General features: G+C 43.5%; 63 protein-coding genes (2 of these 63 only partly in view). 16 read left to right on the top strand and 47 right to left on the bottom strand.

Features of this window, described 5'->3' with window-relative positions:
• The 3 genes from HMPREF9447_RS11075 to ahpF form a co-directional block, all read left to right on the top strand.
• Position 1, top strand: partial view of a hydrogen peroxide-inducible genes activator gene (locus HMPREF9447_RS11075; RefSeq protein WP_009129821.1) — a 1-nt sliver only. Its footprint begins 926 nt before the window's first position; just 1 of its 927 coding nucleotides falls inside the window; the start codon falls outside the window, past its left edge; its stop codon straddles the left edge of the window (only 1 of its three bases is visible, at position 1).
• Positions 2-120: 119 nt separating this feature from the next.
• Positions 121-687 (top strand): alkyl hydroperoxide reductase subunit C, encoded by a 567-nt coding sequence (ahpC, locus tag HMPREF9447_RS11080; RefSeq protein ID WP_007211096.1) that lies wholly within the window; start codon positions 121-123, stop codon positions 685-687.
• A 96-nt stretch (positions 688-783) separates the two neighbouring features.
• Positions 784-2,343 carry an alkyl hydroperoxide reductase subunit F gene (ahpF, locus tag HMPREF9447_RS11085; protein ID WP_009129822.1) on the top strand — a complete coding sequence of 520 codons (1,560 nt, stop codon included), beginning with the start codon at positions 784-786 and terminating at the stop codon, positions 2,341-2,343.
• A 48-nt stretch (positions 2,344-2,391) separates the two neighbouring features.
• Here ahpF and HMPREF9447_RS11090 read toward each other — a convergent pair whose 3' ends face one another.
• A complete protein-coding gene (locus HMPREF9447_RS11090; RefSeq protein WP_009129823.1) occupies positions 2,392-4,527 on the bottom strand; it encodes a S46 family peptidase in 2,136 nt (711 codons plus the stop codon).
• A 147-nt stretch (positions 4,528-4,674) separates the two neighbouring features.
• On the opposite strand from HMPREF9447_RS11090, the gene HMPREF9447_RS11095 reads away from it, so the two are divergent.
• Positions 4,675-6,153, top strand: coding sequence for an IS1182 family transposase (locus tag HMPREF9447_RS11095; protein WP_009129824.1), 1,479 nt, complete (start codon positions 4,675-4,677; stop codon positions 6,151-6,153).
• Positions 6,154-6,295: 142 nt separating this feature from the next.
• Here the strand turns inward: HMPREF9447_RS11095 and HMPREF9447_RS11100 are convergent, their stop codons facing one another.
• From HMPREF9447_RS11100 to HMPREF9447_RS11120, 5 genes are all read right to left on the bottom strand, one after another.
• A complete protein-coding gene (locus HMPREF9447_RS11100; RefSeq protein ID WP_009129825.1) occupies positions 6,296-7,666 on the bottom strand; it encodes a TIGR00341 family protein in 1,371 nt (456 codons plus the stop codon).
• Between the two features lie 8 nt (positions 7,667-7,674).
• Positions 7,675-9,120 carry a lipopolysaccharide biosynthesis protein gene (locus HMPREF9447_RS11105; protein ID WP_009129826.1) on the bottom strand — a complete coding sequence of 482 codons (1,446 nt, stop codon included), beginning with the start codon at positions 9,118-9,120 and terminating at the stop codon, positions 7,675-7,677.
• A 32-nt stretch (positions 9,121-9,152) separates the two neighbouring features.
• Entirely contained in the window at positions 9,153-9,512 is a 360-nt protein-coding gene (locus tag HMPREF9447_RS11110; protein ID WP_009129827.1) for a four helix bundle protein, read from the bottom strand.
• Positions 9,513-9,534: 22 nt separating this feature from the next.
• Positions 9,535-10,569, bottom strand: a complete 1,035-nt coding sequence (gene ruvB, locus HMPREF9447_RS11115) for a Holliday junction branch migration DNA helicase RuvB (protein WP_009129828.1) — start codon at positions 10,567-10,569, stop codon at positions 9,535-9,537.
• 236 nt (positions 10,570-10,805) lie between these two features.
• Entirely contained in the window at positions 10,806-14,738 is a 3,933-nt protein-coding gene (locus tag HMPREF9447_RS11120) for an AlbA family DNA-binding domain-containing protein (protein WP_009129829.1), read from the bottom strand.
• Between the two features lie 546 nt (positions 14,739-15,284).
• Here HMPREF9447_RS11120 and HMPREF9447_RS11125 point away from each other — a divergent pair.
• A complete protein-coding gene (locus HMPREF9447_RS11125; protein ID WP_009129830.1) occupies positions 15,285-15,920 on the top strand; it encodes a DUF6266 family protein in 636 nt (211 codons plus the stop codon).
• Here the strand turns inward: HMPREF9447_RS11125 and HMPREF9447_RS11130 are convergent.
• The 4 genes from HMPREF9447_RS11130 to HMPREF9447_RS28440 form a co-directional block, all read right to left on the bottom strand.
• Positions 15,907-16,617, bottom strand: coding sequence for a DNA alkylation repair protein (locus tag HMPREF9447_RS11130; protein WP_009129831.1), 711 nt, complete (start codon positions 16,615-16,617; stop codon positions 15,907-15,909). The genes HMPREF9447_RS11125 and HMPREF9447_RS11130 overlap by 14 nt on opposite strands.
• A gap of 110 nt (positions 16,618-16,727) precedes the next feature.
• The gene (locus tag HMPREF9447_RS11135; protein ID WP_009129832.1) at positions 16,728-17,708 is read right to left on the bottom strand and encodes a glycoside hydrolase family 43 protein; all 981 of its coding nucleotides are present in this window, start codon (positions 17,706-17,708) and stop codon (positions 16,728-16,730) included.
• A gap of 31 nt (positions 17,709-17,739) precedes the next feature.
• Positions 17,740-18,870 carry an aldose epimerase family protein gene (locus tag HMPREF9447_RS11140; RefSeq protein WP_009129833.1) on the bottom strand — a complete coding sequence of 377 codons (1,131 nt, stop codon included), beginning with the start codon at positions 18,868-18,870 and terminating at the stop codon, positions 17,740-17,742.
• Positions 18,867-19,067 carry a hypothetical protein gene (locus tag HMPREF9447_RS28440; protein ID WP_009129834.1) on the bottom strand — a complete coding sequence of 67 codons (201 nt, stop codon included), beginning with the start codon at positions 19,065-19,067 and terminating at the stop codon, positions 18,867-18,869. The genes HMPREF9447_RS11140 and HMPREF9447_RS28440 overlap by 4 nt, the downstream gene beginning before the upstream one ends.
• A gap of 413 nt (positions 19,068-19,480) precedes the next feature.
• On the opposite strand from HMPREF9447_RS28440, the gene HMPREF9447_RS29100 reads away from it, so the two are divergent.
• On the top strand, positions 19,481-19,714 hold the full coding sequence (locus HMPREF9447_RS29100) for a two-component regulator propeller domain-containing protein (protein ID WP_009129835.1): 234 nt from the start codon (positions 19,481-19,483) through the stop codon (positions 19,712-19,714).
• A gap of 9 nt (positions 19,715-19,723) precedes the next feature.
• Positions 19,724-23,509 carry a hybrid sensor histidine kinase/response regulator transcription factor gene (locus tag HMPREF9447_RS11145; protein ID WP_009129836.1) on the top strand — a complete coding sequence of 1,262 codons (3,786 nt, stop codon included), beginning with the start codon at positions 19,724-19,726 and terminating at the stop codon, positions 23,507-23,509.
• A 150-nt stretch (positions 23,510-23,659) separates the two neighbouring features.
• Here the strand turns inward: HMPREF9447_RS11145 and HMPREF9447_RS11150 are convergent, their stop codons facing one another.
• The 7 genes from HMPREF9447_RS11150 to HMPREF9447_RS11180 form a co-directional block, all read right to left on the bottom strand.
• The gene (locus tag HMPREF9447_RS11150) at positions 23,660-25,606 is read right to left on the bottom strand and encodes a family 43 glycosylhydrolase (RefSeq protein WP_148374808.1); all 1,947 of its coding nucleotides are present in this window, start codon (positions 25,604-25,606) and stop codon (positions 23,660-23,662) included.
• Positions 25,607-25,714: 108 nt separating this feature from the next.
• Positions 25,715-26,713: a DUF4973 domain-containing protein gene (locus HMPREF9447_RS11155; RefSeq protein WP_009129838.1), complete on the bottom strand. Its 999-nt coding sequence runs from the start codon at positions 26,711-26,713 to the stop codon at positions 25,715-25,717.
• A 21-nt stretch (positions 26,714-26,734) separates the two neighbouring features.
• A complete protein-coding gene (locus HMPREF9447_RS11160) occupies positions 26,735-28,777 on the bottom strand; it encodes a RagB/SusD family nutrient uptake outer membrane protein (protein ID WP_009129839.1) in 2,043 nt (680 codons plus the stop codon).
• A 15-nt stretch (positions 28,778-28,792) separates the two neighbouring features.
• Positions 28,793-31,879 carry a SusC/RagA family TonB-linked outer membrane protein gene (locus tag HMPREF9447_RS11165; RefSeq protein ID WP_148374809.1) on the bottom strand — a complete coding sequence of 1,029 codons (3,087 nt, stop codon included), beginning with the start codon at positions 31,877-31,879 and terminating at the stop codon, positions 28,793-28,795.
• 26 nt (positions 31,880-31,905) lie between these two features.
• Positions 31,906-33,366, bottom strand: a complete 1,461-nt coding sequence (locus tag HMPREF9447_RS11170; protein WP_009129841.1) for an IPT/TIG domain-containing protein — start codon at positions 33,364-33,366, stop codon at positions 31,906-31,908.
• Between the two features lie 741 nt (positions 33,367-34,107).
• Entirely contained in the window at positions 34,108-36,111 is a 2,004-nt protein-coding gene (locus HMPREF9447_RS11175) for a tetratricopeptide repeat-containing sensor histidine kinase (protein WP_044138022.1), read from the bottom strand.
• 276 nt (positions 36,112-36,387) lie between these two features.
• On the bottom strand, positions 36,388-38,346 hold the full coding sequence (locus HMPREF9447_RS11180) for a sialate O-acetylesterase (protein ID WP_009129843.1): 1,959 nt from the start codon (positions 38,344-38,346) through the stop codon (positions 36,388-36,390).
• Positions 38,347-38,504: 158 nt separating this feature from the next.
• Between HMPREF9447_RS11180 and HMPREF9447_RS11185 the strand changes: the two genes are divergently transcribed.
• Entirely contained in the window at positions 38,505-39,737 is a 1,233-nt protein-coding gene (locus HMPREF9447_RS11185) for a nucleoside recognition domain-containing protein (RefSeq protein WP_009129844.1), read from the top strand.
• Positions 39,738-39,763: 26 nt separating this feature from the next.
• Positions 39,764-40,174 carry an rRNA maturation RNase YbeY gene (ybeY, locus tag HMPREF9447_RS11190; protein WP_009129845.1) on the top strand — a complete coding sequence of 137 codons (411 nt, stop codon included), beginning with the start codon at positions 39,764-39,766 and terminating at the stop codon, positions 40,172-40,174.
• 113 nt (positions 40,175-40,287) lie between these two features.
• Here ybeY and HMPREF9447_RS11195 read toward each other — a convergent pair whose 3' ends face one another.
• From HMPREF9447_RS11195 to HMPREF9447_RS11225, 7 genes are all read right to left on the bottom strand, one after another.
• The gene (locus tag HMPREF9447_RS11195; RefSeq protein ID WP_044138025.1) at positions 40,288-42,315 is read right to left on the bottom strand and encodes a hypothetical protein; all 2,028 of its coding nucleotides are present in this window, start codon (positions 42,313-42,315) and stop codon (positions 40,288-40,290) included.
• Between the two features lie 30 nt (positions 42,316-42,345).
• On the bottom strand, positions 42,346-43,272 hold the full coding sequence (locus HMPREF9447_RS11200) for a family 43 glycosylhydrolase (RefSeq protein WP_244267604.1): 927 nt from the start codon (positions 43,270-43,272) through the stop codon (positions 42,346-42,348).
• Positions 43,273-43,336: 64 nt separating this feature from the next.
• Entirely contained in the window at positions 43,337-44,365 is a 1,029-nt protein-coding gene (locus HMPREF9447_RS11205) for a family 43 glycosylhydrolase (RefSeq protein ID WP_009129848.1), read from the bottom strand.
• A 2-nt stretch (positions 44,366-44,367) separates the two neighbouring features.
• Positions 44,368-46,191: a RagB/SusD family nutrient uptake outer membrane protein gene (locus HMPREF9447_RS11210; protein ID WP_009129849.1), complete on the bottom strand. Its 1,824-nt coding sequence runs from the start codon at positions 46,189-46,191 to the stop codon at positions 44,368-44,370.
• Positions 46,192-46,228: 37 nt separating this feature from the next.
• Positions 46,229-49,351: a SusC/RagA family TonB-linked outer membrane protein gene (locus HMPREF9447_RS11215; RefSeq protein ID WP_009129850.1), complete on the bottom strand. Its 3,123-nt coding sequence runs from the start codon at positions 49,349-49,351 to the stop codon at positions 46,229-46,231.
• 299 nt (positions 49,352-49,650) lie between these two features.
• On the bottom strand, positions 49,651-52,404 hold the full coding sequence (locus HMPREF9447_RS11220) for an MGH1-like glycoside hydrolase domain-containing protein (protein WP_009129851.1): 2,754 nt from the start codon (positions 52,402-52,404) through the stop codon (positions 49,651-49,653).
• Between the two features lie 38 nt (positions 52,405-52,442).
• Positions 52,443-54,986, bottom strand: a complete 2,544-nt coding sequence (locus tag HMPREF9447_RS11225; RefSeq protein WP_009129852.1) for a glycoside hydrolase family 31 protein — start codon at positions 54,984-54,986, stop codon at positions 52,443-52,445.
• Positions 54,987-55,225: 239 nt separating this feature from the next.
• On the opposite strand from HMPREF9447_RS11225, the gene HMPREF9447_RS11230 reads away from it, so the two are divergent.
• A complete protein-coding gene (locus tag HMPREF9447_RS11230) occupies positions 55,226-56,704 on the top strand; it encodes an IS1182 family transposase (RefSeq protein ID WP_009129853.1) in 1,479 nt (492 codons plus the stop codon).
• Between the two features lie 238 nt (positions 56,705-56,942).
• Here the strand turns inward: HMPREF9447_RS11230 and HMPREF9447_RS11235 are convergent, their stop codons facing one another.
• The 23 genes from HMPREF9447_RS11235 to HMPREF9447_RS11345 all read right to left on the bottom strand — a co-directional run bounded on the left by HMPREF9447_RS11235 (position 56,943) and on the right by HMPREF9447_RS11345 (position 100,777).
• Positions 56,943-59,900: a glycosyl hydrolase 115 family protein gene (locus tag HMPREF9447_RS11235; RefSeq protein WP_009129854.1), complete on the bottom strand. Its 2,958-nt coding sequence runs from the start codon at positions 59,898-59,900 to the stop codon at positions 56,943-56,945.
• A gap of 25 nt (positions 59,901-59,925) precedes the next feature.
• Complete coding sequence (locus HMPREF9447_RS11240) at positions 59,926-61,032, bottom strand: glycoside hydrolase family 88/105 protein (protein WP_009129855.1); 1,107 nt, start codon at positions 61,030-61,032, stop codon at positions 59,926-59,928.
• Positions 61,033-61,096: 64 nt separating this feature from the next.
• Positions 61,097-62,245 carry a glycoside hydrolase family 130 protein gene (locus tag HMPREF9447_RS11245; protein ID WP_009129856.1) on the bottom strand — a complete coding sequence of 383 codons (1,149 nt, stop codon included), beginning with the start codon at positions 62,243-62,245 and terminating at the stop codon, positions 61,097-61,099.
• A 40-nt stretch (positions 62,246-62,285) separates the two neighbouring features.
• Positions 62,286-64,148: an FAD-dependent oxidoreductase gene (locus HMPREF9447_RS11250; RefSeq protein WP_009129857.1), complete on the bottom strand. Its 1,863-nt coding sequence runs from the start codon at positions 64,146-64,148 to the stop codon at positions 62,286-62,288.
• A gap of 11 nt (positions 64,149-64,159) precedes the next feature.
• Entirely contained in the window at positions 64,160-66,880 is a 2,721-nt protein-coding gene (locus HMPREF9447_RS11255) for a glycoside hydrolase family 2 protein (protein WP_009129858.1), read from the bottom strand.
• A 52-nt stretch (positions 66,881-66,932) separates the two neighbouring features.
• Positions 66,933-68,036, bottom strand: a complete 1,104-nt coding sequence (locus HMPREF9447_RS11260; protein WP_009129859.1) for a glycoside hydrolase family 88/105 protein — start codon at positions 68,034-68,036, stop codon at positions 66,933-66,935.
• A 279-nt stretch (positions 68,037-68,315) separates the two neighbouring features.
• On the bottom strand, positions 68,316-72,341 hold the full coding sequence (locus HMPREF9447_RS11265; protein WP_009129860.1) for a hybrid sensor histidine kinase/response regulator transcription factor: 4,026 nt from the start codon (positions 72,339-72,341) through the stop codon (positions 68,316-68,318).
• 433 nt (positions 72,342-72,774) lie between these two features.
• Positions 72,775-73,740 (bottom strand): glycoside hydrolase family 43 protein, encoded by a 966-nt coding sequence (locus tag HMPREF9447_RS11270; protein WP_009129861.1) that lies wholly within the window; start codon positions 73,738-73,740, stop codon positions 72,775-72,777.
• 54 nt (positions 73,741-73,794) lie between these two features.
• On the bottom strand, positions 73,795-75,348 hold the full coding sequence (locus HMPREF9447_RS11275; RefSeq protein ID WP_009129862.1) for a sulfatase family protein: 1,554 nt from the start codon (positions 75,346-75,348) through the stop codon (positions 73,795-73,797).
• 99 nt (positions 75,349-75,447) lie between these two features.
• Positions 75,448-76,563, bottom strand: coding sequence for a glycoside hydrolase family 88/105 protein (locus HMPREF9447_RS11280; protein WP_009129863.1), 1,116 nt, complete (start codon positions 76,561-76,563; stop codon positions 75,448-75,450).
• Positions 76,564-76,610: 47 nt separating this feature from the next.
• A complete protein-coding gene (locus HMPREF9447_RS11285) occupies positions 76,611-77,747 on the bottom strand; it encodes an aldose epimerase family protein (RefSeq protein WP_009129864.1) in 1,137 nt (378 codons plus the stop codon).
• A 21-nt stretch (positions 77,748-77,768) separates the two neighbouring features.
• Complete coding sequence (locus HMPREF9447_RS11290) at positions 77,769-79,799, bottom strand: hypothetical protein (protein ID WP_009129865.1); 2,031 nt, start codon at positions 79,797-79,799, stop codon at positions 77,769-77,771.
• Between the two features lie 22 nt (positions 79,800-79,821).
• Positions 79,822-80,826, bottom strand: coding sequence for a family 43 glycosylhydrolase (locus HMPREF9447_RS11295; RefSeq protein WP_009129866.1), 1,005 nt, complete (start codon positions 80,824-80,826; stop codon positions 79,822-79,824).
• Positions 80,827-80,925: 99 nt separating this feature from the next.
• Positions 80,926-82,968, bottom strand: a complete 2,043-nt coding sequence (locus tag HMPREF9447_RS11300; protein WP_009129868.1) for a RagB/SusD family nutrient uptake outer membrane protein — start codon at positions 82,966-82,968, stop codon at positions 80,926-80,928.
• A 22-nt stretch (positions 82,969-82,990) separates the two neighbouring features.
• Positions 82,991-86,239, bottom strand: coding sequence for a SusC/RagA family TonB-linked outer membrane protein (locus HMPREF9447_RS11305; protein WP_009129869.1), 3,249 nt, complete (start codon positions 86,237-86,239; stop codon positions 82,991-82,993).
• Between the two features lie 193 nt (positions 86,240-86,432).
• The gene (locus HMPREF9447_RS11310; protein WP_009129870.1) at positions 86,433-88,910 is read right to left on the bottom strand and encodes a glutaminase domain-containing protein; all 2,478 of its coding nucleotides are present in this window, start codon (positions 88,908-88,910) and stop codon (positions 86,433-86,435) included.
• Positions 88,911-89,533: 623 nt separating this feature from the next.
• Complete coding sequence (locus tag HMPREF9447_RS11315) at positions 89,534-90,379, bottom strand: FAD:protein FMN transferase (RefSeq protein WP_009129871.1); 846 nt, start codon at positions 90,377-90,379, stop codon at positions 89,534-89,536.
• Positions 90,380-90,463: 84 nt separating this feature from the next.
• The gene (locus HMPREF9447_RS11320; protein ID WP_009129872.1) at positions 90,464-91,804 is read right to left on the bottom strand and encodes a 3-keto-disaccharide hydrolase; all 1,341 of its coding nucleotides are present in this window, start codon (positions 91,802-91,804) and stop codon (positions 90,464-90,466) included.
• A gap of 30 nt (positions 91,805-91,834) precedes the next feature.
• The gene (locus tag HMPREF9447_RS11325; RefSeq protein ID WP_009129873.1) at positions 91,835-93,253 is read right to left on the bottom strand and encodes a Gfo/Idh/MocA family oxidoreductase; all 1,419 of its coding nucleotides are present in this window, start codon (positions 93,251-93,253) and stop codon (positions 91,835-91,837) included.
• A 41-nt stretch (positions 93,254-93,294) separates the two neighbouring features.
• Positions 93,295-93,543 carry a hypothetical protein gene (locus tag HMPREF9447_RS11330; RefSeq protein WP_009129874.1) on the bottom strand — a complete coding sequence of 83 codons (249 nt, stop codon included), beginning with the start codon at positions 93,541-93,543 and terminating at the stop codon, positions 93,295-93,297.
• Positions 93,540-94,832: a Gfo/Idh/MocA family protein gene (locus tag HMPREF9447_RS11335; RefSeq protein ID WP_009129875.1), complete on the bottom strand. Its 1,293-nt coding sequence runs from the start codon at positions 94,830-94,832 to the stop codon at positions 93,540-93,542. The genes HMPREF9447_RS11330 and HMPREF9447_RS11335 overlap by 4 nt, the downstream gene beginning before the upstream one ends.
• 154 nt (positions 94,833-94,986) lie before the next feature.
• Complete coding sequence (locus tag HMPREF9447_RS11340) at positions 94,987-98,934, bottom strand: hybrid sensor histidine kinase/response regulator transcription factor (protein ID WP_009129876.1); 3,948 nt, start codon at positions 98,932-98,934, stop codon at positions 94,987-94,989.
• A 25-nt stretch (positions 98,935-98,959) separates the two neighbouring features.
• Positions 98,960-100,777 (bottom strand): glycoside hydrolase family 2 protein, encoded by a 1,818-nt coding sequence (locus HMPREF9447_RS11345; protein ID WP_009129877.1) that lies wholly within the window; start codon positions 100,775-100,777, stop codon positions 98,960-98,962.
• 530 nt (positions 100,778-101,307) lie between these two features.
• On the opposite strand from HMPREF9447_RS11345, the gene HMPREF9447_RS11350 reads away from it, so the two are divergent.
• The 6 genes from HMPREF9447_RS11350 to HMPREF9447_RS11375 form a co-directional block, all read left to right on the top strand.
• Positions 101,308-104,190 carry a ligand-binding sensor domain-containing protein gene (locus HMPREF9447_RS11350; RefSeq protein WP_009129878.1) on the top strand — a complete coding sequence of 961 codons (2,883 nt, stop codon included), beginning with the start codon at positions 101,308-101,310 and terminating at the stop codon, positions 104,188-104,190.
• Positions 104,191-104,344: 154 nt separating this feature from the next.
• Positions 104,345-107,668 carry a SusC/RagA family TonB-linked outer membrane protein gene (locus HMPREF9447_RS11355; protein ID WP_009129879.1) on the top strand — a complete coding sequence of 1,108 codons (3,324 nt, stop codon included), beginning with the start codon at positions 104,345-104,347 and terminating at the stop codon, positions 107,666-107,668.
• Positions 107,669-107,690: 22 nt separating this feature from the next.
• Positions 107,691-109,403: a RagB/SusD family nutrient uptake outer membrane protein gene (locus tag HMPREF9447_RS11360; RefSeq protein WP_009129880.1), complete on the top strand. Its 1,713-nt coding sequence runs from the start codon at positions 107,691-107,693 to the stop codon at positions 109,401-109,403.
• Between the two features lie 49 nt (positions 109,404-109,452).
• The gene (locus tag HMPREF9447_RS11365) at positions 109,453-112,524 is read left to right on the top strand and encodes a glycoside hydrolase family 2 (protein ID WP_009129881.1); all 3,072 of its coding nucleotides are present in this window, start codon (positions 109,453-109,455) and stop codon (positions 112,522-112,524) included.
• A gap of 4 nt (positions 112,525-112,528) precedes the next feature.
• Entirely contained in the window at positions 112,529-113,440 is a 912-nt protein-coding gene (locus tag HMPREF9447_RS11370) for an alpha/beta hydrolase (protein WP_009129882.1), read from the top strand.
• 74 nt (positions 113,441-113,514) lie between these two features.
• Positions 113,515-115,343: the 5' portion of a glycosyl hydrolase 115 family protein gene (locus tag HMPREF9447_RS11375; protein WP_167549120.1), read on the top strand. The gene runs 697 nt beyond the window's last position; only the first 1,829 of its 2,526 coding nucleotides appear in the window; it begins with the start codon at positions 113,515-113,517; its stop codon lies beyond the right edge, outside the window.

The raw sequence follows: 115,343 nt of genomic DNA on the forward strand, positions 1-115,343 counted from the left end.
GATTTCTTCTATCGGTCCATAAATCTTTTCAATCGTTTTTTTTGTTCTATCGGCAAAAGATGCTATATTTTTGCATCATCGAAAAAACAAAGTACTAAACCTTTTAAAACAAAAAAGATTATGGAACCAATTATCAATTCTCAGCTTCCTGAATTCAAAGTTCAGGCATTCCAAAACGGAAGTTTCAAAACAGTAACTAACGAAGACGTAAAAGGCAAGTGGGCTATTTTCTTCTTCTATCCGGCAGACTTTACTTTCGTATGCCCTACCGAATTGGTGGACATCGCCGAAAAATACGAGCAGTTCCAGGCAATGGGCGTAGAAGTATATTCAGTAAGTACGGACTCTCACTTCGTGCACAAAGCATGGCACGATGCATCCGAAAGCATTCGTAAGATTAAGTATCCTATGTTGGCAGACCCGACAGGAGTCCTGACCCGTGCATTCGGCGTGATGATTGAGGAGGAAGGTATGGCTTACCGCGGTACGTTCGTCGTAAATCCTGAAGGCAAAATCAAAATAGCTGAAATTCAAGACAACAACATCGGACGCAACGCCGACGAGCTCCTCCGCAAGGTGGAAGCTGCGCAATTCGTAGCTACGCACGACGGCGAAGTATGTCCCGCAAAATGGAAGAAAGGCGGCGAAACGCTGAAACCAAGTATTGATTTGGTTGGTAAAATTTAAGTTCATCTCCCTTTTTTATTGGCGAGCCCCCTCTATCCTGTATCTTGCACACACTTTGGAGGGGGCTCCTTTTATTCTCAAAAACAGTAATAGATTATGTTAGACTTAGCATTAAAAGAACAAATACGCGGTATCTTCCAGAATCTGGAAGCGACGTACACCTTTCATATTGTCTGCCACCCCCGGCACGATAGTGCACAGGAACTGATAGATTTACTAAAGGATATGGCAGAGTGTTCCGGTAAGCTATCCTGCGAAATAACGGAAACTGAACAGCCGAAACTGGAGTTCTCCCTGTTGAAAGATGGAAAAGCAACCGGTGTGAAGTTCCGTGGGATACCAAACGGACATGAATTCACTTCCTTGCTTTTGGCAGTACTCAACGCAGACGGTAAAGGCAAAAACATCCCTGATGAAGCTATACAACGACGCATACAGGCGTTGAAAGGCCCTGTTTCCCTACAAACGTACGTATCGCTGACGTGCACTAACTGTCCTGATGTGGTACAGGCACTGAATGTCATCACCCTGCTAAACAGGCAGATTACACATGAAATGATAGACGGAGCCCTCTTCCAGGAAGAAGTGGATGCACTGAAAATACAGGGTGTACCGTCTGTTTACGCCAATGGTAAGTTGCTCCACGTCGGGCGTGGCACGCTGGGGGAACTTTTGCAGAAATTAGAAGATATGTTCGGCTCCGAGCCATTAGCAGATGCAGAACCTGTATCAAGAGCGTATGATGTCCTTGTATTGGGCGGTGGACCGGCAGGAGCCTCAGCATCTATTTATTCAGCTCGCAAGGGGTTGAGAGTAGCTATTGTTGCCGAAAAGATTGGTGGTCAGGTGAAGGAAACCGTAGGTATCGAGAATCTGATTTCTGTGCCGCAGACAACGGGGACACAACTGGCGGATAATTTAAGAAGCCATATCAATCATTATCCTATCGATTTATTTGAAGACCGGAAGATAGAAAAAGCGGAGCTTCAAGGTAAAGAAAAAGCTGTTTCGGTAGTTGGCGGTGAGGTTTTCACCTCCTCCAGTGTGATTATTGCAACAGGTGCCAGTTGGCGGAAACTGAATGTAGAAGGTGAAACGGAGTATATCGGAAGAGGCGTTGCCTTCTGTCCGCATTGCGATGGACCGTTCTATCAGGGAAAGGATATAGCCGTAATCGGAGGCGGAAACTCCGGTATAGAAGCAGCCATCGACCTGGCAGGTATTTGCCGGAAGGTGACTGTATTTGAGTTTGCAGATAATCTGAAAGCAGATCAAGTGCTGCAAGAGAAAGCTCAGAGTCTGCCGAATGTTGAAATCTTTACGTCTTCACAGACTACGAAAGTCTTGGGAAATGGAGATAAGGTAATAGGCATCTGCGTTAAGGACCGAATGACTAATGAAGAACGGGATTTCACGTTGGATGGCATATTTGTGCAGATAGGACTAGCGGCGAACAGTATTCCTTTCCGGGAAGAACTGGATGTTACACCGCAGGGAGAAATCAAGATTGATGCACATTGCCGAACTAATATTCCAGGGGTATATGCCGCGGGAGATGTGTCGACTGTACCTTATAAACAGATTGTCATTGCAATGGGCGAAGGGGCGAAGGCTGCGCTTTCGGCTTTTGACGACAGGATAAGAGGGGTGATTTAGTGATTAGTGGTTAGTGATTAGTAACCGCTAATCACTAACCACTAACCACTAATCACTAATCTTCAGTTCCTGCACCAAATGACTTGCCTTACCATATTTCTCTATAATAAACAGAATATACCGTACATCCACCCCGATACAGCGCTGCATTTTCGGTTCATATAGAATATCACTGCTCATCGCCTCCCAGTTTCCATCAAACGCTAAGCCCAGCAACTCACCTTTCGCATTGAACATAGCACTACCAGAGTTTCCGCCCGTAATATCATTATTTGAGATAAAGCACACTTTCATTTCCCCCTTTTCATCGGCATATCTTCCGAAATCTCCCGAAGAAAGCAGTGAAAGGATTTCCGGCTGAACCGCAAAATCCACATCTCCCACATTTGCCTTCACTTTCTCCAAGACTCCTTTTGAAGTGGTGTAGTAAGCATATTCCGCACCATCAAAAGGCGTATATCCTGCCACAGTACCAAAGCTCAATCGCATGGTGGAATTAGCGTCCGGATAGAAATTACGCGAAGCATACATCCGTCGGATAGCCCCATTCAGCAAACGTTCTCCCCGGATAATCTCCGAAGTGGGTGCCTGCATCTGCATATTCATATCAAACAGCATTGTCAGCATATCTATACCCAGGGAAATAGCCGGATCATCAAATATCTGATAAGTAGTGTCCCGCTCGAGGAAACGCTTCAAGCCACGAGGAGTAGTCAGTTCGGAATGAGCATAAAGGCTGTCCACATAAGCTTTTTCATCCCCATTGTATTCCTGCGCAATGGTATGATAGATTGCGGGCAGGAAAGTGGTATCCACCTTTGAGCGATACTCCTTCAACGCTGCTGTAAACACTTCTTTATCAATGTCCAAATCCAGATTGGAGTATTGCTCTACAATATCCTTTAAACCGGCTACAACGGTCTTCTCTTCTCCCTCAAAGTCGAAATTCAGAATTTTCAGGGCAAGTTGCACCAGCTCCGGGGCATACAGGAAAGATTCTATGAAATAAGCCTGTGCACGGTTCACCTCACGGCGGTTCTTGTAATTCAGTTCCAGGTCTGTGAACAGTTGCAGTAGTTTCTCCCTCTCTTCCGGATTTTGCTGTATCCATCGACGAAGTTCCTGTTCCATTGCACGTTTCTTCTCCAATATCCCCAGTTTACGGATAGCTCGGTTTGTTCCGATACTGTTCTTCCAATAGTTGGAGCTTTCATCATACTTAGAGGCATACTTGATGCGTATACTGTCATTGCGGTCCATCTCACGCTTCCAGATGGCCTGCTTCACACCACGAACATCTATCTGTGCCTGATTGGAATTATTCATCATTTCTTCTATACCGAACGAAGAAAGATAACGCTCTGTACTGCCGGGATAACCCAGCGTCATGCAGAAGGAACCTTCCCGATAGCCATCCAGCGAAATCGGTGCTACATATTCAGGATGATAGGGAACATTCTCAGGAGAATACTCGGCAGGATGGTTATTACGATCTGCATAGATACGGAAGACACAGAAATCTCCTGTATGCCGTGGCCATACCCAGTTGTCCGTATCCCAACCGAACTTACCAATAGAAGAAGGCGGTGCAAACACCAACCGGACATCGTTGAAATCGCGATAAACAGAAAGCCAGAACTCATTGCCACCATAATAAGCATCCACAATACCGATTAAAGTAGAGTCTTTGTGAGATACCTCCCCACCTATCACCAGCATCATGGAATCTACTGCACTGGAGCGTTCCATCTCGTTCATTGAAGGCTTGACTGCACCCAGCACACGCTTCGTCACATCTTCTGTACGTAACAGAAAACGGACGTAAAGCTCCGGATTAGGAAGTTCTTCCTCACGACTACGTGCCACAAAACCATCTTTCAGGTAATCATGCTCCACCGATGAATGTTGCTGCACACTGCTGAAACCGCAATGGTGATTAGTAAACACCAGGCCATCCTCAGATACGACTACGCCTGAACAAAAGCCCCCAAAACTGACTACCGCATCTTTCAACGACGGGCGTTTAGGACTGTATAGTTTATCAGCGGACATCTGCAAGCCAAGCTCTTTCATGGTTTTACGGGTCTGCTTATTCAGGTTTCCCAGCATCCACATACCTTCATCAGCCTGTCCGGTCAAGGTGAAGAAGCAGCAAACGGTTATTAGGATATACTTTAGCTTCATTCTATAGTTAATATTAAGTTATTACTCAAAGTATCTTCATTCCCCTCCTCCAGGGAGGTTGTGTAAAAAGTAAGAATCAAGTGTTCTTTGACATATTGTATAAAAAGGATTTTATATCTTTGCTTTGATAACAATAGGATTAATTTTATGGGCTATATTCAACCTTTTGATCGCAATCAACTGACTCTTCCCGAGTCTTTAGATTCTTATATCTCTTGTGAGAACCCTGTTCGTCTGATTGATGTTTTTGTCGATCAGTTTATCAAATTGCACCCTGATTTTTCATCTTATAAAGGTAACAGTCCTACAGGCCGTTCGGCTTATAGCTTTGGTACTTTACTCAAGCTGTATGTCTACGGCTATTTAAACAGTATCAGTTCTTCCCGTAAACTGGAGCGCGAGACTCTGCGTAATATGGAGTTGATCTGGCTTCTGGGTAATCTCCATCCCGATCATAAGACTATTGCCGATTTCCGTTCCAAACAAACTTCGGGCATTCATGAATGTTGCCTTGATTTCCGCCGCTTTCTGGTCAGTTCCGGTTATATTTCAGGCAAATTGGTAGCTGTTGATGGCAGTAAAATCAAAGCCAATACCAATCGTGACGGTCTTACTTTAGATGGTATTAATCGACAGTTAGCCTTGTTGGATACCCGTTTAGAGAAGTATCTGCACCAGCTTAATGAAAATGATCTGGTGGAAACAGCCCAGGAACAATTATCCGAACTCTCGGACGAGCTCGGTGTGGAGAGCTCCCTACTGGAGAAGATAGCCCATTTGAGCCAACAGGTTGAAGAACTTCAGGCGGAAAAACAGCGTATGCTGGATGAAGGTTCCAAAAGAAGCTTTCCCTCTGACCGCGAAGCTCGCCTGATGAAGACCCGCAACGGTTTTCTTCCGGCTTACAATGTCCAATCAGTGGTAGATTCCCAACATCATCTGATAGGTGCCATGCAGGTTACCGACCACCCAAATGACTTTGAAGACCTTCAATCTTCGATTCATGCCATGCAGGAAGACCTTCAGGTAGAAGTAACCCAAGCCGTTGCCGACACCGGTTATGCCAATGAAGAACAGATCCTGGCCCTTGAAGAAGAAGGCAAAGTGATTGCCGTTCCTTTCAATGAAGGAGACCATTCTCCTAAAGAAGATCGGGAGCACGGAATCTTTTTTACCTATGATGCAGACAATGACTATTATATATGCTCCCAAGAAAAGATATTACCTATTAAAGACAGGCAAGTTCGTAAACATGGAAAGCTTTATAGAAAATATCAGGGAAGAGACTGCAAGGGTTGTCCCCTGATAAAGTTCTGCACCACATCGAAAAAAGGTCGGATTATCTACCGAAGGGCAGATGCCGAACCCATAAGACAGTATATGAAGAAGTGTAAGGGGATGAAATACAAAGCGCTTATACATTTACGAAAAACATTGGTAGAACATCCCTTCGGAACTCTTAAATACTGGATGGGGCAAATACCACTCCTACTCAGAGGAAAGGAAAAGGTACAGGCTGAAATAGATTTGTACGCAACATGCTATAACCTAAGAAGGGTGACTAACATTCAAAGCATACAGGTACTATTGCAACAAGTCCACTATTGGGGTATTAAGTATACCTAATAGCGGTCATTTGCCAAAGGACAACAATAGAAATTCCAAAATAAAGAGATAAAGAGCATTTCCTTTTTAATACAAAATGTCAAAGAACACTTGATTCTTACTTTTTACACAACCTCCCAGGAGGAGGAGAGTTAGAATAGTATTATTCTGCAATCAGCCTCAACTGTTTCGCCCCTGTCCGTGCCTTCAGCCATTCGGCAATCTTCTCTTTTTCCTGCGCATTGGGATGCTTACCGAATTTCAGTACGGCAAGCGTAATGGTATCCGTTCGTATCGAGTCAACCGTCATTTCTATTGCATGGGATATAGAAACCGTTTTTACCGATGGATACAGCACTTTCAGCTCCGGAATGATTGTCTTTCCCAGTTCATCAAAAGATTTATATTTCGCAAGGCTCTGCTCCAGCACGGAAATCTTCTTTGTCTGTTCCACCAGCCTTTCTTCGCTGTTCTTATAGAAATCTTCCATCACCATAGCCCGGATAGAAGAAATATCCACAGCCTCATTATTCATGCCTTGAAGAACGGTCAACTTCGTTTCACCCAACTTATAATCTTTCATCTTTCCCCGGGCAATAGCGATAGACGCCTCGGGAACTTCCTGACCAATCAAAACCACACGTATCTCATTGTCCTTAGTGCCATGATAATGGATTTTCTTATCCAGCACCTGCGTATTCTCAAAAGAAAGCTGCTCCGAAACAAACCGGTTGGCAGAACTCTCATAGAAAGTACTCTGGATGATGCCTACTGTAAGATAAACAGCCGGACACATCGTCAGTACAGCAATGAGTATGATGTATTGGCGCACTTTCTTCTCCCGTTTCTTATCCACAAACTCCTTGCGCTGGAAGTGCATCACACGCACGCCGATAAAGGTGGCAAGGCTGATGAACACCGAATTAATGAAATAAAGATAGAAAGCACCAAGGAAATAAACAAGATTTCCCGTTGCCAGCCCGTAACCTGCCGTACAGAGTGGCGGCATTAGTGCCGTGGCAATGGCAACGCCGGGAATCACATTCCCTTTTTCTTTGGTAGAAAGGGCCACCACACCGGCAAGACCACCCATAAGTGCGATGAATACGTCATAAATCGTAGGTGAGGTACGCGCCAGCAACTCCGACTGCCCCTCGGCAACCGGACTCACCAGGAAGAAAATGGTAGCCGTCGTCACACTGAACAGTGTCGTTATCAAGAAGCTCTTCAATGAGCGCTTCATCAACTCAAAATCGTTCAAACCAACGGAAAGCCCCACACCCATGATAGGACCCATCAGCGGAGAAATCAACATGGCACCAATGATCACGGCAGTAGAATTAACATTCAAGCCTAATGACGCCATGAAGATGGCAAATATCAGAATCCACAGATTCGCTCCCTTGAACTCCACTCCTTTGCGGATGGAGTCTACAGTTTCCAATTCATTGTCTTTGTCTTTTCGTAAATCAAGATATTCATTCAAGAATTTCTTGATGGCAAAAGCATTACGGTTTTGTTCAGGTGTTTCCATAAGCACTATTATTTTCGGATGAAACGGTTTAAGACAGGGATCTGCCCAAGTGGCAAATCACGCTTCACAACATAAGCAATGAACAGCAACAATAGTACGGTGCGGTACGCCATGCGCAGGTAGATGTTGTCTATCGGCACATACTCGGCTGCCACATAAAGCACAGCCGCCAGAAGGACGTACATCCCGATTGCTTTCAGATCGTACTGTATCGGATACTTTTTCTGACCGACAAAGTAGGAAAGCAACATAGCAACACCATAGCCAGTGAAACCTGCCCAGGCACAAGCTATATAACCGTACTTCGGTATCAGGAAGATATTCATCAGTATCAGGATGGTGCAGCCTGTCAATGAGAAGTAGGCTCCCCAACGGGTTTCATCAATCAGTTTGTACCAGAAGGAGAGATTAAAGTAAATGCCCATGAAGATTTCCGCCGCCATCACGATAGGCACTACCCTCAGCCCATCCCAGTAATCGCGCCCGATGACGTGGCGCAGAATATCCATATAAAACATCACTGCCAGGAAAGCCAGCAGCGTAAAGATAATGAAGAACTTCATCGCCTGAGCATACATCTCACGACTGTCTTTTTCCTTGCTCTTACCAAATACAAAAGGTTCGTAAGCAAAGCGGAATGCCTGGGTAAACATAGCCATAATCATGGCTATCTTACTGGCAGCCCCGTAAATGCCAAGTTGCACGGTGGCCTCTGCCTCGTCAGGGTAGACAAAAGGAAAGATAATCTTATCAGCCACCTGATTGAGGATACCGGCTACACCCAGTATGACCAAAGGCAGAGAATAACGAAGCATCCGTTTCAGCAGTTCCCGGTCCAGCACATAGGTAAAGCCTCTCAGTTCAGGTATCATGCACAACATTACAACCGAAGTACATATCAGATTGAACAGGAAGGCATATCCTACATCATTCCCTTTCAGAATGACATAGTAGAAGAGATTGAGTGCAATATTGAGGAAGATAAACAGCAGTTTCAGTGCTGCAAACTTAATAGGACGCTTCTTATAACGCAGATAGGCAAAAGGAATACTTTGAATAGCATCCATAGCCACCACAATCATCATCATGCCTATATACCAAGGATGTTCACCATATTCCAGCCATCCGGCAATAGGTTCCAGGAACAGTAATCCCAAAGCAACAAAAATTAGCGAACCAAAGCTAACGCTCAATAAGGTTGTGGAATACACCCTCATCGGATCATCTTCTCCCTTATTAGCAAAACGGAAGAATCCCGTCTCCATACCGCACGTAAGCAGTACCAACACCAATGCCACCCAGGCATATATATTCGTAACCACACCATAGCCGCCCGACGATGCAGGCAAAGCTATCGTGTAAACAGGCACCAGCAGATAATTGAGGAAACGTCCTACAATACTACTCACCCCATAAATAGCAGTTTCTTTTGCTAAAGATTTTAATCCCGCCACTTTATTAATGATTAACGGTTAGTGATAAGTGATTAGCAATGAGACTTAGCTGTCTTTATGCTAGTCGTTAATAATTTCATTAATTCTTCTGCATTTGCATAAATACTATTATATTCCTCTATATTTAAATACGAGGTTTCATACAATAATTCTAACCAGTAAATCGACTCACTACATTCTTTTTGTGCAATAGCATATTTATGAATAAAATCAAGTTTACTTTCAGCATATTCCCCCTCACGTTGCATAGCTCCTACAGCTGTTCCAGAGCGCAATAGCTGTTTAGATATCACATATTCTTTCTTAATCTCTGACAAATATTGATAAAGTTTTATAATACGAATAGCAAAAGCTTTACTTTTATCTTTCAATATTCCATTTCTGTACTCCATACTAATCACTTATCACTAAGCCCTAATCACTAAATAACGTACGCTGACTATTATAAAGACTACGTCCCAGGTGTTTATATGCCAGCTCAGTCACTTCACGTCCGCGCGGAGTACGTTTCAGGAAACCTTCTTTTATCAGGAACGGTTCGTATACTTCTTCTACGGTTCCGGCATCCTCGCCCAAAGCCGTAGCAATAGTAGTAAGTCCTACCGGACCGCCCTTGAACTTATCAATTATGGTACAAAGTATCTTATTGTCAACTTCGTCGAGCCCGTACTTATCTATATTCAGCGCTTCAAGAGCGTAATTCGCAATCTCCGTATCTATGCTGCCCGAACCTTTCACCTGTGCAAAATCGCGCACACGGCGCAGCAACGCATTCGCAATACGCGGCGTTCCGCGACTGCGGGAGGCAATCTCCGCCGCCGCCCTCGTAGAGCAAGGCACGTTCAATATCCCTGCCGAACGGCGGATAATACCACTCAGCACATCATCGTCATAATATTCCAAATGCAGATTGATGCCAAAACGGGCACGCAAAGGAGCCGTCAGCAAGCCGCTACGGGTAGTGGCTCCCACCATTGTAAACGGGTTCAAGTCTATCTGAATGCTCCGCGCAGACGGGCCTTTGTCTATCATGATGTCAATGCGATAATCTTCCATCGCCGAGTACAGATACTCTTCCACCACGGGAGAAAGACGGTGAATTTCATCAATAAACAGCACGTCATTGGGTTCCAGGCTAGTAAGCACCCCCGCCAAGTCGCCCGGTTTATCAAGCACCGGACCAGAAGTAACCTTGAAACCTACTCCCAGTTCATTAGCAATAATATTTGAAAGTGTTGTCTTTCCCAATCCCGGAGGTCCGTGCAGCAATACATGGTCCAGTGCCTCGCCACGCAGACGAGCTGCCTTGACAAAGATGCGCAGATTGTCTACCACCTTGTCCTGTCCACTGAAGTCCTCAAAGGACAACGGACGAAGTGCGTTCTCAAAATCGCGTTCCCTACTGGTCAACGGTTGCTGGTCGCGTATGTCAAAATCTTCTTGTTCCATTACTAATTATATAACTTATTTCAGCCAATCATCAACATCATTCAACGAACAGATGAGCCTCATATCCTTATTTATTCGTCTCCTGCAAAATAACTAATTTATTTTGAGATAATCCCTATAAGCTAACTCTTTTCACAAACACTTCTGCCCTTACACTCCCTCTCCAATATTATTTAATTCACCATAATAAAGTCTATTGTTAGCTCACCATACATCTTATTCAGTCGTCTGCCTGATCATTCAAACATCAGTCTGAAGCCCATCTTCCTGAATTCTTCCCGTTCCGGGATACCCCATTCCGTCATCAGATTCGGTCCGAGATAAGTGGATTTCTGGTCTGAAATACGCTTAAACTTCTCTCTGTCCGCAGCCGGAATAAGCCCGCATTGCAGCACACCTGCAAACTGAACATGAGTAGTGAACTCTCCTTTCGAAAGCATATTGCTCTCCTTTATGCAGCTCAAGTCTTCGAGACGGAAAACCGGTTTCCCTTGCATATCATTGAGCACCAGCAACACCCCTGTTCCCTTTGCCACCGGACAAGCAAAGGCCACTTTCTCTTGGGCAAACCGCTTATATTCGTGATTCTCAATACGGCCCAACAATTCATTTATAAGTACTTTCAGCACTCTGCCACTCTCGTACACAATCACCAGATAACCGTCCTTCTCATCATCGTGTATCGCCAATGACAACATGATGTCACTTCGCCAACTCTCATCGTGTGTTATCATATAATTGTTGCTTTCCAGCAAATGCAGATATACGATTGTGTTTTCGCCATACCCCTCTTCATAGCTATGCACAACGTTGGAACGCAACTGATCGGTAGCAATCTGAAATATGGGTTCAACCTCCTCAGCCAGAGTTTCCTCTACGGAAGTTCCAGCCGGAAGCTCTATCGGGGATGCTATGGGGAAACCGGCCGGAACAACCGCCTTCTCTTCTTCGGACCTGCTGCCGATAAACGCTTCGAGTGCATCGCCTTGCAGCACCCAGGTAGACGTTCCCTGCCGTTGATAGTATATGCCATTGCACTTCACCGGATGAGGGCACGGTTTGATGTTGAGGGCATAGGCCAGTCTGTCTCCTGCCTGAAGATAGGAAGCTGAGATTCCGGCATTGGCTTCTAATCCCATGGAAGCCACAATACTGTTTCGCACATGCAGGTCGAACTTATCCTTGCTATCCTGAAAGTAGGCAATATCATCGCTCAGTCCTTCGGCCGCCCCCTGGTTGTTCACACCCAGATAGAGGGTACCGCCTTCGGCATTCAGAAAACCGCAAATAACCTGCATCACCTCCTGCGTTTGCTTCGTCAGAAAGGGCCGCATGCCATTCTTAGGCGGATAAACGATACTCGTCTTGAACTCCACATGCTGGCTTTCCTGTCCGAAAGAGTAAACCACCGGCACATCAATATCCAAATGCAACTGTTCCATCATTTTCTTACGAATCTCCGACTGATGGGCACTCAGATTAAAATTCTCCAGCATATTATAAGCCAGCACCAGTTGCGCCAATCCGGATAATTGCTTGTACTCCTCCGCCCGACTGACATTCCACAAATATTCATTCTTTTCCGGTCTGTCCAGACAACCGACCACTCTGACCTCGGCAAGCAGGGTCTGCAACAACGGATAGTTACGCAGCAAATTCTCATCCACACTCTCTTGTTCCTGCAGTTGCTCCATATCCAGCCTGCCGTTAATTGCGAATTGCTGCAGCATCCGGATAAACTTCATATGTTCTGCATAATAATCCGCCATGTCATCCTGTCCCGAGAGTAAGGCCATGATGCGTGCCATTGCCAGATAATTGTAGGTATCCTTCCGGTCCTTTTCGAGCATGCCCACACTATCTATGATATATATCAGTTCCATCATGTAGCTATCTTCCAACATCGCCTCCGTACTCGAATCCTCTTTGTCAACCTCTTCTTCTTCATAAACACAGTCGCCGGCATAGCTGGCTATCAGGTCGGCAAACACATCACTCACGGTAAAATTGGCAATCACCTGCTTCACAAAATACGCCTGCACAGTCCCGTTTACCTTTATCTCCGAAACCTTCACTTCGATGTAATCTCCGGACTTCAAATCGGGCATATCTTTTGTGCGACCCACCAATAGAGAATAGCCGTAATCACTGATGCAATAATAGCTGCCGTTCATGAATTCGGTTACTTTACAGAGCACTCCATCGCCCACATTAACCGCCTGACGGACAAATTGCGCCAACGTGTCCAGCAAGCTGAAAACACATTCGCCTTTCTCATTCACTCCCTGCACCTCGGCCTTAAGCAAATAGGGCTTACCCTTGTCCGAGCAGAAAGCATCTACCCCGACACGAAGCCCATATCGAACCACATTTCGCAAACACAGCGTTCCCTTCCCCCTGTACGTATCATCTTCTATCCGGCAATGGAAATAATCGGCATTGATAATATCCTGCTCCAAGACGCGAATAACGACCTCATCGCCCGGCTCCGGCAGAACCTTGTGCCGCTTCTTCTGTGAGGGCATCACGTTCGGACTATGAAATAGCGAATATTCTATTTCCGTCCACATCTGATGATAAGCAATCACATCTTTCTTATCCAGACAAAAGTTTCCCAAAATACCCTTATCCAACATCACACGAAACTGGCGCCAAGGAAGAAGTTGATCGAGCAATACATTCTTAAGGTTCTTCGCACCCTGCAAAGGCATCAATTGCACTACATCGTTCATGATGCAGAGCCGCACATCCCTTCCTTCGTAGTTCTGACTCACAGCAACAACCCCTGCCGAATCCCTTCCGCCGGCACACGATAATTTAAGAACCAGCAGTGTGATGTCTCTCACATCGCTCCATCCATACTCCAGCTGTTCCTGCCGGACATCCGTCAGACAACGGAAAGCTTTCTCCAACAAAACTGCCGAATCCCCTCCTTTGACGAATGTCAGATAACGGTAGAGCATAGCACGATTCAACCGACGATCGAAAGCAGGCTTATCAGTCACCAGTAATTGCTCGAAGGCCAACGCCATAATCATATTGCTGACGTATTGCCTAGCTTCCGGTTGTTCGGTAAAGGCAACGCGCTGAGTTATGTCTTTGTATTTGCTGACGTACAGTTCCAATAAGTCGAGAAGCGGCCCGCAAAATGTCTCGGTCTGCCATACCTTCGGCTCACCTTCAATCAGAATATTGAGAATAGTCCGAATTTTAGTATGCATCAGTTCCCTGTCTAACGAAAAAAGACAGACCAGGATGCGGAAATGACTCTCTGCCTGATACAGGAAACCGGATTTCTTTATCTTTGTCAGTATCCTGTCAATATACATCACATGCTCTCTTTCGGCAATGAGATCAAGCGCTTTTTTATAGACATCAGCGTTTTCAACAGCTTGCACCAGTTGTTTCTGATAAGCCTCACGCCGCTGCAAACATCCGCTGATATAATCAGAATCCTCAAGCAGATAGAGACACGCCCTCCGATAATAATCCAGCAAAATCCGGGCATGTTTACCCTCCGGTTTCAGCCACTCCAAAATGGTAGCATCCAGCGCATTCACAGCCATCAACAACCATTCGCTATCTCCATGGGCAAAGGCCTCACGGGTTTCGGCAAATTCCGGAAGTTTCTGCAAAAGTCTTTTCACCCAGCGTACAAAGTAATCGGATGCATCTATGGCTTCCAGCAACTCTTCGGGTAACCAAAATTCCGGAATATCCTTTTCCACATCTTGCAGCAATTCCAAGGTAAGTTTGTGCCCTTTTAGGTTCCTTACGACACAAGTGACCCTTTGATGAATGGACAGACGGGCATTTCCATAATGCATCAATCTGAAATACAGTCCGTTCCAATCTGCCAATTCATAATAAGGCAAAGGCATATTGGTGTAATCATTTCTCACCCAAAACGAATAGACTTCTCCCACTTCATAGAGCCTATGTATCAGAGCTCCGGTATTTTGCTGAATCACCGGCACCCCGTCACGAATATCATTCACCACACAAGAGAGTGTTTTGGGGAGAGGCTCTTCCCTCTGAACTTCAAAGAGTCTGATAGCATATTCTCTTCCTTCGGCAACGATTATATAATAGGTCTTATAATTTTCCGTCTGTTTCCTCTTCACCGGAAATTCATAAATTTCGCCTTTCTGTAGCTTTGTCCTCACCATACCTTTTATCCTTTTTATCTTAACCAATAATCAAAAAAAACGTAACATGTAATATTAACATCATCTCTATTGACAAGATTAATTCATCTTTCAAGAGAGAATAAATTAAAATAAAGTGCAAATATACTATGGAAAATCTCACTACAAGCTATATCTATCACATTATTCTCCAAAATCATCAAGATTACCGTTTTTTTCCGTTAAAGCAACAAGGACTTATTTACTATCTTCTTCTTACCTTCTCCCTACCTACTCCTTACTTAGTCCCTACCTACTCCTTATTATACACAAGGAGAAGGTAAGGTGCAACCATGACTGAAGTCAGCAATATCTATGACGAAACACCACATCTAATGTCCCCTCTCCGTACACCCGCAAATTCATGAAAATTAATTTCTCAAATCAAAAGAAAAGAAAAAGTTTATTTATATCTTTGTGATGCAACACTTCTCAAAAAGCAATGCACGAAGAATAAGAAAGCTCGCAACAAAGCTTCTCTCCTCCTTCACAAACAACAATGTATTAACAATTAAAAATTGAACCATCATGGGAAAAATCAAACAAGGAGCTTTCGGCGAATTCACTGGAAAAGTAGGAAATTTGGTAGGTTGCACCTGGAAAGGTGTGCCTTACATGAGAACCCGTCCTGCACACATGACCAATCCACGTACTGAGAAACAACAAGGACAACGCAGTAAATTTCAGGTAGCGCTCAACTTCCTCAGAACAATTACTCCTTTTTTACGTATCGGATACCGGGAATTTGCGGAAAGACAGACAGCCTTCAACGCCGCCATGTCCTATGTAATGAAAAACGCCTTGACGGACAGCGTTCAGGGATTAGTGATAGACCCTAATAAAGTATTGGTATCGCACGGAAGCCTGACACAAGCTTTTAACGCAGCAGTGACAGCAGAAGAAGACAAAGCCCTTTTCACCTGGCTGGACAACAGCGGACAGGGAAACGCCATGGCTACGGATGCAGCCATGTTATTGGTGTACAACAGAGAGAAAAATTTGGCAGTTTATAATACAGCTGCTGCCATGCGCACAGATAGCAAAGCCGAACTGCAATTGCCTAAAGACTGGAAGAGCGATACATTGATTGCCTACCTGGGCTTTTGCAGCGCAACTGACGAAAGCGTAGCTAATAGTGTATGCCTGCCACTTACCGTTTCATGAACTCTTTCCGTTCATCCTCCGGAAACTTCTCTATCGCATAGCGCAACGTAGTGCGGGGCATCGTCTTACAGTACTTTTCAAGGAATTGTACCAGCAAGTCCTTGTCCCGCTTTCCCATCTCACGTAGCATCCAGCCCACGGCCTTTTGCATCAGGTCGTGCTTATGATAAAGCAACCGTTCGGACAGAGCCAATATATCGATGAAATCGTTGTTTTTGATTAATGTATAGGTAGATACGACCGCAATGCGCTGGTCCCAAAGCAAATCGCTATCAGCCAGACAATAGAGAACATCACGTGGGTTATCCTTGAGATATTCGCCCACAATGCCCGGAGCTGACAAGTCCACAAGATCCCAGTTATTGATACGGGCGGTTTGAGTCAGATAGAAATCGAATATTTCTTTTTTTCCGCTTTCATCGCACTTCTTGAAACGCTCCACCAACATCAGCAAGGCACAGAGGCGGCACTCGTGCCATTCACTTTGCAGCAATTCAGTCATCACTTCAAAAGGCGCATCTTTATGGCGCTTTGCCACGATACGAGTGTTGGGGACCACAATACCGAGGAATTTATCACCTTCACCGTATTGCCCCTTTCCGGTTTTAAAGAAATTGGGGAGATATGCCCGCTTCACAGGGTCAATGTATTGCTCCAGCTCTTGCTGGATTTCTTTTGCTTTTTGCTTATCTTTCATGAGTTACTGAATACAAATTACACGAATTACGCAAAGATACTCTTTACTTCATAAAACATGAAGAAGACTCGCATAATTCGTGCAATTCATATTTTGGAAAAACAAATATTCTACTTCCGGTGCTGGTTAGTACGGGATATTCTGGGCACGATATGCTCCTTACTTATTCTCATCCGGTCTACCCCTCTTACTCTTTTAAAGTAAACATCACCTATATACATGGCTCGGGGATGAATGTTTCTCTTATCCTTATGGGCATGATAAACAATACGCAATTTACCATCTTTATCCGTAAAAAGCGCATTATGCCCTATTCCTACCAGACCTTTTGCATTCTGCAACAAGGGGTTTTCATCATATTTGATCCATTTTCCCATAATGTCAGTAGCAGTAACACAACCGATTCCATAGTCCTGACATGCAAAGCTGTTAGCCGAGTAAGTCATGTAGTAGCATCCCTCGTGCTTGATAACGAAAGGTCCCTCGTTAACACCTCCGCACGTATTCTCCCAAGGTTGGGAAGTTTTAATGCAGTGATGCAGTGTTTTTTCTTTCAAGGTTACCAAGTCTTTTTCAAGCTCAGCTACCCACACATTCAACCCATCATTGAAACGGACAAAGAAAAGATAAGCTTTGCCATCGTCATCTATGAAAAGTGTATGGTCTATTGCTTTCTCATCCAGCATCGGCTTTTTCTCCACTTGCCTGAAAGGTCCCAACGGAGAATCGGACATAGCCACACAAATACGCTCGTCACCCGAATAGTACATGTAGAATTTATCATTCACCTTGTAGACTTCAGGGGCCCAGAACCAAGTCTCACCATAAACATCTTCTTTATGCAGAGCCAAGTGTCGTTTACCTCCTCCCGGAACTTCCCAATATTCCAGATCGGTAGAGACCAGGGCCTCAATACCATCAAAGGAAGAAGTTCCATAGGCATAATAGAGTCCATCGTAGTAGAAGATGAAAGGATCGGCAAAAAGTACCTGTTCTACTTCCGGAGCATTCCGGGTAGTCTGTGCCTTAGCAACATAGCCTCCTGCAAGCATGCTCAAAATAATATAACATATAAATCTTATATTCTTCATAATTCTTTTATTATCAAATGTACACAGTAATTTATTTACGTACGGAGAATTTATAAATACATTCTGTATTATACTTCTCACCCGGCCTCAACACAGCCGATGGCCACTCGGGTTTATTGGGAGTATCGGGATATTTATCCGTCTCCAGACAAACTGCGGCACGGAAATTATACACTATGCCTTTCTTTCCGGTCAGCGTCCCATTCAGAAAGTTTCCGCAATAAACCTGAATACCCGGTTCGTTGGTATAAACATCCAATATAATACCCGTTGCGGGAGATTCAAGTGTAGCGCAGGAGCGAGTGATATCTCCCTTTGTGTTCAGCACCCAGTTATGATCGATACCATTTCCTTTTTTCAATTGTTCGAAATTCTGGTTTATGCGGCTGCCAATCGTTGCAGGAGTCCTGAAATCCATAGGGGTTCCGTCCACCATTGCCAGTTCACCAATGGTCATAAACGTACTGTCCACCGGAGTATAATAATCAGCATTTACAGTTAACAAATAATCCGAATTATTCTTAGAGGGATTGCCGTCAAGATTGAAGTAAGAGTGGTTAGTCATATTAACAATAGTCGGTTTATCTGTCTCAGCTTCATATCTGATATTAATTGCATTGTTATCTGTCAGCTTCATGGTCACCTTGCAATTCAGATTACCAGGGAATCCCTCCTCACCATCTTTTGACAGGTAAGTCAATTCCAACTCCTTATCATTCTTTTGTATACCATTGAAAATACGATATTGAAAACCTCTCGGACCACCGTGCAGGCAATGCCCGTAATTATTCTGCAACAACTGGTATTCTATGCCATCCAAAACAAAACGCCCCTGATTAATACGATTAGCATAACGCCCTATGGTCGCACCAAAGTCAGAAGGAAATCTCAGATAGTCCTGTATAGAATCAAATCCCAATACGACATCACGCATCACACCCTCCTTGTCCGGTACCAGCACAGAAACGATACGCCCTCCGAAGTTAGTGACACATACCTCCATGCCATTCTTATTTTTCAGAATAAATAGATTTATTTTCTTTCCATTCACTTCTGTCTGAAAGTGGCTCCGTTTCAGGCCCGATGCCGTCAAATCTTCTTTTTGACCTGTAGTGCATGCAACCATTAAGGCTACACACCCCCAAAAAACTAATTTCTTCATGGCCTCTCACATTGTTTAGCATAGCAGAAGTAATCGCTGTTTATACGTATCACATCCACATCGGGCACATCAGCAAAAATAAAAGGGTTCGTAAATGTATCTGTCTCCTTGTTTACTTCTACTTTCCTTTTTGTATTTGCACAACCAGTCATAACAAACAACATCGTACAAATCAGCCATAAGCATAATTTTTTCATTGGTTTTTATTTTTTTATTATTGATTATTTCATTTCTTCAAATAAGCTTTTCATTTCTTCCAGTTATCAAAACACACGTTCCCAATCTATACCTTCTTTACTTCATCTAAAACCTACTACCCCCAAAAATAAACCCATAAAATCTTGCCTGGTTGATATCGCAAATGTATGCAGGTTTTTAGCTAAATCATTAACACTTTAACACCAAAAAATAGCTTTTTTCCATCCTTTTACTTTATTCTATCAAATTCATTTTCAATGTTATTCGCTTTCACAACAATTCTATTCTGCCTTTTTTAGCACTATTCTCTCATAATTCATTATATGTACAATTTCAATGCATTAATTCTATTCGATTCATAAAATATATGGCTCAATTTCTATAAATTTGCGTAACGAAAAAACTTATATCTATGAAGTACATCACATTTTTACTACTGTTCTCAATGCTTTGTCTTGAAAATGCCATTTCGACCACTTACTCCTTCAAGCATTATAACATTAATTCTAAGCTATCCCAGAATACTGTTATGAGCATCTTTCAGGATAGCAAAGGTTTTATCTGGTTGGGAACCAAAAACGGATTAAACCGGTTTGATGGTTATGACTTCAAAGTCTACCAGCGAGGCAGTTCATCCAAAGATTAAAAAAACAGTATGATCTACTCCATTGCCGAAGATTCGGATAAAACTCTTTGGATTGCCACCGACAAAGGAATCTTCCTCTATAATCCCTTCACTGAGAATTTCTCTAGTTTCAATGCGAAAACCGAAAACCAAAAAGGAATTGAAGGTAGCGTCAATAAAATCATTATTGATAAAGAGAATAACAGAATATGGATTTTGGCAGGACCGGATTTGTTCCTTTATCAGATAAAAGAAGATAAACTATATCGAATAAGTGACAAGTTCGGGGCACATAATGCACATAATCCCTCCGCGCTATACATTGACAATAATGGAGTGGCATATATTGGTTTCCCAAGAGCCGGCATTTTCAGTTATAATGCCGAAACAGAAAAGATAACCTTTATACATAAAAGCAATGATACACCGACTGCCATCAGCGATTACAAAAACGATTCTATCCTTTTAGGTACCATGAACAGAGGACTTTATGTAATCAATAAAACTGCCGGTACTTCAAGAAAGGTAAGCATCAACGAGAATATCGATCCAAAGATTATAGATTCGAATTTATTCGTAAGGGACATTAAACGGATATCCGAATCAGAATACTGGATTGGGACAGAAAGCGGTATATACATTCTGAATGGCGACATCAAACAACATATTACCCATGAAGTTTTTAACAACCAGTCACTTTCGGACAATGCCATATATTCTATTTTCAAAGATAGAGAGGGCGGAATATGGATAGGCAGTTATTTCGGTGGCGTAGACTATATTCCGCCGCATTATTCTTATTTTGAGAATTTCTATCCCATAGCATATAAAAATTCAGTCAGCGGCAATCGGGTCAGAGAATTTGTCAGCGATGAACGCGGCAATTTATGGATAGCAACGGAAGATAATGGGCTGAACTATTACGACATAAGCAACAGCACTTTCACTCACATATCCACCCATACCAAGCCACTGAATATTTCTTTTACGAATATTCAGTGCCTGAATCTATCACAGGATAAACTGTGGATCGGCACTTTCAGCAAAGGAATCGACGTATTGGACTTGAAAACCAAACAATACAAACATTACGAAAAAACCGACCAACCCAATTCTATTGATAATAATGATATATTTGCTATCTATACCGACAAGAGAAACACAATATGGATATGCTCAAGCAGCGGCATATACACCTATGTGCCTGAGCTTGATGGTTTCAAGGTCTTTGATAAAATCAGAGGGACATTTATCAGTGATATATTAGAGGATAAGAACGGATATATTTGGTTTACCACTTACAACAGAGGAGCTATCAGATATAACCCTAAAGACGAAAAGATCAAAGAATTCCGGTACGACGAGGAGAATCCTTATAGCCTCTGTTACGACCGCATCACCTGTATCTTCGAGGACAGCAAGCAATATCTGTGGTTTGGCTCTGAAGACGGCGGTTTCTGCCGGTATGATGATACTACCGAAAGCTTTACTCGCGTCACAACCCAACATGGTCTCCCCAGTAACGTTATTTATACAATTGTGGAAGATGACAACCACCATCTCTGGCTAAGTACCAATAACGGCCTAGTAGACTTTAATCCGAAAACAATGACAGTCGAAGCCCTGTATAACCTGACTAACGGGCTACAAAGCAAACAATTTAACTATAACTCGGGTATCAAGACTCAGGATGGCACACTTTATTTTGGAAGTATAAATGGATTCGTCGCATTCAATCCTAAAAACTTCCGCCCTAACAAGAATAAATATTCTGTTGTCCTGACCGGGTTTTATATTTTCAACAAGGAAGTCAAGGTGGATAGCATTAAACCTATTCTGGATAAGGCAATGCCTTATGCGGAAGCCATCCGGCTTAACTATGACCAAGCCACTTTCAGTTTCAGTTTCTCCTCATTAAACTATTCGACCGAAAGAAACGGGAAATATGCTTACCAGTTGGAAGGAATCGACCCTAAATGGAACTATGTAGACAATATCACCCGGATATCTTACAACAGTATACCACCAGGTAATTACACTTTCCGCATTAAATATTCCAAAGATGGACATGAATGGAACAAAGAAGAGACTCAAATCAAGATTAACATAATTCCTCCATTATGGCAAACTACCTGGGCTTATGCGTTGTATGCCGTCATTATTATCAGTATCCTCTTCATCATACTGCGGTTCTATGCAAATAAAAAGAAAAAGCAAGTAGAAGAAAAGATGGCACATCAAGAGCAAATGAGAAAAGAAGAAATTTATAAGGCAAAAATAGACTTCTTCACAAATATTGCACACGAGATACGAACACCGATTACTTTGATAAAGGCACCACTCGACTATATTCTGAGCTCTCAACCTAACGAACAGGAAATAAAAGAGAATCTAACAACGATGGAAAGAAATACAGACCGACTATTGGTTTTGGTTAACCAACTGCTCGATTTCCGGAAAATAGAGTCAAAAGCATTCACTTTATCGCTAAAAATGAAAAACATAAATGCCATAGTGATTAATACATATAATCGTTTTATGCCAATTGCCAGACAAAAGCATCTGGACATGACGCTAGAATGTCCAGAACAGACCATTATTGCATTTGTCGATGAAGAAGCCATCACTAAAGTATGCAGTAATCTTTTTAATAACGCCATCAAGTATTCTTCTACTTATATCAAAGTCATACTCTCGGTTAATGAAGAAACACATTGTTTTGGGATAACGGTGAAGAACGACGGAAAACCCATTCCGGCAGATATGAGAGAAAGTATCTTTGAAGCTTTCTTCCAGATAAGAGATACTAATCAACCTGTACAACCGGGATCAGGAATCGGACTCACACTAGCAACTTCATTGGTGCAACTGCACAATGGGAAGCTATATCTTGACGAAGAGGCTAAAGACACTTCATTCGTTGTACAGATACCTACCAACATCTCTGCTGATGCACAGACCACTGACACCACTCCACCGATAGCAGAGAGTATCAAGGAAGAAAAAGAGGAATCATTCCTGATGTCAGATACTTCATCCTCTACTAAAGGAACCGTGCTCATCGTGGAAGACAATGAAGAACTACAAACATTCCTTAGTAACCAATTAAGTAAATACTACCGGGTATTCAAAACAGGAAATGGAATAGAAGCATTAGATATATTGAAGACTGAAATCATCAGCCTCATTATTTCAGACGTTATGATGCCTCTGATGGATGGATTAGAACTATGCAAAACGATTAAAACAAACTTGGAAACATGCCATATACCCTTCATCATGCTAACAGCCAAAACAACTCTGGGTAATAAGATCGAAGGACTGAAAATCGGTGCTGACGCCTACATTGAGAAACCTTTTGCTATGCCACACCTATTGGTACAAATAGAAAACTTACTGGAAAGTAGAATGAAACTCAGACAAAATTTTGCCAATAGCCCCTACATCGCCACCAGTACTATGGCACAAAATAAGGCCGATGAAAAGTTTCTGAACAAGATGACGGATATCATCAAGCAAAATATAGAAAATGAAAATTTCAACGTAGATAACCTGGCTGAAGAAATGCATATGAGTCGCACCAACCTGCATAGAAAAATCAAAGGAATTACAGAAATGACTCCCGGTGACTTTATACGCATCATACGATTAAAAAGAGCAGCCGAACTTTTATCAGAAGGCAATTATCAAATCAGCGAAATATGTATGCTTATAGGAATCCGTTCTCTATCTTACTTTTCCAAAACTTTTCAGAGACAATTCGGAATATTGCCAAAAGACTTCATAAAGAGTCATGGAAAAGCCCCGCAACAATAAAAGTAAGCAAAAAATCAAGTAAAAGAACAAGAGGGTATCCTTTCGGATACCCTCCTGTTTGTTGTCAAAGCACGTATTTACTATTAATCTGGAAAACTATAGCAAGCGTGAACTTCGTCAGATTTCAAAACTTGACAAACTATTATTATTTCATTTTGAAGGTGAAATCAAACGAACGCGCATCTCCACTTGCTGGAGATTAGGATTCACTTCTTCGTAGGGTGCCATGTCGATGACAGGTGAACCATCGAAACGGAAGTGAACGGGACATACACTGGTATGACGTGGTCGATGCCCACTGTGATAGACATTGTACAAATCTCCATACTCATCCCTGACAAATGAATTATGTCCGGGACCAACTTGGGAAACCGGTGAACCGTTGTTCATCCAGGGACGTGGCGAGTTGCTCCAGGATGCTGGATCCAGCAGGTTGCTGCCTTTGCGGGCTGTGAGCATGCCTACCTCGTAATTGCCTCCGGTAACGCCTCCACCGGAATATACCATGTAGATATTGTCGTCTTTACTTTCCAGCACAAAAGGACCTTCAGCTAGTTGCAAGGGTCTGATGCAGAACGACCAGCTATAGGCTTCAGAACCGATGACAGACGGAGTGCTTGTCAACTTCCAGGGCTCTTTCGGGTCAACCGTGGCGATGCGTAGCACAGGGCCCGGGTCTACGTCCTTTCCGTTCACGAAGCACTTCTTCCGGTCCGACCAGCAGACATAAGACTTTCCGCCATCTTCAATGTAGGTCATGTCCAGTGATAATCCTTCTGTCTTTCCATCCGTATAGATAGGACTTCCGTCGGATTTCACCACACGGATGGGGGTACTCCAGTCCTCCGGTTTCATAGGGTCACCATTCTCCTTTAGCTGCATCATATAGGCCTGAACACCTTTGTCTCCCTTAATGATGGCAAGCAACATATAGAGACGCGAGCCGATGACGTGCAGTTCCGGTGCCCAATGAGGCCCTTCTCCTTGAATCAGAACAGCCTCTTTCCAACGATGGTTAGCATCAGTCAGACCATCCAGAGTGTCCGAGCAGCGGATGGGGATGCGGTTCCACTCTACCTCGTAAGTAGATACCATGTAGTATTTACCTTGATAGTACAAGATATTGGGGTCAGCGCAATTCGACATTGATACCGGATAGTTGAATGAATATTGGAATATCTTTCCACGGACAGCATAGGTGCCGGAAGTGGCCGAAGTAAGACTTTTCAGATCCTCTTCATTCCATATCACCCGTTTCTCCGCCCGGCTTCCGTCACTATAGAGCAAGGTTGCCCGCTTCTTCCGGATATCAGAAATGACGGACGGTGAGACCGGAACGGACATCTCCAACGGTAAGACACCCACATTGACAATCCGTCCCAGTTTGTTTTTCAGATACTTGCCTTCTTCTACGGTCAGTGCGAGCGAATTGCCGAAACAGGCATTGAGGAAATTGCGCTGATTCCCGGTAATCTTTTCCTGTACTCCGTCCAGCTTAGGAACTGCTTTTACCGGAGAGAACCGGAGAAAGTCTGCCGTATGGCTCTGAAAGACTTTCCCTTTTATCATCCACCGCACGCGATATTTTCCCACTGCCTCATCATATTCGCAAGAGACCGCCTCCAACATTTCGCTGACCGGCAAGCGGCACAACTGCTCCGGTTCATAATGCACCAAGTCGCGGCTCTTGATGAAAAGGAAAGAGCCGGTAGCTGAAACATCTGATATACCGTTTTGATCAGTACGAAGTGCCACCACACCGAATCCGCCCTCTTTCATCCGGAATAAATAGGGGGCTGTAAGGGTTTTCATCACTCCTGGTATCTTTTGTTCCTCCGTAAGTCCCGGCTCATTATCGACCTTGCGGAGGGCCATTACGCAGGCATCGTTATTCAACGCCACGTAATGCCGTCCATCTTCGCTATAGCCCAAATGAAGTGCATTGCCCAACTTTGTGGCTACCTTTGTGCGTGTATAGCAAACTACCCGGGGGGCTTCACCGGCGTTTGCCTGCGCACCATTTTCTTGCGCAACCATCCCTTTCGGAAGAATTATGGAAAGGAATAGAAAAAATGAAATGTAATACAGTCTTTTCATACATAAATAATTTGTGTGCTCTACCTATAGATAACTTGTCTAAACATAAATAATTTGATTTTAGACAAGTTCCAGCCTTTTATACACTATTTACGATACCATATCCTATTACCATTCAATAGCCTGATCTTCATCTGGAATCTGAGTATTGATTCTACGTTCAAGTGTCAAACTACCTTTTACCTTATACGGAATTTCTACTCCAGGCGCAGAAGTATAGTCCACAAAATCATATTCAAGATCAAATGTCACATAGCGATGTAGTAAGTAGGGTTTCTCATCGTCCATCTTTTCTGTGATAGAATAGAAAAACGCTTCCTTGCCCGGTTTAAACTTAATCTTCTCATTAGCCGCATGCAACTTCAGACTCTTATCATTTCCTGTTCCAAATTCAAAATACACTTTATAGGCCGCACGGTCAATCAGATCTTCTTCTACCAATCCAGCATAAAAAAATACCGTATTGTCATCTACTACATAAGCCATACGATTACTTTTTACCATAGCATCTTTAATATCATAGGTTCCGTCAGATTTCTTTATGAATACCTGCATCGTAGTAGTACTGTAATTGCCAGAATAATCATTAAAAGGCAATACACGCAACAACGCTTTTGCGAAATTCTTACGAGGATTTTTCTTATAATTGTACGACGGATCCTCCACAATCGTCAAAGGTAATACCCACTTATCCACTAAGTCAATCCCACCCAATGAGAAATCAATATCCGCAGTAACAGTATTCACTCCTTTAGGAATATTCACCACCTCCGGGAAACTATAACTACTTTTTTGTAATTCCTTGAAGTAAAGATCCTCACGTCCGAAACGTGCATCATTCAATATTTTCAACGTATCCGGATCTACTGCAATATGAACTTCGCGGTTAGCTACATTATCCGTATTACCACTGACAACCACCGGCAATTTATAAGTTACTTTACCATTCTCTTTATATCTGACATAAATATCGGTCACCCCGTTATCACCTACAGGTGATTTAAATGAAATATATTGTTGATACAGTTCGTCTGTCCACTCGTCATTACAAGAAGTTCCCAGCAAAACAGCGGCAAGCATCACAATACAAGTATATATTTTCTTCATAATGTATCTTTTATTAAAAATTTATTCATTATACGTCCAACCCGGATTCTGTACCAGCTTTTTATTACGCTTCAACTCCTGATGGCTGATAGGCCAAAAGTACATTTTGCGCGAAAAGTTAGTAGGCAGGGAAGCTACCTCTACCGGGATATGGAACAATTCTCTTTGATCAACAGTCAACAGCGTGTTACAGCCGTAAATGGGCAATGATTCTTCTACTTCCGCATCTTTCCAACGACGTAAGTCGTAATAACGTTGTCCCTCACCCATCAATTCAATCTGGCGCTCACGCTTGATATTGGCTCGCATCACATCTTTGTTTCCGTAGTCCTTGAAATCAGGAAGTCCTGCACGACAACGGACCGGGCGAGTGCCTCTCTTCATTTCATCAATATCACGCTTAATAGTGTAGGTTGTTACACCATCCCAAGAAGCTATATTATAAGTTCCATCCACCTCATTCAACGCTTCGGCATACATCAACAAGATGTCTGCATAGCGGATTGCCGGGTCCACTTTCTTCTGGATATATTGTGTAACCAACGGGTCATTGCCCCAGTGGCAGTCATTAGGATGTACAAACTTCTTCACTCCAATGCCTGTGCGCAACCAATAGGATGTATTAGTATAGCCATTACCGGAACCACGATAATAAAATACTTGCAGATTTTTTTCATGCTGCTGGGATCTGTTCAGGAAATACCAAGTAGAACCATTGAAAGCAACCGATGCATAAAAACGAGGCTCACGTTGCACATACTGTTTGGAAACCCCTTCCTCATGCACATCCAGTTCCGGATATTTCCTTTGTGCTTCTTCTTCCCAAGTTACAAAACCTTCAGCACGTTTACTGCCATCTCCACGCCCTATTTCCATATCCTTTCCCGGACAATCCGTACCATTATTCATATAGTAAGCATCACATTGTTTTTGTGTGATACCGTGTGTATTGAATCCATTGCCAAGAGGAGGTAGCTGATATAATACCATCTGCGACACACTTTCTTCCTTAAGGTTTTGTCCACGGGTAAAAATCAGTTCCGGATTATCGGAAGCAGCCAACGAACCATTGAAGATAGCACGATAGGACTCAAACGGGTCGATATCTTTCCAACCATTCGGCCATAAGTTATTAGAGAAGTCACCATCATCCGGTGGAGTAATCGTTGCAGGGAAACCCGACATTGCACTTTCTGGCCGGCGCAATCCTGCATGATACAAATCATAACGGCCCAATTCCATCACATCACGAGCGGCCGCAGCGGCAATAGCCCACTTTTTATCGTCATATTCTTGCGCAATCAGATGTTTGCCATCCCAATTCACCAAATCAGAAAATTTCTCCTGATCACCCGGACGAGGATTGTTGATGGGACTGGCGGCGTACAGCAACGCTTTGGCACGAGTAGCCAGTGCCGCACCACGCGTTGGACGTGCAATGTATAAGGCGCTTCGTGATAACGGAAGATCTTTAGCAGCCAACAGCATTTCATTACTAATATACTCGACACATTCATCATACGAATTACGGGGAAGTCCCAATTCATCATATTCCTTCGTATAATCAATTCCTTCATCCGGAATCAAAGGCACAGGACCGTATTTACGTAACAGTAACCAGTAGAAATAAGCTCGTACAAAGCGGGCTTGAGCCTTATAATCGGCACGTTCTTCGGGAGTCATCTGCTCATTCATGTCAATATTCAGAATAAAGATGGAAGCCTGCCGGATGCCTTTATAAGCATCAATCCAACTACCTTGCAGAAAATTTTCATCATAATCACCGTTCTTCAATCGTTTGTAACGGTCGTCGGTGTCGCCATAATACATATCATCTGCAAAACAGAACGGATTATATTTCTTACTGGACACATCAGTATTGTTGATAGTCAGATAATAGTATGCATTTGCCAGCCATTGTTCCGAGTAATCTCTGTCCGTAAAAACTTCTTCAATCGTCATTCGGTCTTTAAAATAATGGTCAGCATCTAAAGTATCCGCACAAGAAGTTAGAACAAAGGCCAAAACGCAAACAGCGGACATTAAAGTATATTTATTTTTCATATATACGATTTTAATTTATAAGTTAACAGATAATCCTAAGGAGAATGCTTTAGTCAATGGATATTGCGTACCGGTTGAACTGGCTAATTCCGGATCCCACCATTTGAACTTCGAGAAAGTCAGCAAATTGGTACCTCTGAAGTAGACACGAATGTTATTGAAATGAATCTTGTTGACAATCCCCTTGGGCAAAGTATAACCGAGTTCCACTGTCTTCAGACGCAGATAAGAACCATCACGCAACCAATATGTAGAATGGCGGTAGTTATTATCATTTCCTCCGAAACTCAAACGAGGATAAGGAGCATTCGGATTTTCCGTTGCCGGGTCACCGGAAATATCAGCAGAAATCCAACGATTGGAAGAAGCCACCTGAGAGAGAATATTACCCCACTCACCTTGACTGAAAGCATATACCGTAGCACCTTCCACGAAGAATGAAGACTTACCTGTACCCTGGAAATGTACATTCACATCCAAGCCTTTCCAATTAGCAGCAACACCGAAACCATACATCAGGTTAGGGCGGGTAGTCGCACCAATAGGTACTTCATCATTCACATCAATGATACCATCACCATTAACATCCTTATACTTAATGTCACCCGGTTGTACAGTACCGAATGTTTGTGTCGGACTATTACGAATATCATCATAATCCTTAAATAAGCCCAGAGATACCAAACCTCTTGCCTGATTCACGCGGTAGCCCTTCTCCATCTTATATGGATAAACATGATATTCTTCATCTTTCTCCTGAATTATATTCTTGCTATATGTAAAATTACCACGGACGGTTAGAAATACTTTATTCCATTTATGTTTAAAAGCAAAATGGCCATCAAAACCTTCGGAAAGAACGGCACCCACGTTGGCATGAGGCCATGCAGTGATTCCCGCCATGTAAGGTAAGAATTTACGTTCCAGCCATATTCCATCACGTTGTTCGTGGAAGTAGTCGATGCTAGCGGTGAACTTATCATTGAATAATGCTAAGTCTACTCCTAAATCATGTTTGGTAGCAATTTCCCAAGTAGCATAATTAGATGCCAGCACTGTATAGAGTTTACTGGTATAGGCTTTGTCATAGTTAAAATCTGCCCATTGATATCCCTCTTCAGAATCACCGATAGTATAGAGATATGGGAAACGGAATTCATTATTACCAATCTTCAAGACATCGTTACCTACCTTACCATAAGAATAACGCACCTTGAACATACTCAACCACGGTAGAATTTTCTTGATGATAGGTTCTTCAGCAATATTCCATGCTACAGAAGCAGCAGGGAAGAAACCGAAGCGGTGTCCGTCAGCAAAGTTTTCCGATCCATTATAACCAAAGTTAAAATCAACGAAGTAACGATAGTTCCAGTTATAATTAATGCGTCCAGATACTCCCAAATGCCGGCGGGCAATACCATTCTTTAAGTCATCTCCAATATTCACAGTAAATACCCTTGAATCCTGATTCAACTTCACGATTCCGCCCACATGGTGTCCCTTGAATGTACGGTCGTAGTGCAACTCAGCTTCAAAAACTTCCTTACGGTTACCTTCCGCACTACTTTTCTGAAACATAGGTGACTCAGCAGAAATACGGTCGAATACTAGATTACCATTGTCATCACGCCTGCGTTGTACTCTCCATTGCTCAGGCCACTTTATGCGTTCAATATTATTCTTATTCCAGGTATCAAAACCGAAACGGGCCACAAACCTTAAACCTTTCGTAAGGAAGTCCAGATTCTGCTCCAGCGTAATATTAGTTTGAATGGTATTCTCCCAAAATTCCTTATAGCCAGTCTGTGTAGCAAGTACCCATGGATTCGCCTGAATGCCGGTTCCATAAGCGGGGACATAACCATTGGAGTACATCACGGGAATGTTAATGGGACTTTGATACATCAATGACTGCCATGCATCGCTTGAGAAACCGGATTCATTATACTTCTTTAATGAACCAGACACACCCACTTTCAACAAAGTCTTACGGGTTATATCAATATCCGTATTCAAACGGTAGTTCCATGTATTAGCGTTACAGTTGGTATCATATTCTTTTTTCAAGGTATCATCTGTCTTGAACATACCACCTTCCTGTACATAACTCATAGAGATAAAGTAACGTGCGGTAGAACCACCACCATTCATATTCAGATTAGCACGATAAGTCATAGCACCATCTTTCATCAAGACATCCATCCAGTCCACATTAGGATACAAGTCTGGGTCCAGTCCTAACCGTAAGATTTCCAACTCTGTACTATCATAGATAGGTTCCAGGTTACGGGTGGTACGGGCTTCATTCATCATGTTCGCATACGTATATCCATCAGCGAAACTCGGAGTAAGCGTACGGGCATTATAAGAAGTCTCCACTTTAGCATCAATATTAATCTTACCACCCTTACCATGTTTAGTAGTAATCAATACAACACCATTTGCACCACGGCTACCATAGATAGCTGTTGCAGAAGCATCCTTCAACACAGAAAATGATTCAATATCCTCAATGTTTACATCATCCATATCACGTTCAAAACCATCCACCAATACCAAAGCGGAAGTACTGGCACCAAACGTAGAGATACCACGAATCCAGAACTCAGAGGTATTCTTACCCGGCTGTCCGGTAGTCTGCATCGCCATAACACCAGCTACATTACCTGCTAATGCATTGGTTAGGTTACCGGTAGACGTCTGCTGCAATGACTGCACATTCACCGTAGTGATGGCGCCGGTCACAGTCAGCTTCTTCTGTGCACCCGTACCTGTAATAACAACTTCATCCAGAACGTTGTCCGAGGCCTCCTTCATCACCACATTAGCCACATTCTGCTCTTTAATCAAGACTTCTTCCTTATCAAAACCAATATAAGAGAATACCAGTCGATGATAAGGTTCCACTTTGATTTTATATCTACCATTCACATCGGTAATTGTACCCAGCCCGGGCATATCTTTTACAGCCACATTCACACCGACCAGCGGTTCCTTGTTCGAGTCCGTCACTATACCTGTTACCTCCATAGTCTTCTGCGCATAGCTTTCTATTGAGAAAACAAATAGCAGGGCTATCGTCATTATAAAGTTTTTCATATTATCAACATTAATCAGAACTAAATTTATTTCTCTTCTTCCGGTTCTTCTTCCAACTCTTCCAAAGCGATCTTACGCAGAAGATTATTTCCGACCTCTCCAATATAGAAAGCGTCTTCTTTCTCATCATATGCCAATGAAACCGGTTTATTGAAACGCGCATCCGCACGAATAGCTCCATTGATATATCCTTCAGGCTTTCCGTCCACACTCGTACTACCGCGTCCGGCGAAAGTGGTTACAATACCTTCCGGGGTCAAAACACGGATTGCATGATTGTCTCTATCGCAGAAATAAAAGTCATACTGATCCTCCTTACCCTCAGCCACATAGTCAGGGTTTTTCACAAAGATTCCCTGGTACGGAGAAGACAGACGAGCACTTGCACCTACTCCGTCCAACCAGCCGGACTGCGATACTCCACCACAAATCAGATAAGGTGTACCAAAAGTTTTCGATACCCAATTGTAATTCATACGCATGATATAGTGCTGGTTCTTCACAATCAAATAAGCATAATTGCCACTTGGATGCATGGTAATATTAAACTCCCAGTTACTATCCTGAATAGTACAGATAAACTCACGGTTCAAGGTAGACGCTTCTACCCCCGCTCCATAGGTGAGAAAATCATAACGATACAAATTTCCCCGGCTGAAGTTATTGTAGTATAGTTCTTGATTAACGGGATGTAGTGCCGCCCCGTTACATTGTTTACCTATAGCTAATACCTGCACATCTTTTTTGAAATCATTTTCACGGGTAACCAAAACTGTACTTGCAAAATTCTCGTCCCTGTCATTCGGGCCACCACCATCATTGGCTATAACCATAGTATCACCTTTGGCAGTCCATGCAATAGTACGCATACGCGTAAGAGTAGTACCTGTGTTAGTCAAGCCCGTACTGATTCTCTTGTTCTCAAGGTCGATAATACGCATCGGCTGTCCATCTTGAGCCAGATACAATATCTTATTATCACTGTTGGGATCAAAAGAAAGCCAAGTAGGATTCAGAAGCCCATGATTTTTCTCAAAGGATTCTGCAAAAGTGCCGTCAGCTACATCATAATGTCCACGTTCGTCTTTATGCCCATAGACTGTGGTCACCACTTTTTGTCGTTCATAAATGAATTTCTCTTTAGCAGAAGCTTTTGACTCCCGTATTGACACCTCCACTGTGCCTTCATAACATTTATTAGGTGTCACACAATAAATACTCGTCCCTTTTGCACTGATAACAACCGCATCTTTCCCACCTACTTTTACCGAAATAAGTTTTGGGTCTGTACCGAAGTTACTGCCGTAAATAACCATCTGCATTTGTCCGCCACCTTTCTTAGGAGTAAAATCCCTGATTTCTATCGGCTTACTTGCATCATAAGGAGCAGTCATCTCATCATCCTCACTAGAACTACAAGAGCAGAAAATAAAGGACAGCAGCAAAAACAATTGCACAATGTTTTTCTTTTTTCTAACTTGTCTCATTTTTTTAAGATTTAAAGTTTTACATAAATTTGAATTATAGTTTATCAACCAGGCAATTCATATTTCAATTTACTTTTTTATATGGCTCAGTATAGTAAACCTGTCCCGTGCCATTCTTTTATTATGCTAAAAAATGAGGTTGTGCCGCCAATACTACACACTTCTGACACAACCTCATAATATCGAAGCTATCCCTGCAATCCCTTATTACCCAATTCCGTCACAATTTTGACCAATACCAAATCTTATTTCACCCTAAATTACACCTTTAAACAAGCAATATTATCAAGTAAAGACACACTCCGGAAAACGATCAACCACTATAAATCTACAATATTGTTTTTGTTGGTTCTGACACAAAAATAGGCCATACCCCATGACATCTGATAATATTATTCGACCAGATATTAGCACTTATTACCCAAAATAGAGATTTGCATATCAGGTAGAAGAATAATGTTATTTTCCGGTAAATTGCTGGCAAAGTGCATATCTGTCTATCATTAAATATCATTGCACTTGCAAATATCTGCCATGACAATGTAAAATGTAAAACATTGATATATTGCAAAATAATAGATATGAGAAACATAAAAAAAACGGGAACTTTACCAGAACCCGTTTTTTGATTTAAATAAAATATTTTTCAGAAAGGTTTCATACTAATTGTAAGAGTAGCATAAATCATCTGTATCAAATAGAATAATACGGTTGCTACTATGGAAAGCTAAAAACAAATTCTCAGATTCTTTGCATCGGTACACAGAAAATGAAACGAGTGCCCTGAGTATATTCTTTATCAATAATCAGGTAACCTCCCAACTTCTCTGCAACGGTGCGGCAAATGGACAGACCAAGACCTGTGCCCTGACTAAAATCATTCAGCTTGACAAAACGTTCGAAGACGTGCTCCTGCTCATCAGCAGGAATGCCTATTCCGGTATCCGTAACCGTGAATATTAATTGCTTCTCCTCCTCTTTCACCTCGTAGGCCAGTGTAACAGAACCTTCCCGGGTGAATTTTGATGCGTTACTCAGCAGGTTATCGAGCACCTGCACTATGTAGCTATAGTTACTATCTATAATCAGTTCATCGCAAGCCGGCTCAAAAATGAGCTTTATATCTTTAGAAAACAGTTCGCCCGCCGCGTCCATCGAAGCCTGGCAACAGGCATTGACATCGACAGCATAATGGTTGATTTCAATATTACTGTCGAGTGCTGAAATATCAAGAATATCACCAACCAGCTTCAACAGCAGTTTACTGTTGCTTTCAATCAGCGAAACATACTGCTTGATGTCCTCCTGATCCTCAAATAAGTCTACCAGCACTCCGGAAAAGCCTACAATAGAGTTCAGAGGGGTACGGATTTCATGGGACATGTTTTGGATGAATACCGTTTTCATCCAGTTACTTTGTTCAGCAACTTCCTTGGCCTTGCGCAATTCTTCCTTGGCTTCAATCAGTATGCGGTTCTTTTCGTCCAGTTTATCTCTGGATTTATGCAACTTTCCATTCAGCTTCCTCTGTTGCAACAGGAAGACAACAACAATGCACAAGATGCCCACTACAGAGAACAGGATGATACGGGTATTTTGGAGTTGTTTCTCCTGGGAAATCTTTTCCAACTGCTGCTTTTCTGCACTGAGCCGTTGCAGATTTAATATAGTGGCAAACTCTCCGGTAGTGACTTCCTCACTTTTTTCTTTCTCTTTCTTTTGTTCCAGCAGGAAGTCGCGATACAAATCGGCTGCTTCGCTTTTGCGGTTCATCTCCCAAAGAATGTCGGCCTTTGTCTTCCTCAATGCCGCCAAAGTCATTAAATCGTTTATTTTCTTTAGTTCAGCCTCCCGTACAGCCAATATTCCAAGAGCCTCATTATAGTTACCGACTCTCCAGTTGTAATCAAGTTCTACGTCATAGAAATAGTGGATATGACGTTTCAATGAAGGTTCCTCCGCGTACATTTGCCTGCATTCTTCCAATACTTGACGGGCAGCTTCCTTATCTCCCTGAGCAAGATAGAGTGAGACATAAACCAGCTTGGCCGTCACCTCATGATAGGGAGACTTGACCGTCTTAAGTGCTTTCTTTAATAATTCGGGAGCCTTTTCTTCTTCGCCCAGATCAATGTATATCTTCGCCGCATCGCTGTATTGGCAGGATATATTGTATCTTACGACATTAGTCTTCTCAAAAAGTTCTATCTCTTTAAGCATGAACTCTTGAGACTTTTTCACTAAACCTTTGGCTGCATAAACGTTGGCCAAGGCATAATAGCATTCTGCAATACTCGACTTAAGATTGTCCCTCTCAGCCTCACGCAGCATCTTTTCAGCTTCAACAAGAGCAATGTTATATTCTCCCTGCTTGATATAATAGTTCACCAGACGGGCAGCCCATGCCCAATAGTAAAGTTCAGGGTTTTGTACCTTCCGGGCAAATTGTTTCAGTCGGTTTACTCCGGCTATGATGCTATCCGTACGATTCTCACCTTGCCCATAATAGTAATAATCTAACTTAGCTCCTAAAGCTATTTTAGCCATTACGGTATCATTGCATCGGATTGCCATGTCAAGCAGTGTGTCCGAGGCTGTCAGTACAATGGGATTAGTCGGGTCATTGAAATGCTCATCATAATAAGCACGCATGTGATTAACATAGGCAGAATCCACCTTTTGGGCATGGACAACCCATATAGCCAAATGTAGAAAGATACAGGCAAGAATCGTTTTTTTCATCATAAGTTATTTGCTCGTTGTATAATAACTGGGTTCTAAAGATATGCTTTATATATGAAATAAGATATTGTTCCATCTTACAAACCAACACAATTGACGTTTTTTATCTTTTTATTGTATATAATAAACAGTCTTTTGAGTTCCCAAAGCAAATAAGCAAGTATCTGTTCGTATGCACTGCATCTATAACTTGTTCATCCTAAAAAGAAAATCCACTTACTATCAATAATTTACAATTGATAATAAGCGGATTCTATTCTCAGGACTATTTTTCTGAGATTATTTCTGCGTCACTCCTTTCCAGTCATCCGTACGGAAAGGTGATGCGGGCAGTCCGGCACCATTATACAGATTACAAACCGGATTATTGGCCCAGGCATAGCGCACGGCAACCGGATAAGGTACTTCCGAAGAACTGACTACAATCTTATCGCCTTGTATTTCAGCTTTCGCCCAGTGGAATTTATGATCGCGTCCGGCAATGGAGAAACCTTGCAATTCTTTACCATCACCGCTCTTCAAACCACCATTTGTATGGTCGAAAGAGAGAATTATCTTATTTCCACTCACCTGATAGGAACGGTACATCGGACCAGAATACGGTATTTGCTCCCCATACGTATTAGCACGAGCTATCAGAGCTAACCGGTGACCGACTGTCTGCTTATCTTTCGGATGAATATCATTAGCGTCGCCTTTATCAATAATCACCGCCATACCTGTATTGGCAACAAACAGTGTACGGGTCTGCGCTTCGCGCAGTTCCGCCCATTCAGAATCAACCGGTTGCGGAGATTGCTGCATAAAGTTGGCTAACTGCACAAAGTAGAATGGGAAGTCCTGTCCCCAGTTCTGACGCCAGTTTTCGATAACCAGAGGGAAAAGCTCACGGTATTGATAAGCACGGGAAGCATTATTCTCTCCCTGATACCAGATGGCGCCACGAATACTGTAAGGCACCAACGGATGAATCATAGCATTATATAAAGATGTCGGCAGGTTGGGGTTCTCGGACATATCCTTCGGAGGCATTCCTTCTTTCCGGGCATCTGCCGCCACCTGATATTTCCATTCGCCGGCAAGGCTGATTTGCTCGCCATTGGCAGAACGAAGATAAAGTTCATCTGGCATACCGCAGCCACCGCCTGTATCTGTGACACGGATAGCTAAGACCAGCGTTCCGGCTTTAACCATTTTACCGGGAACTGTATAATTACGTGCAATGGAATAACCATCAGTACGTCCTACCTCTTTCCCATTCCAATAAGTAACATCATTATCATCAATAGCTCCCAAAACCAACTGCACTTTCTTGCCAGCCCAGGAGGAAGGTATCTCAACAGTCCGGCGAAGCCATAACAAACCATCAAAGCCATCCAGACCTTGTTCTTCTACCATACCGGGAAAGTTCATTTTCCCCCAGTTGCTATCATCCCAAGCAACTTCTGCCCGCACCGGTTTACCAGTGGCAAAACCTTCGTCAACACGATTGTTCCAAGCTTCCAAACCCTTCAAATACTCCGCTTTCATCGCAGATTTGTCAGGCATTACCTGAATATCTTCCACTACTTTACTGAAATCTGGCATTTCTTTCAGTATCTTTCCACTAATCCAGGACTCAACATTCGTTCCGCCCCAAGAAGTATGGATTAACCCAATGGGCACATTTTGCTTTTCGGAGATTTCACGACCGAAAAAGTAGGCAGTAGCAGAGAAATCAGGAACTGTAAGCGGTGAGCATACCTGCCAGCCGTTATCGCGAATCCTGATGTCCGACTCCGGTTGCGTACTCGTCACATGCTCTACGTGCAACAAGCGGATATTAGGATGGTTAGCGGCAGCTATCTCTTTCTCATAGTCCATTATCTTTCCCCATCCTTTCAATGGCATCTCCATATTTGATTGCCCGGAACATATCCAGACTTCACCGATCATTACATTCTTCAACACCAGTTTTTGTCCGTCAGTCAGGGTCAGTTCATACGGTCCGCCAGCCTCGGGGGTACGGACAGAGAGTTTCCACTTGCCCTCTTTATCGGCTGTAGTTTCATACGTCATTCCATCCCAGGAAGTGGTAATTTTCACCGATTTCATCGGTTTGGCTTTGCCCCAGATGGGAGCATCCGCCTGTTGTTGCAACACCATATTGTCCGAGAACATAGGTGGCAGTACAACTTTTGCAGACATTGTTCCAGATAACATCAGCAACGCTGCAACTAACATACACTTGTTTTTCATATACGTGGTTATTAGTGGTTAGTGATTAGAAAGCAAAGGTAATTAGAAATTCGTATTCCAAATAGCGTTATTGCCCTAATAAATGCAATAATCTTTCCATTTAGCGTGCTAAATAGAAAGATATTCCTACTTTTGCCATAAAATAAACAGGTTACTTTATGGTTTTAAATTACATTTGGGTAGCATTCTTCGTAATTGCTTTCATTGTGGCACTCATCAAACTCCTGTTCATGGGCAACACTGAAATCTTTACGGAGCTTGTCAACTCCACATTTACCTCCTCGAAAACAGCATTTGAAATATCCTTGGGATTAACGGGAATCCTTTCCCTCTGGCTGGGTATCATGAAGATTGGCGAACAAAGCGGCATGATAAATGCATTGTCTCGTTGGTTGAGTCCGGTGTTCTGCCGCCTTTTCCCTGAGATTCCCAAAGGGCATCCCGCCATGGGTTCCATCTTTATGAACCTCTCTGCTAATATGCTGGGACTGGACAATGCTGCCACTCCCATGGGACTAAAAGCCATGAAGGAATTGCAAGAGCTAAATCCCAAAAAGGACACAGCAACCAATCCGATGGTCATGTTTCTGGTGCTCAATACTTCCGGGCTGATACTGATTCCAATCAGCATCATGATGTATCGTGCACAAATGGGTGCCACGCAGCCCACTGATATATTTATCCCGATACTTATTACGTCGGCCATCTCCACTCTTGTGGGAGTAATTGCCGTCAGCATTGCCCAGCGCATCAATCTCATTAATAAACCTATCCTTATCCTTATCGGCTGTATCAGCCTTTTCTTTGCAGGACTCATTTACATGTTTACATTGCTTGGCCGCGAAGAAATCGGAACGTATTCTACATTGGTTGCCAATATTATTCTATTCAGTATCATCCTGTTGTTCATAGTCTGGGGATTGTGGAAAAAGATAAATGTATATGATGCTTTTGTGGAAGGTGCCAAAGAGGGATTTACCACCGCAGTACGCATCATTCCGTATCTGGTGGCATTCCTGGTGGGTATTGCCGTATTCAGGACCTCGGGCGCAATGGATATGCTGGTGAGTGGTATCGGTTATGTAGTAGGACTGTTTGGTGTAGACACCAGTTTTGTAGGTGCCTTACCCACCGCATTGATGAAATCACTGAGCGGTAGTGGTGCTAACGGACTGATGATTGACACCATGAAAGAATATGGTGCAGACTCCTTTGTAGGACGAATGAGTTGCGTAGCCCGCGGTGCTTCGGACACTACATTCTATATTCTTGCAGTTTATTTCGGCAGTGTGGGCATTACCAAGACACGCAATGCTGTTACCTGTGGACTGATAGCGGATTTGGCAGGTATTATCGCCGCCATCATCATCAGCTATATATTTTTCTTTTAATTTTTAATTTCTAATTCTTAATTGATATGGTTTCCTATCAGACAGACGGCGTAGAAATGCCCGCCATCAAAAAAGGCACAACAACGGAATGGATTAAAGCCGTTGCCGCCACTTACGGAAAAAGAGTCGGTGAAATCGCCTATATTTTCTGTTCCGACGAGAAAATTCTTGAGGTAAACCGCCAGTATCTGCAACATGACTATTATACTGACATCATTACTTTTGATTACTGTGAGGGTAATCGCCTCAGTGGTGATCTCTTTATCAGCCTCGATACTGTACGCACCAATGCGGAACAATTCGGCAGTGATTATGAAACGGAATTGCACCGCGTGATTATCCACGGTATCCTGCATCTCTGCGGAATTAACGATAAGGGACCGGGAGAGCGGGAAATAATGGAAGAGGCGGAAAATAAAGCGCTGGCAATGAGATAAGCACACGGGAGCGTTACTGACATAAAACAGTGTACTAAGAAAAAATCTCCGTTTAATCAGTTTAGTAACCTGATTAAACGGAGATTTTGCTTGTATCCTTCGCAATCTTTATATTATTTCAGCAAGAACTGTTCCGCACGTCCCGGTGAGAAGAGCTCCCATAAGGAAGCTACCGTCCAGCCCGGGGCGAAGATATTATTATAATATCCTTTACCATTGCGTCCATAGTCCCAGTTGGTATGTTGTACCACTTCAGGATAATAACCCACCTTCGCGATGCCACACATATGACCTTCATAGGGCAACAACTGGCGCATAGAGGTAGAAATTACTTCGGCAAAGTCAGCGAAGCGCGGTTCATTATATTGCTTGGAAAGCCAATGCAGCACATCGGCAAATTCGAAGATAAATACATCAATGTGGTTGTTCTCAACTGATACATTGCCCCAACCACGGGTTTTCAGCCCAATGTCACCTAACATCTGTCCTTCTGCAAAAGGAACATCCCAAGTATAATACCAGGACAAGGCGAAATAAGCAGCTTTCTTTGCCAGGTTCGCATAATGGGTGCGTTCTGCTCCTTTAGTAACCAGAGCCAGATAATATGTAGCTGTAGCAGCATACAAAGAGGCTTCCTTATCTTCACAATTGGCATCCAATGTTGACGAGAAATAATCAGCTTTGGATATCAATTCTTTCTCCAGATAATCGACCGTACGTTTTGCACTTGCCAGATAACGTTTGTCTTTGAAGTATTTGTAAGCCATTACTAAAGGCAAAGTAGCCGAAGGAGTACTGCCCCCGCTGGCATCTACAAGAGAAAAGTCGTCCTTGAACTTACGCGGGAAGCTACCATCCTCATTCTGCAAACGAAGGAAAGTATCCAGCATATTCTTTATACGCTTCTCCCATTCAGGATGTTTACGCTTCTGCTGCTTCTCGTAGTTCAGGTAGTTCAACACAGCATATACGCCTTCCGACTGGCGGCGAATGCTATGAACAGGCTCTTTCAAAGCACGGTTGTAGTGAACAACCTCATTGAAGAAACCGGCTTGAGAGAAGCCATTCTGAAGATAAGTATCAAAAACACTATTGGCATTATCCACCAGGTCTGCACGGTTCTGCTGCACTCCATACTCCAGAGCATTAAAAGCATTGAGCAATGTACGTCCTACAAAACCAATTTCAGCAACATCTGTACTGGCACAAGTAGCTGTTTCCAACTCTACCCCTGAAAAATAGTGAGTAGCTGTATTATCCACATAACTTTCCACAAAGAAGTTACTCATAACTTCTTTCATTCTATCCACCGTATAGGGTGTATTAACAGGCTGCGGACGATTCGTATCATAGCTATATTCCCAGGTACGCTGTACACATTCCGAAAAGTCAGTCGCATCTACTTCTGCCAATTCCCAGGTCAGAGAAATGCTATCGCCTTTACGAAGCAATTGGAAAGCCTCAACAGAGGGAGCTAACGTCAACTTACGAATATAAGTTTTTGGAGCTTCTTTATACGGAAAGCCGAAAGAAAGTACACTAATACCTTCTATATTCTCAAAACCGGTATAACCGATAGATGTTTCACCGGATAGAATGACTTCCCCTTCTTTGTGAGTAGCCAATGCATCTTTATCGAACTTATCGATACGGATTACTGACATTGACTTCCCACTTACAGGATTGAAAACGGCTGTCAGCGGAGTACTCAAACGATCCTCACGCACCAACCAGCTATCGGAAGTATGGAATGAAGGTGCCTTTTCCGGTGAACGCAAATTACGGCGATACCAGAATCCCGGCATATAAAACTGGCATTCGGCATGCTTATAACCAGTATTTACTTGTTCCCCATAATTGAAATATACATTTTCTAAAGCATTAATCACAACATTGACACGCTGTTTTCCATCTCTTTCTGTAACTTTCCGGGTAATAATCAACGGCAGTTCACTATTTGTCCGGCAATTATATGTTCCATCTTGCGCTTCCTGAAGAATAAGCGAATATTGCTTTGCCTCATTTCCCGGCACTTTCAAAGAAATAAAAGCCGAGACATTCTTCGGAGCAGCACTCATAGCCGACATTTCGGCAATACCCATCAAAAGTATTATCCCAAAAAACAATCTTTTTACTCTCATAATTATATCTAATCTATTTCAATTCATTAGTTAGAACACCGGTCTAGCGGACTCTGTCGACGGAGAATTTCCAGCTACTGAAGGCCATCCGCCTTTCCACTCAACCTTATCCATCATTAACACGCGACCTTCGGGACGTTTAGTACTCACTGCATGATAAAACATCCAGTCATTACCCGCCTTATCCGTCACAATCTCAGAATTATGCCCGACACCTACGAAAGCTTCATTCTTCTGAATCAACACTTCATGATGATTGTCCAGCATTTTCTTGCCACTTTTATCTATATAGGGTCCAAAAAGTTTCTTGGAACGTCCTACAACCGTGGTATAAGTACTCTTCAACCCTTCGCAACAAGTACCTATCGAAGCAAAGAAATAATAATAGCCGTCTTTCTTGTGAATATATGTTCCTTCATAAGCTGTTCCTGCCACCTGGCGGAGCTTAGCACCTTTCTTAACTGAAAGTCCGTCGTCTGATAGCTCAATGCCATAAATCCCACGGAAACTACCCCAGAAGAGATATTTCTTTCCCCCATCTCCTATATAGAAAGGATCGATGGAATTTTGCACATTAATTTCATTGCTGCGGAACATTTTTCCATGATCCGTAAAAGGCCCTTCGGGTTTATCGGCAGTGGCACATCCGATGCCGCAAGTCCCCTCCCCTCCCCAAACGGACATGGAATAATAAAGTACGTATTTATCGCCTATTTTATTAATGTCCGGAGCCCACAGCCCTCCTTTAGGTTCAAAATTCGGACGAGTGTCCTTGGTAAATGCCGTACCCACAAATTCCCATTCCACCAAATCTTTGGAACGATGAATGGGCAAGTGCTTGATATCTTCGGTAGCATAGAGGTAATAGTAGCCATCCTCCCCTTTAATAATGGAAGGATCGGGCAGACTATAGTTTATAACCGGATTCTGATAAGTTTTGCCAGGCTTTTTCGCCATAAGCACACAGCTTATGGCGAGAAAAGCTACTATTAACAATATTCTTTGCATATGTTTCTTTTTACTATTTACAAACCGGGGCTTCTGCCTCAGTGGATGGAGCGTTGCCTACAATCATAGGCCAATCATTATCCCAAACGATACGGTCAATCATCAGATAACGTCCTTTGCTTGGGGTGTGGCGGTCGTAACTATGATATAACATCCACTCATTACCTTCGCTATCCGTCACAATCTCCGAGTTGTGACCCGGCCCTACAAAACGGTCATTGGCTCTGATAAGTACTTCATATTTGTTGTCCATCATCGACTCTCCGTTCTTATTCACATACGGACCTAAGAAAGAAGTGGAACGACCTACAACCGTAGTGTAAGTACTCAACATAGAGTTACAGCATGAACCAACCGATGCAAACATATAGTAATAATCACCACGCTTATGGATGTAAGGCGCCTCGAAAGCCGTACCTGCCACCTGAACTCTCTCCTTCTTGGCTGTTGCGATGTCGGGATACACTCTGGTACCGTCAGCATTCAACTTCACAGCATACAGACCGTTGAAACTACCCCAAACAATCCACTTCTGTCCGTTGTCCTCATAGAAGCAAGGGTCAATGGAATTTCTCACGTCAATTTCAGCAGAAGTGAACAGCTTGCCTTTTCCGTCTACCGATATATCCAATGTGAAAGGACCTTCGGGAGAATCAGCCGAAGCAATACCAATACCGGCAGTAGCAGGCTTGCCCATGGCAGACATGGCATAATACAAGATATATTTGTCGCCAACCTTCTCAATATCCGGAGCCCACACTGCTGCACCCGATTCGGTTACGAATGAAGGTTTCTTGTCGAACATCTTGCCTCCGTCTGTCCAATGAATCAGGTCTTCCGACTTACGGATGACAGATGTATTGGTAGCATATACGTAATATGAATGGTCATTTGCTTTCCAGATGGTAGGATCACCCACACTGTAGTCAGTCAGCGGATTTGAATAGGGATTACTATAAACCGGCTTTTTATTATCATCATCCGAACAGGATGCCAAGGCTCCTGTCAGAGCCAAGGCAAATAATATATATCTACTTCTCATAATCAATTATTATATCTTTTTTCAAGTTCTTCTACAGGAATATTGTCTTCATAGCCATCGTAACCATAGTTCTGGTTGATGCGACCTTGCGTGTTGGATTCTATAGCATTACGCGGAACAGGCCACAACACATGATAAGGCTTCATTATGAAGGCATTGGTTGAATAATAATATTCTGTTGCAAAGAAGTTGTTCTTTTCCATTACGCGGTCATAGTACCAGTTCTTCTCCGAGAAGTTGCTGAGAGAATATCCGTCTACACCCTTTTCTGCTTTCAGGAATGCAATACGTGTCAGCTCAGTCTTACGATGGTCTTCCAGAAATAACTCTCTGGCTCTTTCATCCAGAATGTCTTCCAACGTAACAGATGAGAATTCCGGAGCATTCACACGACGGCGGATTGTATTCACATCAGCAGTAGCCAAATCGTTCTGTCCTAACCACCAGTATGCCTCAGCTCTGTTCAGGTAAGTTTCGGCAAGACGGAAGATGTACTGGTCGGTGAAACCACCTACAGGAACTTTACCTCCTGCTTTTATATCATCCTTGTCTATCAGGACCTTCACAATCGGGAAGGAGAAGTAACAACGCATAGTGTCCGAACAAAAAGCAGGATCAACTGGTTGGCCGAAGTATGCGGCACTACCACCTTTTGAAGCCGGCAAGTTGTATTTGATTTGTGACTTATCATACCAATTGTTGGAGTTATGACGCATATCATCACCGCAGTTGCTCCACAAGCTATATTGCGCATAGTTGGTAGGACGTATCTTAGCAAGACCTCTACCCAGATATTCCAGTTGTTCGTATCCATCATAGATACCAGAAGCATCCGTTGTTCCGTTCTTTCCGTCCGGTGTTTTCATCTTGGAACCGGAGTGCCACTGAGGCACGAAGTTACGTTTACGGTTTGAGCCACCTGGAGAAGAACATCCATCCAGACCATAGATTTCCTGACCGATCATGATACCTTCTTTGTTCTCAACGATACTGATATTTTCTTCCTGAAACAAGTCATTGTAGACATCCTTGCTCTTATCGTCTGAGTTGATACCGAAACGTTCGGTCATCAGACGTAATCCGTAGTTGTTGATACAACGGGTGGTTGCATCCACTGCCTGTTGGAAGTCACCGGTAGCCAGACATATCTTAGCCAGTAAGTGCTCACCTGCGGCTCTGCTCACTGCACCACGAATCACTTCTTTAGGCAACCATTGTACGGCATATTCCATATCTTTCTTGATATTCGCAAGGATAGTCTTACGAGAAACGGTATTAAAGTCTAATTTAGCACCGGTAATCTCTTCCCCAATCCAAGGTACATCACCGAATTGGTTAGTCAGCAGATAATACCAGTAAGCACGGTGAAAATATCCTTCAGCCAAACAAGCGTTTCTGTCTTCTTCCGAAGCCATACCATCAGCTTCGGGAGCACGGGTGATGACCGTATTGGCATACTTGATACCATTCCAGCCGAAAACCCAGTAACGAAGGTGTAAATACATATTAGTGGTAGGAGTCAACTGAGTCACCATATTATGTATTTCCTTTGTTTCAGGACCACCCATCACAGCCAAGTCAGACCAGGCATATTCATACACAGAGTAAGTTTCACAATTACTGGAGTTGAATGCATCTCCGAACCATTCAAAATTCATTTGCTTGCGACAAAGGCGAAGCATGGTTTCCAAACCCGCTTTATCCACGAAAGTATTCTCCGGAGTCAGAAACGACATAGCCTTCGGTTCCAGATCAACACAAGCAGAAAGGCTGGCAGCTATCAGGCAAGTAGCCAGACCTTTTAGTATATATTTCTTTGTTTTCATTTGAATATCTTTATTTAAAATTATTCGTTCTATCAGATTATAAGGTAATATCTACACCAAATGTCCAGATACGCGGAGTGATGGCCTTCGTCAAAGGATCGGAAGTTCTCCACTTAGAAATAACGAATGCATTATCCACATTAATGCTAAATCTCAGGTTATCAATCATAAACTTGTTAATCAGCTTCTTCGGGAATGTATAAGACAATGCCATATTCTGCATTCTTACGTAATTTCTCTTTTCGTAGATGTTCACACCCGGACTGTCAACGTTTGCCCCCAGACGGGCATATTTGCTGTTCTGATTCCAAGGTGTCCAGTATTCAGTCCAAACAGAGTTTGAAGTATTGTAGAAACGGTTAGTTTCGTTTCTGGGCAGATTATCGATATCCATCCAGCCGAATTCTCCACGCAGCACAAAAGAGAAGTTGATGCATTTGAAGAGGTTCAGGTCACTACTCAGTGTCATACGGTGCTTCGGAGTTTTGTTACCTAACCAAAGTTTGTCCTCATCATTGATCTTACCATCGTTATTGACATCCATCAATCTTGGGTCACCCGGCTGTTTACCATATTTTGCAGCTTCCAATTCTTCACCCAGTTGCCATACGCCAATCCACTTATAATCATAAATTTCATCAATGGCATGTCCGATATACCAGCCGTTCTGTACGTCATCATCCTCACGCTGACCAATAACATTACCATCTGCATCCAGCACATCAATTATATCACCATACAGGTGCTTGATTTCATTCTTGTTAGTAGAATAAGTAAATGTAGTAGCCCAACGTACATTAGAGGTATTCACGTTTATACTTGACAAAGTTAACTCAGCACCCTGGTTGGCAATCTCTCCCAAGTTAGAAGCAATCTTACCATATCCTGAAATTTCGGGCATAGCACGGTCCATCAACAAGTCGTTCGTCTTGTTCTTATAGAGTTCTACCGAACCGCTCAATCTGTTGTTGAACAATCCGAAGTCAACACCAAGGTTGAAACCGGTAGTAGTTTCCCATTTCAGGTCTCTATTAGCCAAACTTGAAGGATATACACCTTTGTAGTTCACACCATTCTGGATAACGTTCGTAATGGTCAATCTTGAATAGGCGGCATAACGGCCGATATCACGGTTACCGGTCTGCCCCCAAGAGAGGCGCAGTTTCAAGTTATCTATCCATTTCACGTCCTTCAAGAAGTTTTCTTCTGACATACGCCATCCGGCAGCCACTGTAGAGAACGTACCAAAAGGATTATTCTGTCCGAAAGCAGAGAAACCGTCACGACGTACAGAGCCGGTCAGCAAATAACGATCCATCAATGAGTAGTTCAAACGCCACAACAAACCATTACCTGTCTGCATTTCGTCATTGGAGCTGACCGTAGGAGTGATACCTGCCTGAATACCGTGATAGCTCAATGCGCCGTTAGGCTGGAAACCTTCATTGTTTCCTGTACTTTGCCAGTTCTGGTACTTTTCGGCAGTATATACAAAGGTAAAGTCAAAGTTATGTATTTTAGCAAACGTACGGTTCCACTTCAACATATTATCGATACTCCATTCGTAGTCTGAATAGTCTACGCGTTTTGCTTTACCACCTGACGGTACACCCGGTTTGATGTCAGAGTCAAAATAGTAATCCTTTCTCCAACCATAGCGTATGTTGAAAGTCGTCTGCCAGGAGAATCCGAACGGGAGAGTCAACTTGCCGTAAACACTTGAATTGAAAGTCTGTGTTCTATAATATTTGTCGTCCACAGAACGGTTCAGCAACGGATTGGCAATACGGTTGTCATCCCAAGGTCTAACCTTGATGCTTCCGTCAGCTTCGTAAACATCACCAAAGGGACTGGCAGCCTTAGCTGCACCTGTATCTGCTTTGATATCATCCGAACCTTTATGAGTGAACTGTGCATTCAAACCGATATTCAACCATTTTGTGATTTCAGTATCTAAGTTCACACGTGATCTTGAAGCACGGAACTGGTCACCTACAACAATACCGTCATTATTGGTATAGCCCAACGACACATAATAGTTGGTTCTTGCAGTCTTTCCAGAAACTGATGCACTGTAATCTTGTCTCAAACCATTCTGATAAACAAGGTCCATCCAGTCAACGAACTTGCCATTTTTATAGTTAGTAACCTCAATCGGGTTAAACTCCATACGTTGCATCCAGGTTTCGGTGTAGTCACCGGAGAAAGAAGGATCATAGGCAGCCCATTGTTCACGAGAAACGCCTTCGGGCAGATTATCGGGGTTGTCATAGTAACCCAACCCTTTTTGCTGATCACCCGGTTTAAAGTAATCGATTGTTTTATAGTAATCGGAACGTCTCTGCATGTACTGTTCAGCAGTAGGCATCTCAGGCATAAATGTTGCTTGCGACACACCGATTTTTGTACTTACATTAATGATAGGTTTTTCAGAAGAACCTTTCTTCGTATTGATAAGGATAACACCGGCCGAACCTTTAGAACCGTAGATAGCGGTAGAACTGGCATCTTTCAGGATATCCATACTTTCGATGTCGTTCGGGTTGATGTCATCAATATTACCATAGAATACTACGCCGTCCAAAACAATCAAAGGAGAAGTACTGGCTTTCAATGATTGCTTACCGCGAATCAAAAGTCCGGAAGCACCACCACCTGCATCAGTAGAAGGAGTGATGTGTACACCGGGAACCGTACCAACCAAATAGTCGAGAGCATTTGTTGCAGCTCTGTTCTTGGTAACCTCATCGCCGATGTGTGCCACAGCACCCGTTACGTCTTTTCTCTTCATTGTACCATAACCAACCACAACAACTTCATCCAACAACTTAGAATCCTCAACCAACATAACGTTCAGGGTTCTGGTGTTGGCATCAATTGTTTTTTCCATTGTTTGATAGCCAATGAATGAAAATACTAAGGTAGTTTTTTGTGCGGGAATGTTCAGTGAATATTTACCATCCAAATCAGTAATAGTACCCACAGCAGCATTACCTTTTACAGTTACGTTCACACCGATAACTGTTTCGCCCGTGGCATCTTTAACAACACCCGTAACGATTCTGCCTGACTGGGCTTGAACAGACATTGTAGAGATAAGGAGTAGTAATAGCATCCTAATCCTTGCATCAGAAAAGAATTTTGAAATCTTCTGCTTCATAATATTAAATTTTAAAAAAATTGTAAAGTCTTTATTGGCTTTAAAGCAGGACAAATGTAGAGATTAGATTAAATTATTGATGCTAAAGTTATCTCTAAAAAAAGAAAAAACGTCTCAATTTACCCTTCAGAAGGGTTTAAAAAGGGAATAGGGACAATAATTTCAATTATGAGACGCAACTGCTATTTTACTAATATACTGTAAGTTGCAAAAGTTGCTGATTAAGAAAACTTCAGATATATGTTAGAGAAATAAGAGAGAGAGAAACTGAGATAGTAGTACATTATTAACAAGCAGCTTCAATCAAGAGCCTGAACTACCAGATCTCCTGTTTTATTCGTTGCAGGTAGAGTGATTTCCAACATTCCTGCATGTCCGGACCTGAACTTAACAGGTTTACCATTGAAACGCACTGTATATTGACACCCCGCATTCATACAAACAATCATGCAACGTTCATGCGGTCTCGTTGAATCATCAAAAGAGATTTCAGCCTTATATCCAGAACAGTTGCCAGTGAATTCGCTTTTCGTAATCCAGACTTCAAACCCTGTGGAGACCTTACCCGGTTTATAATAAGCCGCAAACCAGTTCAGGATAGGAGACGAAAGCCCGGAAAACTGATGCCACCCCGCCCCTCTTCCCGAGGAAATGATGAAGTGCTCGAACGTGAAATAACTCTCTGCACACTCCTTTTCCCAGTTATCAAGAGCCGTATGCGCCACCCGGTAAGCTTCTTCTCCTTTACCCAGGTCTAAAAGAGCTTTCCACATCATCCACTGATGGGGAAACCAGACAGCACCATTCCAATATCCGTCCACCTTATAATAAGAAGCGGATTGATCAACTGTAGATATACCTACCTTAGTCCACAACTCATCAGGAGAAAACAGATGTTTCACCAGCTTGTCCGCCTGAGCGGAAGAACAGATGCCCGCTGCCAGAGGGGTTACTCCATCCAGTCCCTTATTGAAATTAGAGTGGTCTTTATACCGGAAAATATCTTTTGCATTGCCCAAAGAGTCATGAACCACATATCCGTAATATCCGCTTTCTTCATCCCACGCATAGGTTTGCAATGCATATGACAGTTGCTTGATGACCTGTTCATACTCCTTCATGTCTTTTTTCAATCCCAGTTCCTTGGCTGCCAGGCGCAGAATCTTCGCAGCCCGAAGATAATAAGCAGAAGTCACCACAGGAGTAACGAACGGGGTTTGCGATTTAGTGCGGTGCAACTCATGCTGGGGCGGATAATCGTCCCATCCACCGGAATTATAGAAATAATCCCAGGTGCGAAGCAAACCGGAACCTTCCATCCGGGTGGTAGAATAGGGATCGGTTCCGACCATGAAATCAAAATATTGTTTCAGGCGGGGATACAGGAATTCCAATGATTCATGTGACAGACTGTTATTCCATAAATCAAAGTAGGCATACATCTGTATAGGCAATGGAGTGCCATGATGAATGAAAGCCGACTCACTACCTACCGGAGTGGTATAAGCCTTGATACATTCGAAAGCCTTGGCAGGGTCCACATCCACCAGTCCCAACGCTATGAAACCGGAGTCCCAGGTATAGAGGCTGTTCCAGTTCTTTCCCGGTGTGAAGTGCCGGATATACTCTTTCTGAGTATAAACCGGATATACAATATTCGACAAAAGCGAGGCTTGCAACAGACGGTTTCCCAGAAGATACTTTTCTCCGGCAGGCAGTACCCCGTCTTTGAATTTCGCATCTTTTGCAGGCTGTATCTGTGCGATGAGTTTGTCCGGAGCAGAGTGAAAACCGGATAGCTCCTGTTTCACCAGTTCCTTATCTCCGCTGCACACCAGCATATAGATGGTCTGTTCGGAATTCGGTTCCAGCACGACGGGGCGCAAAAAGGTGTTTGCATAATGCCACTTCCTGTCGCCAACCAGCCTTGACGACACATGATCGTGCACCCGTCTACGAAAAAAAGACTCCAATTCACCGTTCAGAATCTCGCGCACCTCCGAATGCTGGTAGTTCCAGGCCACACCATAAAAGTTCTCACAATCCTTGTATTTCAGGATGAAGTCCTTCCGGTCCTCTCCCACTTCCATCATGGGAGTGAAGGGAACCGGTGCAGGAGTGACGTTTACATGGCTTACCTCATCACTGTCTCCCACAAAGAAACCATCCAGGCTGATGCCCACGGTGGAAGCGGAAATAAATTCCAGTTTATACTCCCCCGCCTTTTTACAATGGTAAGGGACGGACAGGAAGGAAAATTCTCCCGTACCCCTTAATTCCACAGGCTGTTCCGTCAGTCCTTTCAAATGCAGAACAGCGGTTTCCCCTTCTTTTACCTTAAACCGAAGTCCTATGGCGCCTCTCTCGTGTCCCGGAAGGATATTCACCAGATAAGCCAGACGGTCGCCCTCGTTTCTGCCGAAGCCCCGGCCCAGAATGGAGCCATCGAGCGACGAGGCACTCCGCTCTTCATTCCGTTGCCAACCGTCATACACCAGCCGGTACTGAGGAGACTGGCGGACAGGCTCATTCTCCACATAGTCGATGGCATTGTACCATTGCAGGCGGGATGCGCCTGTAGCGACCACTTGCGGTTGCGTTTCGGGATAATCGATGTAAGCCATCTGATTCAAGACCAGATTCTGGGGCATACTTGTATTGTTGACACAATGTATCCCGACCAGTGTACGGTTATCATCCAGAATGTGGTAGGTGACATCCGTATAGACCCGATCTTTCCATTCCAGCTCATAGCGGTAGGTGATGCGGGTCATCTCCGGGTTTATCTCCCACGGATAGTAGGACGACTCGAACAGGACGTGTGGCACCAACTGGCGGTTCCGGTAGTATCCGGGCATCACCGAGAAGTCAAAACGTATCCCTTTGCGCATATCGGGTATGTGCGAGATGCCGGCATAACGTTTTGAGTAAGGACCCCATGCATGCAAGGAAGCTATGTCATGGCTATTGTCCGAAGAAGGTGAAGGAAAAACAGCTCCTACACAGTAAAGGGCCACAGTTGCGGCCAGAAATGTCATCAAGTATCGTTTCATCTATTATTTCAGTAACTTCCTTCCAGAAACATTCAAAATCACTTTTCGTCCCAGCAAACTGATTGCAAGAACCACGTTGCCTGCTCGCTCTTCAGGCCCTGGCGTTCCAATACCGAAGGTAATTCATGATAACTCTTCCAGAAACCGTCGATTAAAGCGGGCATTTCTAACGGAGCATACATCACAGCTTCATTCAGACTTCCCATCTTGCCCAACTCCTCTTTGAAGACAATATACGAATTACGATACTTCAGTTGTTCCATAGATTTGGCCATTCTTCGGGATGCTCCCAAAAGCCCGTTCATATCCACCTTTTCCGCCGGATAGACTATCTTAATCACTTTTTCCTGATTGGGCAATTCCGGCAAATCTACCAGCAGGGCAAAGTCTTCGGCCGAATATGTGTATTCTGCCGGATTCCCATTCACCGTAACGGACAGAGGAATGAGTGACGACAGCACTTTCACCTTGAATGCACGGGCAAGAGGCATCTCTTTATAACTACCTTCGCGCTTGCCTATCACAACGGTTTGCTCATTGCCGCTACGGGTAGTAGTCAGCTTGGTCACCGCATACTCGGATGCATAGTTCTTATCATTTCCGTTATCTTCGTACAGGCTGAATACCGATGTACCGTTTCCACCGGGAAACACCGTCACTGCTATTTCTTCATCGTTACCGTTCAGGTTCATCACGTTCTCCAGATACAGAGGCAGTATCGCACCCGCCTTTACATAGATGGGATATTCATCAATGGCAAAAGAGCGTTCCACAACGCGGTTGCCTTGCAGCAAAGCACCCGTATGCCACTCGTACCATTCTCCCTCCGGTAGCCATACACGCACTTGCGCATAACCATCCTTTGCCGGAGCCGTAACCGGCGCCACCATCACATCATCTCCAAACATATACTCATTGGCGAATTCATAAGCTTCCTTATTCTCCGGATAATCATAATACATGGGGCGGCAGAGTGAAATTCCGTCATCATATCCTTTGCGGGCCATGGTGTAGATATAAGGAGCCATCACATAGCGTTGGCGGATTGTCTCACGGATGATATCGCAATACTCCTTGCTGAACACCCAGGGTTCCTTATTCAGTTCAGCACCTTTCTGGGAGTGGGTACGCATTATCGGGCTCAATGCTCCGAATTGCAGCCAGCGGGTGTACATTTCGGGGTCTATCTGGCTACCGATGTGTCCGCCTAGGTCATGGCTCCAATAGCCGTACAACACATTAGAAGCAGTAGAGTTGAAGTAAGGTTGGAAGTCCAACGACTTCCATGAAATCACTGCATCACCCGAGAATCCCACCTGATAACGATGGTTCCCCAATCCTCCCCAGCGGTGGTAGAGCATCGGGCGAGTCTCCCGGCGTTGTTCCATATCACTAAAGAATGCGTAGTTGATCCACCAGGTATTGCTCAGGTTCTTCATCTTTGAGTCGAACATTCCCTGCTGCCAGTCCAGCCACCAGAAGTCCACTCCGTCTTTCTCCATCGGAGCCAGGATGTTCTTGAACATATTCTTCATGAACTTCTTATCTGAATTTACCCAGGGTATTGTTTGCTTTGTAGCAGGGTCCACACCCATGTCTTTAGCCATCTCCGGATATTTTTCTTCATAAGCGGCCACTCCGTCTGCCGGATGCAGGTTGAGCGTCACTTTCACATTGTTCTGTTTCAGGTATTTCAGGAAGCCCTGAGGATTGGGAAATAAGTCCCGGTTCCAGGTCCAGCCGGTCCAGCCTCCCTTGCCTTTTTCGGTATAATGCCAGTCCATATCCACTACTAACACGTCCAAAGGAATCTGATAAGTATGGAAATTATCAATCAGATTACGGAACTCTTTATCGGAGTACAGCCAATAACGTGACCACCAATAACCGAAGGCATAGCGGGGAGGTAATGGCATCTTACCCGCAAACAGGGTATAGTCTTTCAGGGCTTGTTTATAGTCATGTCCGTAGGCCATGAAGTACCAGTCCTGTCCTTCATTGGCGGGGCGTTCCTTCGCCCAGTCCCAGTCCGGGTCATTGTCAAACAGCAGCCCCCGGGAGTCGTCAATGAGCGACCAGCCATCGGTTGCCAGCAGACCGTCTTCCAGTTTCAGTTTATCCCCTTTCTTGGTGTCAGACACCCAGGTTTGGGTCTGTGTGTCGCCATCCATTCCGTCGAGGGTGCGGTAGGTGCCTTTCAGGTTACCTTTCTGTTGCATGCCGGGCTTCCAGGTGAACGGGAATGCTCCTTTCACAGATTCGATTACTAGGTTATTGTCTGTGAACTGTCCACTGTCTTTTTTATAACGCATTTTCATTTTGGAAGTGGTTATTTCAACCCATGTCCCCTTTGCTTTCACCTTGTAATTGACATGCGGATATAGGCGGTCCACTGCTATAAAGGACTTGTCATCTACAAACTTCCCATCCGGAGCATACTCCAGACGGAGCGTTCCATCCGATATGACCGTAAATCGTACATGGTCATCAGCATAAGCAATATTCTGCTGTTCACCCTGCGCTCGTAGCGACAACAGGAGGCCTTGCAAAATGCAAAGAATAAGTGTTAACTTCTTCATCATGGTAATATTGATTTTATAGGTTCCAAATTTACATTAATAAAAATTCATATCACTGATTTTCTTTATTGATAATCAGGTTGTCATCTTCTTCTTTTTCCCTTTCGTCATAAACGAAATGAACTATCTCAATTCCCCTCCTCCAGTCGGAGGTTGTGTAAAAAGTAAGAATCAAGTGTTCTTTGACATATTGTATAAAAAGGATTTTATATCTTTGCTTTGATAACAATAGGATTAATTTTATGGGCTATATTCAACCTTTTGATCGCAATCAACTGACTCTTCCCGAGTCTTTAGATTCTTATATCTCTTGTGAGAACCCTGTTCGTCTGATTGATGTTTTTGTCGATCAGTTTATCAAATTGCACCCTGATTTTTCATCTTATAAAGGTAACAGTCCTACAGGCCGTTCGGCTTATAGCTTTGGTACTTTACTCAAGCTGTATGTCTACGGCTATTTAAACAGTATCAGTTCTTCCCGTAAACTGGAGCGCGAGACTCTGCGTAATATGGAGTTGATCTGGCTTCTGGGTAATCTCCATCCCGATCATAAGACTATTGCCGATTTCCGTTCCAAACAAACTTCGGGCATTCATGAATGTTGCCTTGATTTCCGCCGCTTTCTGGTCAGTTCCGGTTATATTTCAGGCAAATTGGTAGCTGTTGACGGCAGTAAAATCAAAGCCAATACCAATCGTGACGGTCTTACTTTAGATGGTATTAATCGACAGTTAGCCTTGTTGGATACCCGTTTAGAGAAGTATCTGCACCAGCTTAATGAAAATGATCTGGTGGAAACAGCCCAGGAACAATTATCCGAACTCTCGGACGATCTCGGTGTGGAGAGCTCCCTACTGGAGAAGATAGCCCGTTTGAGCCAACAGGTTGAAGAACTTCAGGCGGAAAAACAGCGTATGCTGGATGAAGGTTCCAAAAGAAGCTTTCCCTCTGACCGCGAAGCTCGCCTGATGAAGACCCGCAACGGTTTTCTTCCGGCTTACAATGTCCAATCAGTGGTAGATTCCCAACATCATCTGATAGGTGCCATGCAGGTTACCGACCACCCGAATGACTTTGAAGACCTTCAATCTTCGATTCATGCCATGCAGGAAGACCTTCAGGTAGAAGTAACCCAAGCCGTTGCCGACACCGGTTATGCCAATGAAGAACAGATCCTGGCCCTTGAAGAAGAAGGCAAAGTGATTGCCGTTCCTTTCAATGAAGGAGACCATTCTCCTAAAGAAGATCGGGAGCACGGAATCTTTTTTACCTATGATGCAGACAATGACTATTATATATGCTCCCAAGAAAAGATATTACCTATTAAAGACAGGCAAGTTCGTAAACATGGAAAGCTTTATAGAAAATATCAGGGAAGAGACTGCAAGGGTTGTCCCCTGATAAAGTTCTGCACCACATCGAAAAAAGGTCGGATTATCTACCGAAGGGCAGATGCCGAACCCATAAGACAGTATATGAAGAAGTGTAAGGGGATGAAATACAAAGCGCTTATACATTTACGAAAAACATTGGTAGAACATCCCTTCGGAACTCTTAAATACTGGATGGGGCAAATACCACTCCTACTCAGAGGAAAGGAAAAGGTACAGGCTGAAATAGATTTGTACGCAACATGCTATAACCTAAGAAGGGTGACTAACATTCAAAGCATACAGGTACTATTGCAACAAGTCCACTATTGGGCTATTAAGTATACCTAATAGCGGTCATTTGCCAAAGGACAACAATAGAAATTCCAAAATAAAGAGATAAAGAGCATTTCCTTTTTAATACAAAATGTCAAAGAACACTTGATTCTTACTTTTTACACAACCTCCCGGGAGGAGGAGAATTGAGATAGTACTATTTATCATTTATCGGGTGGTAAGCTAGAAGCTCGCTAGATGATAAGCTAGAAGCTCACTAGACAGTAAACTAGAGGCTCGCTAGACAGTAAGCTTACTTGTTTCTAGTAGGCTGCGGCCCCATATACGAACGCTTCATGCCTCCGAAGTCCAACACTATTTTCTGCACCACAGTTCCGGCATCGCCACAGATGATTTTCACCGTATGCTTGCCCGGCTTGTCTATGTGGAGGGTGGTCTTGTTGATTCTGCAATTCTTCAATACGCTTTCATACCATATCTGGGCATACTCAAAAGAAGAAGTGGACGGAGTCATCACAGGACCCTCATCGATGCATACGCCGTATTTAGTTTCTACATTCGTTGCTTCGTGTCCGGCATATCCCCTGTCCTTGCTTATCGTGAAGGTAGGCAACACATAAGTATATACATCTACCGATCCCTGCTCAAAAGTATAGAAATCGTATTCCAAACGTGGTGTATTACGCCCTGCAGTACGTTGTGCGGGTGCCAGAGGGTCACCCAACTGAACGGCTGTATTCTCGCATCCCAGATTAGGAATCACTCTCACTTTAATAGCGTCATTCTCAACTTTACGATGGAAACCAGCGGCATCAATTGAAACATATCCGTTATTCTCAACATACAAAGTATCCATTTCGGCCAATGAAGGAGAAGTAGGATTGAAGACAGAAACATAAACACTTTCTTTCTCGCCACGGTCGGACGTGATGTCCAAAGTTCCGAGAATCCGCTCACCGACCGGAACTTTCGCCCAGTCGATGGATACCTCTATACGGTCTTCGGTAGCAGTCTCTCCTGACTTCTTGCTCACCAATATCCAGTCATTCGTAACAGCCGTTTTCCATTTCAACGGAGCGGCACCTTTATTGAATACATCCACATAGTAAGACTGACGCAGATAGGTATTGAAACAGGGCAATGAATGGAAACTTTTCAGTCCTTTCAGCACATCTTCACCTTCTGCCATCACACCCAGAGAAGCCACAGGAGCCAGTTCAACGTCTCTCAGTTTAGGGAGTTCAAAGTAAGCGGCGGCAAATCCCTGCTTCATGGTCATCACATGATCCCACTTACCGTCGAGCAATGAGTTATAGCCTTTGGTGATTACTTCGAGGCTGTCATAACAAAGTTTTGCCGATTTCTCCAGTTCTTTGGCACTGGCTCTTTGCTGGATAGAATACCAGCGGTTTCTCTGTCCGTCCAGTATCATTCTGTTCAGTAGTTCGCATCCTTTCACTGGATAGTACAACGACTGATAGAAACAGGCTTTTTGCTTTTCGTCGGACATGTTGTTCAGAATCTTCTCTACAACATTTCCAATCCGGCGGTATTCACTCAGGCGATTGTCCACCTCACGGTAGTTGGTAAGTGAGAAGTCAGTATCCGTATTCCGTTCTTTTCCGTGCTTATCAGTGGTCCACTGGTAACCCCATCCCATAAATTCGGGTTTGCGGGCAAAAGCCAGCTTATAGAAAGAGTTTACCACATCCTGGTACTCATTGCGATATTCGTCGCCCAACATGCCGCACAGCCATTCCGTACGATAGTTAGCCGCTCTCTCAAAGTTAAAAGAATCAATATCAAAAGCCATTGTCAGGAAGTAGTCAACAGCAAATTCACACGACTTGATATCACCTGCATTAAGTAACCAGATACGGTCGGCCGTTGCATCATACGCTTTGCGGAGTTCTTCGTACATCAATGTCGGAGAAACCGTATTCATCCAAAGGTGGTCATGAGGCTTTCCAAGATAAGAAGAGTGATAGTACACACCGGAACGTCCTGAACGTTTCTGTTCTTTTGGACTACTCAGACGTTTCATATAGCCATAGTTATCATCCGGCCAAATGATAGTTACATCATCCGGCAGTTCCAAACCTTCGTCATATACATCCAGCACTTCCTTATAGGGAGTAAATGCCTGGGGAATCTCTTCGCCCGGTTTACCGATGGCATCAATCAACATCTGTCTTTGTGCCATCAGTGCTTCCTGGAGCATATCTTTCCGGTCGCCCATATCATTGCTCGCATTCATGGCACGATCGTGCAGTCCGCGTAATGCCAGGGTATATACATTTTCAAAAGGAGCACATTCCTTCACGCGTGCATTCAATACGCTGTCTACGCCTTTTTTATTGTTGATGTAGTCCCATTCGCCCATTGTATCGCGCTTCCATTCACTTGCCGTATTAAACAATAAAGGTTCGCAATGAGAAGCCCCCATGAGGATGGCAAAGCGGTCTGCAACCAGTCTGTTTTCAGGAATACGGTGGAACGCCATAGAGGCATCATGCATGGCCGGACACAAATAGTTGGCTTGAAGACGAAGCAACAGTTCACAAACCTTAGCGTAAGTACGGGGACCGAAGTTGCCCACTTCCTTCTCGAAGTTTCTCTTCGACCAACGGTAAAGCCCCCAGTCTTCATCATTGATGAAAATACCTCTGTACTTCACAGTAGGTTCCTTGGAGATATATTTGTCTACCTTCAGATTCAATTGGTCTTTCTTCACAATGGGAGCATCTGCCCACCAGTACCAGGGAGACACACCAATGGTTCTTGACACGGACAATAATCCGTAAGCAGCACCTCTGCGGTCGCTGCCCACAATAACCAACGCCTTTTCTACTCCGGGGAGAGGATTACGAACGAGTTGCACCAGATAGCTTTCCCAACGGTTCTTCAAAGGTTCCACATCCAGTTTCTTCTTCGCAACCATTTGGTCGATCCACTCATTGTGACCGAGAGTTCCGACAATGATACAATTCTTCTGAGGAACTTCCTTGGTAGTAGCAACACCCAAGATTTGTCCGCTCACCTCTTTCACGTCATTTGCAAATAGTCCCGCCGTTGTTTTTACAACTTCAAAGTCTTTTGTGTCATAGTACACGCAGGCCTTATCCTTCTTGCCTACGAGACTGAATACGTTGGAACCGCTACTATTCTGCGATAGCGAAACCTGAGCCAGCACTGCCGAAGAACTCAGCAGCAACATACCTCCTAATAAAATAGATTTAAAAATACTCATGGTTTATTTATTGATAATTTATATGTTACTTTTCCATCAGCGCAGCCACACACCAGAGGTAAGGTCCTTGTGCATGAAAATCACCGGTACGGCGCGGACGGTCGTAATAGTATTGTTTGTCGTTCTTTTTGTTAGTACCTACGCAAATCTCTCTCACCTGATTCTTTTCGGTAAGGTAAGTCACCAAAGCCATCCATGCCTTGCGGGCTGCCGGAGCATACTCTTTAGCATTCAGCCATCCGTTCTTTACACCCGTAATAAAAGCGAAAGTAAACATGGCGGAGCCTGATGTTTCAGTCCAGCAATCGGGATCATCGAGTAACTGGTTCCACAGACCTTCCGGATTCTGATATTCTTTCAGACTCTTCATCATAGTCAGGTAACCTTCCATGATGCGGGGACGGTCTTTATGATTCTTAGGCAAATAGCGAAGCAACTCCGCCATACCTGCTGCCATCCATCCATTTCCACGTCCCCAGTAGAAAGGCACGTCCGGTGCATGATAGAAAAGACCGTTGGGACGTTGCAATTCATCCAGATACATCACCATCTCTTTGGCTGCACGGTCTATATATTTGCTGTCATTGGTCACCTTGTAGGCATGCGTCTGTACAATGGTAATCATGTACATATCGTCAATCCAGAGGCGTGTTTGCCATGAATAGCCTTTCTCTGCCCATTCCTTCTCTTCCGGCTTTGCATCTGCGGGAACTTCCCATTGAGTATCGGCATAAGGCAATCCCAGCTCTTTGTAGCGTTCATCTTTCGTCACCCAATAGAGTTCCAGAGGCAAGCTTCCGAACATATTCAGATCGACATGGTTCTTGATAGGCAACAGTGCCTTTTCTGTAGTAAACAGATGCTCGAATCTGGCTTGCAGAAGTTTGATGAGTGCTTTATCCTTGGCTGCTGCCGCATATTTAAGAGAACCGTTCCAGTAGAAGGTTTCAGGATAACCAATCCATTTTCCGGCATGCAATGCATGTTTCTCGGTTACAAAACGGTAGGCAATGCGTCTGCCGATTTCATCGGGAGTATACCCTTCGGGGAAATTCTTCAGAAGACTGGTCTGAGCAATTAACAACTGAAAGGATGATAATAAAAATAATAATGCGAATACTTTCTTGTACATAACAATTTGAATTCTATCTATTAAACATTCTAATAATTTACAGTTTCTGGAATATCCGGTGACATTACTTCACCTTCAATAGTTTCTTGGTGTCATCACATACGGCTACTGCCACTTTGGAGTCTGCACAACCGTAATAAAGATATAGCTTCTTCTTGTAATAGGCCAATCCCTCGATAAATACGGTGCCGTCCTTATACTGCCCACTCTTTTCGAAAGAGGCTTCAGGCATAAAGAAAGGTTTGTCCAGACGATTCAGCACTTTATAAGGGTCTTTAGAATCAAGCAAAAGCTGTCCGGCGCAGTAAGCGCCTGCCGGATAATTTACATCGCCTCTCCTTTTATCATTCTTACCATTATACATCAGTACAATGCCTTGTTTGGTACGAATGGCAGGAGGACCGCATTCAGTCATCTGGCTATCGAAATAGCCGTTGCGTGGCTTGGCAATCTTCAATAGTTCATTGTTTCCATCCAGCACAGGATACCAATCTGTCAGGTTGTCGGAAGTAGCTGCATGTACGGCATATTCTCCCCAATACATGAAGTATTTGCCATCTACCTTGTCTATAACCAGCTTTCCGCCTTTTACCTTAGTAAGGATGGAGGCTGATTTAGTAGCTATTCTGGTAAAACGCCCGTCATACGCTTTTTCAAAGGCAAGACCGTGCTTGGTCCAGTTCTTCAAATCTTTGGAAGTAGCTACTGCAAGGCGGGGGGTCTTCCGGTTCCATGCCGTATAAATCATTACGTATAATCCGTCTTCGGTCATAGCCACCCGCGGGTCTTCGCAACCACCCGGGCACTCTATGCTTTCAAAAGCATCTCCACCGGGGAAAAGTATCGGGCTGTCTGAGCGCTTCATGGTCACTCCGTCCGCACTTTCGGCATAGCCTATGCGTGAAGTCCTTTTTCCGATGCCTTGCGCCGAATTATCCTCAGCGCGGTAAAGCACAACAATCTTTCCGTCTTTCACGGTAGCGGCAGGATTAAAAGTGTCGCTTTCCTCCCACTTCACTTGTTCCTTTCGCATCGGGCAATGGAAAGAGGTAGGTTGTGGCACAATCACGGGATTGACACCTTCCGGACGGATAAACGGGCCAACCACCCAGTTCTCCTGTTGTTTCTTGTCTGCATCGTCTGAAGAGGGCAAAGTAGAAAAACTACTCAGTGACAACACTCCTATCAGACCAACTATGAGTTTTAGCTTCATCTTAGTTTCTATGTTTTTTTACATGGTTAAAGTTATTGTTTTATTGGCGAAGACGCTTATAGATGCTGGTCAATACCTCCAATCTGGATGTCTTTCCGGGAACAGCCCGGAGCTTAAACCCGCATAATGCACTCCATTCCTGCAATGTATCTTCATCGACCGCACCTTGCAGATTTGCATTCCATCCGGACAAGTATCCCCGTAATCCCATATATTGCGCTAAACGGAAGTCAGGAGCTTCCGGACTCAGGTCACGGAAGTATATCAGCGTTGCTTTTTGGTCGATCAGCAGTTCCTGCAACTTAGGCATATCCACATCCTGCACGGCTACTTTATCATCAATTGCCAACGAAGCAGCAATACCCGCCGCCTGTCCCAATGCCATCCAGCATGGTTCCATACGTAAAGTAGAGAATCCGATATGTGAACCGGATACCGGTACAGGCAACAACAGGTTATCTACATTGCGGGGCAGAATGACGCCTAAAGGCACTGTATAAACAGCCGTAGGATAACTGATAAACCCATCCAGATGTGCCCTGCCGGTTTCTCTTTTCCGAGCAGCATGCGAGTCGAGCGCATAATGACTGGCCGTCACACTGTTGGCATGCAACGGCGGACGCTTGTCCGATGCAACAGGCAGGGCATCCTTGGCAGTAAAGAAGTAGACTCCTTCAAACCGTCTTCCTTCGCGCACATATACTTGGCGGGGGAAATACTCATTATCCTGATACTCGTCTTTCGCCAATCCCCATTCCAGCATTGCTTTACGGAAATGCTCCGGCAGTTCGGGGTCATTCTGGGCGAACCAGAACAAACCTAACGTATAATCTTTCAGACGTTTGGCAAACTGATCCCTCCACTCCCACGAAGAAGTAGGCCAAGGCCAGTTCTCTTCAGGCAAATCGGTAGAGATAAACGCAGCATGTTGGTTATTGCCATCTGTTTTCTGGTTGGGCAGCTTTACAATGCTACTCAGCTTTCTGATTCCCCAACTGTCTCCGGGCAATTTAGTCTGATTGCCGGCAGCGATATGACGGCGGTTTTCTTCCATCATTTCATCCGTCACTTTCAACATGGCTCGCTGGGTATTCTTTCCGGTCCATACATCTTCAATCAGTGAAACGTATTCGTCTCTGTTATAAGATGCCGGTTTCGGGAAAAGTACCCGGTTATCAGGGTCATTAGTCAGACAGAGGCGATAGTTGTAGGCCTGGACTGCATTATCCGACTCTCCCGTGCTACCACTGGCAGGCAGGCTTTTCCAGTATTCATAGGTTCTTCCCGCTCCGGGTTCTCCAAATTCGGCCTTGCTTTCCCTGCCTACACGGAAGGGCACACCGGCTGCTGCTCCCAGATCTCCTTCATAAGTGGCATCTATAAAAATATCGCCCCGGTAAGTTTCTTTTTCTCCATTCTCACGATTCAGTATGCAGATACTTTCAATACGTCCATCCCTTAGAGATATATTCTGGTTTTCAGCATCGAATTGCCGCATAAGGAGTACGGTAATCTTATCCTTATGTTCGTTCAGCATATCCTGATATACGGATGCCGCAACATACGGTTCAAAATGAAACCCGTCACTGCAATCCTTCAGTTGCTGGGAGTTCTCTCCATAACGATCTGCATAGTATTGCTTGATTCTAGTAGTAAACTCCATGAACAGACCGGTAGTTGCTTCCCGGGTAGCAATATCCGTTGCCCCCAGCCCGTTGACCGGAAGTCCTCCGATGTGCCGGGTACGTTCCAGTATAACCGAGGTCTTTCCTTGCCGGGCCGCCGCAATAGCTGCCATTATGCCGCCGGGATTACCGCCTACCACCACCATATCAAAATGGCTTTGGGCAGATATACCCCAACTAAGCATCAACAGAACCGTAAGAATATGGAATCTCTTCACGCTATCTTTATTTATTTTAGTTTATATTTCTGAGTGGTTACATTCCATCCTTTCAATACCAAGACAGCTCCTTCGGCCAACTTCTCTTCTGCCGTTTCTATAGTGACCGTTTTCTTTTCACCCGGAACCAGGGAGAAGAAGTTATCCGAATAGAACGACGGGCGTATCGGGCTCATCTTTGCATTCAGGAACTGCAACTGATTAAAGAAAGCAATGCCATTGGAAGTATTCTTCAATGTGATATCTACGAAATAACGGTCGCCTGCCTGACGTGTCTTATAGGAGAGCTTCACATTGGCTGCTTTCAACTTGCTCAAATCCTCAAAACCTGAGGATGCAGGCCCGGTCAGCGTCTTGCTGCCTTCATACTTATCATTTGATCTCCAATAGAAGTTGGAAGAAACATCCTTGCCTTTCTCATCTTTCAGCAACAGTTTGATGAAATGAACCTGAGAAATATTTTCGGGGAAACGGATAGTCAGTACATCATTGGCTACTCCATCTTCCGGAAGATTGACAGAGGCAGATTCTTCAAAGACCTTCCGGCTGTTGATATCATACACCTGCGCTATCACCTTGTAATTATTGAAGGAGCGATAATAATCGTTCACCACAGATACGGTGTTCTTCAGATAATCGAACTGAGCATGTAGCGGCTCCAATGAATTGGCTGTATGATAGAGCGAAGCAGTAGGTTCCAAAGACCAGTCCCACATGCGGGAAGACACCTGACGCATGGAGCAATTATGATACCAGAACAGAAGTCCGGAACAGAAGCGGTCACCATAATCCAGCTTGTTATAGTTCCATACTTCCCAAATACTCTTGGAGTTTATAGCACCCAGTAATTGCCCTTTTTGGGCGAATTCATCGATGGAAGATGATTTTCCGTAGTGGTTTACCAGATCGGTATACATCGTAGTCATCAAGTGGAAACCATTTCCATCCAGATAATCCCATACCTCCTTATTGATAGGCCAAAGGTCTTTTTCATCCATCATCTCACGAAGAATTTCCACCGTAGGCAACGTAGGTGCACCATACTCCGGATTGAAACCATCTACGCGGCTTCCACGGGGAGATGCCGTATTTTCATAGTGTTGCATCGGATTCACCTGTTTGTAAGGACTTCCATCATGCACTCCGGCACATTCCGACTGCATCTGATAACCTCGTGTACCATCCAGTTTGTTGAGCAGTTCAGGCGTGCCTGTAACTTCTGTACTTTCATTGGAAGCCACGTAATAAGCCAAAGAGGGATGGTTGCGGATGCGTTTCACGGTAGACACCACATTGTCCATATAGTTACCCTTATCATGCGGATGGCGTGTATCGCCTGTCATCCAGAACTCCTGCCATACCAATAGCCCCATTTCATCGCACAATTGGAAGAAATAATCGGATTCGGCAATGCCACCTCCCCACATACGCAGGAGATTGACACCCGACTGACGGCTATACCGCAGTTCGGCATACGTACGTTCATCAGAAGTTCTCAGCATAGCTTCCGGTATCCAGTTCGTTCCCCGGATAAAGAGACGCTTGCCATTGACATAGAAAACACGTGATTTATCAGGCGTGTTCGTATCGGAAGTGATTTCCCGAATACCGAACTTCGTTTTTACCGAATCACAAACCACTCCGTCGATGGATACGGTCATTTTCAACTCATACAGGTTCTGAGGACCTTTGTTTACAGGCCACCACAAACGGGGGGAGTCAATCACTAACTGGGGGAACTCGTCCGGAGAGAAGGATAATAGTTTTTCTTCTCCACGCATCACTTTCAGTTTCTTCTCGAAAGTAATATTCTCACCCACAATCTCACCTTTCACCGTGCAATTGATCGGATTAAAGCCAGTAGTCGGATTCACAACTTCCACTGAAATGGATTCACGCGCCTGGTCGTAGCCGGGCTTACGCAACTCCGACTTCACGAAAGGATGACGCAACGCCACTTTGCCCGTAGCATAAAGAGAGATGTTCTTCCAGATACCGGTATTACGGTCACGGATACCGTCCATGAAGGTGAAGTCCCAACCCACGGTCATCAGCATGGTGGTGTTCAGTCCGATGTTTCCATTTCCTCCATTGTGGAACTCTCCCACTGCCCCCCAGGATTTCGGCTTGGTGCTGCCGGGAACATCCACCGGATATACTTTTATCGCCAAAGCATTATTCTTGCCTATCTCCACAAAGCTGGTCACGTCGATGTAATCCTGCAAAAACATACCTTTCATGGTACTGAGCAGATTTCCATTCACCCATACCTCGGCACGGTAGTTAATGCCGTCCACTTGCAGCCATACATGCTTTCCCTTGAATGATTCGGGAACAGTGAACTCAGTACGGAACCAATAGGTATAGAAGTCACGCCCGGTTTCTGAGATATCCGGTATTAACTTCGATTCTATCTTGTTGTTGATTCCATAGTAAGGTTCCGGATATCTCTGATTATGCACCAGTGAATTCAGAACTGTACCGGGCACAATGGCAGGCATCCAGTTTTCTGTAGAATAACTTAATAAAGACACTTTCTCCCCGGAGTCCGCCACATCTCCCGCCTTTATCATTTTCCACTGATAATCGCCATGATGGGCTATTTCTGAGTCAAGCCAGATACGCCCGGAGTTTCTGACATCATTTACGTTGCTTTGTCCGGTTACTGCCGTCGAATAGGAAAACAGTAGTATAACCAAGGTAAGGGCTTTGGCCCAACAGCTTATATTCATTTTATAAGTATTAAATAGAATTTCGATACAAGATTACTAAAGTGGCACAGTTTTATTCCTCCAGAAGTGCCACCGCACACCAAAGGTAAGGAGCTTGTCCATGATAATCGCCTACATTTTGCTTACGATCATAATAGTACTGTTTGTCATTCTTCTTATTGGTGCCTTCACAAACGGATTTCACATTGTTGTTCTCATCTATGTATTTCACCATGCCCATCCATGCCTTGCGGGCAGCGGGTGCATATTCTTTGGCATCCAGCCAACCGTTCTTCACTCCCTTGATGAAAGCAAAAGTAAACATGGCAGAACCGGAGGTTTCGAGCCAGCAGTCGGAATGATCCAGCAATTGATGCCACAGGCCGTTTGAAGATTGATACTTCTTCAAGCTTTTCATCATAGTGAGGTAGCCGTGCATGATTCGCGGACGGTATTCACTGTCTTCGGGCAGGCTGCTCAACAACTCTGCCATACCGGCAGCCATCCAACCATTACCTCTGCTCCAGTAGAAAGGAACATCCGGAGCATGATAGAAAAGGCCGTTCGGACGTTGCAACTCGTCCAGATACATCACCATCTCTCTTGCAGCCCGGTCTATGTATTTGCGGTCACCAGTAATCCGATAAGCTTGGGTCTGCACAATGGTAATCATATACATATCGTCAATCCATAAACGCGTCTGCCAGGAATAACCTTTCTGGTCCCATTCCTTTTCTTTCGGTTTCGCATTTGCGGGGAGTTGCCATTGAGTGTCGGCATAAGGAAGACCCAAGTCCAGATAGCGTTGGTCTTTCGTTATCTTATACAGTTCCAGAGGCAAGCTACCGAACATATTTACATCCACATGATTCATGATAGGCAATAAAGCCTTTTCCGTAGTGAAGAGAAGTTCAAATCTATTCTGCAACAACTTCACAAGCTCCTGATCGTTGGTAAGTGCTGCGAATTTCAGCCCTCCATTCCAGGTGAAAGTCTCAGGATAACTGATCCACTTCCCAATGTGAAGCATATGTTTTCCATCTACAAAATGATATGCCAGACGTTTGCCCACTTCTTCCGGTTTATATCCTTCCGGAAAATCTTTTAGCAGGTTTGTCTGACCAAACAATAATTGAATTGGAAGCAGAAACAGCAATAATAATGACTTTTTGCGCATAAGGTTAATTCTTTATTTATTAGACATTAAGAAACTTACAATTGTTATCATAGTACAATCACTATCAATGGTCACAAAGATAGTGCGCAGTATCTACTCAGAAGGGAATATGTATCCCAATAAATAGAAGAAATATCTCAAAATCGTATAAGAAGTCACAAATTCATTTCAAATAACGCTGATGTTGGGAATTAATTCTTTCTTGTAGCGATTATGAATAGAACAGGTGATTATTGCGCAACTTAAAGCCGAAAGCCTTTTATCTTACAGCAGCATACCTTATCCCACAAAGTCCTTCGGAAGCACCCCGAATTGCTTCTGAAAACACTTGGAGAAATAGGAGGAAGAATTGAAGCCCACCATGTAGCAAATCTCATTGATGCGACTCTCACCTTCCTTCAATAACTGGGCGGCACGCTTCAGACGCTCCAAACGTAAATACTCGTTTGGAGTAAGGTCCAGCACTCCCTTCATCTTACGATAGAAGCTGGAACGGCTCATATTCAGGCTATCCGCTATATCATCCATGCTGAACTCCTGATTAGAAAGATTAGAGAGAATAATCTCATTCAGTTTCTTTATAAATTCCTCATCGGCCTTGGTCAGTGCCATTGTGTTGACCGCCACAAAAGGAGATTTAGCAAAGTTCTGGCGAAGCTTCTCCCGGTTGTTTATCAGATTGGAAACCACAGCCAGAAGATACTCCGGTGAGAAAGGCTTCTCAATATATGAATCCGCCCCTAATTCCATTCCTTCAATCTTGGATTGAATATTAGTCTTGGCAGTCAACAAAATAATAGGAATATGACTGTAGCCTACCTCCGACTTTATGATCTTACATAGTTCAAAACCATCCATCAAAGGCATAACGACATCACTTACCACCAGATTTACAAAATTACTATCCAGAGCCTGCAAAGCCTCTTTCCCGTTGGTAGCAGTCAGCACAGTATATTCGGATGATAACTGGCGCTCGATAAAAGAGAGCATATCCGGATTATCTTCTACCACCAGAACCACATGTTTACTTACCCGCTGCTGCTTCCCTTCCTGCTTGTCATCGGAAAAATGCTCACCTGATGTTCCTGTCTGCAACTCTACCTCCTTGTTCATTACATCCGAATCCAGTGAAATGGCCATATCTTGAATAATGGGGAGTGTCAGACGGAAAGCATTTGCATCTTCTCCCGGAAGCATAACCAGACTACCACGATGGAGCTCCGCCAACGAACGGGAAAGCGCCAGTCCGATACCTGCTCCTGTGGTAACCTTCACCTCCTCCTTCTGGCTGAAACGGACAAAAGGCTGGAAAATCTCTTCCTTCATCTCATCGGGAATAATCACTCCGTCATTCTTAGTGGTGACATAGAATGCCTGATTCTCCACATCCACTTCCAGTTTAATATGCACATAGGTATCAGCATACTTCATTCCATTATTCAAAAGATTACTGATAATTTTCGTAAAAGCTTCGCGATTGACATGTGCACAGAAGTTCTCTTCCGGCATCTCTAACGTCAGGTCAAATCCTTTCTGACGGGAAAGGGAAGTAAACCGCATATAAGTCTCCCTCAGCACATTCGTAATGTCGCATTTGGCAAAGTTCAGCCGGTAGCCCTGGCTCTCCACTTTCCTGAAATCCAGAAGCTGGTTGGTGAGGTTCAGCAACCGTTCCGTATTATGCTGCATGATATTCAGGTCTTCGTGAGTTTCGGGGTCCAGGTCTTTCTTCAGGATGATGTTCTCCAAAGGCCCCTTTATCAACGTCAGCGGAGTCCTGATTTCATGCGCCACATTCGTGAAGAAATCTATCTTGGCATTGTAAATCTCGCGTTCCTTCTCCTGTTCAAACTTCTCCAGTTGGCGGCGGTGCTGCCTGCTGCTGCGTTGCTTAAAATACCAGAAAGCATATACGGAGCAACCCATAATGAGCAATGCATAAATGCAGTAAGCCCAGATGGAGAAATAGAAAGGAGGAAGGATATGAATATACAGCAGGTGTTCATCAGGATTCCATATTCCATCACTGTTAGAGGCTTTCACACGGAACAGGTAATCGCCATATCCCAGGTTGGAATAGGTGACGATAGGGCTCTCTCCCACCGTTATCCAGTCTTTATCAAAACCATCCAACCTGTACATCAATTTATTCATCTTCGGGAGCTGATAGCCGAGGGCGGCAATACGGAAGGAGAATGAATTTTGGTCGGACTGAAGCGTAATCCTGTCGGAGAAAGTGATACTCTTCTCAAGAGGAGCATTGTTCTCACCAGCGCGGACTTCTTTATTGAACAACATAAAGTCCGTAATCACCACCGGCGGCAGATTCTTATTTTCAGTAAATGTCTTGGGGTTAAAGACGACAAAACCATCGATACTGCCCAAATAAATAGCACCGGCCTCATCCCTATAGCCGGAACGGTAGTTGAACTGATCGCCAAGCAATCCATTGGCCGTGGTGTATACCTTCACCTGTTTTGTACCAGGGTTGAAACAAGCCAGTCCGCTGTTCGTCGTCAGCCAGAATAATCCTTCCGCATCCTCTATAATCTGATAGACAACATCATTAGGCAGCCCATTGGACGAATCGTAGCTGGTAAATGTCTCCGTATCAGGATGGAACAGACAGAAGCCTCCCCCCTGTGTAGTCAGCCAGATTTGCCGGTGAGAATCTTCAAAGATACTCAGCACCTTATCATAGGGAAGGCTCTCCTTATTATTTTCATTATGCACATAGTTCTTCCACCGTTTTTCATTGACGTTGTAGCAGTATGCACCGTTCGCATAAGTTGCCAGCCACAGGTTGCCTTCCGAGTCTTCTTTTATATCGTATACAAATTTACCGGCCAGTTCCGTAATTCTGTCAAAGTCGTCAGTTTGTTCATTATACTTCAACAATCCGAACATGGTTCCCAGATAAATATCACCTGTGACCGTCCTGTAAATAGCAAAAATACTATTGTCTATCAACGAACGTGGGGAATCTGTTTTCTGATAAGTTTTCAGGATGTTGCCTGTATTGGTATCTACTATTTTCAAGCCTTTGGAGAAAGTTCCCACCCATAGCTTGTCGCCCACCATGCATAGTCCATGGATGTTGGTAAATCCGGAACTGGGTGCGAAGAAAGAAAAGGTCTTTGTCTTCGGGTCAAAACGGTTCAAGCCGCCATCTTCGGTACCAATCCACAGTATGCCTTTGTTATCCTGACAGAACTCACGAACGCGTTTGCCTTGCAAAGTATTTTCTCCGTCCTTCGGATAATACTTCTCAAAATAAGTATAAGACTTCGGATAATAATCCACTCCACCGAAGTACGAACCCACCCAAATACCCCTTTCCCTGTCCTCACACAACGAATAGACTGCATTATCCGACAGAGAATAAGGGTCATCTTTAGAGCCGTGCAGATGCACATATTTATCCGTGCGAAGATTATAGATATAAACTCCCGACTCGGCCCCAATCCACAGCTCATTATCGGAGTTGACCAGCAAATCCCGGCAAAAAACCATTTCACCGGTTTCGTCCATCATCAGTAGGTTACGCAGGTTGCCGGAAGTAAGGTTCAACTCCTGAACTCCCTGCCGTATAGAACTAATATAAAGGCAATTGTAAGCTCCCGGAACAATATTCATCACCACATCGTCCTTGAAAACCTCATTGCCGCCCTTTGGCGAAAGATAAGGGTGAAGTGTCTTCAAATTGTCCTTTGAGTAGAACAGTCCATTACCATAAAAACCTATCCAGATAGTTCCGCTATTATCGAAAGAGAAGCTATTTACGTTAGCCGAGAATTCATTCAGTATATAATTATGGAGTTTTTCCTTTTGAGCGTCATAGCAGAATAGTCCCTGCGTTTCAACAGCTATCCACACCCGCCCTTGCTTATCACCTGAAATGGCGGAAACAGTGCGCTCTATTTTTGTGTTTTCCTCGCTCAACTGGTCGAAGGGAACAAAAGTCTCTTTATCCGAGCAGTAGATGTACAGTCCTGCATCCGTACCTACCCAGATATCTCCATCATTGTCTTCGTAGAGGCAAGTCACAAAGTTATTCCCCAGACTGTGATTGTCGGTCATGTTACGTTTGAAGTTCCGGAACGACAATCCGTCATACCGGCTCAGTCCGCCTTTAGTACCAAACCACATAAATCCTTTCTTATCCTGCATGATTGCATTGACCGTAGTCTGGGACAGTCCGTCCTTGATACTAAGATTTCTGAAATAGTAATGTTCATTTGCCGCTTGTGTCCAGCAAACCATATAGCAAAGAAAACTGATGAGGGCTATGATTCTCTTGTCCATCTTTGTGTTTTTATAGATTCGTTGCCAAATATAGCTCAATTTGACGATAAATGGTAAGAGAAATATTTCAATAAATAAAAATATCGTCTCTTTCACAGCTGTAAACACAGCGGAAGTATGCCCGGAGAGCCCTCGACCCATGCTCTTCACCCGGATTGCCTATACTTTGCCTATCTCATTGCATAACTGAGCACAGCACACCGCAGGACTGAGCATAGCACAGTCCCGGACTGAGCACCGAAAACACCCGGATGTTTTACCCTAAAACATGGGGATGTTTTCCCCAAAAACATGGGGGTGTTTTACCCCAAAACATCCGGATGTTTTAGGAGATAACATGGGGATGTTATAATAGATCAGTCCCGGACTCAGGGGGGCTAAGTCCGGGACGTAGAGGTGCTAAGTCCTACTTTGAAAGGTACAGCAACAGTCCTTACTTTACTAATTCAGGAATTATATACTCTTTACTAATCCTCATGCGGTCCACTCCATTGGCATTCTCGAAGGAGACTTCTCCGATATACATGGCACGCGGATGAATCTTTTCCTTGTCTTTATGGGCATGATAGACAATGCGGAGCTTGCCTGCCTTATCGGTAAACATGGCGCTATGCCCCACTCCCACCAGTTCGCCGGGCTTTTGCAACAATGGATTTTCATCATATTTGCTCCAGGTGCCCATCAAGTCGGTAGCCGTGGCACAACCTACTCCATAGAACGGGCTCTCATAACTATTGGCAGAATAGGACATATAATACAACCCGTTACGCTTAACAATAAAGGAACCTTCGTTCACACGGGGCCAGACTTCCTCCCACTCCTGAGAGACATGGAGACAGGGATGCATCGTCTCCTTCTTGATAGTGACAAGGTCTTTTTCCAACTCTGCAATCCAGATATTGTTGCCGTCATTGAACCGCACGAAAGTGAGGTAAGGCGTACCGTCATCATCTATAAACAGAGAGTTGTCAATGCACTTTTCATCCGTAATCATCGGCTCTTTCTTCTCTTGCACAAATGGCCCTGCGGGAGAATCGGCAATCGCCACACAGATGTGTTCGTCGGCCGAATAGTACATATAGAATTTCCCGTTCACGGCATAGACTTCGGGGGCCCAGAACCAACGGTCCGCCCAGGAGTCTTTCTTATTCAGGGCGATACCTTTATACTTCCAGGTCAGCAAGTCATCGGAAGTATATACTTCGATTCCTTCGCCGGAATGGGTGCCATAAGCATAGTATACCCCATCGTACAACATAATGAACGGGTCTCCCAAAGGAACAGGTGCTTTCACGTCATTGGTAGCAGTGTTGTCGGCATCCTTTTTGGAGGAAGCCGACTGACAGGAAACAAGTGTTCCCAAGATTAACAAACAGATAAAAACCAGATTCTTCTTCATACGATTCTATATTTAATAATATCTTAATTGCAAACTATTCGAATACCGCTTTCATCAATCATTAGAGAAATGATAATTATAAAGATTCCGTTTGAAGTGATAACGATGCCTGGGCACTGGCAACGGGTCTTGCAAACGTAGTTCCCAAGCTAACAACTTCGTCAGCAACTCACTCTGCTGATTGATGTACTTTGAGTTCCCAAACAGATTGTTCACTTCATAAGGGTCCTTCTTCAGATTATACAGTTCACCCTTTCCATAACTATTCATCACCAGTTTCCAGTCGCCCATACGCACCATCCTGGAGGTTCCACTCTGGGTCCAGGTATTCAGTTCGTCAAAGCCGGCCACTTTCTTGCGGTCCAGTGCACCTTCCTGCTCAAAAGTCAGTTTATCATCCAGAGGAACATCTTCTCCGCCAAAGCCCAACTGTACGACAACGCTCGAGAATTCTTCTTTTGGATACTCCTTGCCCGTCAGCATCGGCCACAAGCTTCGCCCCTGTACGCCTATGGGTATGGTGTCACCTATTGCCGTACAGAAAGTAGGAAACAGGTCAGCCAGTGAAACGTGCGCATCTATCGCTTTAGGTTGTTGTTTTATCTGGTATCCGGCCCACACCATCGGTATCCTGGTCAAAGCTTCGGATAAACCCGCTCCCTTGCGAATTAAGCCGTATTCACCGCAAAAATCACCATGATCGGAAAGAACTACGATAATAGTTTTCTCAAATAATCCCTTCTCTTTCAGATTCTCGACTAACCGTTGTATCTGGTCATCTATCAGGCGAATCATTCCCATATAATTCCCTCTCAATCGTGGCAGATCTTTTTCAAGGTCAGGGCAGGAAGCATCTTCCAGCTCTCCCAGAATCTGATACTTGCTTCCCTTCTTTATTGCGTCCTGACGTGAAGTCTTTACAGCCGGAAGTTTATCCGGTGAGAACATCGAATAATAGGGTTCACAAACCTGATATGGATTATGTGGTTCGGGGAACGAAACCCAGACAAAGAACGGATTGTCTTTCTGGCTGTCTATCCATTCTATGGCCTGGTCTACAATTCGTGTAGGCTGCTGGTCTTTCAGAGGTATGGGCGAAGGTTCCAGATACTGACCGACAGCTTCTTTAAAGAATTTGGACACGGCAAGTTCTCCTTCCGTCACCGGTTTGTTTTTCCCCCAGTGGGAATATTCGGACCAGAAGTCCATATCTTTGGCATTCAAGTAGGCATGGTTCTTGCCCACTAATGCGGTTTTGTAATGGTTCTCTTTCAGAACAGTTATCAGGTCTTTGGCATAATATATATCACGTACATTGTGGTTGGTGCGCACATGAGTAGCGCTTGGGAAGCGACCTGTAAACATGGAACAACGCGCAGGACTACTGGCAGGCATCACTGTATATGCCTTGTCAAACCAGGCATTCTGCCGGGCCAAAGCATCGACATAAGGGGTGATCTCCATAGGGAAACCTTCACGTCCGCACAAGTCAGCACGTTGCTGGTCGGTCATTATTACTACGATATTCGGTTTATCGGTCTGAGCCAACAGAGACAGACCAACTCCCTGGAGAAGTACTCCTGAGAAAAGACACCTTCGGAAATTCATAATTATCTGATTTTTAATTAATCCCTAAACAAAAAAACACATACCCCATAACCTCTTAATCGAGGTTATGAAGTATGCAGGTATCTAATATATTACATTTTATTCGCTCAGCAATGCATAAGCACACCAAATAATGGGAGCTTGTCCGTGATAATCACCTGTAATGCGGGGACGATCCAGATAATACTGGTGGCTGTTCTTCTTGCCTGTACCGATGCAAACTTCCATCAAGTCATTGTTATCATCAAGATAGTTGCAAAGCCCCAACCATGCACGGCGGGCAATCGGTCCATATTCATCCTTGTCCAGCCATCCGTTCTTCACGCCCTGAATCATGGCATACGTAAACATGGCCGACCCGGATGTTTCCGTCCAGCAGTCCTTTTCGTCAATCAACTGGTTCCAGAGTCCGTCTTCATTCACATATTTCTTCAGGTTCTCCATCATCAAGCGATATCCTTTGAGGATGCGCTGGCGGTTAGGATCGTTTTCCGGAAGGTTGAAAAGCAATTCCGTCATGCCCACAGCCATCCAGCCATCGCCACGCCCCCAATAGAAGGGCACATCGGGCGCATGATAAAAGAGACCGTTCTCACGCTGAATCTCATCCAGATAAAGCACCATTTCCTTAGCAGCGCGGTTGATGTATTTTTTATCTCCTGTCACGTGATAGGCTTCGGCCTGTACGATGGTAATCATATACATATCATCAATCCAGAGGCGGGTCTGCCAGGAGTATCCCTTCTTGTGCCATTTGCGCTCTTCATCATTCGCTTTTTCAGGAAGAATCCATTGCGTATCGGCATACGGCAATCCGAGTTCTTTATAACGCTCGTCCTTCGTCATGCGATACAGTTTCAAAGGTAGGCAACCGAACATATTCTGGTCTACATGAATCGGAGGAGGAAGCAAGTCTTTCTCCAGATGGAATAGCAACTCGAAACGTTCTCTCAACTTCTTGATAAGTTCCTGGTCGTTCGTCATTTCGGCGAATCGGAGCGCTCCATACCAGGTGCAGACTTCAGCATAATGTATGCCTCTGTCTCCATAAAGTTGGTGTTTGGTCTCCATCAGACGACTACTTACCTTTTTCCCCACTGTTTTGGGATTTGCCCTTACAGGGAAATTACTGAAATAATCTTGTGCAGTGATAGTACTTGTCATTACAAACACGCCCACAACAAATAGATAAATAAAACGATAATCTCTCTTCATAATTCTTATAGTCTTTAAATGAATAATTGATTGGTTCAGTTGTTTTGTCATTTTCTCACGGAGAATTTATAAATGCAATGGCTATCATATTTCTCGCCCGGTTTCAATAGTGCCGACGGCCACTCCGGTTTGTTAGGAGTATCGGGATACTTCTGAGTTTCCAGGCAAACGGAAGCACGATGACCATATACGATACCTTTCTTTCCCTTCACCGTACCATCCAGGAAGTTACCGGCATAAATCTGAATACCCGGTTCGTTGGTATAGACATCAAGTACGATGCCTGTTTCGGGAGATTCAAGAGTGGCACACTTCCGTGAAATATCCCCTTTCGTGTTGAGTACCCAGTTATGGTCGTAACCTTTGCCATACTTCAACTGTATGAAATCATTATTGATACGCGCTCCGATGGCTGTGGGTTTGCGGAAATCCATATCCGTATTTTCCACAGGGGCAATCTCACCGGTTGTCATAAAGGTGCTGTCCACAGGAGTATATGCATCGGCATCGATAGTCAACAAATAATCCGAATTATCCTTGGAAGGATCGCCATCCAGGTTAAAGTAAGAGTGATTAGTCAGGTTAACAACCGTAGTACGGTCTGTTTCGGCACTATAACGGATATCAAGAGCATCGTCATCCGTCAATGAGAAAGTAACCTTGCACGTCAGATTGCCCGGGAATCCTTCTTCTCCATCTTTCGACAGATAAGTCAATTCCAGAACTTGCTCGCTCAACTGCTGTGCATCGAACATCCGGAAATCAAATCCCTTGGAACCGCCATGCAGGCAGTGACCGTAATTATTCTGTGGCAACTGATATTCCACACCGTCTACGGTAATCTTACCCTGGTTAATACGATTGCCATAACGTCCGATGGTAGCGCCAAAATTTGTAGGAAGGTTAACGTAATCCTGAATAGAATCGAATCCTAATACAACGTCACGCATAACGCCCTCTTTATCCGGTACCATCACCGATACAATACGTCCACCGAAGTTTGTAATGCAAACTTCCATACCATTTTTATTCTTTAGTACAAACAGGCTTGTCTGTTTGCCGTCTACTTCCATACGGAAATCAGCCGGATTCAAACCTGAAGCAGTCTTTTCACTCACCTGCTTGCTTGTGCAGGCTGATGCCAATAGCATCACTCCTGCTAACAAAATCATAACTTTATTCATATCGCTTATACTATTTATGCTTTATTTCTGCAATAAAAATTGTTCCGCACGTCCCGGTGAGAAGAGTTCCCACAGGGAAGCAACCGTCCAGCCGGGAGCAAAGATATCATTATAATATCCTTTTCCGTTGCGACCGTAGTCCCAATTGGTATGCTGCACCACTTCCGGGTAATAACCCACTTTAGCAACACCGCACATATGACCTTCATAGGGAAGCAACTGACGCATTGAAGTAGAAATAACCTCAGCAAAGTCCGAGAAACGGGGTTCATTGTATTCCTTCGAAAGCCAATGCAATACGTCGGCAAACTCGAAGATAAACACATCAATATGGTTATTCTCTACCGAGACATTCCCCCAACCACGGGTCTGCAAACCAATGTCTCCCAACATCTGGCCTGCTGCAAAAGGAACGTCCCACGTATAGTACCAGGATAAGGCAAAGTAGGCTGCCTTCTTTGATAATTCGGCATAATGGGCACGCTCGGCACCTTTGGTGACCAAGGCAAGATAGTAAGTGGCAGTAGCGGCATAAAGGGAGGCTTCCTTGTCCTCGCAATTAGCATCCAAGGTGGAAGAAAAGTAATCGGACTTGGAAATCAGTTCCTTTTCCAGATAGTTCACCGTGTGTTTGGCACTTTCCAGGTAACGCTTGTCCTTGAAGTATTTATAAGCCATTACCAAAGGCAGGGTAGCCGAAGGAGTACTGCCTCCGGTGCCGTCTACAATAGAGAAGTCATCCTTGAATTTGCGCGGGAAGCTGCCATCCTCGTTCTGCAGACGAAGGAAACTGTCCAGAATAACCTTCAGGCGCTTCTCCCATTCGGGATGTTTACGCTTATGCTGTTTCTCGTAATTCAGATAGTTCAAAATGGCATATACGCCCTCCGACTGACGGCGAATACTGAGTTTAGGCTCTTTAAAACCACGATTATAATGTACCACCTCATTGAAAAAGCCAGCGGGAGAGAAACCATTTTGAAGATAAGTATCAAAGACGCTGTTGGCGCTATTCACCAGTTCAGGGCGGTTCTGCTGCGCACCGTATTCCAAAGCATTGAAGGCGTTGAGCAGGGTACGGCCTACAAAACCGATTTCAGCAACATCCGTATTATCGCAAGTGGCGGTTTTCAACTCAACCCCCGAATAGTAGTGGGTGGGCGTAGTATTCACATAACTTTCTACAAAGAAATTGCTTATCACCTCTTTCATACGGTCTACCGTATAAGGAGTATTTACAGGGCGGGGAAGATTTGTATCATAGCAATACTCCCAAGTACGCTGCACGCACTCCGAGAAGTCGGCAGCATCGATTTCTGATAATTCCCACCTAAGGGTTATGCTGTCTCCTTTGCGAAGAAGCTGGAAAGCCTCAACTGCAGGAGCCAGAGTCAATTTGCGGATATAGGTTTTAGGAGCTTCCTTATATGGAAATCCGTAAGAGAGAACAGTGGTACCGTCTACATTCTCGAAACCGGTATAGCCGATGGAAGTCTCACCGGACACAATCACTTCGCCTTCTTTATGGGTGGTCAAGGCTTCTTTATCGAACTTGTCAATACGGATAACAGACATTGATTTGCCCGTTGCAGGGTTGAAAGCCGCCGTCAACGGGGTACTCAGGCGGTCTTCGCGCACCAGCCAGCTATCGGAAGTATGGAAGGAAGGAGCCTTCTCGGGTGAACGCAGATTCCGGCGATACCAGAAGCCGGGCATATAGAACTGGCAATCGGAATGGTTGTAGCCTGTCTTGATTTGCTCACCATAGTTGAAATAAACATCATCAAGGGCTTTGATGACAACATTGATACGCTGCTTACCATTCTTATCCGTAACCTGCCGCGTAATGACCAATGGTAGCTGCTCCGAAGGCTGGCAATTATACACGCCATCCTGTACTTTACGAAGGCTTAATGAATAGTGTTTGGCATCATTCCCCGGAACTTTCAGGGAAATGGAAGCTGAAACATCTCCCAGAGAATGCTCCATCGCTCCCGCATTTGCAATGCCTGCTAAAAGCATTACCCCTAAAAACAATCTCTTTAGTCTCATAGTTACATTTGTTTTATAGTTGTTAGAATACTGGTTTATCTGACTCTATCGACGGAGAAGCACCCTTTACAGACGGCCAACCATCCTTCCATTCAATCTTGTCCATCATCAAGACCCGTCCTTCGGGATTCTTGACGCTCACCGAATGATAGAAGAACCAATCGTTGCCGGCATTATCCGTCACAATCTCAGAATTATGGCCGGTGCCTACAAAAGCACTATTCTTATGAATCAGGATTTCATGTTTATTGTCGAGCATACTCCCGCCCTTCTTATCAACATAAGGCCCGAAAAGGTTTTTCGAACGTCCTACTACCGTTGTATATGTGCTGTTCAGTCCTTCACAGCAAGTACCTATTGAAGCAAAAAAGTAGTAATAACCATCCTTTTTGTGAATATAAGTGCCTTCGTAGGCTGTCCCTGCCACTTTTTGGGGTTTAGAGCCTTCTTTGATGGAAAGTCCGTCATCTGACAGCCCGATAGCATAGATACCCCGGAAACTGCCCCAAAAGAGATATTTTCGTCCCCCTTCCTCTATGTAGAAAGGATCAATAGAATTCTGCACATTGATTTCATTGCTACGGAACATTTTTCCATGGTCCGTGAAAGGGCCTTCGGGCTTATCGGCAGTAGCGCATCCGATGCCACAGGTCCACTCTCCTCCCCAAACGGACATGGAATAATAAAGCACGTATTTATCGCCTATTTTATTAATGTCCGGAGCCCACAGACCTCCCTTTGCTTCAAAGTCGGGACGGGTCTGGTCAGTAAAAGCCGTACCTACATATTCCCAATCCACCAGATTCCGAGAACGGTGAATCGGCAGGTTACGGATATTCTCAGTAGCATATAAGTAGAAGTAGCCATCCCCTCCCTTGATTACGGAAGGGTCGGGTAAACTATAGTTTATAACCGGATTATGATATACATTCTTCGATTGATCTTCCGGATTATCTTCCGTCTTTGACGATGACGAAGAACATGCTGCCAAACAGCATAATACTGATATTATAAATAACTCTTTCATATGATAGAAAAAAATGGAGGTATATTTCTCACAACGTTGGCTCTGTCGCTCCAATATACCTCCAATATTCTTCCCGCTAACTATAGCGGAAGTGATTGATTAAATCTGATCTTCATCAGCTACAGCTTCTTCCCAGGTATTCCATATAGGAGTAGCAGGATCATATTCCGTATAACCTACATTCTGCCACAGCTTGGCATTTTTATTTGCCTCGATAGCATTATAAGGAATCGGCCAATAAATATTATGCTTACCCATAATGAAATTAATGTCCGTCTTAGTGGCATCAATACGAATCGTTTCTCCCTTGTTATACATACCTTTACGTACACAACGTTGATACCAATAGCTACCGCCATCCAAGTCTGTACCCGTTTGTTTGTCGAAGGTTTCCACATTATAGGTATTGCCCCATTCATCTGGTCTTCCGCTGCGGGCCAGACAGAGAGATACACGGGTCAACTCTACATTACGCCACTCTTCATAGAAAAGCTCACGGCCACGTTCATCCATAATATCACCGATAGTTACATTGCCGGTATAGAGCTCAGAGCAATGTGCACGTTGTCTGATGATATTCAGGTCGTCCTTAATAGTCGGATCACTCGGGTTGATGTAGAACTTAGCTTCAGCACGAAGCAAGTAAGCTTCTGCCAGACGATAGAGATACCAGTCGGCAATACTGCCATCGGTAGCACCTTCAAGACCATTGTTTTTAATCAAACCTTGATTGATTACATCATCCAGACAGAAAATGTAATGAGGCACATCAAACCAGCGACGGATTGTATCGGAACACAATAATTGTCCCTTTGCGGTAATTAACTTGCCGTCTTTATCGTAGAAGTCTCTGTCGGAATGAAGCATGATGTTCTGTCCATAAAACTCAGAGTCCACATTGTTGCAACGCAAATTTTCCATGTGCATCCAGTTTCCAGCTTCTGAACTATGGCGCAAATCCGTTTCATCCATCTTGCCGTTTACAGCCCACAATCCATCCTGATAGAAAGTACTGGTACGGAAAGTAGCAATACCACGTCCTAATCCACGCATATAGTCATATTCCACACGGTATTTGCTGTTAGTGCGGTCAAGGTTGTACAACGCCTGTTTGCCGTCGGGCATCTTGATTCTACCATCAAAGAAGAAAGGATACATGATACGCATACTCAACATCGGGATAAACGATTCAGCAGACGCTCCACGATTAGGCATACCCATAATAACTTCCTTGTTTGCACCAATCAATTTGTTCTCCGGACGGTGCAAATCCCAAATCACGTTGCGTGTAATAGGCCAGGAAGTAGGCTCACCACCTTCAAAGAAGGTACCGAAGTTACTTGTCATCAATGAATAGCCGGACTGATCGATCAGAATATCCAACTGCTTCTTGGCATCTTCATATCTGCCGAGAGCCAGATACAATTTAGAAAGCAACATACGGCAAGCTCCCTTATTCACCATACCGATATATTCCATATTCTTTTGCTCAGGTACCCACTCAACGGCAAATTCCATATCAAGCGCCATCTTCTCCAGGATTGCATCCCTGTGAGTAGAATGGTAGCTCAATTTAGGCGAGGATGGCAATTTGGTAAGCAAAGGCACATTCCCAAACTGGAATACCAATGCATAATACCGATAGGCACGATGGAAATAGGCACGCCCAATGTATTCTTTCTTCAAAGTCTCATCCATAGGGACATCATCTATAAACGAAAGCAATGTATTGGCATTTCGGATTCCTTCATATCCTTGTCTCCAAAAGAAATATATACTGTTTGTACGCCCTAAGTTTTTTTCTGTACTTTGGTCGCTATTCGAACGCAACATATTATCTACATTATCAAGGAATCCTGATTTATCAGTTGCAGCAGGCACCATCAAATCAGAAAAAGTGTATTCTGTAGGCAACGCCATCATCTCACGAGAATCTTCGCTCACATAGTTTCTCTTCAATTGACGGTCACAGATAGCCAACACAGACCTAAGACCCGCTTCTGTAGTAAATACTTCACTAGGCTTGAACATAGCCTGTGGATCAGGTTCCAAAAAACTTTCTTTACAACCGGTCAGCACCATTGAAGCTCCGGCCATCAGGATAAATCCCTTGCAAATATATTTTTGAATATAGTTTTTCATATTTATTCCTTAGTTAAAAGATTTAGAATGTTAAGTTAAGTCCCAGTGTCCAGATGCGAGAAGCATAGTTACCTGTTTCCGGGTCACCATAGTATTCCCAGTCCTTTGAACCCCATACAGCGGCATTCCGAACCGTGGCATACACCTTAGCACGTTCAACATCCACCTTTTTTGTCCATTGTCTGGGCAGAGTATAACCGATTGAGATATTTTCCAAACGTACAAAAGAACGGTTATAAAGTCTGCGGGCTCCCTTAGCACCTTCAGGACCTTGTGCCTCGATACGTGCATATTTATTGCTTGGATTATCCACTGTCCAATATTCCTTAGCTTCTTTATTCACTAAACGGTAAGTCATACCACCACCATCGTCATCATTGTTCAGATACATACTTTCCAAACTCTTATGCCCCATACGAGAGTAAATATTGATAGACAACGTCAAGTCTTTCCACAAAGTAAAGTCATTACGCAAAGCCCAGGTTACGGGAGCTGCCGTTTGTCCTTGGAACACCTTGTCGTCATTATTATAAATAATCTTCGTCACATTTCCGTTGGCATCATACTCATCGTTGGCCGGATTGTTCCATACCTTCGGATCACCCGGAACTTGACCATATTTCTTTGCTTCATCCACTTCATCTTTCTGCCAAATACCAGTCACTTTATAATCCCAAATGGCACTGATAGGTCTGTCAATAAACCAGCCATTGCCCACATAATCGGCTTCTTTTTTTCCAATTACATTGCCTGAAGCATCCAATACATCTTCGTAGTCACCATACAGATGTTTAATACGATTCTTATTGTATGAAAGGCTGAATGTTGTGCTCCACTGGAAATTCTTGTTATCAATGTTCAACGTGTTCAAAGCGATTTCAAAACCGTTGTTATCAACTTGTCCCAAGTTGGTTGTGATACTCTCGAAACCTGTAAAGTTAGGCAAGCGCTGCCCCATAATCATATCCTTGGTACTCATGCGGTAATATTCCAACGTACCGGTTATACGTTCATTCAGGAAGCCAAAGTCCAAAGCAAAGTTCCAAGACTGTGTCTTTTCCCATTGCAGATTCGGATTTTCCATACGTTGAGCCATCAGGTAGCGCATCAGATACAAATCACCGGAAGATGTGATATAACCCTGCATCTTTCCACCACCCGGATAGAGATTAGCAAGAGCTTCATAAGGATTATCCAACGAACGGTTACCATTCTTACCGAAAGATACACGCAACTTACCACTACTCATGATGTGAGTGTACGGCTGGAAGAACTTTTCATTGGAGAAAGTCCATGCCAAACCACCGGAGGGGAAGTAAGCGTAAGGATTAGAAGAACCAAAAGCTGAATAACCATCGCGACGCATAGTGAACGTAGCCATATAACGGTCATCGTAAGAGTAGAATGCACGGGCCATTAAACCGTCGGCAGTCTGATGTGTGTCGTTACTTTCAAACTTACTAACCGACTTGTCACCATTTTGTGTATTATGGAATCCAAGTACGTCGGACGGCAAGATGTTACGAGCTTCAATGCGGTCTTTCCAATATTGAAGTTCTTCGGCTTCCTGAGCCAAAGTCACAATAACGTGATGCTTTTTAGCAAAAGTTTTATCCCAAGTGATGGTATTGTTCAGAGACCAATCGAAACGTTTAGCTTGCTCACGGTTCGCTCCACGGTCATTCGGATTAGAATTCGGCCGTTCGGCAGACATGAAGTAACGATCGTGGAAATACTGCATGCGCGGAGCCGCATTGAATGTATAAGTAATGCCAAACGGCAATTTCAATTTCGCATTGAAAATCGTATTGAATGTAGTATATCCTTTCTGCAATTCCAGGAACTGTTTTTCGTAATACCAGTTTGTCAGGTTATTACGGTCATACTGAAACATCAAGGGGTCTTGTACATAATTACCCTCGTCATCCTTAAACACTGCATAAGGGCTATTTTCCATGAAACCGCCTTTATTCATGCCGATTTCACCATCCGTACGGTCTTGGAAATTGATATTGGCACCAATTTCAAACCAATCCGTCACCTTTGCATTTAATTTAAAGTTTGCACGAACAGAACGGTAAGTATCGTCTACAAAAGCACCTTCATTACGCAAGAAGCCCAATGACATATAGTAGTCAATCTTCTCACCGGCACCACTGATACTGGCATTATAATCCTGATTGAAGCCCAAACGGAATGCTTTGTCCTGCCAATCCACTGTTTTACCTGCCAAAAGATTGTCCATCAAAGCTGTATTAGGTCTAAAGCCCAAACGTCTTGCCCAAATGCTCAAGTCCGATTCTCCTTCACTATTGGTAGTATAAGCTCTCCACTCTTCCAGAGACACTCCGTCAAGATCATTAGGACTACGGAAGTAACCCGGCTTTGAAGTATATTCATTACCCGGTCTTGAATAAGCAGCATACTCACCCGTTTCTGCATTTACACCATACGTATTCTTTTCTTTCCAGTCTACAAAATGTTGCATATACTCGCCCGGAGTCTGCCATCTGTCACGATAAGCAGCCTTTTGAGTCAATCCGATACTGGCTGTAAAGTTGACTGTCGGTTTGCCTTGCTTACCTTTTTTCGTTGATATGATGACAACACCATTAGCAGCACGTGCACCATAAACAGCAGCAGCAGAAGCATCCTTCAACACGTCAATCTGTGCGATGTCATCCGGATTGATTTCAGAAAGTTCACCATAAAAGAACATTCCATCAAGAATGAGCAACGGGTCATTGTGTCCGCCATCGGTGTAAACTGAGCGCTGACCGCGAATGTTCATTGAACCACCACCTTTAGCACCGGCATCACCTTCACCGTAGCCTACAGTCAAACCCGGCGTACCACGCAAGATGTCTTGTACTGTTTTGGGGTTATCATTAGCGATTTTGTCGGGACGTACTTGTACAACAGAACCCGTAAGGTCTTTCTTACGCATCGAACCGTAACCTACTACCACCACTTCTTCCAAAGCTTGAGCATCATCTTTCAACACAACCTTCAGCGGTTCTCCTTTGTACGTCACTTCCTGAGTCACCATACCTATATAGGAAATTACCAAAGTAGCTCCCTTCGGTCCACTTATCGAGAAATTACCGTCAATATCGGTAATCGTTCCCGTAGAGGTTCCCTTTACCATAACATTCACACCTAACAAAGGTTCCTGGTTCACATCTGTTACGGAGCCCTTTATCGCGACATTCTGGGAATGCGCAGTAAGTGCGAACACACACAAAATTAAAAATAAGATTTTCCTAGACATGTTTTTATAGTTATATTAGATTAGAAATTTACGGAAACGCTGTTCCGCATTTATTTTTCACATTATGCTTTGCAGGAATACCCCTGCAAGCGGATAGGATTAAATTAAAGTTGACTTTTGTTTATACCATAGGCTTATTTATAGATTTAAAATTAACGAATTGTCTTTTTCCATAAGAGGTGAGCATGCATGCCTATTTGGCATGCAGCTTTTCTTCGAGCATCTTGATGAAATATCCACCCACCACCGAACGGGCCTGGAATCCCCGTTGCTTCGGACTGTCGGTAAATACCCAATCGGACATAGGAATACGATCGGTTGTCTCATTCATAAAGCTATAGACCGGGTCGATAAAGCTCTCGAAAGTAGTCCTATCATTAGCCATGGTGGCTGTCCACATAATCCAATCGGTTTTAGTATATGTTTCACGGTTGTCGAGCGGCAGGCCATAACGGTTTTGTTTTGTCTGATAATATGCTAATTCTGTTTCAGCCACCTTTTCCGGGAAGATTTGCCAGTTCATCAGCTTATCCCACACCAGATTGTACTTCTGGCTCCAAGTGCCGGCCTTGTCAAATGTCAGGCGGTAGTGGTCACCATCATCTGCCATCTCCATCCACTTTGCGGCCATCTCTTTGGCCTTATTGGTATAGGCTTCAGCAACCTCAGTCTTTCCCAACATATCAGCCAGATAACCATAAGAAGCAATAGCCAGTATAGCCTTGATGGAGAGGTTGGCATTATGAGCGAAATGTCCGGCAAAGTCATCGGTGCAGAGCTGGTTTTCCGGGTCCAGTCCATATTCTACCAGATAATCTGTCCAGGTAGTCAATGTATTCCAATGACGGTTGGCATAATCCGCATTACCTTCTACGGCAGCAATGGCAGCAGTTACTATCAGCATATTACCGCTTTCTTCCACAGGCATATCGCCACCATAAGTTTGTCCGTTACCCTGCGGATAAGTACCGATGTCATGGGCAGCAAAAGGTTTGGTCCATTTCCCACTTTCACTATAATAGAAGATATGGTTGAGCAAACCTTTGGCAAGTTCCGGATTATAAAGCAAGTATAAAGGAGACGAAGGATACGTGATATCTACCGTTCCGATAGAACCGTTACTGAAATTCTCCTTGGAAAGGAACAACAATTCACCGTTGGGAGCTTCCACGAGTTTATGGGCAGCTATAGACTGGCGATAAGCCAATGCACAAAGTTCGGCATACTTGCGTCCGCCTACTGCGGTAGCATCTTCCATTAGTTTCTTATCAAAAGCAGCGCAGTCTTTCATCAGTTTCTGATATTCGTCCTTAGCTTTCAGGAACTGGGATGCAATCGTCTCTTTACCGGAACGATTCCAATAAGGACGCAGGTTTTCACCGAAATATTGGATGGAATAAATATCATCATACCCCAGCATCAGGTAACCATCAGCTTTCTTTGTTTCACCCAACGAGCATACCAAGACCAGTTTATCATAACCATCGGTGGCCGGAGCTTCCAGATTGTCCTTCAGGAATCCATTGCGCAATGCCTTACCGTCACCAATGCCGTATGTCGTATTATCTTTCTTACCTGCCAGATAAAAATATCCCCAGTCAATCCGGACATCATCTCCCCTCTTTTTCAGAATCTCCTGACTTTGGCTTCCGGTACGCAAGAAGAGCAAATCACCTTCTTCAAAGCTGTCAGCCATAGATTTTTGATGAGCCACATCAATTGCCCATTGCGGAGAGGCTTCAAAATACAAGTCCACCTGGTGCTTCTTGCCATCTCTGGAAGAGACTTCATAAGAGAGATAATTGACCGGACGTGTCATCAAATCCAGATTATCCATAAAGAGAGGAGCCGTAAAGGTCAGATTCAGATTGACCGATCCGCACGCAAAAGTGTAATAGGTCTGCATAGCTTGCACATCTACCGAAATCTGTTCAGCAGTCTGCTCAAAGAATTGATAATTCTCCTGTTCAACCATCAACCCAAAATCCAGCAAAGCATTTCCCACGCGATTGTAACAATAGGCAGCTATCAGGTTCTTCCCCTTTTTTAATGAAGCAGCCACTTCATCGGAAAGTTTCAACTGTGCATGCTTCTTGCAGGCGTTACCCGTATCCACAACCTTGATACCATTAATATATATAATCACATCATCATCGTGTGAGTAATCCAGATATATGTTTCTGCCGGCCATATCTTCCTGAAGGTCTATAGTACGACGTACCCATATGTACTTCTCGCCCCACTGCGTCTTGGCAGTATGCTCATTTTCCATCGTTCCGAAAGCTGCTTTGCCTTCTTTCCAACGACTATCATCAAAAGCCATCGTTTGCCAGCCTTCAGCCGGTTGTGCCACTGTATACTTTCCCACCCAGTCTTCCTGTTCGGAGTTAGGGACTATGGTGCTCAACTCAAGTTCTTCCGCTCCCATGAAACGGTAAGTTTGTCCGTCCACCTTGGCAACACCAATCAGAGGGAAATTCTTACCGGTCCAGTGTCTCACTGAGCCATCATATAAGTTATCTTGGAAAGCCCACGCGCTCGTATAAGGGTCAATGGTGACCAGCGGATAAGCAGGCGCACGTAGTTCATTTTTGGCATGCTGTTCAGGCTGAGGAGAAGTACACGCCGTCAAAGCAGCAATTCCTAACAATAGCGTCATTAATCGTTTCATGATTTAAATGTTTTTCTTAGTTATTCATTATACTTCGGTATCTACATCTTGTCGGTACAGGAGCAATAAGGTTTCACATATCTTTTACATAAAAACTAATAAGAAAAGTATGAAATGTGTTTTCATATAAATTACGTGTTTTTATGTTGAGGCAAAAGTAGAAAATTGGTAATATAACAAGTAAAAGAATACATCCAATGCATGGAATAATCGCGTCAAAAGCGGTTTAAAGACCTGTTATTATACAATAATGTCTTTTTCCGAGACAATACTAAATTTTCGTAGAAACATATTCCTTTAACTATACCTATTTCTTCATTCACAACAAGAAGCCAACAAGTCCAGTCTTAACTAAAATGACAATTTAACATATGCAGGGAGAAAGATTTTCTACTCATATTAGAAGTAAATTCCGGAAGCTTTCGGAACGTATTGATAAAGCTTTAGTAACGTATTCATAAAGCTTACCGGACGTATTCCGAAAGCTTCAAGAACAAACTGTTCATATATAAGCAATTACAGAAACACAGTTCACCCCTCACCCGCTATCTCCTATGGACAGGGAGATGGGAAAGATTAATGAAGTGGTGAACCGGGAAATGAAGATATTTTTGAGAAGAATGCTAAAGAGCAAGAATCAGACGCGGATGGAACTCCGCTTCCAAAAGACTTCGCTGACGGGCGTCAGCTATAAATAAACTGGTAGACAGCACCTCGCCTACGGCTCCATCCGCCGTGACGACTGCCACTTCTCTTTTCCCTTCTACCAGCTTTCCATTCTGAGGGTTGATGATGTGTTTACGTTCGTGTGAATCGTTGCCCGAAGTCGTGAGACATTCATCGTGAAGAAGCAATTCCGGACGTTCTTTCTGCTGCGAGGCGGCGGCTTGTCCGAAGTCGACCTTCCACCCATCAGCCATAGGATGATGTCCTAAAGCCAATACAGAGCTATTTCCCATATTAATCAATGCATCTCCCACTTCATAGCGTTGCAGCAAATGCCGCGTCTTTTCTAAAGCATAGCCTTTCAGGAAACCGGAAAGGTTGATGGTTATCCCGGATTGCAGGAAAAAGAGGGTACGTTCCTGAGGTAACAGTTGAATACTGCGAATGGTATCGGATGTGTGATGAGCCGAATGGATGGTAACATCGAAGCATCCATCGGTCCGGGTATAACAGTCTACACAGAAAGTAAGCATATCATAAAGTTCCCGGCTGACCGGTTGCGGGCATGTAGCGGCAGTACGGTTCAGTCTGGCCAGTTCACTGTCCACATCGTAGTAGTTGGCCATCTTTTCCAGACGGCACAACATTTCATGAACAGCATTGACCACAAGCATCAACGCCTCTTCGCCTTGCCTGCCGCACAGCACAATATCAACGCGCGTATGCATCGATGGAAACCATGCGTAAAGCAGTCCACCGTGGGCAGATGAAAACTTGTAAAGATGTTGAATTACATTCTGCATTTCTTAAGTTAGCGTTTCTTTGAGAAAAGCGAAAAGGCAAGCTACAAATACCTGCAACTTGCCTTTTCTAAGACATAATAATAATTACAATTCTTTGATCTTTATATTCTTAAACCAAACTTCATCTCCATGATCTTGCAGAAGGATGTTGCCCGATTCCCAATTACCGAAGTTGGGCCAATCTCTGTACTTACTATAAGCAACCAGTGCATCCCACATTTCGTTCTGGCGTGTGTACTCAATGAGCTTCACACCGTTCAGCCAATGCTCTACATGATTGCCTTTCACAACAATCATAGCTGTATTGAAATCTTTCTTATTGAAAGGTTTGTCTGCCGGAGCAGGGATCAGATCGTAAAGCGAACCCAGTTTACGGTTGCCCTTCACACCCAATTTAGCATCGGGATGCTTGTCATCATCAAGAATCTGGAACTCACAACCGATAGCAGAACCGGCTCCCTTATTCATATCCGGGCTAACGAAGTATTTTACACCACTATTGGCACCTTCAGTGATTTTGAAGTCTACCTTCAGGATGAAGTTCTTGTATTTCTTAGTTGTTACAATGTCACCACCGTTGGCAGCCTCTGCACCGCCGCTCTTCATCACTTTCAGAATACCGTCTTCCATCTTCCAGCCTTTTTCAGGGAAAGAATTCAGTCTTGCTCCTCTCCAGCCTTCAGAGGTCTTGCCATCCCAAAGGAGTGCCCAGCCTTCTTTTGCTTCGTTCGGAGAGATTGTGTTAGCTATTACATTAATTTCCGGTGCTTTCTGGGCAGTCTGATAACGTTCTACGTCCGTAGTACAGATACGGATGTTTTTCCAACTAACAGTTTTGCCTTCATCGGCAGCATTACCAATGGCATGCACTTGCAGGGCGATAAAGCCAACAGGAGTCATATCATCCCAGATGTTAGCACAGGGCACTCCGTTAATCCAAGTAGCGATAGAATTACCTACAGCTTCGATGCGTGCCTTGTTCCACTGATTGTTTTTGAAAGCTGTTTTAGCAGCCGGATTCTGTGTCAAAGGATAAAGCCAATTGCGACGGGCCTCGTCATAGATGCCACCCGACCATGCACGCTTTGAAGGGTCTATTTCAAACTGATAGCCATGTACACGGCCTTTCTGATAGTCCTTCTTGCTTTCACTACGCAATTGTACGCCTGAGTTCAGTCCATCATCTATCTTAAAATCGAACTCCAGGATAAAGTCACCATACACTTTCTTTGTAGCCAGGAAAGTGTTAGGAGTATTCATCTTAGAAACGCCTACAATGGCGCCGTCCACTACTTTATATTCGGCCTTACCGTTCAGCTTCTTCCAGCCGTTCAGGTTCTTGCCATTGAAAAGAGGCTCCCAGTTCTGTGCCGAAACCACAGATGCACAAAACAGAAGCAAAAGCAATAAATAATTCTTCTTCATATTGATATTTCTTTTATTGATTGTGTAATATTATAGTTTATAGAACTCATCCCATCCCTTACGTGGAGGCACCGAAGTCAACATCGCATTGGCAAATGCATTATTGGTAATCTGCTTCGTGCGGGGATCAAAGAATAATTGTGTATTGAGGCGTTGTGCCATTACTCCCAATGAGAAGACCTGTCCCAACACACCGTTTATTTCAAACGGAGAACGGGTCTTTTCCTGTCCCATACAAGCCAGCAGGAAGTTTTCGAAGTGGTTGGACGGGCTCTTGGGTACTTCCGGCAACTTATCGGCCATTTCTTTCGCTCTTTCCTCCGGTATGATGGAAAGTGTGCTGCCATGAGTTCCACCCTTGAAAGTCAGGTCCTTTGTATAAATAATCTTTCCGGGATTCAACTTAGCAGCCGGTGCGTCTCCCTGATTCGTTGCAGGAATATTAGGATCCAGTCCGGATACGCCATAACCAGCAGGAATAGGAGGAAGATTGTCCAAACCGTCATACCAGGTAATGTCAACCGGCGGCATGCCCTTACGTTGCGGGAAGCGGAACAGAATGGTGGAAGAGTAAGGGAAGAAATAATCATTGTGTCCGTTGGCATATTGCATCGTTATTTCATACGGCAATCCCAGCTCAAGGAATTCGTGAACTGTATCCAGAATATGTGCACCCCAGTCGCCCAGACAGCCCATTCCGAAGTCGTACCAACAACGCCACTGACCCAGATGATAATCCTTGTTATATTCATGGTAAGGAGTGACTCCTAACCAAGTATCCCAATCCATATCCTTTGGCAGTTGTTGTCCCGAAGGGAATTTATAGATATTCGTATCCCACTTATGCCAGCGGCGAGGATTGTTCATATGTGCCGTCACGGCCGTCACATCCTTGATGATGCCGGCGTCCATCCATGCCTTGAACTGGAAGTAGTTAGCCTCCGAGTGTCCCTGGTTGCCCACCTGTGTAGCCAAGTTGGGACGTTTCAGCGCAGCCTGCATCAACAGTTCGCCTTCATAGAAGGTACGTGCCAAGGGTTTTTCCACATACACATGCTTGCCTGAGGCCAGCGCCAGCATGCTGATGGGGAAATGAGAATGGTCGGGCGTTGCTATGGCTACCGCATCGAAATCATTGCCTGCCTTGTCAAACATCTGGCGGAAATCGCGAAAACGCTTTGCCTTAGGATACAGGTTCATTACTTTCTGAGTATGGGGAGCTCCCATATCAACATCGCACAGAGCCACTACTTCGACCATACCGGTACGTGCAAAATCACCAATGATTTGTTCGCCACGGTTTCCAATGCCTATATAGGCAATCTTTACTTTATCTGTCACTTTTCTTTGCGAGGCAAAAGCTGGAGCGCCCAGTATGTCACCGGCACCGAATGCCAGTCCGGCGGAAGCCATGGTCATGGTCTTCAAAAAATCTCTTCGTGTTGTCATATTCCAAGGGTATTAATTAAGTTACTGAATTTCATTTATTATTATATTTCGTTCTTCTTCTTTAGAAACAGATTCCTTATTCCATAGAACAGAATGCGCAGAACAGTCCAAAAAACATAAAGCACACACGAAAATGCGAGGACATAGAAAATAGAGGTCAGCATTTCCGAGAAAGGAGTCTTATAGGAGATTATCGCATACAGGTTTGCCAAATTGCCTATAATAAAGCATGCCAGTAAGGTAAGCAATTCTATTTTCTTCCGGCGGGCGGTAATGATTGTGTTTTTCATACGGCTTCAGGTGTTTTAGCTTGATGGTTCAGATAGTTTATTTTATATTCATCAGGGAAATAAAGTACCCGCTCTTCCTGCAAAGCCTGATCACCCAACAAGCAAAGCATACTTGCATAATAACCCTCTTCGGCTATGCGCTTCGGCTGCTTACGAGTTATGACAGCCTCAACAAAAGCTTCCAACAATAAAGAAGTACCGTCCGACTTGGGCCGTTCTCCCAAAATAAATTCCCCCTTGTTTTCATTGGCAGTTTCCGGCGCCCAGCTTGTTCCGGCAAAGGGCAGGGAATCAAATACCTTATTCTCCCAATCGTTAATCATCTGCAGGAATCCGGGTGCAGGAGGCACACTCTCAAAATAATATTTACCTTTTTCCGGTTCTACTGTTCCCAGACTACCCATGATTTGTTCTTCCAAACCATAGAACTTATTAGATATGACAGAATCGAATGTCATTTTCACTCCGTCATCAAATACATAAATACAACTTACATTGTCATATACTTCGCGACCGTCTTTCCAGTAAGTGATGGCTCCATGTCCCATCACCTTCTCAGGAAGCTTTTGCAACGCCCAACTTCCTATCTGCAATTGATGGCAAGCTAATTCGGTCATCAATCCTTTGGAATATTCGCGATACAGACGCCAGTTAATCTGACGTTCCAAGTCAGGCGAAGGTACTTCCCGCCTCCAGTCCCCGTTCCGGTTCCAGAAAGTACGGATGGCACCTATTTCACCAAATGTACCTGCATGAATCATCTCCATAGTCTTGATATATCGCGGATCGAAAAGGCGTTGTTGTCCGGTGAAAAATATCTTGCCCGTGCTGATGTGCTTACTATAAATGCGGTAACACTCTTCCATTGTAAAGCCTATTGTTTTCTCACAGAACACATGTTTGCCGGCATCAAAAGCATCCAGCACAATCTGACAATGGGAATTAAGGGGAGTAGCTACCAATACTGCATCAATTGTTTTATCTTCCAGTATCTTCCGGTAGTCTTTATAGACCTTTGCTTTGGGAGCCAGTTTCAACCCTTCGTCAATGGAAGGTTGGTAGATATCGCACAATGCCACAATATCCACTTTAGGATTCTGAATCAGAAAACTCATCAGGAAACGCCCTCTCGACCCGGGACCGATAATTGCCAAACGACATTTCTCGTTAGACGTTTCCACTACTTCCGAAAAAGCAGAAAGCCAAGGGCTGGCTGACAATAGCACCCCGGCCCCAAGCACTCCCATATTTTTCAGAAACTCTCTTCTGCTGATTAATGTATTTTTCATAATATGAACTTTAAAATAAAAACCGACTATACCCCTGCTTTTCTTTCAAGACGGAATAGCCACATAAAATAACCCCCAAAATTAGCGAAATTTTGAAACATAGAGTATAAATATCCACTCAAACAATATAAAAATCGTTCCAAACTCCCCTATTTTACTTTATAAAGTCCTTAGGAAGAACGCCAAACTGCTTCTGGAAGCATTTGGAAAAGTAAGAAGGGGTATTGAAACCGGTCATATAACAAACTTCATTTATCCGGCATTCTCCCTCTTTGAGTAATTGCACCGCTTTCTTTAAACGTTCCAGACGAATGTAATCGTTCGGAGTCATGTCTAATATACCTTTTATTTTCCGGTTAAGGCTCGAACGGCTCATATTCAATTGTCCTGCCATATCATCCAGGTTAAAATCAGGATTCTGCATATTTGCATCCACCACTTCCTTCAACGTCCTGAGGAAAGTCTCATCTGCCTTAGTCATTGCCATACTGTTAGCCTGCACAAAAGGAGAATGGGCAAAAGCAACCCGCAATTTCTCCCGGTTGCTTAGCAAATTAGAGATACACACCTTCAGGTACTCCACGGAGAATGGTTTCTCTATATAAACATCCGCTCCAAGCTTCATCCCTTCTATCTTTGCTTGAAGAGTGGTCTTGGCAGTCAGCAATATAATGGGTATATGGCTATGGTCCAATTCCGATTTCAAATGTTCACATAACTCCAATCCATCCATTTCGGGCATCATAATGTCCGAAATAACCAGATTGACAGTATGTTCTTCCAATACTTTCAAGGCTTCCACTCCATTCAAGGCCGTCAATACCTGATATTTAGTGGATAGCTGTTTCACAATGAACGACTGCATCTCCAAGCTATCTTCCACCACAAGGAGAGTATATTGGTTTTGCGGATTAGAATCTACTTCGACTTCATTCTTTTCTACAGGTTTTTCGCACTCAACCTGCTCCTTCTGCCCCCTGGCATGGGTATGCCTTATCGGAAGCGATAACAGGAATTGATTGCTTTCCATAGAATCATTCATGGACAAAGTGCCTCCATGAAGTTCGGCAAGCGAACGTGCCAGAGGCAAGCCGATACCTGTGCCGGAAACAGAATGCAGCACACCGTCTTTACACTGAACAAATGGCTTGAATATCTCTTCGCGCATCTCTGCCGGCACAATATACCCATCATTGCATACCAAAAGATACATCTGCTCACCTTCAACATATAACTTAATACGAATATATGTTTCCGAATATTTCATGCCATTCGTCATCAAATTACTGATAATTTTAGTGAGTCCCTCCTTATCGACCGAGGTATACAGTTCTTCGGGAGAATCTATTGTAAACTCCAACCCACTTTGGCGTGCCAATGGCTTAAAGCGCTTATATGTTTTACGCAGAATATCCGCTACATTGCATTCTACAAAGTCCAGTTGGAATCCTTGTGTTTCTGTTTTCCGAAAATCGAGCAACTGGTTCACCAAGTCGAGCAGGCGGTTCGTATTCAAATCCATAATCTCCAAGTCATCTCTGATTTCATCAGAAACCGCACCGGATGCCAAAACATTCTCTAACGGGCTCTTTATCAACGTTAACGGTGTACGTATCTCATGAGCTACATTCGTAAAGAAATCTATTTTTGCCGTATAGAGTTCACGCTCTTTTTTCCGTTCAAACTTCTCCATCGCCAACCGGTGCTTCTGTTGGGTTCTTCTTCTGAAGTACAACGCAGCAATGCCCAATGAGCATAAGATCAGCATTACATAAATAACATATGCCCATACCGATAAGTAAAAAGGAGGTCGGATACGTACATTGAGTATACGCTCCGTATCGTTCCATTTACCGTCTCCATTGGAGCCTTTTATGTGCAGCGTATAGCTTCCATAAGGCAGATTAGAATAAGTTATCATAGAATTCCGCCCCAGCACATACCACTCATTATCAAAACCTTCCAATTTATACATCAGAAGATTCATTTCCGGCGCCTGATAGCTCAATGCAGCTACTTGGAAAGCAAAGGAATTCTGGTCTGCAGCAAGTTCTATCTTGTCGGAGTAGGTGATGCTTTGTTGCAAAGGAGAACCCGGAGTATCGACAGATAACCGCTTATTAAACAAATAAAAATCGGTAATCACCACCGGAGGAAGGAAGGTATTCTCGACAAAAGTCTCCGGATCAAATATGATAAACCCATTAATACTCCCCAGATAAATACGCCCTTTCTTATCACAGTATCCGGACTGGAAATTAAACTGATTGCTCAGCAACCCATTGGCCCGGGTATAGACATGCATGGCTTCGGTCTGCGGATTGAAGCAGACCAGACCATAATTACTCGTAATCCACAGGTTTCCCCGCTTGTCTTCTACCATCTTATAGACGGTATTGTTCGGAAGGCCATTCGAAGTATCGTAACGGGTGAAATCATCCGTTTCAGGATTATAACGGCAAAAGCCCTTTCCCATCGTCATAAACCACAGGCGCTTTTTGCTGTCTTCATAAATAGAAATCACCTTATTATAGGAGAGAGAAGTTGGATCTTTCTCATCCGAAAGGTAACTCTTCCATTGTTTGGTGTGCGTATTGTAACAAAACACACCGTTTGAGAAAGTGGCAAACCACAGATTCCCATTAAAATCTTCCAGAATATTATAAATAAACAGAATGCCCAGTTGCGGGATATGGGTAAAATCATCGGAAGAACGGTTATATTTCAGCAAACCGGATGTTGTCCCTATCCATATGTCCCCCGTAGTTGTTTTGCAAACCGTAAAAACATCATTGGCAACCATGGAATTCTCCTCTTTGCCTTTGGAGTAATGCTTCACTTGCCCAGTGCGTAAATTCACCTTGTTCAGTCCCCCGGAAAAAGTACCTACCCACAAATCATCTCCATCCATGCAGAGGGCATGAATATTCTTATAGATGGAAGGATGCTCAAACGGTACTATCTTTTCAGTCTCGGGATCAAAATTAAATAATCCCTTATCTTCGGTGCCTATCCATAAAGTACCGTCATTACTCTCACAGATTTCACGCACCCGGCGACCGAAATACTTGATATCATCTCTCGGATAGAATTTCTCAAAATAAGTCCACTGGTATGGATAGTAGTTCACACCACCAAAATAGGAGCCTACCCACATGCCATTCTCTCTATCCCGATAAATCGAATAAATGGCATTGTCCGACAGGGCATAGGAATCATCCTGGTCGGGCACTGTCAGATGGGTGACATGGTCATTGGTAAGATTGTATATGTATAATCCCGTTTCCGTACCTGCCCACAGCTCATCATCAGATTTAAACTGCAATGTACGTACATAAGCATTCAGAAGCTTACGGGATTTGCCATTCGTAAAGTTTATTTCGGTCAATCCGTTGAATGATGCTACATAGATGCAGTTATGCGGACCATTGACCTGGCAATTAATAATATCGTCTTTGAATATTTCATTTCCATCTGCATCCTTAAAAGGTTGCAAGGTTTCAAAACCAGCCTTTGCGGAATAAAGATTATCGCCATGCAATGCCAGCCAAAAAGTATCTCCATTCAGCCAAAAGCGAGTAACATTAGGTATTCCCGACTCATGAAGGTAGTTCTGCAATTGTTGTTTACTGCTATTGTAACAGAATAATCCCTGATATTCGACTGATATCCAGATATTATTCTGTTCGTCACTCCTTATCATAGTCACGAAATCCCGAATCACCGTTCCCTTATCGCTTGTTCGATTGAATGAAGTAAAAGAATCCAATACCGGATTATAAATAAAGACACCTCCATCAGTACCGACCCAGATATTCCCGTCAGTATCTTCATAGAGTGTCGTGATGAAGTTCCTTCCTAAATTAGAGTTTTCATTGTTATAGACACGGAAAGACAAACCATCATAACGGTTCAAACCGTCTTTAGTACCAAACCACATAAAGCCTTTCTTGTCCTGGAATATCTGATTCACAGAATTCTGCGAGAGACCATTTTTAATGTCTACCGTCCTGAAATAATAGTGAACAGCATTATAAGCATAGGACGGCAATGCCGCCACTATGCACAGACAAAAGAAAAGCTTTATGAATGTTCGGTTCATAACTTCCTCCTTCTTTTCGAGAGTTTTATTTCTTTAATGAATTACAGATACGTGTGTTTATCTCTTTAACGCGCTTTTCATCCAGTTTTATCACCTTGCGGTCATAAGTAATCAGACCGTTCACTTCCACCTCCACGTCAGTGGTCTGCGTATAAACTGCGCCGGAGAATCCTCTATCTATCAATTTATACAGCATATCGGCATACTTCACGTATTCGTCCGTAGCCTCTTTGGAAGAATTAAACTGAACATACCCCCAGTTGCGATTCGGTTCCCAGAGATGATCTTTCAAAACAAGGCCGATACCACCATATTCACCCAGAACCGTTGCACGTTGAGCGTCATATAAGAACATCTCCGGTGCGGGATAATGATGAAGGTCGAGCATATCTCCACAAGTATAATGGTTGCCACCACTTGCCGGATTCACCAGGCGGGTCGGGTCATATTGTTTTGTCCATTCGGCTATTTCAACCGTTTTGAATTGTCCCCACGCCTCATTGAATGGCACCCAAGTACCGATGCAAGGATAAGAATAAAGACAATCCATTATCTCTTTCCATTCTTTACGGTAGTAAGCCTCAGACTCTGCGGTACGTTTCATCTCAGTACCATTAAAATACTGGCGCATCTGCCATTGCGGACTGCGGTCTCCACTTGGCATATCCTGCCATACAATAATTCCAAGTTGGTCGCAATAGGTATACCAGCGGGCAGGTTCCACCTTGATGTGCTTACGAATCATATTATAACCGAAGTCTTTCGTCTTCTGGATGTCATACAATAAAGCCTCGTCCGTAGGAGCTGTATATAATCCATCAGGCCACCATCCCTGATCGAGCGGACCAAACTGGAATACGGCTTCATTGTTCAGTTCCAAACGCATCACGCCATTAGCATCCCGGCCGGTAGAGTACTTACGCATAGCTGCATAGCTATCCACTTTATCTACAACCTTTCCATCACTCTTTAAAGTTACCTTCAACGTATAAAGAAAAGGAGAATCAGGGCTCCATAACTTAGTAGCCTTAGGCATGGTCACTTCTACAGCTTCTCCGTTAATACTTTTACCTGTAGCTACCAACTGGTTACCGTCATACACGTTTACCTCTACAAAATCGGATGCAGAATTAGCATTCAATTCAGCCTTTACCGTCAGCAAGTTGCGATCGATATCGGGAGTGATACGAAGATTCTCAATATGTTTTCCGGCAACAGGTTCCAACCATACAGTTTGCCAGATACCGGTTACAGGGGTATACCAAATACCTTCCGGTCTGTTCACCTGCTTGCCACGAGGTTGAGGTCCTCTATCCGTAGGGTCCCACACTTTCACCACCAGGGTATTATTACCTTTGGCAGCCAAAGCAGGAGTTATGTCGAAAGAGAACGGGGTAAATCCTCCGGTATGACTTCCAACTTTAACACCATTCACCCATACATCTGTTTTCCAATCGACAGCACCGAAATGCAACAGAACTTGTTTGCCTTTCCAAGCCGATGGTACATCGAAACTCCGTTGATAAATCACTTCCTGTTTCTCGTTCACCCTTTTTCCTACTCCGGACAGGGAGGATTCTATCGCAAAGGGAACAAGAATCTGACCTTCAAAATCAGTTGGTATAGCTCCACCTTTATCAATAATTGCATAATCCCACAAGCCATTCAGGTTCTTCCAATCATTACGTTGCATGATTGGGCGTGGATACTCCGGTAAAACTTGAGACGGATTGATTTGTTCCGCCCAATTAGTCTTTATCTTGTCACCGACAGGTTTCCATTGAGCCAGACTCTCTAAAATAAAAAACGTTACTAAGAATAATGAGATGAATAATCTTTTCATGGTATATAACTATTTTAATTGTTCGAAAGCAAAGTTAGCCACAAATTCATTTTTAAAATAACGCGATTGGCTCAATAAATGCAATAATCTTTCCATTTTTAGCGTGTTAATCAGAAAGATACCCGAAAAGTACAGAATAATGGAGCAATCAGGAATATTACAGGGGCAACCGCATCAAAAGTCTCCTTCATTTCTTTCTAATGAACAAAATGCGCTAAGGTGGCAGGGCGATAAAGTAAGCGTTTGAATTAAGTTCTCAGATCGCTACTTTTATGTTTTTTCCCTGCGATGGCTAAGAAAAATCGCAGTAGACACTTATTCTTTCCACCGTGGGGAAAGTTTCTTTCCATCACTGAGAAAGTTTCTTTCCACCATGGTGGAAAGAAAAAACCTCCATGGTGGAAAGAATAAGCATTCGTAGGCAGAGGAGTAAACCTTGGCAGGGAAAAAGAATAAAAGTGCCTAAGAAAGAAGTTATGTGTTCCAAGATTTTCGTAATTTCGCCCAATAAAATCTAATAGCATGCAGTAATGAAAACACTTAAAGCAGCATTGATACCTCTGATAATAGCCTTATCACTTCCTTCCGGACAAGCACAAACCCGCTTCGATGATCTGGAATTCAAGCAATTCTCCACACCGGAAGGACTGCCTAACAGCATGGTTCACCAGATTTATCAGGACAGGGATGGATATATCTGGATTTCTACATTCTATGGATTATTCCGTTACGACGGTTACGAAGTTCGTACGTATAAATCCAACCTTTACACTCCCGGACTTTTAGCTAATAATAATGTAATTTGTGCAGAAGAAGATTATTCCCACCGCCTTTGGATTGGGACGCATGAAGGACTTTGCGTACTCGATAAGCAAACAGGCGAAATAAGGAAAATGAAGCTGGAAGGAATAAGCAAGCATCGCTTGAACGAAATTCATGTGACCAAAGATAATAAAGTTTATCTGGGATATATCCGTGGAATGGCTTATTATAATGCAGAGCTAGATACATTAGAGTTGATGACAAGCAAGAATTGCAAAGGTGAAGTACCCGAGCAAATCAACATTCAAACCTTGCTTGAAGATGAAAACGGCGATTTATTGATTGGCACATGGCAAGATGGTCTTTTCCACTATAATATAAAAGAGAATAAGTTTATACACTATCCTCCGTTGGATGAAAGCAACTCCGTATTGGCTTTATTCCAAGACTCAAAAGGTGCATTATGGATAGGTACAAGCGGTTCCGGGCTGTATAAGGTAAACTTCTCTCCTGATAAGAAGACATTATCTGTCGAAAAAGCCTATAAGCACGATGCTCTTAACACTCTGTCCCTCTCTTCCGATTATATTTATTCCATTCACGAAGACCTGCAAACTCATTCGTTATGGCTGGGTACACGGAATGGGGTCAGCATCATGGACTTGACCGATGAAGGGAAATTTATAAACTACCGAGAGTCGGGTTCAGAACACTATCTGCCTGTCCGTGAAGTGAACACCGTCTTTCGCGATAAAAATGGCTTGATGTGGATTGGTACCAAAGGTGCCGGAGTCTTTCATGTGAATACCCGTACGCGTCCTTTCGAAGTTTTTTATCCGCGTGGCAACGGGAAATCTTTTACGGATATTATCTCTACCTTGTATGTGGAAGAAAGCGGAGCTTCTTGGGTAGGCTTCGGATATGGAATTGATTATCAGTCGGAAGACGAGAAAGTAACCTTAATTCCCTCTAAACGCCCCTATCATATTTCTTACAGCCCATCTACCCGGGAAGTGCTGCTTGCTATCCATGATGGAGGGGTGATAGTTTGTCGGAATGGAAAGATTGTCCACCAGTACAAAGCCTCGAATTGCGGTTTTATACCTCACGATTTAGTCTATTGGGTACATGAAGACCGGAAAGGGAATTGGTGGTTAGGTACATATAAAGGACTTAGCGTGCGTTATCAGAATGGTCGCGAATACAGTTTCAATCAATTGCCCGATGCCGATAAATTACTTTCTAAAGAGATAACCAGCATAATGGAAGATAATGACGGCTCTTTGTGGCTGGCGACCAATAATAATGGCATCGTCCACGTCACCGGCAATATGGAACAGCCCGAGTCTTTGCAATGCAAGAATTACTGCATTGAAAATGGCTTGTTACCGATCAACACCCCACTTTGTTTTCTTCTGGATAAGAGTGGAAAGGTTTGGGTGGGAACGGAAGGAAGCGGACTTTGCCTGTATGACGCACAGAATGATTGCTTCCGGTCTGTTCATCAGGAATACAATTTGCCGGGAGATATGGTTGGTAGCATGGAGGAAGACAATAACGGAAACCTTTGGCTGGGCACTAACCAGGGATTGGTGAAACTGACAATTACCGGAGAAGAGAAAGGGCGGGTGCGGATATTTACGGTAGCCGACGGATTGGCCGATAACTTCTTCAATCAGAATGCATCCTTCTATCGTAACGGGACTTTCTATTTCGGTTGCAGCCGCGGCATCGTTACGTTCAACTCTAAAATTGCCGAAGAAAATCACTCTGATGTTTCTTTATGCATTACGGATATATGGATAGACGGGAAATCATTGGAGCAGATGCCGGAAAATAAAAGAAGAGAAATCAGCCCTTTCACCGCCGATTTTACGGAACAACTCATTGTCCCCGCCGCATATTCCAATTTTACCATATGCTTTGCTTCCCTCACTTACAATCATCCCCAACAGAATAATTACGCCTACAGATTGCAAGGGCTCGACACCGACTGGCACTATGTGAATGCTTCCAACCGCAATGCCTATTACTCCAAACTACCTCCGGGAGAATATGTCTTTGAGCTACGCGCCACGAACGAGAATGGAGATTGGGGAGAAATACGGAAAATGGGAATAACCATCAAACCTCCTTTCTGGGCCACTTGGTGGGCATATCTTATCTATGCATTCATATCCGTATCAGTCTTGGCATTGATATGGTGGGAAATACGCAGAAGGCTGATGTTGCGCAACCGGAAATATCTGCAAAAAGGGGAAACAGACAAGGTGCATCACATCAAATTCCAGTTCTTTACGAACATCGCTTCGGACGATGAGAAGTTCTTGCAAGATGCCATTGCTTGTGTGAACAGGCATCTGAGTGATACTGACTTTGACGTTCCCCAATTTATCGATGAAATGGCGACAAGCCGCACCACCCTGCACAAGAAACTTAAATCACTGACGGGGCTGAATACAACAGGCTTTGTACGCAGCATTCGCCTGAAGGCCGCCTGCAACATTATGGATGGGAATAAGAACATACGTATCTCCGACCTCGCCTATCAGGTAGGTTTCAATGACCCCAAGTACTTTTCCATCTGTTTCAAGAAAGAATTTGGTATGCAACCAACAGAATATGCGATGAAAGCGGCTAAAAACGCATAATCTCCCCAGCATAAGTGAGGTTGAAACATGTTCTTAAAAGGTAGAAGGAACATGTTTCAACCTTACCGGAGGATGCTTCACCCTCTTAAAACATATGGCTGATTACTTTTGTGACGTTAATTTTTTAATGTCTAATTATAAAAGAAGTTGGCCTATGAGACTTATTTTCTATGGAAACAAAAGATCGCTGATGGCGATTATTATTTGTGTGGCTTTGCTTACCGGCAGCCGGATGACTTATGCAGTTAATGAACACGCATCTGTGTATTCTACTCAGCAGACTGGTAAGATTAAGGGAACTGTAATCGATGTTAATGGGGAACCCGTCATTGGGGCAAGTGTTGTATTGAAAGGTACTTCCAATGGTACGATAACCGATATTGACGGTAATTTTACTCTTTCTGATATTCCTTCTAACGGAATGATCCAGGTAAGTTTTATTGGGTATAAAACACTCGAAGTGCAAGTTAAGGGGCAGAACTCCTTTAGCCTGACTTTATTGGAAGATACCGAAACCTTGGATGAAGTTGTTGTGGTAGGTTATGGCACGATGAAGAAATCGGATTTGACGGGCGCTGTAGGGTCCATATCTTCCGAAAAACTTGCAGCCAGAGGTACTACCCGTTTGGAGGATGCATTACAGGGGGCGGTGCCAGGAGTAGATATTACCCAATCCAATAGCCGTGCAGGAGGAGGATTCAATATCCAAATCCGTGGACAAGCTTCTATTAACAAACAGGCTTCTCCGCTGTATGTTATTGATGGTGTAGTATCTGAATCTATGGATTTCCTCAACCCTGAAGACATTGAGCGTGTAGACGTCCTGAAAGATGCTTCTTCTACAGCCATATATGGTTCCCGAGCTTCTGCCGGTGTGGTTATGATTACTACCAAAGGTTCTAAGGGAGCTAGTAAAGTCCAAAAAATGTCAGTCAGTTACGATGGATATTACGGTATACGTAAAATAGCCCGTATGCCTGATCTGATGGATGCTGAAGAGTTTATAGATTATCGCTTTGCTCGTTTTACTACATTAGAAACAACAAAGTACGATGGGTCCGGTCGCGCAGGGATCGATGCAAATGGTGTGCCTCATTACACAATTACAAAGGCTAATCAGGAAACGGCTTTCATGAAACGTATTGGTGGAGCTGATTACCGTGACTCTAAAGTTTACGAGATGATGATGGCAGGCGAATCATACGACTGGACGGATTTAGTAACACGTACAGCAGCCCAGCAAAACCACTTTATCAGTATGGATGGTTCAACCGAGAAAGCAACCTATCGTTTAGGCTTTGGCTATCAAAATGAAGAAAATGTTTTCTTGTACAACGATTACTCGCGTTTCAATATAAAAGGTTCATATGATGCAAAGCTTTCTAAAGTGCTTGAGGCTGGCTTGTCCGTTAATATGGCTTACAGTATAAAGGAGGACTTTCAAACGAATAGTAGTTACTCACCTTATGAAACAGCTTTTCTATTTAATCCGTTCATTTCTCCTTATGATGAAAATGGAAAAATTCTTCTTCAACCAGCTTCTAATGCACCTTTTGAAACAACTGCCGGATTTACATCTACCATCAGTCCGCTTATTGATCTTGCAGATAAAAATTATACAGATGAAACAAAGAAATACAATGTACTAACCAGTTTCTATCTGCGTGCTAATATTATGGAAAATATGAAATTTACTACAACTTTTTCGCCAAACTTCCAATATTCGCGTCAGGGAATTTTTAATGCTACAGGGTTGAATGACAATAATAAAGAGGGTTCTAGTTACTATTTTAGCACGGGTATGAACTCTGCACAAGTAGAAACCAAACAGCGTTTGAATTGGACATGGGATAGCCAATTGGACTATAATAAAACAATTGGAGATCATTCATTTAGCGGTATGGGACTTTTTTCTATGTATCGCTCGCAACTGGAGGCTTATAAGATGAAAGGCTTTAATATTCCTAACGATAAGCTTTCGTTCCATGCGTTGGAAAAAGCAGCGTCAAGCGACAAAACAATCGAATCTTCTTATACAGAATCAACAATGGTGTCGGGCGCTTTTCGTGTAAATTATTCATATAAAGGTCGATATATGGCAACGGCTACTGTTCGCGCCGATGGTTCTTCTCGCTTTGCTGAAGGTAATCGTTGGGGCTGGTTCCCATCGGCAGCATTGGCATGGCGTATGTCTGAAGAAGCTTTCCTGAAAGATACAAAGTGGTTGGATAACTTGAAGCTACGTCTGTCTTATGGGGTTACAGGTAATAATAACGTAAGCGATTATGTGACGCATTATTCAGCATCTGGTCCCAATTATGTGGTGCTGGATGGTACGGAAGTACAAGCATATTATCCGAACGGATTGGTGAATACAGCCCTTATCTGGGAAAAGGTGAAAGAGTTTGATTTTGGTGTTGATTTGAGTATCTTGAATAGCCGCATAAACTTAACGGCCGATATTTATAACAGATTGTCTGACGGGCAGATTATGGATCGGATTGTTCCGCTTGAGACGGGTGAGTCTAAAGCAACATTCAATGTAGGTTCTGTAAGAAATAGAGGTATTGAACTGGGTTTGCAATTTGGTGTAATCAGGAACAGTGAGTTCTCGTGGGACGTTAATGTTAACTACTCTCGCAACTGGAACAAAATTATAGAACTGAGTAATGGAAAGGTAGATGAGGTCGCTTCGAATCGTTTCATTGGTAAACCACTGAATTCATTACGTGACTATACTCATACGGACATAATTACCGACAAAGGTGTGACTATGAAAACAAAAGATGGCAACATACACTATACCTTGGAAGAATTATATGCTAAATATGGTTCGAAATATAAATGGTACGAAGGTCAGATGGCTGTAAACGACTGGAATAACGATGGACAGATAACCGACGAGGATAAACAAATCTATGGATGTACAGATCCTAAATGGATAGGAAGTCTTAGTACAACTCTGAATTATAAGAATTTCGACTTCTCAGTGATGATTTATACTAAACAAGGACAATGGACACGTAGTTATTTTCATGATAAATATATGGATGTAGGCCGCGGTCAGCAGAAGATGGCTATGGACTTCTACATTCCGGCAGGTACTCCTGTCATTGACCATGCCACTGGCGACATTGTTTTAAGTACCGAAACGAAATATGGAAAGTATCCTTATCCTAATAATTCCGATACTTCGGCAGGAGGGTATTACTCCAGTGCCGGTAGTGCAAAGGGGGAAGGGTTTCAATACCAGAAAGCCTCATTTGTGAAAGTAAAAAATATTTGTTTGGGATATACGTTTCCAAAACAGTGGATTGCAAAAGCTGGAATGCAGCATTTACGCCTTTATGTGAATATTCTTAATCCCTTTTGTTTTACCGATTACGAAGGTTTTGACCCAGAGTGGGCAAGCGCGAAATTGACTGATGGTGGTCCTGCTTCCGTAACGTATCAGATGGGTGTAAATATCAAGTTCTAATTTAAATGAAAGAATAAACAAGATGAAGAAATATATATATACAATCATGATTTTGATTTGTTCTATTTCAATAGTAAGTTGTGACGATTTCCTTACTACAGAGAATAAATCAAGTGTAACAGACAAGGATCATTTTTCGACTGAAGCCGGATTTGAAACTTTGGTGAACAATGCTTATGAGAAACTCCGTGGTATCTATGCAACTTCCAGTTATACAACTTTTTTCCAGGCAGGTACAGATATGTATGGTGACGCACGGCTTAAAATTAACGATGAATTGCACGAATATGAAACCTTGAACCCTGAAAACAGTTCGATGAAAACTCTTTATACAAACTGTTATAAAGGTATTCGTGCGGCTTATGCGGTATCCTATTATGCGGCAGATGCAAATGTTAGTGAAGCATTATGCAAAAAGCGTATTGACGAAGCACGCGTCATTGCAGTACAATTCTATTACATTTTAGTTAATACATTTGGAGGAGTGCCTCTGATAAAAGAATATGTGTCTAATATTGAAACCGGATATCCGAGAGCTACAGCAACAGACGTTTACACGTATATGATTGACGAACTTGAAGATGTAATTGCAGCAGGAGCACTTGATGCATCAACCGCGAAAAAAGGAGGTGGTAGAGTTAGTATTGAAGCAGCACAAGCGCTGTTGGCCCAAACTTATTTGGCTGCAGCTTGGGATCTGGATAAAAGCGAATATTTTACAAAAGCTGCACAAGCAGCTGATGCCGTTATTGCAGGTCGTAGCCTGACTACTCCTTTTGCTGAACTTTGGAAATCTGATTATAATGGAGATTACAGCGGGGATGACAATGAAGAATTCCTTTGGGATGTTGAATATGATCATGCTACTGCCAGTACTCCACAAGGTGGCGGTCACTGTTGGAGTGTCTTCTACACAAACTATATAGGTTCTGGGAGTGATGGAGGTAAAGGTTCAAAATCGGCTTTTATTGTAACTCTGCATGCTTTAAAGTGTTTTGAAAAAGGAGATGTCCGCTATGATGCGACATTCATGAAGGAACTACCCGATCTTCTCAATGGTGTATATTCGTATTGGACTTTCTACAAAAACGGAGGAAATTTTATCGGTACGCCAATCAAACGTTATTATCCCGCTTGGTATGAGACAGCAGATGATATAGAGGCATGGAGAAGTATTGATCCAGAAAATCGCAAGGATACCTGGATCATTCCAATGAGCGAGAATACACGTGAGCCTCAGGATTATACAGAAGGAGTTATTACCTATGAGCAGATGATAGGTTATAATTACGGTGGTTCTCCTTGTCGGAAATTTGATGATAGCTATACGCTCAAAAATATATATTCTGAGAAAGATGATTATCGCGATATTCATATTATTACCTTGTCAGAAATCTATTTGGTAGCGGCCGAAGCTTATTTGAAAGCGGGTAATGAACAATTGGCGTTGGCGCGTCTGAATGAAGTTCGGCGTCGTGCTGGATTGGCTGCTGCTGCTTCTATTGATATTGATGCAATACTTAAAGAGCGCGTTTGTGAACTTTTTGGACAAGGCTCAAGATGGTTTGACCTTCGGCGCACAAAAAAGTTAGTGGAATACAATAACTTGTATAACAAGCGTCTGGAAGGTCGGGCTCAACAGGCTATCGGTCAAAAGTTACTTCGCCCTATTCCACAAGCCGCTATTGATGCAAACGACCAAATGAGTAGTGCAGATCAGAATCCAGGCTATTAATCTAATATAGAAAAATAATACCCCACCAGCTAATTAAATTTATTATAGTATGAAAATAAAGATGATTCTTCTAGTGTCCTTTTTGTTATGCTTGAATGGTCTCCTAGCATCGACAATTACATCCTTTGGAAGTGGACAAAGACATTTTTATCCCGTTCGTGAAAGGATGATGGTCAAATCTTTGAACGGTACATGGAAATTCAAGTTGATTAAAGGACTTTTGGTTCCCAATGAATTATCAAATTGGAATACTACCGATTTTGATATTTCCGGGTGGGGTGATATTACTGTTCCCGGAAACTGGGAAACACAAGGTTTTAAAATACCTGAATATGGTAATGAAATTGCAGAATTAACAGGGCTCTATCGTACATCATTCGATTATGATTCGGCATGGGAAGGGCAACATGTTATTCTGCGATTTGATGGTGTGCATTTTGGCTACGAAGTTTTTGTTAACGGACAAAAGGCTGGTCAATGGGGTAGTGCTTATAATTTGTGCCAATTTGATATTACCCCATATCTTTTTTCTGATAAGAAAAATATCTTGAGTGTCAAAGTTATGACTCGCTCTATGGGTTGGGAATTTGATACTTATGATTGTTGGGGGATAGCTGGAATTACTCGCAATGTTGAATTGTTTGCTATAAACAATACTTATCTGGAAAATGTAACTTTTGTTTCGAATGTTAATCCTGAATTGGACGCTGAAATACGGCTTCGTATAGATGTGAATAGGTTTGATAAGATTGAAAAGAATAGTTTACAGTTGAATATTTCCCTGTCTGACCCGCAAAATAATCACCTTTTAAATTTCACACGAGCTATTTCGGAGAATATCAATGTATACAATTTTGAGGGATTTATTGAGCATCCATTGTTGTGGACAGCAGAAACACCAAATTTATATCGTTTAGAAGTTTGCATTGTTGATGCTAAAGGACAGATACAGCAACGTATAAACGAATATGTTGGCATCCGGAGTGTGACTATGGATGGGTATGAACTAAAGGTTAATCATCGCTCTATCCTTTTGCGTGGAGTATGCCTCAATGAAATTGATCCGAAATCAGGTCGTGCTTTAACCTATGAAGAACGTCGAATACAACTTTTAAAGATGAAAGAAGCTAATATTAATTTTATCCGTACGGCACATTATTCATTTGCTCCTGATTTTCTGAAGTTATGTAATGAAATGGGCTTCTATGTATGTAATGAAGTCTCTTTTGGAGCCCGGGGGGCAGATAATCTGTCTAAAGAAGAGTTTATTCCTGAATTAAAAGCAAGAGCTGAAGCAACAATTCGACGTGATAAGAACAATCCATCCATTATTATTTGGTCATTAGGCAACGAGAACCCCTATACACCCATAGTTGAAGAGGTTATTAAATATGTAAAAGAAAAAGATCCGACCCGACCTCGCGGATTACCGCAAAAAGCCGGTGATTTCACGGCATTTACTAAAAAGCCTAGTGAGAACGTTGATATTGTGATGGGACATTATTTGAATGACGCTCGCATTGACCAAGCTATAAAAGATACTCGCTTACCGATCATTCATACTGAGTATGCTCATGCACAAGGAAATGCATTCAATGAGTTTGAATCAAAGTTTACCCGGATACTGAAGGAAGAAAAGGTTATCGGAGGATCTATATGGTGTTGGAGTGATCAGGCTATTTTAACGAATGGAGAGATGAAAATCGGTTATTCCTCAAATCCAAAAGCTCTAAATCGTGATGCAAGACGGGATCTGCCTAAAGAATATCAGGGTATTTGGATTGATTCAAAGAGATTTCTTGACACATTTGGTGACCGGGGTTCAGATGGAATTGTTTATGCGGATGGTTATCCGAAAGAAAGTTTTTACTTGGTCAGAAAAATGTATTCACCAGTTGTGGTATTAACTTCATTTTTAAATGGAAAGTTAAATGCAAAAAATACGTTCTCTGTGGAACTGGAGAATCGTTTTGATTTTATTTCTCTTCATGGCTATCAGTTGAAATGGCAGGTGAAGAATTTACAAAAAGTACTGGATGCCGGAAGTTTTTGGTTACAGATACCAGCTCGAGAAAAGGGTGTAATTAATTTGAATACGCAACTGCCACAGATGGTCGACTTTAACGACTTGACCCTTTATCTAGAGGTATTAACTCCTAATGGTAAAAGAATGTATGAACGTAATCTTCCAATAGAGCTTGACGGGAGTAACGAAGATTACATGAGCTTAGTTAAAAATGCAGCATCTACAAAGAAGTCAAAAACTAAAGTTACCAAAACGAATGCATCATTAACTTATGGAGAGTACAGTTATAATATTTCACATAAAGGGGTATTTAGTGTTGTAAATGAAAAAGGAAAAACAATAGAGACACCTTTACTCCTCCGTGTTGGACGTCCGGAAACAATAATGCTCCTCACACAAGGCTTGAAGAATAAATATTATTGGAATCCTTATTTGTTAGAACCCATTGTAGAAGAGTTTGCAGCAATTAAAAAAGATGATGGCGTGTATGTAACATTGCAATGCCGTTGGAATCGAAATGGGCAGGCCGAACAATATATTTCAGGCGAAGTGACTGTTTTCATAGCGGCTAATGGAAAGGTACAATTTGATTATAACCTTAAGGCTTCTCCGAATGCGAATGGCAATTTCCTTGAATGTGGGCTAACCTTAGATTTAGGAAAATCATATGATCAATTTGATTGGTTAGGTGATGGCCCCTATTCATCCACTCCTGGTAAAACTGCTTATAATGAACGGGCTATCTGGCAGTTGCATCGTGATGATATACGGTTCAACGGAAACAGAATGAATGTTGATGTTGGTGTTATTACGAATGGAGCACAGCACATCGCATTCTTAAGCGGCAATGGTAACATGGGTGTTGAAAATGTAAATGGGAATATACATATATCTCAAAATGCAATTGTTGCCGGGTATGGTACTAAATTTACGTCCCCCATCGGGTTATTGCCGATAGCGGATGTAGCTATCCAAGGGACTCTTATCTTATTTGCAGAGAATGCCCATGAAGATGCGTCTATTTTGAAGTCGATATTTAAAATGTTTCCGACAGTTGTTCCGGAAAAGCCTTATTTGAGAACTTATGGATGGTAATGCTATGAAAATATTTATATATATCGTTTTCATTCTATGTGGGGTTCATACTTCTGTTGCCCAAGAGAAGATTCTGTTATGGCCTCAGGGGAAAATGCCGAATAGTAAGGGGATGATAGTGTCTGATACTATAATTGATGGTCGATTGTTTCAAGTTGGAGAGCCGAGAGTCTATGTGTATCCGGCTGCCAAAGAAAAAAATACGGGTGCTGCAATTCTTATTGTTCCCGGGGGAGGCTATCTTCGCTTAACGGCCGATTACTCTAACATCCCTATTGCCTCTTATTATCAGCAACAGGGAATAAGTGCGTTTGTAGTTTGTCATCGTATGCCAGCATCACCTGATTTGGAAGTTCCTGAAATAGCACCTTGGCAGGATATTCAACGGGCCATGCGGATTATTTGCGCTAATGCGGCGAAATGGGGCATTGATTCCAACCGGATTGGTATTTTCGGTGGATCAGCGGGAGGACATGGAGCCTCAACTTTGGCTACTCATAAAGAAGATATAAGCGCTATTGGTGATGAACTCGATTGTTTTTCATATACGCCCGCTTTTATGATATTGCTTTCGCCTGTTATATCGTTTGAATCGCCTATTGTTCACGAAGGAAGCCGGGATCGCCTGTTGAGAGATAACAGTTCGGAAGAATTAATTGAGTTTTTTTCCAATGAAAAACATGTGACACCAGATACGCCTCCTGCATTTTTAGTTCATGCGAACGATGATAAGGTTGTATCGCCTCTGAATAGTATTGCATTTTATCAGGCTCTTAAAAATGCTGGGGTAGAATCATCTTTACATATATTTCCTTATGGTGGTCATCGTTTAGGTATAGGGAACTGTACAGGTTCTGCTGCCGTCTGGCCAAATTTATCTATTGATTGGCTAAAAGAGATGAAGTTTGTAGAATAGTTTAATAATCTTCAATAATGAAATGTGTTATGAATAAAATAGTTCCTAAAAAGTTAAGTTATAAAATCAATGTTATGCATTTACGTTTATTCTTATTGATACTTGTTTTCAATTGTTTTCAATTTGTAAAAGGAAACGACTTCGTTTGGTACAGCGATAACCGTCCTGTTACCTATTGCGCCCCCGAATCCCTTGCTCCGGTGGTATCTGTTGCCATCGACATGTTCCGGGAAGATATTCAGCAGGTAACAGGACGATTGCCCCAGTCTGTATCTATAGATGATGCAACCATACGCATCATCCAGTTAGATAACACTGATATCCCAATAAAAGATTTGCAGAAACGAGGAGTGCCAGTTGATAAACTGGCCTCGAAACGGGATGCCTTTTATATAACCGTTTCCAAACGTCAGTTACTTGTAATTGGAGGAGATGCTCGTGGAACCGCATACGGCATCCTCGAACTCTCACGCCTGGCAGGTGTTTCTCCCTGGGTTTGGTGGGGAGATGTGACCCCCGAGAAGAAAACCAAGCTGATACTTCCGGCTAAATACCAAACTTTTCAAAGCCCATCTGTAGAATATCGTGGTATCTTTTTGAATGACGAGGACTGGAGTTTACAGCCTTGGAGTTGGAAAAATTTTGAACCATCTGATATTAAAGGCCGTATCGGTGCCCGGACTTATAAAGAAATCTTTAAATTATTGATGCGCCTTCGTGCTAATGCCATTTGGCCGGGTATGCATGGGATTACTACTCCTTTCTACTTTGTGCCGGGTGCCAAGGAGGCGGCTGATAGTTGTGGCATCTTAATTGGTACTTCGCATTGCGAACCAATGATGCGCAATAATGTAGGTGAATGGAAAGTCAACGAGCGAGGCGACTATAATTACATGACAAACCGTGAAGGAGTGCAATCGTATTGGATAGAACGGCTGAAAGAGGCAGGACCTTATGAAAATTTCTACACCATGGGCATGAGAGGTATCCACGATAGTGGAATGGAAGGGGTTAAGACCCTTCAGGAAAAGACCGATGTCCTGCAACAGGTTATTGACGACCAGCGCAAGCTACTGTCGAAATATGTAAATAAAGATGTGGAGAAGATTCCCCAAGCTTTTGTCCCCTATAAAGAAGTACTCCAAATAATGGAAAATGGCTTGCAACTGCCGGAGGACATCACATTGATATGGTGCGATGACAACTATGGCTATATGACCCGTCTGAGCGACGAGGAACAGCAAAAGCGTAGCGGAGGTGCCGGAGTGTATTATCATCTCAGCTATTGGGGCCGCCCACACGACTACATGTGGCTATGTACTACCCAGCCAGGGTTGATTTATAACGAAATGAAACAGGCATACGACTGTAATGCCCGCCGCCTATGGGTGGTCAATGTGCACGACCTGAAACCAGCGGCTTACGATTTGGAACTCTTTCTGGATATGGCATGGAATATCAACTCCGTATCTCCATCTACGCTTGTAGAGCATCAGAAGAACTGGCTTTGCCGCGAATTCGGAAAAGAAGCAGGAGAAAAACTATTACCCGCCATGTTAGAGTTTTATCGCCTGTGCGGCATCCGTAAACCGGAATTTATGGGTTGGAATCAAGTGGAACTAGACAAGAAGAAGTATACCAAAGGCTGGTCTCCGGTTAAAAATACAGACTTTAGCCTAACTGAATTCGGCGGTGAACTGGACCGTTATCTGGAATCTTATGAAGCCATTAAAGAAATCTTATCAGAAGTGGAACCAATGATTCCCCAGGAACGCAAAGATGCTTTCTTTGCCCAAATCAAGTATCCTGTGTTTGGTGCCGCAGCCATGAGCACGAAGATATTGGAAGCACAAAGAGCACGCTGCATCTCTCCGGGAAGCTGCGACACGACTTTATGGACCCG

This window comes from Bacteroides oleiciplenus YIT 12058 (genome assembly GCF_000315485.1).
Classification (GTDB): domain Bacteria; phylum Bacteroidota; class Bacteroidia; order Bacteroidales; family Bacteroidaceae; genus Bacteroides; species Bacteroides oleiciplenus.

Bases quoted from the DNA above. Each gene is read 5' to 3' on its own strand.
- ahpC (WP_007211096.1), top strand. From the start codon at position 121: ATGGAACCAATTATCAATTCTCAGCTTCCTGAATTCAAAGTTCAGGCA.
- ahpF (WP_009129822.1), top strand. From the start codon at position 784: ATGTTAGACTTAGCATTAAAAGAACAAATACGCGGTATCTTCCAGAAT.
- HMPREF9447_RS11090 (WP_009129823.1), bottom strand. From the start codon at position 4,527: ATGAAGCTAAAGTATATCCTAATAACCGTTTGCTGCTTCTTCACCTTG.
- HMPREF9447_RS11095 (WP_009129824.1), top strand. From the start codon at position 4,675: ATGGGCTATATTCAACCTTTTGATCGCAATCAACTGACTCTTCCCGAG.
- HMPREF9447_RS11100 (WP_009129825.1), bottom strand. From the start codon at position 7,666: ATGGAAACACCTGAACAAAACCGTAATGCTTTTGCCATCAAGAAATTC.
- HMPREF9447_RS11110 (WP_009129827.1), bottom strand. From the start codon at position 9,512: ATGGAGTACAGAAATGGAATATTGAAAGATAAAAGTAAAGCTTTTGCT.
- ruvB (WP_009129828.1), bottom strand. From the start codon at position 10,569: ATGGAACAAGAAGATTTTGACATACGCGACCAGCAACCGTTGACCAGT.
- HMPREF9447_RS11120 (WP_009129829.1), bottom strand. From the start codon at position 14,738: ATGGTGAGGACAAAGCTACAGAAAGGCGAAATTTATGAATTTCCGGTG.
- HMPREF9447_RS11125 (WP_009129830.1), top strand. From the start codon at position 15,285: ATGGGAAAAATCAAACAAGGAGCTTTCGGCGAATTCACTGGAAAAGTA.
- HMPREF9447_RS11130 (WP_009129831.1), bottom strand. From the start codon at position 16,617: ATGAAAGATAAGCAAAAAGCAAAAGAAATCCAGCAAGAGCTGGAGCAA.
- HMPREF9447_RS11135 (WP_009129832.1), bottom strand. From the start codon at position 17,708: ATGAAGAATATAAGATTTATATGTTATATTATTTTGAGCATGCTTGCA.
- HMPREF9447_RS11140 (WP_009129833.1), bottom strand. From the start codon at position 18,870: ATGAAGAAATTAGTTTTTTGGGGGTGTGTAGCCTTAATGGTTGCATGC.
- HMPREF9447_RS28440 (WP_009129834.1), bottom strand. From the start codon at position 19,067: ATGAAAAAATTATGCTTATGGCTGATTTGTACGATGTTGTTTGTTATG.
- HMPREF9447_RS29100 (WP_009129835.1), top strand. From the start codon at position 19,481: ATGAAGTACATCACATTTTTACTACTGTTCTCAATGCTTTGTCTTGAA.
- HMPREF9447_RS11145 (WP_009129836.1), top strand. From the start codon at position 19,724: ATGATCTACTCCATTGCCGAAGATTCGGATAAAACTCTTTGGATTGCC.
- HMPREF9447_RS11150 (WP_148374808.1), bottom strand. From the start codon at position 25,606: ATGAAAAGACTGTATTACATTTCATTTTTTCTATTCCTTTCCATAATT.
- HMPREF9447_RS11155 (WP_009129838.1), bottom strand. From the start codon at position 26,713: ATGAAGAAAATATATACTTGTATTGTGATGCTTGCCGCTGTTTTGCTG.
- HMPREF9447_RS11160 (WP_009129839.1), bottom strand. From the start codon at position 28,777: ATGAAAAATAAATATACTTTAATGTCCGCTGTTTGCGTTTTGGCCTTT.
- HMPREF9447_RS11165 (WP_148374809.1), bottom strand. From the start codon at position 31,879: ATGAAAAACTTTATAATGACGATAGCCCTGCTATTTGTTTTCTCAATA.
- HMPREF9447_RS11170 (WP_009129841.1), bottom strand. From the start codon at position 33,366: ATGAGACAAGTTAGAAAAAAGAAAAACATTGTGCAATTGTTTTTGCTG.
- HMPREF9447_RS11175 (WP_044138022.1), bottom strand. From the start codon at position 36,111: ATGATGAAAAAAACGATTCTTGCCTGTATCTTTCTACATTTGGCTATA.
- HMPREF9447_RS11180 (WP_009129843.1), bottom strand. From the start codon at position 38,346: ATGAAAAACAAGTGTATGTTAGTTGCAGCGTTGCTGATGTTATCTGGA.
- HMPREF9447_RS11185 (WP_009129844.1), top strand. From the start codon at position 38,505: ATGGTTTTAAATTACATTTGGGTAGCATTCTTCGTAATTGCTTTCATT.
- ybeY (WP_009129845.1), top strand. From the start codon at position 39,764: ATGGTTTCCTATCAGACAGACGGCGTAGAAATGCCCGCCATCAAAAAA.
- HMPREF9447_RS11195 (WP_044138025.1), bottom strand. From the start codon at position 42,315: ATGAGAGTAAAAAGATTGTTTTTTGGGATAATACTTTTGATGGGTATT.
- HMPREF9447_RS11200 (WP_244267604.1), bottom strand. From the start codon at position 43,272: ATGGCGAAAAAGCCTGGCAAAACTTATCAGAATCCGGTTATAAACTAT.
- HMPREF9447_RS11205 (WP_009129848.1), bottom strand. From the start codon at position 44,365: ATGAGAAGTAGATATATATTATTTGCCTTGGCTCTGACAGGAGCCTTG.
- HMPREF9447_RS11210 (WP_009129849.1), bottom strand. From the start codon at position 46,191: ATGAAAACAAAGAAATATATACTAAAAGGTCTGGCTACTTGCCTGATA.
- HMPREF9447_RS11215 (WP_009129850.1), bottom strand. From the start codon at position 49,351: ATGAAGCAGAAGATTTCAAAATTCTTTTCTGATGCAAGGATTAGGATG.
- HMPREF9447_RS11220 (WP_009129851.1), bottom strand. From the start codon at position 52,404: ATGAAACGATACTTGATGACATTTCTGGCCGCAACTGTGGCCCTTTAC.
- HMPREF9447_RS11225 (WP_009129852.1), bottom strand. From the start codon at position 54,986: ATGATGAAGAAGTTAACACTTATTCTTTGCATTTTGCAAGGCCTCCTG.
- HMPREF9447_RS11230 (WP_009129853.1), top strand. From the start codon at position 55,226: ATGGGCTATATTCAACCTTTTGATCGCAATCAACTGACTCTTCCCGAG.
- HMPREF9447_RS11235 (WP_009129854.1), bottom strand. From the start codon at position 59,900: ATGAGTATTTTTAAATCTATTTTATTAGGAGGTATGTTGCTGCTGAGT.
- HMPREF9447_RS11240 (WP_009129855.1), bottom strand. From the start codon at position 61,032: ATGTACAAGAAAGTATTCGCATTATTATTTTTATTATCATCCTTTCAG.
- HMPREF9447_RS11245 (WP_009129856.1), bottom strand. From the start codon at position 62,245: ATGAAGCTAAAACTCATAGTTGGTCTGATAGGAGTGTTGTCACTGAGT.
- HMPREF9447_RS11255 (WP_009129858.1), bottom strand. From the start codon at position 66,880: ATGAATATAAGCTGTTGGGCCAAAGCCCTTACCTTGGTTATACTACTG.
- HMPREF9447_RS11260 (WP_009129859.1), bottom strand. From the start codon at position 68,036: ATGCGCAAAAAGTCATTATTATTGCTGTTTCTGCTTCCAATTCAATTA.
- HMPREF9447_RS11265 (WP_009129860.1), bottom strand. From the start codon at position 72,341: ATGGACAAGAGAATCATAGCCCTCATCAGTTTTCTTTGCTATATGGTT.
- HMPREF9447_RS11270 (WP_009129861.1), bottom strand. From the start codon at position 73,740: ATGAAGAAGAATCTGGTTTTTATCTGTTTGTTAATCTTGGGAACACTT.
- HMPREF9447_RS11275 (WP_009129862.1), bottom strand. From the start codon at position 75,348: ATGAATTTCCGAAGGTGTCTTTTCTCAGGAGTACTTCTCCAGGGAGTT.
- HMPREF9447_RS11280 (WP_009129863.1), bottom strand. From the start codon at position 76,563: ATGAAGAGAGATTATCGTTTTATTTATCTATTTGTTGTGGGCGTGTTT.
- HMPREF9447_RS11285 (WP_009129864.1), bottom strand. From the start codon at position 77,747: ATGAATAAAGTTATGATTTTGTTAGCAGGAGTGATGCTATTGGCATCA.
- HMPREF9447_RS11290 (WP_009129865.1), bottom strand. From the start codon at position 79,799: ATGAGACTAAAGAGATTGTTTTTAGGGGTAATGCTTTTAGCAGGCATT.
- HMPREF9447_RS11295 (WP_009129866.1), bottom strand. From the start codon at position 80,826: ATGAAAGAGTTATTTATAATATCAGTATTATGCTGTTTGGCAGCATGT.
- HMPREF9447_RS11300 (WP_009129868.1), bottom strand. From the start codon at position 82,968: ATGAAAAACTATATTCAAAAATATATTTGCAAGGGATTTATCCTGATG.
- HMPREF9447_RS11305 (WP_009129869.1), bottom strand. From the start codon at position 86,239: ATGTCTAGGAAAATCTTATTTTTAATTTTGTGTGTGTTCGCACTTACT.
- HMPREF9447_RS11310 (WP_009129870.1), bottom strand. From the start codon at position 88,910: ATGAAACGATTAATGACGCTATTGTTAGGAATTGCTGCTTTGACGGCG.
- HMPREF9447_RS11315 (WP_009129871.1), bottom strand. From the start codon at position 90,379: ATGCAGAATGTAATTCAACATCTTTACAAGTTTTCATCTGCCCACGGT.
- HMPREF9447_RS11320 (WP_009129872.1), bottom strand. From the start codon at position 91,804: ATGAAGAAGAATTATTTATTGCTTTTGCTTCTGTTTTGTGCATCTGTG.
- HMPREF9447_RS11325 (WP_009129873.1), bottom strand. From the start codon at position 93,253: ATGACAACACGAAGAGATTTTTTGAAGACCATGACCATGGCTTCCGCC.
- HMPREF9447_RS11330 (WP_009129874.1), bottom strand. From the start codon at position 93,543: ATGAAAAACACAATCATTACCGCCCGCCGGAAGAAAATAGAATTGCTT.
- HMPREF9447_RS11335 (WP_009129875.1), bottom strand. From the start codon at position 94,832: ATGAAAAATACATTAATCAGCAGAAGAGAGTTTCTGAAAAATATGGGA.
- HMPREF9447_RS11340 (WP_009129876.1), bottom strand. From the start codon at position 98,934: ATGAACCGAACATTCATAAAGCTTTTCTTTTGTCTGTGCATAGTGGCG.
- HMPREF9447_RS11345 (WP_009129877.1), bottom strand. From the start codon at position 100,777: ATGAAAAGATTATTCATCTCATTATTCTTAGTAACGTTTTTTATTTTA.
- HMPREF9447_RS11350 (WP_009129878.1), top strand. From the start codon at position 101,308: ATGAAAACACTTAAAGCAGCATTGATACCTCTGATAATAGCCTTATCA.
- HMPREF9447_RS11355 (WP_009129879.1), top strand. From the start codon at position 104,345: ATGAGACTTATTTTCTATGGAAACAAAAGATCGCTGATGGCGATTATT.
- HMPREF9447_RS11360 (WP_009129880.1), top strand. From the start codon at position 107,691: ATGAAGAAATATATATATACAATCATGATTTTGATTTGTTCTATTTCA.
- HMPREF9447_RS11365 (WP_009129881.1), top strand. From the start codon at position 109,453: ATGAAAATAAAGATGATTCTTCTAGTGTCCTTTTTGTTATGCTTGAAT.
- HMPREF9447_RS11370 (WP_009129882.1), top strand. From the start codon at position 112,529: ATGAAAATATTTATATATATCGTTTTCATTCTATGTGGGGTTCATACT.